Here is a 115343-nt window from a genome sequence, read left to right as displayed (position 1 = left end):
CGCTGTGAACCCGGTGCTGCGTGAGGGTAACTCCGACCGTCGCGCGCCGAAGGCCGTGAAGAACTTTGCCCGCAAGCACCCGCACTCCATGGGCAAGTGGTCGCCAGAGTCGAAGACGAACGTCGCGACGATGGAGGCGGATGACTTCCGCCACAACGAGAAGTCCGTCATCATCGATGGTGATGACACTCTGCGCATCCAGCTGGTCAAGCCGAACGGTGAGACGCAGGTGCTCAAGGAATCCTTGCTGGTTCTGGACAAGGAAATTATTGACGCCACCGTGATGCGTGCCGATGCTCTCAGCACTTTCTTCAGGGCTCAGGTGGCGCGCGCGAAGGCGGAGGGCGTGCTGTTCTCCGTGCACCTGAAGGCCACGATGATGAAGGTCTCCGACCCGATCATGTTCGGCCACGCCGTGCGTGCTTACTTCAGCGATGTCTTCGAGCGGTACGGCGACCAGCTGCTGCCGGCTGGCCTGAATGGCGAGAACGGCCTGGGCGCAATCCTGGATTCGCTGGACGCTGGCGAGGTCGAAGGTGCCGCAGAGATCCGCGAAGCCTTTGATAAGGCTCTGGCTGATGGCCCGGATCTGGCGATGGTGAACTCCGACAAGGGCATCACTAACCTGCACGTTCCTTCCGACGTGATCGTGGATGCTTCCATGCCAGCTATGATCCGAACCTCTGGCCAGATGTGGAACAAGAACAATGAGACGCAGGATACGCTGGCGGTTCTGCCTGATTCCTCCTACGCAGGCATCTACCAGGTAGTTATCGATGACTGCCGCAAGAACGGCGCCTTCGACCCGACGACGATGGGCACCGTCCCGAATGTCGGCCTGATGGCGCAGAAGGCCGAGGAGTACGGTTCGCACGACAAGACTTTCCGCATTCCGGCCGAGGGGCGCGTGCAGGTTCTGAACGAGGCCGGCGACGTACTGATGGAGCACGAGGTCTCCGAGGGCGATATTTGGCGCGCATGCCAGACCAAGGACATTCCGCTGCAGGATTGGGTGAAGCTGGCTGTGACGCGCGCTAGCGCTACCGGCGCCCCGGCAGTGTTCTGGCTGGATCCAAAGCGTGAGCACGACATGAACGTGAGGAAGCAGGTAGAGACCTACCTGAAGGATCACGACACCGCGGATCTGGACATCCGCATCCTGTCTCCGGAGGAGGCAATGCAGCTGTCCATCGACCGCATCCGTGCTGGTGAGGATACTATTTCGGTCACGGGTAACGTGCTGCGCGATTATCTGACTGACCTGTTCCCGATCATGGAGCTGGGCACGTCCGCAAAGATGCTGTCCGTGGTTCCGCTGATCGCCGGTGGTGGCCTGTTTGAGACGGGTGCCGGCGGTTCCGCTCCGAAGCACGTGGCTCAGCTGACCGAGGAGAACCACCTGCGCTGGGATTCTCTGGGCGAGTTCCTGGCTCTGGCGGAGTCCTTGCGCAAACTGCAGGAGACGGATAACAATCCACGCACCCCTATTCTGGGCGATGCTCTGGATGCCGCTACCGAGGCGCTGTTGAACGAGTCGAAGTCCCCGTCCCGCAAGGTCAGCGAGATCGACAACCGCGGCTCTCACTTCTACCTGGCGAAGTTCTGGGCACGTGAGCTAGCTGACCAGACTCGCGACGCGGAGCTGGCAGAGATCTTCAAGCCTGTTGCTGACGCCCTCGAGGCCAACGAGGAGAAGATTTCCCAGGAGCTGCTGGATGTTCAGGGGCACGAGGTGGATCTGGGCGGCTACTACTGGCCAGATGACGAGAAGACGTTCGCAGTGATGCGTCCGTCCGCGACCTTCAACGAGATCATCGACGGCCTAAACTCCAACAAGTAGTATTGCTGCGAGTTTTACCCCGGAGCTGGCATTAGGATGCCGGCGCCGGGGTTTCTTCATGCACAGTTTCCTCCCTCTCCTCCCCGTTCACGCTGCGAATGTCGCTAGATCGGGAATCTGTAACGCGTCTACACAAAACACAATTTGTTGCAGCTTCCTGACCAGGCCTTTTAGAGTTTTGACAACGGCTTCTAATAACAGATTCCCGTTTTAGCGACATTCCCCCGCAACCCCCGGAGCTATCCCCTGCAACCAAACCATACAAATATAGACTAAGCGGTACGGATAACTTCTAGGCGCTAAACACGCCACTACCTGGCATTTTATGGCGTCAATAAGAAAAAAGTAGACAGAGCGGTTTACTTTTATGGCATGCCGGTCTATCGTCGTAAAGCAACAAGCCCAAATAACAAGCAAAACGACAGACCCCAAAGGACCGCACCCAATGCCCAAGTACAACAACGAAAACGCAGAGAAGTGGGGCTTCGCCACCCGCCAGATCCACGCTGGCCAACCTGTCGGCGATACCGGCGCCCGTAACCTGCCGATCCACTTCACCTCCAGCTACGTCTTCAACGATGCCGAGCACGCCAAGCAGCGCTTCCACTTAGAAGACCTCGGACCGATTTACTCGCGCCTGACCAACCCCACGGTAGAAGCGCTGGAGAACCGCTTGAACTCCTTAGAAGGCGGCGTGCACGCAGTGGCATTCGCCTCGGGCATGGCTGCCGAGACCGCCGCGATCCTCAACCTCGCTGGCACCGGCGACCACATCGTCGCCTCCCCGCGTCTGTACGGCGGCACCGAGACGCTGCTGCAGCACACCTTGCCAAAGCTGGGAATCGAAACGACTTTTGTGGACAACCCGGACGACCCGGAATCCTGGCAGGCCGCCGTCCGCCCGAACACCAAGGCCTTCTTCGCCGAGACCTTCGCAAACCCGCAGGCCGATGTGTTGAACATCCCGGCTGTGGCGGAGGTTGCGCACAACAACAGCGTTCCGCTAATCGTGGATAACACCCTGGCTACCGCTGCGCTGGTCCGTCCGTTGGAGCTCGGCGCCGATATTGTGGTGGCCTCTCTGACGAAGTTCTACACGGGTAACGGCTCGGGACTCGGCGGCATCATCGTCGACGGCGGCTCCTTCGACTGGTCCGTCCAGCGCGACGGCCAGCCAGTCTTCCCCGGCTTCGTCAACCCGGACCCGGCCTACCACGGCCTCAAGTACGTGGATCTCGCACCGGCAGCATTTGGCATGAAGCTCCGCGCGGGCATCATCCGCGATACGGGCGCCACCCTCTCCGCCTTTAACGCCTGGGTCGTGGCTCAAGGCCTGGACACGCTAACCTTGCGCATCGCCAAGCACAATGAAAACGCAAAGGCCGTGGCCGAGTTCCTGGCCGAGCAGCCGCAGGTTGCCACAGTGAACTACGCGAGTCTGCCTACCTCCCCCTGGTTCAAGGTCAAAGAAGAGTTGGGGCTGGAGTACACGGGCTCCGTCCTCAGTTTCGACCTCAAGGTAGATGACCCGAATTCGGAGGAGGCTAAGGAAAAGGCCTGGGCTTTTATTGACGCCCTACAGCTGCACTCTGACCTAGCGAATGTCGGCGATGTACGTTCCCTGGTGGTGCACCCGGCCACGACCACCCACTCGCAGTCCGATGCGCATGGCCTGGCCCGCGCGGGTGTTTCCCACGCTACGGTTCGCTTGTCCGTGGGTATTGAGGACATCACCGACATCATCGACGACCTGAAGCGCGGCTTCGCAGCCATCTAAGGCTGATTCTCATGAACCCCGAGTTCCTCCCCGCTTCTGGTACGTCGCGCACGGTGCCTATCGGCGACGTTGTCACGGAGGCGGGTGTGACTATTGTTGACGCCGAACTCCGTTTCTTCGCGTTCTACGACTCTTCGGAGGGCGACGCGGACTATGCCGAGTTCTCCGCAGGTCCCGAGCCGGGACTATCCCCGGAGGAACGACCTGTTGTACTGATCGAACATGCCCTGACTGGCGACGGCAATGCCGCTGACTGGTGGGCGGACATGGTCGGCCCGAATAAGCCGATCGATACCACCCGCTATTTGGTGCTGTGCGCCAATGTGCTGGGCGGATGCCAGGGGTCCACTGGGCCTAGCTCACCACATCCCGATGGCAAGGCATGGGGTTCGCGATTCCCCGGTCTATCGATCCGCGACATGGTTGTGGCAGAACGGCAGTTGCTGGAGCGTATCGGCGTCACAAGGATCCATGCCCTTATCGGCGCTTCGATGGGCGGGGCGCGGGTGCTTGAGTGGTCGCTCATGTACCCGCACATGATCAACGCAGCATTACCCATCGCGGTAAGCGCACGCGCGTCGGCCTGGCAGATCGGCTTGCAGTCCAGCCAGATTCGCTTTATTGAAGCGGACCCGGCCTGGCATGGCGGCGATTACTACTCCACGGGCGAGGTGCCATCACACGGCCTGGGGCAGGCACGTCGGATTGCGCACCTGACTTATCGCGGAGAGCTGGAAGTAGACGAACGCTTCGGGGTGGATCCGCAGCGGAATGAGAACCCCTACGGCCCCTACCGCGACCCACAGCAGCGCTTCGCGGTAGAGAGCTATCTAGACCGCCAAGCAGAGAAATTGGTCGCACGCTTCGATGCAGGCAGCTATGTGGTACTGACGGATGCCCTGAACAGGCATGATGTAGGTCGGGGTCGGGGTGGCATGAATGCAGCTCTCGGGTCGTGCGAAGTACCGACGATGGTGGTGGGCGTGGATACCGATATTCTGTACCCGCTGCACCAGCAGGAACACCTTTCGCGCAACCTGGGCGACTTCATCGGCATGTCGAAAATCACCTCCCCCACTGGTCACGACGGGTTTCTAATCGAGTCGCGGCAGATGGGTCAGGTGTTAACGAAGTTCCTGGCTAAGGCGGAGATCATTGCCGAGGGAAGTTCTGTCCCCGCAGCACCGCTGAATTAACTCACCAGCGGGTCGACGCTCACGGCAATCCACAGAATGCCGAATCCGATTGCCGCGGTGAAGGCCGTATCGAAGCGGCGTGAACGCACCGCCAGGATTCCCAGCACGCGGGAATCCAGAAGTAGGCGCAGGACGGCCAGGTAGAGCATAGCGCTGCCCAGCATCACGCTGGCGCGACGCCACCTGTCCACCAGCAAAAGGGCGATGACAGCCAGCAGCATCAACACGAACAGCCCCAGAAGCGCCATCTGCACAGTACGGGAGAGCCTGGATGGCGGGTTATTCCGGTCGTGGGGGTTATCGAGTAAACGCAGGCGCGCATCCCCAATGCGGGCGGGGCGGGAGCGATTAGTCACGCAGCAGATTCTCCGCACGCTCGACGACATTGCGCACGAGGAAGGCACGGGTCAGTGGCCCCACTCCCCCAGGGTTGGGCGAAACGGCGCCGGCGATTTCCCACACGTCCGGGTGCACATCGCCCTTCAGCTTGCCGTCCTCGCCGCGGGACACTCCCACGTCCAGGATGGCAGCACCGGGCTTGACCATATCTGCGGTCAGCATGTGCGGCACACCAGCGGCGGCCACGATAACGTCCGCAGCCTTCGTCTCCGCCGCCAGGTCTTTCGTGCCGGTGTGGCACAGGGTGACAGTGGAGTTCTCGCTGCGGCGGGTGAGCATCAGGCCGATCGGGCGGCCGACCGTCACTCCGCGGCCGATGACTACAACTTTCGCGCCGTTCAACTCCACACCGAAGCGGCGGAGCAGGTGGATCGCACCGTTGGGGGTGCAGGGCAGCGGGGCGGGCTCGTTGAGCACCAGCTTGCCCAGGTTTACCGGGTGCAGGCCATCGGCGTCCTTGTCCGGGTCGATGCGCTCCAGCACAGCATTTTCATCCAGGTGCTTCGGCAGCGGCAGCTGCACGATGTAGCCGGTGCAAGCATCGTCGGCGTTCAGCTCGTCGATGACTGCGTTGAGATCTTCCTGGGAAACGTCCGCCGGGAGGTCCTTGCGGATGGAGTTCACGCCGATCTGCTCGCAGTCCTTGTGCTTCATGCGCACATAGGAGTGGCTGGCCGGGTCGTCGCCCACCAGCACGGTGGCCAGGCCGGGAGTCACACCCTTTTCCTTCAGCGCGGCGACGCGCTGTTCCAGGTCGGCGAAGATCTCGTCGCGGTAGAGCTTTCCATCCAATTTAGTAGCTGCCATGAGCCCCATTATTCCACGCGGGCTCGCTGGGATCGAGGTGGCGTCATGGCTAAGAGAGCAACTAGTGCACGAAACTAGTAGGGCCTACCCGGCCAGTGCGGCGCCTGGGCGACAGTTGGACGAGCAGGTTTCATGGCGGCCACGACCACGCCAATGACGACGATGGCGATTCCAGCCAGCGCGACCAAGGTGGGGATTGTGAGAGTATGCTGCAAAGTCGTTTCGGTATCCAGCCAGGTATCGAGGATTTCGATGTAGCGCTGCCCATCTTCCGCAGTCATTACATCCCGGCCATTAGGTCCCCCGGTGGGCCAAGCTTTCTCTCCGTACTCCCGGATTTCCTCGCGAAAATCCCACCCTGGCACCACCGCGAAAGCCGCCCCGCCACCCCACCAGACGAGCATGCCGCTCCAAAAAATGGCGAGGGAATCATTGCACCACTTCGGGATCGCGAGCGCCAAGAAATTGAGGAGGCACTGAATGCCGAAGAAGAGCGGGCCGACCGCGCCGGCGATTAGAAGTATCCCCACCCAGTCCTTGCCATAAAACACGAAGCGCAGGATGCAATACACAATCGGCATGAGGAAAGCAGCGAGCCAACCGATGAGCAGGGGCATGAAGCGAGAGTCCTGGCCGATCTGAGGCGGCGGGGCATACCCGTAGGCGGGCATAGGGGCAGGCGAGCCGTAGTGAGGGTACGTCATGCCACCGATCCTGTCAGACGGCGGGCGCTTTGGCTGCGCATTCTGGGCATTAAGGTGAACACGGCCAAGAGCATGAAAAACCGCGGCACGTTGAGAATATGCCGCGGGGTAGGATGAGGTTTTTCTTCCATACTTATAGAAGTTTCTGCACTGTGGGAATGTTCCCACAGCTACTTTAATTCGCCTGCGATTCAGCCAGATCACGTCGGCGGCGAAGCAAGGTAAATGCACCCAAAACAACGAGCATGGCTCCGATGAGCGCCACCCACCACAGATGCGCTCCGGTTTGTGCCAGTCGATCGATGATGCTTGAAGACTCGCCGCCTTCATGGCCACCGCCTGGGCTATTTGGCGGTGCTGGAGTATCCGGGTGCTCCGGCGGCGGGGTACCTGGAGTGCTTGGTTTATCGGGCGGCGTCCCGGGCTTATCCGGAGGCGTTCCGGGATCGTCCGGCGGCGTTCCTGGCTTATCTGGAGGCGTTCCGGGATCGTCCTCCGGCTTCGGCTTCGTATTCACCGTCACGTTGTAGTTCCAGCTGCCGGTTTCTCCGATAGGGATCGTGATGAGGAAAGGACTGGACTGGCGGTATTCCTTAGTGGGATCCGCGCCCTCGTATTCTGTGACCAAGTACAAGCCGACCGGGAGACCGGTGAACACTGCCTTACCGGAACTATCTGTGTACGCCTCAAAGGTTCTATCGAATCCCCGCCGACGAGCATCAGCTACCGAGAGCCGCTTCGCCTGTTTCATCCCCTTCTCGGTAGTGAGGTCAATCCCCTGGACACGCTGCGCTGTGAAGCGAATGTTGTCGATAGGCCCAAAGGGTTTCTTGTCCCCTCGGTCGTCCCACCAATTTGGTTCGCTTTTCACCACAGTGAGAGTACCGAGACGGGTGGCATCAATAAATTTCACATCCAGGCCTTCGACCTGGCCTGTGATGGTGTGCTGCTTCGCGATAGCCTGCGGCACGACAGGAGCGGGGGCAACGAGCGGAGTGCCGACCAGAGCCACGACTGCGCCCAAACCGAACACGGAGCGGCGCAGCCCGGCACGGTGCACCGGCGCCCGCTGCACTTGTGACGCGGTATTCATGAGGTTCACGGCTTATTCCTCTTCCATTTCTTCTTCGCCTACTACCTGTTCGGATCGTCTGGCTTTCTGCTTCTTCCGCTCGCGAAGGAACCACCAAGTAATCAGTGCGATGATCAACACTGCGGCGGCGAGCAGTAGCCACATCCACCACTGCATCAGCTTGCCGCGATCATCGAACACGTTGCCTTCGTCCTCATCCATTGGAACGCGGTGGGCGTGCACCAGGAGCCGGTGGGTATTCACACCGTAGGGGGTGCAAGTGATGAGGGTCAGTAGGTCCTCGTCTGGTCGGGTTTTGAGGCTGTCGACCTCGTCCGGCAAGACAACCTCTGTGTCGTACACCTCGTACTTCATCTTCTCGCCGAAGGTCGACACGTAGACCGCATCGCCCTTCCGCACGTCCACGAGGTCATCCCACAGTGTGGCGTTGGACAGGCCTGTATGGCCTGTAATAACCGCGTGAGTTCCCTTCCCACCTACAGGTAAGGAGGATCCATAGAGGTGCCCAAGACCTTTTTGCAGAACCTCGTCGGAGGTCCCGTGGTAAACGGGTAGGCGCGATTCGATGGACGGGATAACCACCTGGCTCATGGCGCTCTGCCCAGAGAGCTGGGAAAGATACTCTTCGTATGCGGGGTTATCCTCGCTGACGCGAGCCAGCCACGGATCCAGGATCGGTCCGTCCTTGTGCGTCGTGTTATACCTGCGGGCTTCCTCTACCGCTCGACTAAGGACTTGAGGATCCGTTTCCTTCAAGTCTTGTTCGTATTTTTCCGCGATCTTTTGTTGCTGGTGGTTGTTCCACTGCGTGGCGTAAACGGGATAAAGCATGACAAGCAGCCCCACCACCACTAAAAGGATGGGGAGGAAGGTGCGACGAAAGAGCGATCGCGGTGCGCTCTTTCGATGCTTACCAATTGTGCTTGTCATGTCCGTTGCTTTCCCGTTCGAACTGCCTAGCCCCTACTGCTGGGTGCTTCGGCGAGCTGCGTAGAAACCGCCACCGATAATCGCCAAACCAGCCAGAACAATGGCCCAGAAGCCTGCGCCACCGGTGTTCGGCAGGTGGTTTTCGTCGGTGTAGTTCTTGATGTTGGCGGTGTACTTGATGTCGGCGGTCGGCGTACCGTTATCATCCACATCGCCCTTCTTCAGCTCGAAGTGCTCAAGCGCATCGTTGGCCACGTAGCCTTCAGGTGCCTTGGTCTCGTGCAAGCAGTAGTTGGTCTCTTCGTCGGCCTGGTTGTTGGCGAAGTCGGTAACGTGTACGCCCTCGATGGTGACAGTGCCCTGGTCGTTGGTGGTCCACTTGTCCTGGCCCTGGACGTTCAGCGGATCGGTGCCTTCCTTCTTCTTCCAGGCCCCGTTGCCGTCATCGACACACTGCACCAACTCAAACTCTGCACCCTGCAGCTTCTTGTTCTCATCGTTGCCGTCGGTCTTGTTGATGGTGACCTTGCCCCAGTAGGTGTGAACCTTATCCGACTTCTTCTCAGTGTCGTGTTCGGAAGAGCCGTTATTGGTGATCAGCGTTGCGTCGTTGGGAACGTGCTCGATGAAGCCGTTGGTCTTGGTCTTGATGGTGGTGAACACGAGGTCGGTGGACTTCAGCTTATCGCGGCCAGCTTCGGTGAATTCGACCTTGATCTCCTGGCCGTCCTTTACCAACTGGTAGTCGGTGCCTGCCACCAATGCTTGAGCCTTGTCAGCGGACTCTCCGTACTTCACCTCGACAGTGGCGTTTACAGCGTCCAGTTTCGGATCAAGTACATCCTTGACGATGTACTTCTTCAGCGTGGAATTCTTAGCAACAGCCGGAACGCCCGTGGTGATCGTGTACTTGTAGTCCTGGCCTGCCTGTGCGTTCTGGTCCTCAACTTCCTTGGTGATTGTCACCTTGGAGTTCTTCGGGTACGCGTGAACGTCATAGATCCAGCTCTTGTTGTCCGAGTTGGTCATCGGCACATATACCAGGAACGGAGCACCGGGCACCAGACCCGAATCAGCCGGGACTTGGGTTTCGGTGACCTTGTAGAGACCCTTTGGCAAGTTTTCGAACTTCAGGGTGCCATTTGCACCGGTGGTGCCTTCGTTGGAGTATGCACCGTCGCCGTTCCAAGCCGTTGCCTTGGAAGGGTCGGTAATCTTGCGTGCCTTTTCCCAGTCGCCGCTGTTGTTCAGTGGCTGAACCAGCTCAATCTTGTACTTGACGCCCTCGGCTGGCTCACCAGAGGGATTGTCAATCTCGGTTCCGTTGCCCTGCTCGCCCTCAGCGCCGATGAGCTTGTGCAGGGTAAGGGAAAGTGGCTGGTTGTTGTCGATGGTGCTGACGGCCTGCGCCTGTGCGGTCGGGGCCTCGTAGACTACTTCGGCGCCGACGGTGCCGGCAGCCAGTGCGATAGCGAATGCAGCGGACAGCGCACCTACGCGCTTGCCGACAGTTGCGTTAGACATGAACGTCCTTCTTTCTTACAAGTGAATGAGTAGTGGAAGTTGATCCGAGTGGTCGAGGGCACATGGTTGGCAATACTCGTGGCGAGCTACTTGCGGTGAACACTGCGCGCCTTCGTAACGGATCCTTGTGTGAGCAATGTGGTTTCTTGGCTTCAGGTCATCGTGCCCACCCGGGTCCATCTCGGCACCGGCCTGGGGTACTGTGTTGAAACATTGTTCTCCTCTTTAGAAGTTGTGCACGTCAGGGTTAGTTCAGTCGTCGGCGTATGCCCATGGCTCCTGTGGCTGCGATGAGAAGCCCCGCGAGAATGGGGAGTATCACACCGTCGCCACCGGTCTTTGGCATCACGCCCTGGTGCACATTGGCCACCTGCAGCCATGCACCGTCTGGATAGTCCTGTGGCAGGTCACTCGGCTTAGACGCAGCAAACAGCGCGCTCCGCTGGGCCGACTCCACGATCGTCTTGCCACTGGCATCTCGTTTGATGCTGATTTTCACCGGGGTAGGCAAGAGCTGATAGCCGTCCGGCGACTTCGTCTCCAACAAGAAGTAGGTTCCGTAGTCCAGTTCAGTCCAGAGGTACTTTCCATCCTCTGTGACCTTGAGGTCCGCAATTTTGTTCGCCGCCGGTCCCGTGGGGTCTTGGTCGTAGATCGCGAACTGCGCCCCGTATTTGTCGCCGTCGCGCGCGGGGATAGTCGTGATGTTTCCTGCGGAGTCCGAATCGACCTTCCATAGATAGAAACGGGTCTTATCGGGTCCGGGATAGCAACCCTCGTCTTCGAGGTCGCCCATCTTCACGCTATTGGCGAAGCCGCCGCGCTCTGCACTGCATTCTGGTACGTCGTCACCGTCACCGGGTGTGACGCCACCTTCCCCGCCTCCGGCCGATTCAGTTCGAGCTTTATCGTATTCTTCCTTATCAAGGGTGAACTTCAGTTTGACTCGGTACCGATGAGTGCCGTCGCCATGCTTGGGATCCTGCCGTCCAACTGCATCGATGGTGCGCTTTTCCCGCATTTCTGGGGAGTCCTCGGAACCTTCTCGGTCACAGTTGTCTAGCCGGAAGCTTCCCGTTTGCAGCACGTCAGATTCTACCACGCACGAAGGTGTGTCTCCCGGTTGTTTGTCCTTGGACGTGTATTCGTCAGTGAAGTACACCTCCGCACCGGTGAGCTTCGCCCCCTTGGGCAGCTTCGGGGTATCGGTGGGCGCCGGGTAAACGTATTCGTTAAGGTCATCAAAGCTCTTAACCGTCACGTCATAGGCGGCAGTGTACGTAACATTGCCTTGGCCATCCGTATCGGAAGTGATGTCGTCGAAGCCGACCTTTCCGTCACCGTTGGTGTCGATGGCAGTCTTGCTCAATGCACCTGGACAGGAATCGTAAGCAGTATCGTTCGTCGGGTCTTCGTCTTTGTCATGGTTAATCACAGACGCCGTGTTAGGGCGACATTCCGCACCGGACTTCAATGTCGCGCCAATGATGACGGTCGCCTTACCGCCGGCAGGCATGGGTCCGAAGAAGTAGGTTTTTGTTATCTCACCGGTTTGGGCGTTCTCGGTGGCAGGTTGAGTGTGGACATTCCCACCGTCGTACCCCTCGTAAACAACCTGGTTGTACTCCACGAGGCCTTCGTAGGTTGCCGGCAGAATGTCGTACAAGGTGAAACCTGACGAAGCACCTTTTCCGATGTTCTCAACCTCCAGCGCCCAATACTTCTTGTTCCTGGGCAAGCCGGCAGCATAGACCTGTTCCAGTCGGGGGTCTCCTGGCTCCAAAGTAGTTTTCTTTGCCTTAAGATCCGAGGGGATCTGCACCCCGGGGTTACTCGTTGCATCGGTGTTGTAGGAAACAGGAAGGTCCGACAGCCGAGAGACCAGCTGAAAGCTCGGATGCTCTCCGGTTGGGTCGAAAACCCTAATCTGCATGCCCACCTGATCGGCAGTACTTCCGCCGGTACCAAAGCCGAGGTTGCCGTTGCCGTACAACCAGGCCTTACCCCAGACCTTCTCCGGGATCGCTGTATTACCAGACGGGTCTTGAAGCTGATCCGCGAGGATAGTCCACGTCTTCCGTTCTCCTGTATCCATGTTGATGCGCTCAAACATGACGTGTGTCCTTGGGTTCGCCCCGTCTTGCTGCATGCGGGCGGGACTCACCAGACCCCAGAGGTACTGTGGGGCACTGGGGAGGACAACATGATCCTCAGCTCCAGCTTGGAAAGGCGCGTTGTTTTGATTACGGGCAATCTCGCCACGTGGATCCTTCGCACCTACCGCTGGCAGGGGAATCTTATACAGCTGTCGGGTACCGGATGTTGCGGTGTTGCCCACCCACATCACTTCGTTCGATCCACGTAGGTCAAAGGTGCCGGTGTTGATTAGATCCAGGTCGTTTGGCCTTCCGCTGGTCGCCTTGTGGAAAAGGGTCGCCCCCTGAGCATTCTTGACCAGCCCGAGGTCGTACACCTCACCCGTGACCGGATCGATCTGCAGAAGATGGCCCGCGGGGTGGCATTCCTGGAGGCTCGAATTGTGGTTCGCCTGGCTTATGGCGTAGATCCAGTGATCCTTCGTGTTGTAGGACAGCGCGTTGTACACCCAGTTGGAGGGCTTGCCGATGGGGGTAAAAGTACTGCTACCCTCGATCTGCAGGTTGAGCTGTGTGCTCGTGTTTCCCGCCTGTCCACCATTCGGCGTGGCCGACACGTAAACAGCCGTGCCCTTATTGAGTTCGTCTTGGGTGAGCTCTCGGGGACCTTTACGGGTTGTCGCCTCCTCACACTTACACGGCACCGAGACCATGCCATAAACCTTGACCGAGTAATCGTTACCTTGTGTCGACGGCGCATTCGTCAACACCTGTAGGGTATTTCCTGGCCAAGTATTGAATCCCGTCCCTGTACCTTCAAGGTCAAAAGAGACGGAATTTACCTTCCCTGCGCTATTACGACTTTGCACCGTAATACCGGTGGTTTGCACAGCCTTACCGTTCGTGCCGATCCGACCGCCTCCGGGCGGTGGCGTGGTAGACGAGTTGTATTCAACCCCGTTGCTGGTCTCTTTCTTAGTGACAAAAAACCCGCCTAGATCCACATTAAAGGACCTTGTAGTGCTAATTTCTACCCGGGTCAGCGGCAGATCCACCCCCCGCGTACCACTCTTGATGTTAATGCGGAACCTCTTGGCGTTGCTCTTTGTAGAACTTGCAACTTGCTTTAAATCTTCGTCATTCCTCGCATCCGAAAGAGGTGTGTAGAGCTGCGTATCCAGCAGTTTCTCTTCTTTACAGTTTCCCGTTGGAGTCTGCGCCTGCGCCGAAGGAACATTAATTCCTCCAATGGCTCCCACGATGGTCACGAGTGCACCCAGAAGGGCAGCAACGGTTAGAAGACAAATACATGCCCGACTAAGCGCCGCCCCTTGGCGATCTTCGGCCAACTTAAGGTTTTCACCGGTTAATACGCGAGCCATTATCCTTTTCCAGCCTTAGATCCGTTCTTCGACCCACCTGTTAAGGTTTACCTAAAAAAACGGATACCCACTCCTTCTTGGCGAGATGAAGGTTAAGCCTTCAAGCTTGCACCCTACACGAACAAGAATACAAGCTTCACAGGTTCCGCTCAATATTCCGAAAGGTGATTTAGGCTACTCTTAATAGAATCTACACCTTGAGTTCACCGGACAGCAGTGGCACCCTTTCCGGCACCCCGCTACACACCGCCGGCGAAGCCCAACTGGCGCCACGCCTCGTAGGCCGCCACCGCCGCGGCGTTCGATAGGTTCATGGAGCGCCGCCCCGGCAGCATCGGGATGCGTACCTTCGCCGCCACCCGCGGGTCGGCCAACACATCGTCGGCCAGGCCAGTCGGCTCCGGGCCGAAGAGCAGCGCGTCACCCGGCCGGTAGTCCACCTCCGTGAACCACGTGCCCGTCTGCGCGGTGAAGGCGAATACCCGCCCCGAGCCACGTACCGGGTCAGTCACGTGAGCCAGCGCCTCATCGATGCCCTCGTGGACGTGCACGTCTGCCAGTTCGTGGTAATCCAGCCCCGCCCGGCGCACGTGCTTGTCGTCGAACTTGAAGGCGAGCGGCCCAGCCAGGTGGAGCGAAGCCCCCGTGCCCGCGCACATGCGGATGGCGTTGCCCGTGTTCGGGGGGATCTCCGGGCGGTCGAACACTACGTGCAGTGGTGGGTTCACACCCGCAAACTGGTTTTCAGACGTCATTCACCCAATCTAACCGGTACAAATGTAGCCATGAGCAACTCCCCCTCCCGCAGCTTCGACATCACCCTGATGGGTGCCACCGGTTTCGTCGGCGCGCTGACCGCCGGCTACCTGGCCGCCAACGCCCCCGCCGACGTGCGCATCGCCCTGGCTGGCCGGAACCAGACCAAGCTGGAGGCCCTGCGCGAGCAGCTGGCTGCAAAGCACCCGCGAGCCAAGGATTTCCCGCTGGTTATCGCCGATTCCAGCGATAATCGCTCCCTAGAGAAGCTGGTCCGCGATACACGCGTGGTCATCTCCACCGTCGGCCCCTACTACCGCCACGGCTTCCCGCTGGTTCGCGAATGCGCCACCCACGGTACGCACTATGTCGACCTTGCCGGAGAGGCGCTCTTCATGCGCGAATCCGCTGATTCCTACCACGACCGTGCCACCGCCAGCGGGGCGCGTATCGTCCATGCCTGCGGCTTCGATTCCGTTCCGAGTGACCTGGGAATGCTGCTGCTGGGACAGAGGGCGTCCGAAAATAAAGACAGCCTCAAGTCCGCCACCATGATCGTGAAGATGAAGGGCGGGCTCTCCGGCGGCACGGTCGACTCGATGCGCGAGCAATTCGCCGCCGCCAAAGGCAGCCCGGAGAAAAAGCGGATGCTGGCCGATCCGTACACCCTCTCCCCTGACCGCGCCAACGAGCCGGAGCTGGGCAAACAGCCGGACTTCGGTGTGGTGCGGGAAAGCGACATCGGGGGTGCAAGCGCCAGCAATAGCAGCGAGGACGTCTGGGCCGGTCCGTTCATCATGGCGAGCTCCAACACGCGCGTGGTGCGCCGCTCGAACGCACTGCTCGGCTACGAGTACGGCGACAAGCTGCGCTACAGCGAATACCAGTACACCGGCAAGGGGTTGAAGGGCCGCATGCGTGCCTTCACCATGGGCGCGGTGCTCGGCACGGCAGTGACGGCGCTGAACCAGGACAAGCTGCGCACGTTCCTCTCCCGTTGGGTGCCGGAGCCCGGCGAGGGCCCGTCTGAGGCCGAACGCGATGCCGGTTTCTTCCGCACTAAGCATTTCGGCGTGGGCGCCGGCGGCAGCACGTACACAAACACCATCAGCCTGGACGCCGACCCGGGGTATAAGGGCACGTCCCTGATGCTTAGCGAAGCTGCGCTCACCCTTGTTCTTTGTGACGCCGAGTTGCCTACAGGTTCCCCCTACCAAGGCAAAACCGGCGGCGGAGTACTGACTCCGGCCACCGGCCTGGGGATGCCCTACGTGCGCCGCCTCAGCGATGCGGGCATGAAGTTCAGCGACTAGCTGAACAGACTCTGCTCGTCGGCTGCCACTCCGTTGACCCGATTGATGTCCAGGGAGTTCAGCTGGGTCACGTGCTCCGGGGTCAGCTCGTCGAGGGAGGAAACCTGCAGCAGACGCATGGTACGACGCACCTCACTGGCCAGGATTTCGATGGCGCGATCCACGCCCGCCTCGCCACCGGCCATCAGGCCATAGAGGTAGGCGCGACCGATCAGGGTGAACTTCGCACCCTTGGCGATGGCGGCAACGATATCCGCACCATTCATGATGCCGGTATCCATTGCGACGTCCACGTCCTTGCCGACCTCGCGGACGACCTCCGGCAGCAGCTGGAAAGGAACCGGAGCGCGATCCAGCTGGCGGCCACCGTGGTTCGACAGGATGATGCCGTCAACACCCAGGTCGGCCAGCTTCTTAGAATCCGGCAGGTTCTGCACGCCCTTGACGACCAGCTTGCCCGGCCACATCTCGCGGATGGTCTTCAGGTCCTCGAACTTGATGGAGGGATCCATCGCGGAATCCAGCAGCTCACCGACGGTGCCGCCGGTGCTGGTCAGGGAGGCGAACTCCAGCGGTGGCGTGGTTAGGAAGTCCCACCACCACCAGGGGCGCGGGATCGCGTTCAAGACCGTTCCCAGAGAAATCTCCGGTGGTATGGAAAAGCCGTTGCGGGCATCGCGTAGGCGGTTGCCTGCCACTGGTGTATCCACGGTGAACAGCAGAGTATCGAAGCCCGCCTGAGCAGCGCGCTCGACCAGCCCGTAGGAGATCTCACGTTCCTTCATGACGTATAGCTGGAACCAGTTGCGGCCATTCGGGTTGGCCTTCTGCACGTCCTCGATGCTGGTGGTGCCCAGGGTGGACAGGCAGAACGGAATGCCCGCACGGCCGGCGGCACCGGCACCGGCCAACTCGCCCTCGGTCTGCATAAGGCGGGTAAAGCCCGTCGGTGCAATACCAAAAGGCAGAGAGGACGTACCGCCGAAGACCTCCGCAGTCGTGTCCACGTGGGAAACGTCGTTCAGAATTGACGGGTGGAACTCCACGTCACGGAAAGCCTTACGTGCGCGGTTCATGGAAATCTCATTGTCGGCAGCGCCATCGGTGTAGTCGAAGGCTGCAGCCGGGGTGCGACGCTTCGCAATGTCGCGCAGATCCCAAATCGTCTGCGCATTGCTGAGGCGGCGGGCTTTAAAATCCAGGGTCGGCTTCTTGAACTTCAGAAGGTCAAAAATCTCAACGGGGTTTGGAATCTGACGCTTTTGGTGTGCCATCGAGGCTCGCTCTCCTAACAAAGTGTTTTTGGGCTGTGTCCCCGTTCTAGAGGAACTAGGGATCCAACGCTTTCCACGATAGGACGCTTTACTGACTTTTGCCGTGGGGCTCCTGCACACCCTCGCGCGCCATAGCTAAAGAATCTAGCTCGGTAGACGCTAACTCAGTTCTCCAAAGAACTGCAAAATCCGCTCGCCGATCAGCTGCCGCGACTTCGGCTTTACAAATTGGTGGCCCTCCCCCGGTACCTCCAAGAACTGCGGCGTGCGGCCGTGCGACACCAGCGCGTCATATAGCTGCTGGGATTCCTGCAGTGGGACATTCGAGTCGTTCGCCCCGTGGATCAGCAGTACTGGGGTGGTGATCTGCTCGGCCTTGTGCAGTGGGGAGATCTCCCACAGCAGTTCCGCGTCATGCATGGGATACCCGTACTTGGGGGACGCCGCGCTTGCCAGCCACGGCTCCGTCGATTCGTAATACGTTTCGAAACTCGTCATACCGCAGGCATCCACCACGCCCAGGAACATGTCGGGGTAGCGAGCCGCCGCCAACACAGCCAAGAACCCGCCATAACTGCGACCGCCGAGGAATACCCGCCCAGGAGTGCACAAGTTGGCGTCACAAAGGAAAGAAACCGTATCCGCCACATCGTCGATGGCGGCGAAGCGACCATAGCGATCATCGGCGTGGATGAATGCCCGTCCATTGCCCTTGCTACCTCGAATATTGGGAGTAAATACCGTGTAACCAGCGGCAACGATGTCTGCGAGCACATCGTGGTTCGTGGGGCGCGACTGCCCTTCCGGCCCGCCATGCAGGTGCACATACACGGGGCGCTCCGGCGCAGGTTCCTCGGGCAGATACAGCCATCCGGAAAGCTCCAGCCCGTCGCGAGCAGTGTAATAAACCAGCTCGGGCACATCTCCCTGGCGAGCACGCTCATCTAGGCGGTCACTTCGGTTCGGGTCCAATGGTTCCACGCGCCCGGACTCCAGTCGCAGGATCTCCACCGTCGGCGGCAGATTCGGCCCCTCGACTGTGAGAGCCAGCAATCGGCCATCGTCGGTGATGGAAAGCCCGGCGGCCACCATGCCCGGCAGCTCTACAGTGCGACGTACCTGGACGCGCTGTTCGTCGCCCAGGCTTAAAAGCTCCAGATTGGAAATCCCCGCTTGGTTCCACAGAACCGCGGCGGTCGATAGATCCTCACTGATGACGAATTCGTCTACGTCGGCCTCGGGATTGCTAATCAACTCTTCCGATTCGACGCACACCGGACGCTCGCCCTCAATATCAACGACCAGCCGCAGCAGACGCCGCCGCTCCGCCCCGTGGTCGGTGACAACCAGAATCACCAGGCGATTATCCGCAATCGGCAGTATCCGCCCGTCCTCCGTCGTCGCGCCTGGTTCCGGTGGCAGCAGCGGCATCCACCTGCCCTGCGGGGTGACCAGCAGAAGTTCTCGGTTGCCGCGCGGGCCAACGCGCATCAGGCAATATCCGGCTTCGGCGGCGACCAGCAGCGCATCAATGCGCCGGTCCATCACCAGGTAGCGGGATGTGTTGGGGTTCACCAGACGCGCCTCAGTCATACCGTCGGCGGCCACCGCGTCCATAGCCAGGTTGTCGCGGTCCCACTCCACCAGGCGCGTGCGGGCGTCAAAGGTGTTCCTGAGTGGTGACGCCCCCTGCACCCCAGGGTCTGTAGAAACCGTAAAGGTCTCAAGCTTTTCCGAACCTTTAGGGGATACTTCGCAGGCGATCCACTGTGCGTCCGGGGAATGCAGTACGCGCGTCACGGGGCCCTCTGTAGGCAGTTGGACTGGTCGTTCCTTCCCCACTCCATCCTCGGTGAGGGCTGCCTGGACCGCGTAAGGATAACCACCATCGCGGACAATATAGGCAATGGCGGTGCCGTTGGGCGCAAGCGAGGGGGAAGTCGTATGGCGCATGACTCTAGTATTTTAGCGCAGGCTTCCCCGCCACTGTGACGTGGGTCCCAGCTGGTGGGCTGGTGAAAGTTCACGGCACATCTGTCGCAGAGACTCTATGCTGTGGAGACATGAGCATCTACGTGAACGCCTATTCCACCGTCCGAGCGGACGTGCCTTTCAACGGGCCGGGCGAGCCCGCTATCGCCTCCCGCGCTCTGTGCTTCGAGGAAACCGAGCGACCATTTTTGAAGACCACCGCCAACGGCGCTAGTGAGGATGATGACCAGCAGACCCGTGAGCTGCTGGAACATCTAGAGGGCTTCGAGGGATACGCGGCCGAGCAAGGTCAGCAGCGCTTTGGCAGCTTTAATTCCTATATTCACGCTGTGATGCAGCACATCCATAATGTGCGCCGCCACTACGTCTTCGAGCGTAAAGACGACTTTGATTTTTCCCATCTGGGAGACTTCGCCGACTGGGCTCGTGAGGCGAATGCAGTCTTCTTCCTTTCTGATGGCACTGTGCGCAACGCCGGCGGGGCAGATTTGCTGGATCCAGCCCTGGTCGGCAGCTCTTCTTCTACTGGGGCGCAGGAAAACTCTGTGCCCCGTCACCCGGACTCTGCGGAGCGTATGCGGCGCGTACGCAGTGGCCTTTGGCAGCAGGGTTTCCAGGTGGCGCCGACGTTGCCGCCAGTGCGATCCGAAGGCGAGCTGCTGATCCGCCCGGCCGAGGAGGTTTTCAACCGAGCCGTCACCCTGGCCGTAGTGGCGACGGTCGCAGCAAACGTGCTCAATGGAGAGCCCGTGGACTTCGCCTCCCTCCGCGCTGGCTCCCGCCGTTCCTTCGAACATCTCACCCCCGTGGAGCAAGCCTTCCTTGACCGCGCAGAGACTGCGCAGGCTGGTGCGGACGGAAACCTTGCATACAGTCAGGATCTGCAGGAAGATGCCTACCAGCTGGCCTGGGCGTACACCGCCGCAGAGTTCCTTGCCTGGTCAGTAGGCCTCCTTGACATTGATGTTTTCGGCTTCAACCCCGTTGATCTTCCCGCCCTCCGGGGCGCCCTCCGTGCCGTCGATCGTGAGGGACGCGACGCGAGCGAGCTCAACCTGCGCAGCCTCTCCGAGCTCTGCGATGCCTCAGAGTATGTTTATTCCCTGCGCTGGGTATCCGTGGAGCAACAGACCCAGGCGCCTACCGGCTCTATGTCAACCGGCCCTAGCGTTCTGCAGCCCCAGGATCACTCCACGCTGGTAGAACGCCACCGCGCGATCGCCTGGCTCACCGACCCCGCAATCGCATACGACGACGTGGATCTTTCTACCTAAAACGCGCGCGGCCTTATCGGCTGTGCGCCTTAAAGAACGCGGCGACTTCCCCAGTCGCCGTCACGGCATTCGACTTTCTCTCACTCTCAGGGTCACTGGCCGCCGCGCCTGCCTCGCCCGTGCGCTCACCCATCCACGTGTGGCCAGCATCGCCGATGGCTAGGTGAGTGACTTCCATGTTTGGTCCGCAATGCGGCCACTGCACGCGTTGCACAGCATCTGTCACGCGGGTGGAGATCGGCGCACCCACGCAGCGAGAGCGACTTGCATACTGCTGTGCAAACTCAAATGCGCCCAAGTACTCGTCGCCATAGCGCGGGCCACCGCTGTAGTGGATCGTCTGATCCTTGCGTCCATGGATATCCAGAAAAGGGCTTGTCGCTCCCCGCTTGAAACGCACTGTTTCTGGGTGCTTCGGATCTGAGCCCTTCTCTGCGCAGGCTTTCCACGTTCCCGAGTAGTACGCGGCAGACACTGCCGCGAATGCTGCGAATTCATCTGGCATTTCGCAGGCCAATTTGCCCACGAAACCGCCGCCGTTGGACATGCCAGTGGCATAGATACGGTTGGCGTCGATCTCGTAGGTAGACGAGATTTCGTCCAGGATGTCACGAACAAAGCGCACATCCTCTCCCTTTTTCACGCGCGCGTACGGGGCGCCCTCCCATGCACTACCCACTCCCTGTGGGTATGCCACGATCGCATCTTTGCCCGCCAGGCCCGTGTAGCGCGCCATCTGGTCTGCCTGCTCACGGTAGCCATGAAACGCAAAGATCAAAGGGATGGGCTTGCCGGGTTTGGCGGACTTTTCCTTCTTGGAGTACGGCTTTGCACCCTTAGGTACGTTGATGATGTACCGGCGGTCACGGTTGCTGGAATTGACCAGCAGAGTCTTATTCTGCCCTGGCTTCATGACATCGTGGATAGGGCGGAACTTCTTCGGGATACGCGCAACCGCAGGCGTGACCTGCACATTCTGGCTGGTAGGCGGGATCGCCACAGCCTCTGTAGGGGCATAGTCCGCGGGTTCTTTCACAGTGTTATGGGCCTGTGGATCCTCATGGGTAGCGTGAGTCAGTTTCTGCACTGTCACGCCCACGCCAGCGGCACAAACCAGGAGGAATGCTGCAAACGTTGTCGCCGCGATTCGGCGGCGGCGGAATTGCTGTTCTGTTGGCCGCCTATGCGCTGCGGCGTCTTCCCTGCGGTGCCTTCCAGCAGGTACTTCCTCATTGTTCTGGTTATGACGCCGTCTGTTCCCCCGCCAAGAATTTTCCGCAGCGTGTGCGCCGTAGCTTCTCGCCTGCGAAAACTCGGCCAGATGGTGATGCTTCTTTCGAGCAGAGTTTCCGCGCTCGCGACGGTGCGCGTCGCGGTTACTGGAGTCGAAAGGTTGGCGGTTCACGTGGACGATTGTTCTTTGCCCTTGCGCTTGTGTCAATCACCGCACCCCGTGTTCAAGATCACTAAGCCGTTCAGTGCGCTAAGGCTGCTACCGCTTAGCGGAAGTCTCGCGCCCCCGCATGCGCACCTGCGATCTCGCCTGCCGGGCGTAACTGAGTTTCCACCTGTTCCAATAGATCTGCCGTCACCGCAGCAGCTCCTTCTGCGTTGTGTACGATCCCTCGCACGACCAGGATCTTCGCATTCAATGCCACTGCCCGCTGCCGCGTCCACAGTCCTGGCGAGACCACAATATTCGCCAGCCCTGTCTCGTCTTCTAGCCCAAAGAACACCACTCCACCTGCGGTCATGGGACGCTGCCGATGTGTCACCACGCCAGCGACGCGCACGCGGGTGCCATTGGGAACGTGCAACAGACTGTCGGCGGTCACCACTGCTGCACCACATGCATTGCTTGCACCACTTGCACCGTTTGGGCGTCGATGCCACTGGTTCAGATACGAGCGGAGTAACTGCACCGGATGCTCATCAGTTGTTACGCCCGTTGCTTCTAGTTCTGACGCCGCCATCTCAAAAGCACTCATCCCCGGCAAAGCTGGCGCATGTACCCCGGACGTGCCCGGAAGCATTCCGGGGCGTTCGGTCGCAGCCACCCCGGCAGCCCATACCGCCTGGCGGCGGGTCAGTCCGAGACTCCCCAGCGCTCCAGCGCGAGCCAACTTCTCCACTTGAGCCGTGGTCAGGCCAGCCTCTCGCGATAGGTCCTCCACACTGGTGAAACGTCCGAGCCTTTCACGTGCTTCCACAATGCGCCCCGCTACTTCGGCGGAGATACCCTTTACTCCTCCGGCACCACTAAGTCCCAGGCGTATCTGCCCCACCGGCTCAGCGGTGCCGCGCCCTAGCCCATGAACTCCCGTTGGTCGGTTGGAACGTGGGGACGTCGCTAAGGGAACGACGGCATCGGCCTGCACGGCAGAAGCGTTCACGTCCACGGGAAGAACTTGCACTCCATGGCGGCGAGCATCCGCCAACAGGGATTGTGGCGAATAGAAACCCATCGGCTGTGCCCGCAGCAGCGCCACACAGAACTCCGCCGGGTAGTGATATTTGAACCATGCGGAGTAGTAAACAAGGGAGGCGAAGGACTGCGAGTGCGACTCGGGAAAGCCATAGCTGGCAAAGGCCACGATCTTGTCCCAGAGCCGATCCGCTACAGCGCCCATAATGCCGTTTTTATTCTTTAAACCCTGGTAGAAGCGCTTTTTCAATCGCTCCATCTTCTGCGGAGAACGTTTCGATCCCATCGCCCGACGCAAGGAATCAGCCTCGGCGCCGGTGAACCCCGCCGCATCCACGGCCATCTGCATCAGCTGCTCTTGAAATAGCGGAATGCCCAGAGTTTTTGTCAGCGCGGGCTCCAGGCATGGATGGTCAAAAGTGACGGGCTCCAGGCCATTGCGGCGGCGAATATACGGGTGCACGGAGCCGCCTTGAATGGGGCCGGGGCGGATCAGCGCTACTTCCACTACGAGGTCATAGAACGTACGTGGCTTCAGACGCGGCAGAGTGGACATCTGTGCGCGGGATTCCACCTGAAACACTCCCACTGCATCGGCACGGGCAAGCATTGCATAGACCTCCGATTCGGTAGGGTCCAGTCGCCAAAGCTCGACGTTCCGTCCGCGGTGCGCACGCACCTGATCCACCGCATGGTGAAGCGCTTCCAGCATGCCCAGCCCCAGCAGGTCGAACTTCACCAACCCCACGGCGGCGCAGTCGTCCTTATCCCACTGCACCACGGAGCGCCCCTCCATCCGCGCCCATTCTGTAGGTACGACCTGTGCGATAGGACGATCACAGATCACCATTCCCCCGGAGTGGATTCCTAGGTGTCGGGGATGATCCCGCATCTGTTCGGCGAGGTCATAAACAATCTCAGGGGTTTGTTCTGGGTGACGATTCCATGCGTCGATCTGACCCGGCGCGTAGCCGAGAGCCCGGCCAGCATCGCGGATCGCGCCACGGCGGCGATAGGTAATCACGTTTGCCACTTGCGCGGCATTCTCACGTCCATAGCGGGAGTACACGTATTGGATCACCTCCTCGCGTCTTCCCGACTCGATGTCGAGGTCAATGTCGGGCGGCCCGTCGCGTTCCGGGGAGAGGAAGCGTTCAAATAGCAGCCCCGACGCCACCGCGTCCACCGTCGTGATCCCCAGAGCAAAGCACACTGCAGAGTTCGCCGCAGACCCGCGTCCCTGGCAAAAGATGTTGTTCTCGTGACAGAAGGAGACAATGTCGTGGACGATGAGGAAGTAACCGGGAAAGCCTAAGCGTTCGATCGTTTCCAGCTCGCGGTCAATGGTGGCCCACGCCTGGTTGGCTGCTGCAGAAGAACCACGCCGTCCATAGCGCTCAGCTCCGCCACGGGCGGTAATAGCGCGCAACCAGGACATTTCCGTGTACCCCTCCGGTACGGGGAAATGCGGCAGGTTCGGTGCAACGAGATCCAGGGTGAAGGCGCATTCGCGGGCGACCTGCACGGAAGTCTCGACAGCACGGGCTAGCCACTCACAATCGCCGGCGAGCTGCAGCATCTCCTCCCCCGAGCGCAGCCACGAGCCGCCCACCGGGTGGACGGTCGGCTCTGCGGCAGCGACGTCTGTGCGTTCGCGCAGCGCCGCCTTCGCCCCGGCCAGCCGGGAGTGCTTCGGTGTGGCGCATGTAGGGGCACTGCTAACGATCTCACGCAGTCCGTAGTGCATCGCCAGGGCGTGGAGGCGTTCGTTGCGATCGGCATCCGCCGGGTTCATTGTGTGCTGCAACTCGACCACAACATTGGCCGTGCCAAAAAGCTTTATTAACCGCGCTGCCGTGTATGCGCTTGTCGTGCTTTCTGCCCACCGCCAGTCGAGAAGCACGAGCCAGTGGCCGCCCGCTCCCTCTGCTAGCTGGGAGAGGTCGGGGTACCGTACGGAATCTTTGTCGGGGTCGGCCATACGGGCGTCAGTAATAAGGCGACTTAGCCGCACATACCCTTCGCGTCCTTTGCACAGCACCGTGAGCGGCACGTCGAGGCTCAGCTCAGCACCGAACACCGTCGCGAGGTTCGTTTCGCCAGCATCGGAGCTCCCTGTGCTCTCAGCCACCGCCGTTGCGAAGCGCGCTGCCCCATAAAAGCCATCGCGATCTACACATGCAAGAGCACTTAGCCCCAGTTCGCGCGCCGCTGCAACCATTTCCTCGGGTTGGCTCGCGCCGCGCAGGAAGTTGTAGGTGTTGCAGGCATGAAGCTCGGCAAAGGCGATTCCGGTTTTTCTTGTTGACGCCCCTTCGCCCCCAGTTACTCCCGTCTCCTCCCCTATTCCTATTGCCCGCAGGTTCCGCAGTCCAGGCCCTTGTCCGGACAGCACGCTTTCGAGCTGTCTCCAACTCAGTGGTGACCCTAGGGAGAAACTCCTGGACTGTGGCTTGCGCGACTCATTAGACACAGGCCAACTATAGAACACATATTCTATTAATGGGTAATATGTGGCCGCTTCCGAAAAAGCTCAAACTAAAACTAGACTAAGTTGTTCATTTTGGTTTAGACTGCTACCTTAATCGCACAGTTCAGCCCGGACGTTCCAAAAAGATCCGGGCCTATGACAATCCAGGAGGATTCCCATGTCCCTTCGCCAAAAGGTTGCAGCCGGAGTAGCTGCGGTAGCTATGGCTTTCAGCCTTTCCGCCTGCGGCGGTGACGATGACACGATCAAGATCGGCACCACCGACCAGGGCCAAAAGCAGTGGCAGGTCTTCGAACAGAAGGCTAAGGAAGAAGGCCTGAATGTCGAGCTAGTTCCGTTCGGCGACTACAGCCTGCCGAACCGTGCTCTGCAGGACGGCGAAATCGTCGTCAACAACTTCCAGCACCTGATGTTCCTGGCTGACTTCAATGTCAACAACGACTCCAACCTGGTGCCGATCGGCGCAACCGAGATCATCCCGCTGGGCGTGTACTACCAGGATCACAGCGAAGTTAAGGACATCGAGGAAGCCGGCGAGGTCGCCATCCCGAACGACCCGACCAACCAGGGTCGTGCCCTCCACGTGCTGGCATCCGCCGGTCTAGTGAAGCTGAAGGACGATAAGGTTCTCTCCCCGACTCCGGCCGATGTTGATGAAAGCAAGTCCAAGGTCAAGGTCACCCCGGTTGATGCCGCCCAGACCGTAACCGCCTACAAGGACGGCACCCCAGCCGTCATCAACAACTCCTTCCTGGAGCGCGGCAACATCGACCCGAAGTCCTCCATTGTCCAGGATGACCCGAAGGCAGAGGCTGCAAAGCCATTCATCAACGCCTTCGTCACCACCGAGGAGCACAAGGACGATGAGGATCTGAAGAAGCTCATCGACGTCTGGCACTCCAAGGACGTTCAGGATGCCCTGAACGAGCAGTCCAAGGGCACCTCCGTCGAGGTCAAGATGGGCCCAGACGAGCTGTCTAAGATCCTGAAGGACACCGAAAAGCAGATCAAGAAGTAGCTCCCTTCCCTAACCCCCACTCTCAAAAGAGGTTCCCTATGGCTTCAGACGCGAAACCTAGCGTCGACCAGCCCAGTGCCGGCACCACCGGCACGAGCAACACTGGCACGAGTAGCACCGGCACAGACATCGTCTTCCGCGATGTGACGAAGGTTTTCAAGCAGGGCAAGAAAGAAATTCGAGCCCTGCAGGACATCAACACTCATATCCCGGCGGGATCCATCGTCGGCATTATCGGCTACTCCGGTGCAGGCAAGTCCACCCTCGTCCGTCAGATCAACGGCCTGGATCGCCCCACCAGCGGGCAGATCCTGCTGGATGGCCAGGACATCGTTCCCCTACCGGAATCGCAAATGCGCAAGCTGCGCAGCGATATCGGCATGATCTTCCAGCAGTTCAACCTTTTCTCCTCCCGCAACGTGGCAGGCAACGTGGCCTACCCACTACGCCTGCAGGGCATGCCTAAGCAGCAGCGCGAGGAACGAGTGAAGGAGCTGCTGGAGTTCGTCGGCCTTTCCGATAAGGGCAAGGCCTACCCGGAGCAACTCTCTGGCGGTCAGAAGCAGCGCGTCGGCATCGCCCGCGCGCTGGCTACCAACCCCAGTTTGCTGCTGGCCGATGAAGCCACCAGTGCATTGGACCCCTCCACCACGCGCGACGTGTTGGAGCTCCTCCGCAAGGTCAACCGTGAGCTCGGCATCACCATCGTCGTGATCACTCACGAGATGGAAGTTGTGCGCGCCATCGCGGACTCCGTCATCGTGATGGAGAACGGCCGCATCGTGGAACAGGGCAGCGTTTACGAAGTCTTCTCCAACCCGCAGACGCAGACTGCGGCCAACTTTGTGGCCACTTCCCTGCGCAACACTCCGGATATGGTTGAGGCCGAGGCGCTACAGTCCGAGCACGGTCGCCTCTTCACTGTGACTATGGCCGAGGGAATTGGTTTCTTCGACGCCGTATCCAAGCTGTCTGCTGCAGGAGTGACGGTCAACATCGTCCACGGTGGCGTCACTACCCTTCAAAACCACAGCTTCGGTCGCCTTACCTTGCGCTTGACGGCGCACGATGCCGCCGGCGAGCAGGCAATTGAGGAGTTCCACAGCCATATGCAGTCCTCCACCGAGATTGAGGAGATCCGATGAACACGATGACCCTCGCGCAAATGGATTGGGATCGCTACGGCAACACGTTCCAAAAGGCCATTTTCGACACGCTCTACATGGTCTCGATCACGCTTGTGATCTCCTCGGTTCTAGGCCTGATGATCGGCCTGCTACTGTTTACCACCCGCAAGGGCGGCATTCTGCAGAACCGTGCGGTCTACTGGGTAACGAACTTCCTGGTGAACTTCATCCGCCCGATCCCGTTCATCATCTTGCTGACAGCGATCGGTCCGCTAACTGACCTAGTGGTGCAGAGCCGTATCGGCACCGAGGCCGCGATCGTCGGTATGGTCGTCGCCGCGACTTTCGGCGCCGCCCGCATCTTCGAGCAGAACCTCGTGGCCATCGACCCGGGCGTGATCGAGGCGGCCAAGGCGATGGGTGCCTCGCCGCTGAAGATCATCTTCTCGGTAATCATCCCTGAGGCGCTGGGGCCGCTGATCCTAGGCCTGACCTTTATGTTTATCGCCATTGTCGATATGTCCGCCATGGCGGGATACATCGGCGCCGGTGGCTTGGGTGACTTCGCGATTGTCTACGGTTATCGCTCGTTTAATGACGCCGTAACGTGGACGACCGTTGCAGTAATCATCGTCATCGTGCAGATCGCGCAGCTGGGCGGAAACTGGCTGTCGAAGAAGATCATGCGCCGCTAGTTAGCAACGAAACCCCGGGTGCTAGTTCAAATCTGAACTGCCCCGGGGTTTTTCTATGGGTTTAGAACTCCGCGTCCCACGTCACGGTCTGTTTGGGCTTCTTGTCGCAAGAGGGAACGGATGTACCACCCGAGCGCGAAGTCAGGCGCACCGTGATTTCTTTATGTGCACCAGCTTCGTCGGTAACGCGCACAATGCGCACCTCGGTGCCAGCGTCCGTGGCTTCAGCCTCGGCTGCTTCCGGCTTACGAACGTGCATCGTTGCCAGTTTGACGGGGCGGCCTTCTTTAGACATCTTCTCCGCGACGGCAAGCTCCGCGACCTGCCCAACCGGATCCCACAGCCCGCGGCCGCGGCAGCCTTCCAGCCACAGTTCGCCCTGCTTGGCGCGTTCCAGCATGCTGCGAGCTCCGGCAGTGCCGAGTCGGCCATAGGAGTAGTTGGTCGGCAGCAGAATCATGGAGGGAGCAAAGCGATGCCCCTTGGTGTGGGAGGATTCCCAGACTATTTCTCCGTATTCGGCGGTGAGCTCGTCGGCGACAGGACGGCCGAATACTGCGCAGCATTTGTCGCGTTTACCGTGAGTACACACCAGTAACAGCGGACCGTCGATGCGCTGACCGCCGGCTGCGCCGGGAGCGCTGAGGTCAAGATCGAGCAGTGCCTCCGGACCGGATATCTGCAGACTTTCGAGAATGGGCGTGGGATCATCGCCATAGCCCTCGGCCCAGCTGATGTAGAGCTGGCGGGTGGGGTTGGCGGCACGTTGCTGGCCTTCCCGGCCGGGACGCCGGATGAACTGCAGCTGAGCATTGTTTTCTGCGAGGAATTTCTCAATTTTTGTGCTGAGCTCCTTCCCCAAGGCATCGCCGTCGAGGATATCGTGCCCCCAGGCGGTGAGATGCTCCAGGGCAAGGACCAAGCGACCCGGCTTAGCGGTGCCAGGAAGAGTCTCATCGGTCCGTTGGGAGCACATGTCCGCGTAGACTCCGCCTAAGGTGTCAGCGCTGGTTTTGGGCTGTCCGGCCTGGGCGTTTCTAGTTGTTGGCATGTTATCTAGAGTAGCAAGTTACGGGGGGCATAGCTTTGCTAATAGGTGGCTTCGATCCGCCATTGTTTCCCTTTGCACACCAGTAGAAATGCCTGTTCGCCCGGCGCGTCATGACGGGTATTGCGCGTTTCCTCCTCACGGGGTGACATCCGGGCAGAGATCTGCAGTCGGGCATAGCGCTTCCCCTCTGCCCACCAGTGTTCATCAACGGGCCAGGGGCCAGCCCAGCCGGTGATGTGCAATCGTCGGCCACCCCAACGCAGAGTTTCCGGTGGTGCGCTCATCAAACCCCGGCCTGTAACGTGCACTGGATTCTCGTGGCGGTCCAGTAGCGTCAGTCGTGCTGCGGGGTGTGCGGCGCTGGGGTTGCGGGCGTCACGTGATCCGGGTGCCCCGATCAAGCCGGGCAGGGGGTGCAGGAGCTGACCTTCCCACTGGCGAGTAGTCAGGGCGGTAATGGCCTCTGGGTCGTCTTCTCCATAGGGAACGGTAACGATGCGCTGCGCCACTGCACGACCGCCGCGGTGGATGGGACGCAACACACGGTTCATACCAATCAACGCTTGCGCCCGTCCGGCGGCAGCCCGCGCGGCCCGGATACCTTCGTCTGGCCCACCCCATAGTGGCGCGGCGAGGCTCCCTGCTGGGACGGTTTCCACGGGCACAAGCTCAATGCATGTGACACCAGCAGTGCTATCCGCCCAGTCGAACCCAGCATCAGCCCCAACATCAGCATCCGCGTTAGCTCCCGCACCTGCTCGCAGGCGGGTGAGCCAACCGTCTAGTTGCCAGCGCACTCGCTGGGCTGTGTCTTGTTCCGAGAGGGGCTCACGGCACCGCCAGAGCCGCTCAATAACGGTCGGCCCAGCATAGCCAGCTGGGGGTTCCAAGTAGGCCCGCACAGCCAGGCGCAGGCAGGCCTCCCCCGCTGCGAAGAGTTTATTATGCAGCGCAGTGGCCACATGCCGGGCAATGAAAGCGGCGGTTTCAGTGCGGGCGATAGGCTCCTCTGCTTCGTAGCGCAGTTCTAATTCTTCGCGGCGTCGTCGGGGCGCGACATCCCTATCCACATGGCCACTGGCAATGCGGTGCCAGGTCACGGCCTCCTGCCCGAAACGCGCTGCTACGTCTGCCCGTGGAAGGTCGGCAAAGTCTCGCATCGTACGCAGCCCCAACTGCTGCAACGTAGCGCTTAGCTGTACGGGGGCGCGCAGCTCCGGCTCAATTCCCAACACGTCGATCGGTAGTTCGGCGATAAACTCTGTGCTCTCTCCCGGAGGGATAGTCCTGCCCAGCCGTGCTGCCCATACCGCCGACACCAGGTCGTCGGCCACCCCTGCCATACAGTCAGCGTGAATCCGTGCGGCAGCGTCCAGCAACTTTTCCACCGCAGTGTCCTCGTCACCGTAATACCTGGATAGTGCATCCACAGGGAAGGCCAGTAATCCTGGTCGCAGGGTCTCCACCATCGCACTAACGTCCTGCAGTGCGTTCAGTACATCCTCGTGTACCGCCGCTTGCCGGTTCGGATCATCCGCAGCCACGTTCAACTGTGGATAGGCCGCCAACGCGTGACGCTGCTTCATACCGATCTTGACGCCGTGGCTCCGCGCAGCCGCGTTGCAAGCCAGAACTCGGTAGTCCGTAATCACCGCAGCAGGCGCCAACACATCCCACCCATGTGATTGAGCCTGAACATACACCGGCCAATCCGGAAACCACAGCACAGCCACTCGTACATTGCGGGGCGCCTGTGTTGCGCTCCCTGCTGTGCTACCCGAGGCTCTCCCCACTGCTCTACCCAGAGTGGGCATAAGTCACGCCTTCTATACCTGCTGCATCTGCTGCGCCTGTATCCACAACATTCTCAGCACCAATCGTCGCCTGCACTGTACGTGGCGGTTGGGCCTTCCCCCACACGCGTCCCTCGATCGCCACGGCGCGGATCCGCCCACCACCGCGGCGCAACCCTTGCACACCACATACGTGCAGATCCACATGCATCCTCGCTTGTGGCCACGCCTGCCCACACACCAGCAGGGCGCATTCGCTTTTCCGCAGCCGTGCCTCCACCGGTCGCATAAAAGTCGCACTCACAGCACCGCTCTGCCCGCCGGCTGCGAACAGCACCGCATCCATCCCCTCTACCAGCGTCCCTAACACCGCTGCGGTATGTGGTGTGGAGTCTGGTACGAGCACTAGCCTTTCCACATCCCCACCAGCAGCAGCCACTGCCGCAATCGCCAGTCGCGGATAGTCCACCACCGCCACGCACATCCCCTGCGCTGTGAGATGTGCGAGCATATCCACCAATACTGCGGGACAGTCCGACACCTGCGTTGCCTGCCCGCGCGCCACCCCACCGCCCGGTAGGTGCTCGGCCAGCCACTGCGGCACCGGCGCAACACGCACATTGTCTTTTCTTTGTGACGCCTCGTTCCCCGTCGGCACTACCTCCAGTACCGAAGCGCTGGAAATACCGGATGTCAGAGCGCCTCCAGATTCGATCTGCCGCATCTTGTGCCGCAAACTGGCGATCGTCGTTGCCTCCACCTGCCGTGTAGTCTGCTTTCTCGCCTGTGTTTCGGCCTGAGCCATACCCGTCACCTCCCTTCCCTGTTCCACCGCAACATGTTCTAGGCATCTTCTATCAGTGCCCGTGGACATGGCTGCACAACCAACAACACATATTAGAACACGTGTTCTATCTTGATGGTTGCGAATATATCCCTCCCCTAAAGAGACGTCAAACACGCGACTAAAGACGCAGGCCGGAAGGGGCGGAGAAGGTGGCGTCACCTAGAATGGGCAGTCATGAGCTCCAAAAACCGCAACGAGCCCGTCATTACCCCACCTACCGTCGTGCGCGCCATTGGGTCGGCACTTTTCGGCCTAGCGGTAGGCATCATGGCAGCTCCGCTAGCGCCTGGCTTTCAGGTCATTGTCTTGGTAGCCACCGTCGGTGCAGCGCTGTTGCTAACGTTTAGCCACCCATATCGCAGGCAGGTGCGCGAAGAAGTAGAAAAACGCGGCGAGCGCTATCGCACCAGCGCATCGCAGGTTGCGCCACTATTCCCACTGTGGATCGCCCTCATGGCGATACCGCTACTCAATACTCGCTCGTGGGCGTTGATGGCTATCGCGTGGGTTATCGCAGGAGCATACACCTGGTTCGTTTACCCACAGATCGACGGCACGGCGCACATCAAGCCAATCGGTACGGCCAAGAAGAAGCGCTAGTACACAAGAAACAGCCCGCCCCCACCATGCGGCGGAGACGGGCCGAAAAGTTCTCGGCTTTAAGTTAAGAGCCGGAGATCGAGGAGCCGGAAGCACCCGAGCCAGACGGAGCAGTGCCCTTCTTCACGACAATCGGAGTGCCATTGTCGAAGACCTTGTAGTTATTAACCACAGCACCAACCTTTAGTCCAGCACCGTTCTTGTAGGTGCCTTCCTTCTCTGGAACCTTCCACGTGAAGTCCAGCAGCAGCGGAGTGGCCGTATCAACAGTGGGCTTGTGCTTGATCAGCAGCCCTTCCTCCCAGGAAACATGAACCTCGGTCTTGTCCTTGTTCTGAGTCACTGCATACTCGCTCTGCCCCAGCTCGTGGACAGAGTCACCGCCGATCAGACTTCCCTTAATACGCTCAACCTTGAGCAGCTGGAACCCCTTAGGCATCCACTCAATAATCTCGTTAACGGTGGTCTTACCCTTGACGCCCTGAACCTCAACGCGAGTCTTTACAGTAGCCCCCGGAGCAACGGTAGTCGCACCGTGAACCTGCTTGTACAGATCAACATTAAAGGCCGGACCGCCAAGGTTACCCAGCTTAACCTTGGCACCCTGCGGAACATCCAGATCCTTCTTGCCACCAAGGGAGCCAACCAGTCCACCTAGGGAACCAGCCGGAGCTGCAGAAGCAACACTTACCCCACCGAAAGCCAATGCAGATGCTGCAGCGATGGCAGTTGCGCTACGAACAAACTTGGAAGTCATAGATATGTACCTTTTCTATGGGAAATGCGAAATAGAAATGAAAACCCAACTTTTGCATAGCCATGCAAAATGACTATGCGGTACAGCTTAACCTAGTTTGAGGCGCAAAATAAGAATTCCGGAAGTTTTTCTTACTCCCACTCAATGGTTCCCGGCGGCTTGCTGGTTACATCCAGCACAACGCGGTTTACTTCCTCCACCTCATTAGTGATACGCGTCGAGATTTTCTCCAGCACATCGAAAGGAATGCGCGTCCAGTCCGCAGTCATTGCATCTTCACTGGACACCGGACGCAGCACGATCGGGTGACCATAGGTGCGCCCGTCGCCCTGCACGCCCACGGAACGCACATCTGCCAACAGCACCACCGGGCACTGCCAGATCACGTCATCCAAGCCAGCGGCAGTCAGCTCCGCGCGGGCAATCGCGTCGGCAGCGCGCAAAGTCTCCAAACGCTCCTCGGTTACCTCACCGATGATGCGGATGCCCAAGCCTGGTCCCGGGAATGGCTGGCGCGCTACGATTTCCTCCGGCAGACCCAACTCGCGACCCACTGCACGTACTTCGTCCTTGAACAGCAGGCGCAGTGGCTCTACCAGCTCAAACTCCACATCGTCCGGCAGGCCGCCGACGTTGTGGTGGCTCTTGATGTTTGCGGTACCAGTGCCTCCACCGGATTCCACAACATCCGGGTACAGAGTGCCCTGTACCAGGAAGTCCACACTGGCCCCCTCCGGGGCATCGGCCAGCACACCGGCAACGGCGCGCTCGAAGGAGCGGATAAACTCCGCGCCAATAGCCTTACGCTTTGCCTCTGGTTCGCTCACACCGGCCAATTTGTTCAGGAATGCCTCGCGCTCATCCACCGTCACCAGCTTCGCGCCGGTGGCAGCCACAAAGTCCTTCTCCACCTGCTCGCGCTCACCGGCGCGCAGCAGGCCATGGTCTACGAATACGCATGTCAGGCGATCACCGATTGCGCGCTGCACAAGCGCAGCGGCCACCGCGGAATCCACGCCTCCTGACAGGGCACAAATCGCGCGTCCTTCGTCGCCGATCTGCTCGCGTACCTGCTCGATAAGCTGCTCGGCAATGTTGCCCGCGGTCCACGTCGGCTCCAGGCCTGCGGTCTCCAGCAGGAAGCGGCGCAGCACCTCCTGCCCCTTCGGAGAGTGCAGCACCTCTGGGTGGTACTGCACACCCGCCATGCGCTTTTCCGGGCATTCGAAGGCAGCCACCGGCGCACCCTCGGTGCGGGCGGTCACGGTAAAGCCCTCCGGGGCCACAGATACGGAGTCGCCGTGGCTCATCCACACCTGCTGGTTACTGCCCATGTCTGCGTGGAGTACGCCAGCTTCCGATTGAATCTGCAGCTCGGTACGTCCGTATTCACGCTGGCCGGTCTTTGCAACGGTGCCACCCATGGCCTGAGTCATCGCCTGGAATCCATAACAGATACCGAATACCGGCACGCCCAGTTCCAACAGTCCGGGTTGAAGCGAGGGGGCGTCATCCGCGTAAACAGAAGAAGGACCACCGGAAAGAATCAGAGCCGCAGGGTTCTTCGCGGCAACCTCTTCGGCAGACATGGTGTGCGGGATGACCTCGGAATACAGGTTAACCTCGCGCACACGGCGGGCAATGAGCTGTGCGTATTGCGCACCGAAATCCACGACAAGCACGGGCCGTGGAGCGGCGGCAGCTGGGTCTTGTTGAGTCACAGTTCCTAACCTTAACGCACGTCCACCCCGCGCAGCACACCGGTGGCGCTACCCCCGGTTATCCGCGAAACGCTGCTTGTACCAATCCATCGACGGCGGAGAGAAAATCAGCGCCAACGATACCGCTGCCACCACCCCGAAGATTGCCGCCAGCCAGAACACTCCCGACTGGATCACCGTAATCGTAATCAGCACCAAAGTGACGTGCGTGAGCACCAGCCCCGACACACCCCATGTGCGCCCCTGAATAATCATCGCCCCGAACAACACGAAGGCGAAGAAATACAGCCCCACCATCACGCCAGTCGCGCCGACGTTCATCTTCACTGTCTCGTCGCCATGCTGCGGCTGGTAGCCCAGGTAGAGCACGATCGTGGCGATGATGCCGATCACGCCGATTATTATTGACGCCCACGACAGCACCGCTAGTTGCATCGGCAACCGGTCAGTTGTGCGCTGCCACCACTGGGAAATCTTCATGCGGATCAGTTATGTTCTTTCTTTTTCTTAGCGAACGACCAGGTCGACCTTTTGGAAGCTCTTGATATCCGTGTAGCCACACTTTGCCATCGAGCGACGCAGAGCACCGATAATATTTTCATCGCCAACTGGGTTGGAGGTCGGACCAAAAAGCAAGGTCTTCAATGGCTGTGGCTCACCCAGGCCAACTTCTTCCACCACACCGCGCGGCAACTGCGGGTGACCTGCAGTGGATGGCCAGTACCAGTTCGGGGCGCCTGCAGAAGCTGCGGTAGCCAAGGGCAGGCCCAGAGACACCGCATCAGCGCCGCAGGCGATGGCCTTTGCCACGTCGCCGGAACGGGTCAGCGAAGAGTCGGCGATGATGTGCACATAACGGCCACCCGTCTCATCCAGGTAGTCACGACGCGCAGCAGCCGCATCGGCGATGGCAGTAGCCATCGGCACATCGATACCCAGGGACTCGTTATTGGTGGTGTGGCCGGAGCCAATGATCACACCAGCGGCGCCCGTGCGCATCAAGTGCATTGCGGTAGTGTAATCCACCACGCCGCCGGCGATGACTGGAATGTCCAGGCTGCCGATGAACTCCTTCAGATTCAGTGGCTCACCATCGCGGTGCACGTGCTCGGCGGAGACCAAGGTTCCCTGCACCACCAGCAAATCCATACCGGCCTTAATCAGCACCGGAGCTAGTTCGCGGGCGTTCTGTGGGGAAACTCGGACGGCAAAACGCACGCCCGATTCCCGCACCTGGTTCAGGCGCTCCTGCAGCAGATCCACATTGAGCTCCAGGGAATGCAGGCGCTGTAGCTCCGCGTTGGCGCCGAAGATACCGGAGTCCGAGGTGGCGTCCACACCTTCCTCGTCGAACAGGGCAGCATCGGCTTTTTGGGCAGCTTCAACGACCCCGCGCAGGGCAGCGTCCAGATCTTCCACGCGACCCCACAGGCCTTCGGCGTTGATTACTGGCAGACCGCCCAGCTGGCCGAACTCGATAGCGAATTCAGGAGTAACGATCGAGTCGGTCGGGTGGGACATCAGTGGAATATCGAACGAATATGCATCGATCTTCCACGACGTGTCTACATCGTGCGAGCTGCGGGTACGCCGCGAGGGAACGATGTCGATCTGGTTCAGGCCATACACCCGGCGCGCGGTGCGCGAGCGTCCGATGTCCACATATTCCTGCATGAGGGTGTCACTCCTAAAAAGTGTGCTCTGACTAGCTAAGGCTGGGTTTTAGCGATTCGGGTTGTAGTTCGGAGCTTCCATGATGCCCTGCACGTCGTGCGGGTGGGACTCACGCAGGCCTGCACCGGTGATGCGTACAAATCGTGCGTTCTGCAGCTCCGAGATCGTCGCCGCGCCCGTGTAGCCCATCGCTGCGCGCAGGCCACCGACCTGCTGGTGCAGGATGGAGCTGATGGAACCGCGGAAGGGGACGCGCCCCTCGATACCTTCCGGCACCAGCTTCTCCTCGGACTTCACATCTGCCTGGAAGTAACGATCCTTGGAGTAGGAGCGCTTCTCGCCGGTAAGGCCGCGCCCTTGCATCGCACCCATGGAGCCCATGCCGCGGTAGCGCTTGTACTGCTTGCCGTTGATGGTCACGATCTCACCGGGGGTCTCAGCGGAGCCGGCGAGCATGGAGCCCAGCATGACGGTGGATGCGCCGGCGGCCAGTGCCTTGGCGATGTCCCCGGAGAACTGCATGCCACCGTCGGCGATGATCGGCACGCCTGCCTTCTTGGCCGGCACGGAGGCCTCCATGATGGCCGTGATCTGCGGAGCACCAACACCGGCAACAACGCGGGTGGTGCAGATGGAGCCGGGGCCAATACCGACCTTGATAGCGTCAGCGCCTGCCTCGATCATGGCCTGTGCGGCCTCGCGAGTAGCCAAGTTGCCGCCGACGACGTCGACGCGGTCGCCGAACTCCTTCTTCACGCGGGAAACCATGTCCAGCACGCCACGGTTGTGTGCGTGGGCGGTGTCGACAATCAGCACGTCCACGCCAGCATCTACGAGGCTGCCAGCACGGGTCCATGCATCTTCGCCAGTACCAATGCCTGCAGCGGCCAGCAGGCGACCAGAGGAATCCTTGGCAGCCAGCGGGTACTGCTCGCGCTTTGCGAAGTCCTTCACCGTGATCAGGCCAGTCAGCTTGCCTGCACCATCGACGATGGGCAGCTTTTCCACCTTATGCTCAGACAGCAGGCTGAGGGCAGCTTCGGCAGATACGCCTTCCTGGGCGACAACCAGCGGCATGGGGGTCATGGCTTCGGAGACCTTGCGGCTGAAGTCAGTCTCGAAGCGCATATCACGGTTCGTGAGGATTCCCACCAGCACGCCTTCATCGTCCACCACAGGCAGGCCGGAGATGCGGTAGCGAGCACATAGCTCGTCCACCTGTTGGATGGTCATGTCCGGGGAAGCGGTGATTGGGTCGGTAACCATGCCGGCCTCGGAGCGCTTCACGATTTCTACCTGCTGTGCCTGGTCCTCGATGGAGAGGTTACGGTGCAGCACGCCGATGCCACCGTGGCGAGCCATGGCTACTGCCATGCGAGCTTCCGTCACCGTATCCATTGCCGCGGAAGCCACGGGAATGTTCAAGTTGATGTTGCGGGTGAACTGGGTGGCGGTATCCACTCCGGAGGGGATCACTTCAGACGCTGCGGGCAGCAACAAGACATCGTCGAAGGTCAGTCCGACCAGAGCAACCTTGTTGGGGTCGTCGCCACCGGTGGAAACTGGGTAGGTGTTCGCGTTCATCTCAGGGTTTGTCACGGGTTGCCCGACCTTCCTTTAGAATTTTCTGCTACTCAAACTCACCGGGATTGCTCACCAGGGAGTTCTCGCCGTCTTCTCGCCGATGTACTACAGAATAACCCCTTGAGGCGCATTTTTGTTTCCCGGGGTTGGGTACTGACCCTGGCTCGAATCCAATCGTGTTTTTGCTTTCCACCACCGACCACAGGGTACGGTGTTGATGTGAGCTTTAACCACGATCAAATGCCGCCGGATCCTTTCGCTGATGATCCCAATGACCCAGCGTCTTTCCTGGATCCTGACGAGTTCGACGGAGCTGTGCCGCCGCTGTCTCCCGACGAGGTTCAGGCTCTGCGGGAAGATCTGAAAAATGTCCGTGATTTCCGCAAGCTGCTGGAGCCCCGTGGGATTCGTGGCGTGGCGATGTTGTGTGAGGACTGCGAGGATACGCACTTCTACGATTGGGACATCATCGAGTCGAATATCACGACGATGCTCAACAATGAGCTTGTCCCTGTGCACGAACCATCGGCACAGCCAAATCCAAATAATTACGTGACCTGGGATTATTGCCTGGGCTACGCGGACGCTATCGATTTCGCGTTCCACGGCCTGCGCCCGCCGTTTCTGTAGGGGTAAGTAAGTTAGCTGCCCTCAATCGGAGCTGGGGCATCTACGGGCGCGCTATAGCCATCCAATGTAGGTCGTGGCTCTGGGTGCGACACCGTGGGTTTGGCGGTCGGCGTCGGCTTCTCCGGGTGAGGCGTAGCCACTGGCTCACTGGGCTTCGTAGGCGCGATCGGGCCGACTGGCAGACCTGGCTCCGGCTGCATGGAGGATTCAGTTCCGCCCAGAATAATAGTGGTGGTCGGGATTTCCTCCACGGTGGTGAGCGGAGCTCGGGACTCGGTGACAGTAGACTTGTCCGCCTCGTCCTTTTCCTTTTTGTCTTTCTTATCCTTTTCGCGGTCTTTATCGTCGCGGTCGGTCTTATCTGCGATGTTCTCTTCCTTTAGGACGCCCTCTTGTCCGCCGGAGACATCTTCACCGACACCGCTGGAGTCCAGCGCCTCGGCCGACCCCCTCTCGGCCGATTCCTCGTGCTTTACATGTGCTCCTTGAGAATTGGAATATGCCGCATACCCTAGGCCGCCAACTGCCAAAGCGGCAGCCACACCACCAGCCACCAACATGCTGGTCAAGGACACACCTCCAGCTGCTGCGGCTTTCGCACCTGTGCGCAGCAAACGAGAATTCTGGCCGGTCGTACCGTCAGCCAACTCGGGTTCTTCGTCCGGGAAGAGGAAGCTTACGTCCGGTGCGGGTGGAATATCCCGATGGAGCGCTTCGCGGGTCGCAACCAGCTCGGCAAACAATGGATCGTTGGAGTCGAAGCTTTCAGTTTTCGGGATCAACTCCCCCCGACCGATCGCATCGAGAATGCGATCCAAGTCCAGGATCGAGGAGAAACTCTCCTCGTCTCCCCAGAAGTCGTCATTCTGTGCCATGGCGTTAAACCCTTTTCTTTATTGAAATCACTTGAAGGTAACTACCTACTTTGGATGATCCCGTGTTTCTTCAGCTTCGCCACTGCCCTATGCTGCGCTACCCGGACGGCGGTGGGCTTCGATCCTACAATCTCCGCGGTCTCTTCCGCTGTGTAGCCGTGCACCACGCGGAGGAGAAGAATTTCTTTTGATTTCTCACTCAGAATATCGAGCTTTTTAACCAAGTCGTTACACGAATCTTGACTCAAATACACCTCTTCGGGGGAATCCTGGAAAGATTCTTCCTCCGGAAGCTCTTCCGCCGGATCGGACATGTCCCGCTGGCGCGAGCGATAGGCGTCCGTAATCTTGTTCCGCGCCACTTGGTAGACAAAAGCCATAAACGGCGCGCCGGTGTCTTGATAACGTGGCAGCGCCTTAGCTACCGCGATGCACACGTCCTGAGCGACATCCTCAGGCGTCGGATAGCCATGAGAGCTCAACTTACTACGGCAGAATACGACCACCCTGGGGTAAATGAGCTTAATAAGGTCATTAGCCGCCCGGCGGTCCCGTGCAATGGCCGCCGGCAGGAGATCTTGAATCTCCTTATCAGCATTCCAAGCTGCCGCCATCGCCTCTTCTCCGTCAAGCTTTCGAATGTCAATACCAATGTGGGTTGAAACTATCACACCGCGCCGACAGTCCCGGATCGGTTAGGGAGGGACTGTTCGAATACTCCTCACACGCGTGCAATCAATTAAACCCGACCCATGTTCCCAATTTCCTGAGTTTTCCCAATCTTTACCTCCCACTGTCTCCCCATCTCCTCCCCTCCTTTTCCTTCCCTCTCTCTTCTAGCTCAGCCGCACCGGGGCTGCGCACCCGTAGTGGGAAACGGCAGTACAGGATTTTTCTTAGCCCCCTTTGGGGGAATCTGGGCGTGGCGACGAAACAAGTTAATCAATTGTTCAACTAATCGTATTTCCGCAGGTTAATAGCTACAGACTTTCGGAGAATGTATAGCAAAACAGCTTTCCGACACCCGCAGGGCACCAACCCTTTACCTAAAATTTACTTAAGGATTGGAACCTCTCTGACGTCACTACAAGTGAGCATCTGACTTTTTCACGAGGAGTTTCCACCTAATGCCACAGCCCAGCCAGCTTCCGGGACCAGCATCGTCGACTTGGGAATGGCAGCTTCACGGCGCATGCCGTGGAGCCGATTCTTCCGTCTTCTTCCACCCGGACGGCGAGCGTGGCCGTGCTCGCGCCATGCGTGAACACCGTGCCAAGGCCATCTGCCGCGAGTGCCCTGTCATTGAGCAGTGCCGTAACCACGCCCTCAGCGTGGGCGAGCCCTATGGCATTTGGGGTGGCCTCAGTGAATCTGAGCGCGACGCAATCTTGCGCCCCACTTCCCGCAACCGTGGCCGCCGCGTAGCCTCCTAAGGCCACTACGCCACATCTTTTAAGCTTCACAATCATCCACGCTGTGCACAACGCAAAAAGAGGATGCTTCCCAACATCCTGGGAAGCATCCTCTTTTTGTTTATCTGCCTTGCTAGCTTTAGGCAGGTTCGCAGTGGTTAGTGCACGTGGCCTGCGTGTGCGCCTGCATTAGCAGCAGGCTCTGCAGGCTTATCCACCACAGCAGTTTCGGTGGTCAGCACCATGCGGGCAACGGACGTTGCGTTCACCACCGCAGAGTGGGTGACCTTAACCGGATCAATAATTCCCTGTTCCAGCAGGTTGCCGTACTCCAGGGTAGCGGCGTTAAAGCCAGAGCCATTCGGCTGCTCGGCGGTACGGGCAACTACTACAGCACCGTCGAGACCGGCATTGTCCGCGATCCAGAACGCTGGACGGCGCAGGGCGCGAGCCAAGGAGCGCAGGCCGATACTTTCGTCGCCTTCAGCCTGGCGAGACATCTCTTCGATCTCGGTAGCGATCTGCACCAGCACGGAGCCACCGCCAGCAATTACGCCTTCCTGGCTCGCAGCACGGGCTGCGTTGATCGCATCCTCGATGCGCAGCTTGCGCTCGTTAACCTCGGTTTCAGTTGCGCCACCAGCACGGATGACAGCAACGCCACCCGAGAGCTTTGCCAGGCGCTCCTCGAACTTCTCCTTATCCCAGGAGGAGTCAGTGCGCTCAATGTCACCACGGATCTGGTTGCGACGCTCTTCGACAGCCTCTGCAGAACCAGCACCATCGACCAGTACGGTCTCTTCCTTGGTGATGTTCACGCGACGCGCGGTGCCCAGCTGCTCCAAGGTGGTCTCGGAGAGCTTGTGTCCCAGCTCGCTATCGATAACGGTAGCGCCGGTGACGATTGCCAGATCGTCCATGAATGCCGCACGACGATCGCCGAAGTACGGAGACTTCACGGCGGCGACCTTCAGCGACTTGCGGATGGCATTCAGCACGAGCATCTGCAGCGGCTCGCCTTCGATATCCTCCGCCACGATCAACAGCGGCTTACCGGAATTAGCAACCTTCTCCAGCACCGGCAGGAAGTCCGGAAGGGAGGAGATCTTCTCGCGCACCAGCAGGATCAGTGGGTTCTCCAGCTCTGCGTGGCCGGTCTCCTGATCCGTGACGAAGTACGGGGAAAGGTAGCCCTTGTCGAAGGAGACACCCTCGGTAACGATGGACTCGTCTTCGATGGACTGCGACTCCTCAACCGTCACAACGCCATCCTTGCCCACCTTGTCAAAGGCATCGGCAACCATGGCACCGATCTTCTCGTCGCGAGAAGAAACGGTGGCGACGTTGGCAATTGCGGCATTGTCTGCAACCGGCTGCGCCAGCTCGCGTAGGAGCTCCAATACACGCTCGGTCCCCTTCACGATGCCGCGGTTCACAGCGATCGGGTTAGCACCTGCCGCCACGGTACGCAGCCCCTCGTTAATGAGGGCCTGAGCCAACAAGGTGGCGGTGGTAGTGCCGTCTCCGGCGATGTCATTGGTCTTGATGGCGACGGACTTCACCAGTTGGGCACCCAGGTTCTCGAAGGGGTCCTCCAAGTCAATGTCGCGCGCAATGGTCACGCCATCGTTGGTTACGGTCGGGCCACCGAAGGCCTTATCCAGCACGACATTTCGACCGCGCGGGCCTAAGGTCACCTTCACCGCGTCCGCCAGGGCGTCGACGCCCTTCTGTAGGCCTTCACGGGCCTCTTGATCAAATGCGATGAGTTTAGACATGCAGCTACCCGCTTACTTTTCGATGACTGCGAGGATGTCGCGCTGGCTAAGCAGCAGGTACTCTTCGCCGTTGTACTTCAGCTCGGTGCCGCCGTACTTGGAGAAGACGACCGTGTCGCCTTCCTTTACATCCATCGGGATGCGATCGTCGTCATCTGCCCAGCGGCCGGGGCCAACTGCGATGACGGTTGCCTCCTGCGGCTTCTCCTTTGCGGAGTCAGGGATGACCAGGCCGGATGCGGTGGTCGTCTCAGCTTCAACGATCTGAACGAGGACGCGGTCCTCAAGGGGCTTGATGTTGACGTTAGCCACGATTGAATACCTCCGTGTATTCGAGCTGTAGGTTTCACTCTTGTGAACTGTTATGCCGGTTGGTTTTCCAGATACAGCCGTCGTCGCGGGTGAACAACTGTGAGTCAAACAACCTATCTGGCACTCTACCCTCGCAAGTGCTAACGCTCAACAAACCCCGGTGCTAAACACCCTTGGTCAGGTTAATGACCGCGTTGTGCCACAGCTCGTAATCCTTGGCATTATCCGTCTTGTAGTTCTCAACCGCGCGGATGCCGTTGTGGATAGACTCGATATCTTCGTCCGTCAGGTCTTCGCCTTCGTCACCGACGAAGAGTACCGGGCCGATGATCGCGCGAGCTGGATCAGAAATGAAGCTGGAATCACCAGTCTCCTGCTCCTTACGCCCCATGGAGGCCAGTGGGTTCGGCTCCGGGTTCTCAACCTTGCGCGCATCAGAGGAGTAAATAGCAGCGACCGTCAGACCGCTCTCCACGAACACCACGTGCAGGCGATCGTGCTCGCTACCGCCCAAGACATCGGCGGCTTCTGAAAGATCAATGTCGAGTTCCCGCGCCTGAAGATCGGGCGTGACCAGCATGCTGCGTGCCATTGTGAGCTCCTAACTCGTGAGTTTATTGATGCCGCTGAACCTGTCTACACGGCACCGGATGAAGTCTCCCAAGAAACCAAAGGAAGAAGAATCTGTGAATATTTACACAGTCAAGACACATTTTGCCAGCAAACTAGGGATTCCGCAGGATAGGCTCTTCCACGTCAAGTGCGGGATCTGTAGGCGTCGACAAACCACTCGGCTCCTCCCCTGCAGCAACCAGACGCGCGGCCAGTGCGGCGATCATCACACCATTATCGGTGCAGAGCTTTGTCTGCGGGATCTTTAGGGTGACGCCCACTTCTCCGCAGCGTGTGGCAGCAGCTTCCCTTAGACGCTTGTTTGCGGAAACACCTCCGCCGAGCAACATCACACGAGCGTCCTTATCCTCGCAGGCACGAAGAGCTTTGGTGACGAGGACGTCCACCACAGCCTCCTGGAAGGAAGCGCACACATCTTCGATCGGAACGCTTGCACCCTCCCTATCAGCCTTTTCGACATAACGGGCAACGGCGGTCTTGAGGCCCGAGAAAGAAAAATCATAACGCGAGTCCTGCTGGCGCATCATACCTCGCGGGAAGGCTATAGCTTGCGGGTTCCCCTCAGCCGCTAGACGGTCGATAACAGGGCCTCCGGGATAGCCCAACCCCAACAAACGAGCGACCTTGTCATAGGCCTCACCTGCCGCGTCATCGAGCGTGCTGCCAAGCTCCTCCATCGGGGCACCCACGCCGGTGACGTGGAGAATCTGCGTGTGCCCACCGCTGACCAGCAAAGCGATCGCATTGTTGAGATCCTCACCTGGGGCAGTAGTATCCGTAGTATCCACCGTGCCTCCTTCACTGAGCGTCCCCACAGCCACGTGTCCACCCAAGTGGTTGACCCCATAGAAAGGAACCTCCCACGCCAGCGCGTAGGCCTTCGCCGCGGCGGCGCCGACCAGCAAGGCACCAGCAAGGCCAGGGCCTACGGTCGCAGCCACCACGTCCGGAGCGTGGAAGCCTGGGACGTTCGCGCGCGTCTCCGCCAGTGCGGCGCGCATCGTCGGTTGCATAGCCTCCAGGTGAGCACGGGAGGCAATCTCCGGAACCACCCCACCGAAACGGGCGTGCTGTTCCATCGAGGAAGCCACTTTGTCCGCGATGATCTCCAGCTGTTCGGCGCCGTCGGCAGCTGAGGTGCTGGCGATAATCCCCACGCCAGTTTCGTCGCAGGAGCTTTCGACACCCAGGATATAGCGAGGTCGATCTGAATTTTCGGCCTCTGGAGCCGGGGTGGCGTCAGAAATAAAACCAGGGCGCACCATGGTGAAGGCGTCGGCCCCAGAAGGCTGATAATAGTCTTTGCGCGTGCCTTCGATGGCGAAGCCGTAGCGTTCGTAGAGGCCAACGGCGGGCTGATTGTCGGTGCGAACCTCCAGGAAAATCGGGGCTCCCAAGCGGTCGGCAATAGTGACGAGCGGATCCATGAGTAGCTTGGACAATCCCTTGCCCTGCCACTCGGGAAGGATACCGATGGTGTGGATCTCCCCTTCCGGATCGTGCGCCGGGCCACCAACTGCGAGGATGGCGTATCCGACAAGTTCACCGGCGACCTCCAGGCCAAGACAGTGCGTATGCGGCGCAGCAATCTCACTAACGAACGCATCGGCTGACCAAGGGGAATCTTCAGTAAAAAGTCGCTGCTCAATGGTTGCACATGCCGGCGCGTCAGTGACCTTGAGCTGGCGTACCCGGGCGCCATGAGGGGAAGCATCCACAGCGGGCTCTGCATTAGTCACCGTGGCAACCCCCGCAATGCTTTCAGGCTCGCTTACCTCCGAATACGGATCCCCAACTCGGGAGAAATCCAGTGCCTTCGAAATCGCCTTCGCCGTGGGCTCCTTCGCATCCGGACGGCGCAGGTACAGTGCCCGCAACGCTGGAGCATCTGTGAGCAGCCCAGGGACTGAACCACGAGATTCCAACGCAGCAAGCACGAGGCCACGCGGCGTGGGGTGAGCGTCCAGGCTCTCCACCTGGCAACCTTCCTGGCAGCCGCATAGCTCCTGAACCTGATCAGCCACCGCCGAGGCACTCAGGACTCGTAGAGGCCAGCGATCCAGGCGTCGCTGTATGTCCAGCACCACATCGGGGGCGTGGACAGAAGCCGGAACCTGCACCTCTGAGCACAACTGCCCTGCTACGCCCTGAACAAAACTGATCCGGGAGTGGTAAAACTCCCGGCGACGTGCATCGGAAACAACGAGGTAATCGCCGAAGGCCTTCGCACCCACCTGGGAGACTACGTGTTCCCACACGGTGCCAGCTGCGCTGGGAACTCCGTGCACGGGAATTGAGAGGGCGTCGCCAAAAGCAGCAGCTGTGGCCATGCCAACCCGTAGCCCCGTAAACGGACCTGGACCGGTACCGACTACAACGGTGTGCAGATCACGCGGGGAAAGCGAGGCTTCGTCCAGGCAAGCCTGAATATTGGGGGCGAGTAGTTCCATGTGACCGCGAACGTTATCCGCCAGACGCTCCGCCAGCACACGGACTTGGCCGTTGGCGGAAATGCGGACAACACCGCAAGTGACGTAATTGGTGGAGGTATCGACGGCCAGCACGTTGATCATGGTGACCAAGTTTAGGCTTCTTGTGTAGTCAGCTCGAATTAATGCCCTAATACGACTTGGTGCAACAAAATGGCGACACGTAGCAGGAAGCTAACAGATCGGAAGTTTCAACCGCAGATCCTCAGCGTTGTCCCCAGAAACAATAAACCCGTAGGCGGCCAGATCACCTTGTGGAAACACCCCGTAGGCAGAATCATCCGAACCCATCGGCATAGTTAACGCACTGCATCGACTTGATCTCATTGTTTGAGCACCTTCGACTGGTATCACGGCATTCCTCGCCTCCACCGATTCGAAGTGAGCAACAACCACGCTAAATTGACCCGAGTTACAGGCAATACGGGCAAGCTCTCCACTACTTGGTTCTCGATGTTCGCACGACGTAGATTGCCATCCTTCTCCTCCGGAATTCTGGCTCACGATGTGTGGGAAAGTGTCAGCTAAAACTGCATCTTCCCCTTCCCATTGGGACGCGGTCAGATAAGAAATGATTGCTGCAGCTATCGCGACCACCACCATTCCCGCCGTGGCAAGCACTAGTAGTTTCTTCGGAACTCTTTTGTGCTTCGCTCCTTGCTTCACATGCGCTGACTGCTGCTCCATTCCTGCGGAGCGCAAAGCAGAAATAAAGGCCGAGGCGGTTGCAAAACGCTTCTTCGGGTTACCATCCAAAACTCTCGCGAAGACCTCATTGAGCTTCTTAACGTGTGAAGCATCCGCGGGGTTTATCAAATGCCCTTTAAGCTCTGGTACTGGTCGATTCACAGCCCACTGTGCATACGTCACGGAGCCACGAACGTAAATGCCTGTTAACAGCTCAAAAGCAACCAGGCCCAGGGAATACTGTTCACTCAACGCATCCGGTTGCGGAGGTTCCGACACGTCTTTCGTAACCAACAATTCGGGTGCAATGTATCCATCTGTACCGATACGCATCCCTACCCGAGTCATACGAGTGGATTCTCGATCAATTGCAATACCGAAATCCGTTAGCAAAGCCGGAATACCGTTCATCCCTGAAGAGGGCAACAAAATATTAGCCGGTTTGATATCTCGATGAACCACAGGATTCGGTAGCACCGCGAGATAGTCAAGCGCGCTGGCAATTGGAGCCAGAATCTGCACAACTTCCTGAACGGTAAGAAGCTGGCGCGATGCTCGACGTCGGTGTAAGAAGTCATGAAGATTCTCACCATCGATGTACTTCATTGTGAAGTACGGAAAACCATGTGTGGTCACTCCCCCGTCGTACACAGGAACGATCGCAGGGTGATCAAGCGCTGCCATGGTGCGCATCTCCGCGTGGAACCTCTGGACATATTCAGAGTTAGAAACACGATCCTGGGAAACAACCTTGATTGCCACTGTCCGATCTAGATTTCGCTTGTAAGCACGAAATACGGTGCCCATACCACCTTGTCCAAGCTGTTGGACGTTCGAGTACCCCAAGGCACTTAAGTCATTTAAAAAGTCTTCAGGGACAGAGGCTTTTGAAAAATTCATGGTGAACATGGTGAATACGAGCAAGTAGAATTAAGAGTACAAATGCGGATTTTCCGCCGCGAACTTCGCAAGTACGATGCGCCACGGGATGTTCACTCCATCTTGAAACTGTGGAACACCCAACCTTTTCAACGTCTCCGCCATGTACTGAATCTTCTGTGAAGTTTTCTTTTCTCCCCAGCCTAGCTGGCATGCAAGGTCTTTCACAGAAGGAACCACAATGCGCGGATCTGCACTAGGGTCACGGTGAAGCGGCGCTGCTAGCGCAGCTAACACCTGCTGCTGCTCGATATTTGGATCAAATGTCCCCATTGTGAATGGGGCCAAGGGAGTATTCATTTGCGGAACGGAATCGACTGGTCGGGCAACCGTTACTTCAATCTCATACCGCAGGTTTCTAGTCGCGAACAGAATGAAATTAGTACCTGTAGGGAGGGGCCACTGCGTTCCCGGAGTGAGACGAACCGGTGAATACGTGTTGGTTTCATAGGACGGCTGAATAGTGGCCGAGATGAAACTGCCTACATTGCGCACCATCCACATTCCATGGTCACACCAGAAATGCAGAAAAGCGCGATGCATAGCAGGGTCGTCTGCTCCAATGGGGAATTCAGATGCCCGGCCAAGAGTCACACTAACTGCTTGAGATAAAACCTTGCGGGTTCCGATCAAATCATCGACGATGAGGTGTGAACCATCAGTGGCAGCTAACATTTCGACTTAGGCAACAACTAAAGGCTGACTGATGTTAAATGGCTTGTAGCCCGGGATTGCAACCTCGATTTCCAGGGTGAATTTCCCCTCCTTTTCAAGGTTATAAGCAACATTCGCCTCAGCGTAATCCGATAGCTTAATATCCTTATTCTCAAACTTGATCTCATCGTAATTTACGTTTTGATAGCCCGGCAACCATTCGGGACGAACATTCTGTCCCTTTAAGACGTCAGCACCGCTTTCGTCCAGCAGCTTGAAGTCCAGAGCCGCCCATTCTCTTTCTTCAAAAGGGACCTTTGAGAGATCAGCCGCAGCAATCTTAAGCTCTAGTTTTGAACCCTTCTTATACTGCATGATCCCGTTCCTCTCAGCTCGTGGCACGGTTACCTGCAGCTCCGAAAAACCATGATCGGGCATTTCAGGATATGAGGTGACGATGTCCTCCGGAGAACCGGGGCCGGCTTCGTCCTTGGTTAAGCGAAATTTTCCATTGCTCAGCTCAAGCGAATTTGCAGGATCAACCAAAGTTGGCTCGGCTTCCTTCTCATTTTTGGCGGAAGCGGAAGGAGTCTCTGACTCAGACCCCGTGGACTCCGGGGAAGAAGATTCTGCAGTCGAAGATTGCACCTCAAACGATTGCTCCGCCTGCGGAGCTTCATCCTCTGAACATGCCGCGATTGAAAGCGTGGTAATTGCCGCAACTCCCAGAGCCAGCAACTTCTTTGAAGTAGTCATGTGCATTCTCCTCGAAACGTGTTTATCGCAGACATTCTCCCTTGGGAATCATACCGCGGAGCAGACTGCTGGAACCCAACCGGATTCAAGCAGCGAACCTGAGCCAAAGCCTTCTCTGTATGCAGCTTCCCCAGGATTTTGGGTTTGCAGCGCCCACGAATCCAGCTGTTGTTTGGTTGGTTTGTTGAGAACCATGTGGTAACTCACGGCCTCATGATTACTCATTTTTAAGTGCATTTGTTGATCTGTCGGGAGCGCTCCCCAGACATTGATAATAAATAGCTCACGTTCAAGGCGGCACCGCTAAAAACAAGAAGTCCCCGAGAGGCTCTCGCAGTAAACCTCTCAGGGACGGTGTACGCCTGGCGGGTTGATCAGGCCCATCAGTGCCAGCGTCTTGTGAAACACCCCTCACGGTGATTCGTCAACCATTCTTACACACCAACCCCCACCGGAGCAAACTTACCCGAGAGATTCCCCAGTTTTTCCTAAGGAATTGCCAGGTTTCCGCCACCCGCAGGCTACTTCCAGCGCCATGTCACGGTACGGGTGTCGGCAGCGTCGCCTTCATCGCCAGCCGCACTACCTCGTTCGATCTGCACATCCAGCACAGTTTCGCTCAGCGGTTCAACCACTCCGCGCCCCCACTCCGCAACCACAACCACATCATCGATGTCTGCGTCGATGTCCAAACTCTCAAGTGCATCGAGCACCTCGTTGCGGTCAATATGGCGTCCAGGCTCGATTCCCTGGTCCACGTCTGCCCCCAGCAGGCGATAAGCATCCATGTGCAGCAGTCCCACACCGCGTTGTCCAGCGCGGTGGGTTCGTACGATGGTGAAAGTCGGCGATTGCACGCGCCCTTTCACCCCGAGCCCGGAAGCCAGTCCCTGAGTCAGCGTCGTCTTCCCTGCTCCCAGCGGACCGGACAGCACGACGACTGTTCCTGCCTGCAGCACCTCGCCAAGTTGTTTTCCCAATTGGCGCATGTCCTCCGCAGTGGCCACGTCGCACGATCCGTCCGCGGAAAAGTCTGGCTCCCCACCGTTAAAGACACGCGCAATCCGAGGCCCGCGTGGCATCGTCAGCACTTCATAGCTAATCGTTCCCGCCAACTCCGCAAAGTCGTCAACACTTGTGCCACCCGGGCCGAAAATCACCGCCCAATCTCCCGGCTGCACGTCGGTGGGTTCTTCTGCCGAGCCGAGTTCCACCACGATCTGATCCATACATACCCGCCCGATCTGCGGATATGCACGCCCGTTGATTGTCACCTGCATCGTCCCCGACACGCTGCGAGGCAGCCCATCGGCGTAGCCCAGCGCCACCACTGCGGTGCGGGTATCTCGCTGAGCCTGCCATGTGTGGTTATAGCTCACGCCCTCGCCTTTCGGCACCACACGGGTCGTGATAACTCGGGCGCGCAGCGTCATCGCTTCTTTGAGCTCTACGCCCGCCCCTGCCGGGTCGATGCCATATAGCCCGACGCCCGGTCGGACCAGTTGGTGGCGCACCTCCGGACGGTTGAGCGTAGCCGGTGTGTTGGCAATGTGATTGCGGGGCACCTGCAAGCCATGGGCGCGGCAGAACTTGATAGCTTCCGCAAAGCGGGTAGCCTGCAGGTCATTAGCCGGTGACTGTGGCTCATCCGCGCTAGCCATATGGCTCATCACACCGGTGACGTTCACATGTTCAGTATGCGCGGCCAGCAGCTGCACCGTCGCTTCCCATTCGGCGGGACTCACCCCGGAACGAGACAGACCTGTATCCACCATGAGGGATGCGCGCACCGGCACGTCCGCGCGGACGGCCTGCTCCACCAGGGTGCGTGCATGTGCCAACGAGGGAATACCTATGGTGATCTCCTCGGCGAAAACGTCCCTTAGGTCATCGGTGGGCATCCACATCCACGCGGTGATGGGGACGTGACGATAGCGCTCCCCTTTTGCCCGCAACAACTCCCGCAGTTGCAAGGCCTCCCCGAGTGTTGCCACTCCCAACTGTTCGACTCCGGCATCCAGCATTGCCGGCGCTACTTTGTCCACCCCGTGGTTATACGCATCGGCTTTCACCACCGCCATCACACCAGCGGGAGACGCTGCTTCCCGGAACACCCGCACATTGTGCGCAATGGCATCCAGGTCAACGACTAATTCCGCAAGGTGACGATCCGACATGTCCATAACTTTAGCCACCCCTCCTGGGATCCCGGGAAAGGGGGCACGGCAGGGGGGCGTCACAAAGAATGAGCTTCGAGTTACTCGACGGTGACGGACTTGGCTAGGTTTCGCGGCTTATCGATGTCCTGGTTGCCACACTCGCGAGCGATATCTGCGGCCAGGAACTGCAGCGGAACCGTAGACAACAGTGGCTGCATCAGTGACGTAGTACCCGGAATCTCCAGCAGCCAGTTGGCGTACGGGCGCACAGCCTCGTCGCCTTCCTCCGCAATCACAATGGTCTTGGCGCCGCGCGCGCGGATTTCCTGGATATTGGACACGATCTTGGAGTGCAGCACTGGACGGCCATTCGGGCTGGGCACGACCACGACGACGGGTAGATCATCCTCGATCAATGCGATGGGACCGTGCTTGAGCTCACCAGCGGCAAATCCCTCGGCGTGGATGTAGGCCAGTTCCTTAAGCTTCAACGCGCCCTCAAGCGCAACCGGGAAGCCCACGTGGCGCCCCAGGAACAGCATGGTTTTCACCGGGCCGAGTTCCTTGGAGAGTTCCAGGATCTGCTCGCGCAGATGCAGAGTCTTCTCGATCTTTTCCGGGATTGCCTCCAGCGCATAGTAGATCTCCGCGATCTCATCGGCATACTTCGTGCCACGGGCCTGAGCCAGGGCCAAGCCAACTAGGTAGTTGGCGGCAACCTGCGCCAGGAAAGCCTTTGTGGAGGCCACGCCAATTTCGGGACCGGCGTGGGTGTACAGTACGGCATCCGACTCGCGCGGGATCTGGGAGCCGTTGGTGTTACAAACTGCGAGGACACGGGCGCCCTGCATCTTTGCGTGGCGCACAGCTTCGAGAGTGTCTGCGGTCTCACCAGACTGGGAAACAGCGACGACGAGAGTGCGTTGATCCAGCACTGGGTCCCGGTAGCGGAACTCGCTGGCCACCTCAATTTCCACGGGCAAACGCACCCAGTGCTCGATGGCGTACTTGGCTAGCAGACCTGAGTGGTAGGCCGAGCCACAGGCGACGACGAACACCTTTTCCACACCGCGCAGATCTTCGTCGGAAAGGCGCTGCTCGTCTAGGACAATTCGACGACCATCGAAGTGACCGGCCAGGGTGTCACGGACGGCTGCGGGCTGCTCGTGAATTTCCTTCATCATGAAGGAATCGAAGCCATCCTTCTGGGCGGCATCCAGATCCCAGTCAATGGTGAAAGGCTTGCCCTCCACGGGGTTACCGGCAAAGTCATAAATGCCGTAGGAATCTGCGGTGATAACCACCGCATTGTCCTGTCCTAGCTCCACAGCGTTCTTGGTGCGGTCGATGAAAGCCGCCACGTCGGAGCCGAGGAACATTTCCCCTTCGCCCACTCCGACGATCAGCGGAGTGGAACGGCGGCCGGCGACGATGGTTCCGGGGTGATCATCGTGAACGAACAGCACGGTAAATGCACCATCGAGGCGGGAAAGAACCTTCAGTGCGGACGCCTGGAAGTCTCCTGCCGTCTCCCCCTCGTTGTATGCCAATGCCAACAGGTGTGCTGCGACCTCTGAGTCTGTCTCGGACTGCAGCTCGATTCCTGCAGCTTCAATCTCGGCGCGCAGGGTGGAGAAGTTCTCAATGATGCCGTTGTGCACGATGGCGACCTTGCCATCGTAGGAGCGGTGCGGGTGTGCGTTGACGTCATTCGGGCGACCGTGGGTGGCCCAGCGGGTGTGGCCAATGCAGGAAGAACCGTGGAAGGAATCACGGCCGACCTCATCGATGCGGTCGATGAGGTTTTGCAGTTTTCCTTCCTTCTTTTCCAGATGCAGGGACCCCTGCTCGACAACTGCGATACCAGCGGAGTCGTATCCGCGGTATTCCATTCGCTCCAGCGCATCCAACCCGATTTGGAGCGCTTCGGAGTTACCTACGTAGCCAACGATTGCACACATGCCTCTGACGATACACAATGGGCGATCGATTTCGGTAAGCTGTGGGGCTGTGGCAGATAAGATGAAGAACCTGATTACTCGCTTGGGCAAGCGCGGCCCGCACCGCGTGATGGTCGGCGACCTGAACTTCGCTGGAATCCCCGGGCGTGTGTACACCCCGGCAGAAGGTAACGGCATCCCCGGCATCGCATTCGGTCACGATTGGCGTGTTGGTGTGGATTCCTACCATGCAACGCTTCGACACTTGGCCAGCTGGGGTTTCGCGGTGGCGGCACCGGACACGGAAAAGGGCTTTACTCCTAATCACCGGGGTTTCGCTGCGGATCTGGAGACCGCCCTGCAGATCTTGGCCGGAGTGCGTCTGGGCAACGGCAACGTGACGGTACAGCCGAATGACTTGTACCTCGCCGGCCACGGCATGGGTGCCTCCGCCGCAGTGCTGGCCGCAACGGGTCGTCGCCACCGCAGCGAGCTCGAAGGCTACGACACCCAACCCACCATCGCCGGCGTGATGGCCGTTTACCCGGCTGATAGCTCCCCGGATGCTTCCGAGGCTGCAAAGTATGTGAAGGCTCCCGGCCTGGTGCTGGAGGCCGGCCGTTTGGGCGAGACTCCTAAGGGCAATGCAAAGCGCATGGCCGCACATTGGGGTGGCGACGTTGTCTATCGCGAACTGCTGGGTGCTTCCGCTAGCAGCTTCCACGAGAAGTACGGTCGCAATTTTGCACTTGGCGCAGGCCTTCCGCAGTTTAGCCAGCAGGAATTGGCACGTGGCCTGATGACCGGTTTCGTACTGGCCGAGCACGAGGGCAAGTACAAGTCTTTCCGCGATGGCCACACCGAGCTGAAAAAGACTCGCACATCCACCCAGCATGAGCTGTACAAGAACCTGCCGGAAAACGTAAACCTGGACGAGCGTCTGGCGGAAATCTTCTAGTCGAAGATTCTCCCCTTTATCCCGCGGGATCCGTGGATTCGGGCGCTTCCGCTTGATTCTTTCCTGGGTTCCCTAAGCGCAGCAGTCTTGTTTTCTTTGCCTTCGCGCTGTGCTTTCTTCGCTTCTTCAAGCTGCCGCGTGCATTCTTTGAGCGTTTCCTCAAACTCCCGTACGGATTCCTCGACCTCGGCCATGTAGTCGTCAACGATGCGCTGGTAGCGCGCTGCTAGTTGTTCTCTGTGGGTCACCACTCACCGCTCCTTTCGAGGTTGACGCCCGCCGCCACAGTTCCGGCGCCCGCAAGCTCCACGGAGGCCTCTGTGACCTCAATGGACGCAGTACCTGCTGCTGATACCCAGACGTCGGGGGTCCACTGACTAGAAGGTGTGATCGGCTTATCCTTGGTTTCACTATGGTCACCCCGGTCGGATGGTGGAGATGGCACCTTGTGTTCGGTTCCCTTGTGCTCTGAGACGGGCGGTTCGCAACGGTGCGGTTCCGGCTTGGGTGCAGGTTCCGGCGCTGGCTTGGGTTCTGGTTCCGGCGCTGGCTCTGGCTTGGGGTCCGGTTCCGGTTCCGGTGCTGGCTTGGGGTCCGGTTCCGGTTCCGGTGCTGGTTCTGGCTTGGGCGCGGACTCCGGCTTCTGCTCAGTTTCCGTCTCCGTTGAGGCCGTACATGTGTGCTTTTCCACTGCGCATTCTTCGTGCTGGGATGAATGCTCCGCTGGCGGCATCGGCTCTGGTTCTGATTCCAGTTCCGGTTCCGGAACAGAGATAGTCGGCGGACAGCTTTCCGCAGGGGGCGCAAATGCTTCCGTCGCACATTGCACAATCTCCGCCCAGAGCTTCGCTACTCCCTGCACATTGATCTGCAAACTACCTGCAAGTGGAGGCGCCAACGGCAACGATGGGGCTGCTGGAGCTAACGGTGCCGGCGCCGGTGGCGGAGGCGGTGGCAGCAGTGTTTGGTTAGTCTCCGGCAGGGCTATCTGAGCCGGAGCTACCCCTGGTGCAGGCACCGGATCTGTCACCACCGGCGTTGCTGCCTGAGGAGGTGGAGTCAACGGAGTACACTGCGCAGGCTGCACAGGAGGCTCACACTTTGGTGGCTCCTTTACCTCCTCGGGACACTTCAATTTTGGAGGTGTCGGATCATGACACACCGGGCTCTGCGAATTACCCGGTTCTGCTGCGGGTTTCGCATCTGCGATCAGCATGTCAATCGTCCGGTCGAGGGAGTTGTTTCGACTGTGCAGAATGTTCTCCGCCACCTCCGCTGCCACCTTTGCCAACAGATCCAGCAAGGGTTTTCCAACGAATCCCACGACACCCGACGCAATTGCAAAGAACTCGAGTTTCTCCGCAATTCCTTCAATCGTGCTTACTGAGGACTCCGATGTAGTCCCCATTACTTCAGCAGTGTCCCGCACAGCAACGCAGCGGTTCTGCACACAGCGCTCGTGGTTGAGTTGCTCTTTGCCGGCCTTACGCGTGGCCTCTCCCGGCTTTCCTTCAGCCACACCATCGAAGCTCTCTTTATCGTCAGTCTGCCCTGCGAGTGAAGGCGCTTTGTCTTTGCCATTACTCGCTGGTCCAAGCGAGGCACTAATCGCTTCGGGGTTCATGCCGTTGGTAAATGACGCCGCAGTTTTCGCGCCTTCCACCTGGCCCCCAAAGCTGGCCAAAATACCGAGGGCAGCATGCAAACGCACATCCAAAGAGCCTGTCATGTCCACCCCTCCCCTGCGTTTAGGCTGGCGGAACTCTCCATATCTGCATCCCCCACTCGACCGACAAGTCCCACCAAGTCATCCCCTGCAGTTGCCAGACGCTTCGCGTGATTAAGTCGGACTGTGTGCCCCTGATCCACCAGTGATAGGAACTGCTTGGCCTTATCCTGCAGGCCAGCTCCAAAGATTGAGGCTGGCACGGAAGGACGAACCCCTCCCAAATGATCGGCCCAGCACCGTTGTACTTCCCGCAGCTTCCCCGCCTGATCAACGGCCGATAGTGGATCTATGTGTAGCTCTCCCACTGTTCTTACTCCCCCTTTTGAAACTCCCCGGCACCGCCAATCCCCTAAACACGCAACCTGCAGGCGAAGGGTTCTTCGTTCCGCTCGAAGACTCGCCCCGATTCACGCAACATTGGCGCTGCACAACAAAAACATCCACACAGTTAGACTGCGCGGATGTAAAAAAGGTTCGCGGGAAACCGCAGAAAGCCGTGGGAAAGAGCTACGGCGCTAAACCTCCGCAACCACGGCGGCCAGCTTCCCAGCAATGCGACGTGCCGTCCCTGGGTCTGCAGCTTCCACCATCACTCGGAATAATTCCTCAGTACCGGAGGGGCGCAGAAGTACGCGTCCGGCATCTCCCAGGTCCTCCTCTGCCTTGGCGATGGCTTCTACAACGCGCTCATCGTCGGCGATCACGGTCTTGTCTGCAACCGGCACGTTAATCAGCGTCTGCGGCAGAACGGTCATCACCTTCGCCAGCTCGGAGAGCGGCTTGCCAGTCTGCGCCATGCGCGCCATCAACGTAAGCCCCGTCAGGGTGCCGTCACCGGTAGTTGCATGTTCGGAGATAATCACGTGCCCAGACTGTTCGCCACCCAGCGACAGATCAGAGGCCAACAATTCGGCCAGCACGTAACGGTCACCTACCTGCGTCTCCAGCACCTTGATGCCGTTGGCGCGCATGGCAAGCTTCATCCCCAGATTGGACATGACGGTGGCCACCAGGGTGTTCTGCTTCAGCTCACCGTTTTCCTTCATGGCCACGGCCAGGATCGCCATAATCTGGTCGCCATCCACCACGTTTCCTTCGGAGTCCACAGCCAAACAGCGATCTGCGTCGCCATCATGGGCCAGCCCTAGATCCGCCTGGTGTTCCAGAACAGCCTTCTGCAGAACCTCAATGTGAGTGGATCCCACTCCATCGTTGATGTTGAAGCTATTGGGTCGGCTGTGGATAGCCACGACATCCGCACCTGCCTGGCGGTACGCCTCCGGCGCGGCAGTCGAGGCTGCTCCGTTGGCGCAGTCCACCACCACGCGAATTCCATCCAGCGGATGATTAATGGCCGTGCCCACATGAGCCAGGTAACGCTCTAGTGCATCTGCGGATTCATCAAGAATTCGTCCAATTGCTGCCCCCTTAGGGCCGGTCTCCGGCAGATCCAGCATCGTGGCCTCGATCTCATCCTCCACGTCGTCTTGCAGCTTGCGGCCACCCGCAGCGAAGAATTTAATGCCGTTGTCCGGCATCGGATTGTGGGAAGCGGAGATCATGACGCCCATGTCGGCGCCGAAGTCATCTGTAAGGAAAGCGACAGCCGGGGTGGGGATCACGCCGACGTCCAGCACGTCCACACCCTGCGATGCCATACCTGCTGACAACGCCGCTGTCAGCATCTCCCCCGATACACGCGGGTCGCGCCCCACCACAGCGGTAGGGCGACGGCCGCCCACTTCTTCCTTGGATACCAGTACGCGCGCGGCGGCAGCACCCAGCTTCATTGCCAGCGTTGCAGTCAGCTTCCTGTTCGCTAGACCACGGACGCCGTCAGTTCCGAACAATTTACCCATGGGGCGCAATTCTACCCGGCGACCCCGCCGGTCTGGCGGGTGCCACTCCCGATATCAGCAAATTGTCATAAATGCTTCTATAAAGGGAAACCCCCACGTCCCGGCCGAAAAACTGCTCGGCTGGAGCGTGGGGGCGTCGCCACCAAAAAGGGCGAAGCGATTTAACGCTTGGAGTACTGCGGTGCGCGACGTGCCTTGTGCAGACCAGCCTTCTTGCGCTCCACGGCACGAGCGTCGCGAGTCAGGAAGCCAGCACGCTTCAGCTCGGTGCGCTCTGCTGGGTTGTACTTGTTCAGAGCACGGGCGATCGCCAGGCGGAAAGCACCGGCCTGACCGGAGGGGCCACCACCGTTCAGGTTTGCCTGAATGTCGAACTGGTTCTCGCGGTCCAGCAGAACCAGCGGAGCCTTGATCAGCTGCTGGTGCAGCTTGTTCGGGAAGTAGTCCTCCAGGGTGCGGCCGTTGCAGCTGAACTCGCCGGAGCCCGGAACCATGCGGACGCGGACAACAGCTTCCTTGCGGCGACCAACGGTCTGGATGGTGCCCTCGAAGACAACCGGCTCAGCCTCGATCTGCTCGGACTCGTCCTCGGAAGCGATGGAGTCACCGATGGTGGCAACGAACTCTTCGTTCACTGCGTCGGTAGCGGTGTACTCGCCCTCGAAGTTCTCCTCGACGGCAGCGTTCTGCTCGTCGGTTACATTCTCGTTGTACTCAGTCATTACTGTGCCACCTGCTTGATCTCGTAGGTCTCAGGCTTCTGGGCCTCGAAAGTGTGCTCCGGGCCGGCGAAGACGCGAAGCTTCTTGATGGACGCGCGGGACAGCTTGTTGTGCGGCATCATGCCCTTAACAGCTTCCTCAACAACGCGCTCTGGGTGCAGCTCCAAGGAACGACCCAGGGTCATGGTCTTCAGACCACCCGGGTAGCCGGAGTGACGGTAGCGCATCTCACGCTCACGCTTGTTGGAGGAAATGTGGACCTTATCCGCATTAATGATGATGACGTTGTCGCCGCAGTCAACGTTCGGTGCGAAGTAGGGCTTCTTCTTGCCGCGCAGCAGGTCAGCTGCGGTAACAGCAAGACGACCCAGCACCACGTCGGTGGCGTCGATGACGTACCACTTACGAGTGATGTCACCGCTCTTTGGGTGGAAAGTAGTCACGCTGGACTCCTTAAAGTCTTGATCTTGGAACTGCCAGCCAGATGAACACGTGCAACGATCTAGTGCAGTGCTTCTGCGGCGGCCGGTTGTGACCCGCAGAAATGCAATGACTCGAGAGCTAAGTTCGCGTATTGCACACAACCCTTGGGAATTTACTACATAGTGTCCCGAACACCAAAAATCCTCTGGACAGCAAAAATCCCCAGCACCTCTTCCCTCTTTACAGGGAAGCTAGGCACCGGGGATTGAGTGCTAGTCGGCGACTAACCGACCTTCGCGGAACGCGCGATCGTGTTGGCGGCTATTGCCCTTGGTTTTACTTGCGAACGTCACCGTCAACGTCGGTGTCGATCTGCTCCTTGCGGAGCTCTTCGGTGTGACGCTCGGTCTCGGTGATCTGCTCCTTGTTCAGGGAGACCTTCTCTACCGGCACGGTTTCCTTGTTTACATTGACGCGCTCTTCGCTCAGGGTCACAGACGCTTCCTGTCCGGACTCGTCAATGTTGCCCTTGAAGTTAGCAGCCTCTTCTGCGGAGATCGGGGTGCGCTCAACGCGAACTTCTTCGCGAGTTACCGGTACCTCAACGGTCTCGGTGTCGGTGACGACGTACTTACGCAGGCGAGCCTCGCCAGTCTGCACCTTCTCCTTCTGAACGTTCAGCTGTTCCTCGGAGCGAATAATCTCACCCTCGTTGCCAGCAGCTGCGGTGTTAGCGGAGACCTCGCGCTCAGCAGCGTTGTCGCGAGTATTGTCACGCTCAGTGTTCGCGCCTGCAACACCGGCACCTGCAACGCCAGCGCCAGCCACACCAGCGCCCGCGGCACCGCGACCATCAGCAGCCTCGTGGCGATCCAGGGTGGAGCGATCATCAGAAGCGGAGCGATCGCCTGCAGTGTCACCGTAACGGGTGGTGTCCTCAACATTGTCCAGGCCGTAGTGACGGTAGATCTCGTTCTGCTGCTCCGGGGTCAAAGCCTGATCAGCGTCGAAGTCTGGCGCATCCTTCACACGATCCTTGGAAAAGGCCAGGTTCAGGTTCTCGCCGTCGAACTTGTGGCCGCGCATCGGTACCAGGCTGGAGTTCATACCGAACAGACCATGGTTAACCTCAACGAAAGTAGGCTGACCGGACTTGTCGTCAACGAAGATTTCCTTGACGCTGCCCAGCTTGTCGCCGGCGTTGTCGTAAGCGGTTGCCTTGAAAAGATCCTTGATATCGTTGCTCATTTGTTGATAAATCCTTTCGCCTTGTCGGTACGCAATACGGGGTAAGTCTTGCTTGGTGAGTACCAACAGTGGGGAATTACTTAGTGGTGTAGAACCAGCAGTGGTGTCGCTGATTATTTTCGTTTCCCGTACGTCATTGACGCTACGCATGAAATGATTAACGTTTCAACCAAGATGGTCTTCGCCAAGCCACTAAACAATTATCTACATACATAAGTCCAGCTCGCAGCACACATCACGATTGGGTCACATTTTCTCCCATCGTTCCAAAAGTCCACAATTCCTCAAACTGGACGTCGAAAAACAAAAACTCTCAGCCTCACCCTTAGGTCAAGATTAAGACCAAAAGGGAAGCTGAGAGATTATTTAAAAAGTTTTAAATCATCCTCTATGCCCAGCTATTTGCAGCGTTCGTATTGATCTCGCTCATCCGATCATTCGCCTGACGCACCGTGCGAGAGATTTGCCCCAGCACATCGTTAATCTCCCGTGCGGATTCATCCCACTTCTTCTGCGCAGCCGCATAGCTGTCCGCTGCCGAGCCTTCCCACTCGTTCACCATCGGCTGCAGGTCACGTTTCAGATCCCCCAGCAACCCATTAATGGTGTTGTTTCCGCGATTGATGTCATCCGCAGCATTGGCAATTTGAGCAAAGTTGTACTGAATCATCACTGTCCCCCTCTAGGCGTTAAAGGCCGCCGCGTTATCGACATCCGTATTGTCAAAGTCACCCGCGTTGGAGCGGATGTTGTCCGCAATGCTCTGCAGTGCCTCGTTGAGGTCGCGGGCATTCTCGTCCCAACGCTCCATCAACGAATGGAAGGAAGCCTGCGCCTGTCCCTTCCAGCTACCGGATACATCTTCCACCACACCACGCAGACGCGAAAGTTCACCCTGAACCTCGCCTTTCACACGGTCGACATTGCTTGCCGCTTGGTTCATCGTAGTGACATCTGTTTTGAAGCTCATGCCCTAACTTCCCCCATTTCAAATACTGTTTTCACTCTTCATGGCGCCGGGTCTTCCCCGTTATAGAGGCACCATCACAAGAGTTATACTCACGGCTTCCCAAAATGGTTCACCGCCTTGGTCGTGCTGTATCCACAAACTCTTGGCAAACCTTTTCCCGCTGTTCATTCCACTGTCGGTACTGGCACCCCACTGAAATCTGGTGTCCATCCACCAGCCGTACATGCCACCTAGTTGTGGAGTTCTCGTAATTTTCCTCGTAGCTCACCGGCTGAGTTGATACAACCGTCACTCCGCCTGCAACCCCCTCCACGTCCTTCAGCGCACCTAGCATTGCCGCATCCAGCTCATCCTGTGTTCTAAGGGGTGTTCGCTTCGCCGCTACTAATACACGCATTCCCGCGTCATCACCGACATATTCCTCACGTGCTCGCGTTGCACTGCCAAGCCGCCACCCATCAACATTCACACTGATTGGAATGTCCGCCCGGCGCGCGCTTGAGTCTGCGACCTTTGAACCTTTCCGGCGTGGTTCTGGAAATGGCTCATTCGCCTCAGTGGTGGCATACGAGCCAGACTCCTGTACGTCTGCGGCTTGCGAATCGGTTGATTGAGCGTCCACTAACTGCGAATCAGCCGCCTGCGAATCAGCCGCCTGCGAATCAGCCGCCTGCGAATCAAACACAGTGAAGGTCGCCACCAGCCCACCGATGATGAAGAGCGTCAGCGCTGCCAACGCAGCCGGAAGTCGCCGGTCGCTCTTTTCCTCCGCTTTTTCTATATCTATTGACGCCCCCTCGTCAGGACTTTCCCGTATGTCCGCTTCCTCGAGCTCTTCCGCCGATTCAATTCCCTCGCGTTGAATCCGCACAGGTTTGTCCGGGTCAAGATACTCAAGCTCCAGGTGCTCCAACTCTTGCTGGGCCAATGCCAATTCACTAGCCACCCGCAGCACCGTATCGTTATCCACCAATCGGGCTCGCACTCCCCTAATCCGAAGATAATGCACCACCTTCACGGCAAAAGTTCCGGTGACCAGCACGTCTACTTCCCGCAAACCAATGCCCCAAGGGAAACGTTCACGTGACTCTGGCGGGTTCACTGCCGCTGCGTCGGGATGTTCCGCACGCTGTTCGAGCACTTCGCAGAGCATCTCATAAAGCTCCGAAAGCCTGCCTAGGCTCAGCCCGGAACGTTGGAATTCAACGTCTTTATCCTCTCCGTCCTTTACCCATTCCGATTCAGTTTCTTCCAGCGGTCTCCCGCGAGATTGCTCCGTAGGATCGGACCAAGCCCGATACTGCAAATACCCCGGCTGCTGCATCTGCGCATCACCGGTCACGGCAAAGCCAGTAGCAAGATCCGTCACCGTCATACCGCTAATCAGGATCCCCGATTCCTGCAAAGCCACAGCTTCAGCCAGCAGGCTCCTGGAATCTCCGATCCTCTGATCTACTCTCATTGTGTCCCCCGATCCGTCGTTTCCTTGGTCAACAATTGCGCGCCTTTTTAGTTCTCATCGGCAATCTCCGCCACCTGTACCTCCCAGGTTTCACTGTGGACATAAGCCGCGCGCCCCTGGGGGCGTCGCAGTAGACGAACCCCGGCAATCGGCCCATCCTCACGGGGCGCAGAAAACAGCAACCAAGCGCTTTGGTCGCGAATCGACTGCATCAAGGGCTGATAGGCTGCCCTGGCGAACTGCCCCGAACGACGGCCAAGCACCAAGTGAAGGCCGATATCGGCGGCATAGGGAAGCAAGGGAATAAGCTGGTCAAGGCCGGGATCGGCGTCCGCGTCGTCGACGATGATGAACAACTCCGGGCCAGACCACCAGGTGCGTTCTCGGAGCTGTTGGGGTGTCACGTCGCTACCTGGAATTCGCGCCCGCAGCGTAGTGGTCCACTCGGCCAGGTCTTTGCGGAAGTCCTCCGGCACGCGATAACCCGCTACGCCCAGTAAACCGCGGCGTGTGTCCGTGACCAGGAACTCCGGCGGCTCTCCGGTATGGCTTTGGCTCTGTGCCACGGACTGCATTAGTGCGCGCAATGCGGTCGTCACCCCACTTCCCGCCTGGCCGATTGCGACCAAGTGAGGGAAAGTACCGTGATCCCACTGCACTGGATCCAGCTTTGGGCCACCTATGGCGAAGGCCTGAGAGTCGCCCAAATCCTCCCAGTCGATTCGCTCGGGCAACACGCGCATAGCTAGATCCGGCTCACCACGCTGCACGCTTTCCATCCGGACATGCTCAATGTCTTGCGCGTTGGAGTTGGCGAACTGCACGTGCTTTCCACGGGGCGACACTCCTCGTCCAGGCACGTCGGGCAAGGATTTCTGTGCATCCCGGAAGTGGGCATCCAACGGTGTCATCCGCAGTTCGATTTGCCCGGTCAGCACGTCCCGCAGCGACGGACGGATATTCCAGCGTAGAGCCGTAACCACCACATGCAAGCCGCGTTCCAGCCCCGTGGTCGCCAGGCGGATCAAGCGTTGTTCTTCCTCGCCATTTCCACTTCCCGCGGCCCCCACCTGATCTAGTCCGTCAATAATCAGCAGGCGCTGCCCCTCCGTTTGCTCCATTTCGTCGAAAAGCCGTGGCAGTCCAGCTGGCCCCACAACCGCAGCTACCTGAGGCAATCGAGCAAGGTCTCTTAGCCCACCACCCGGATCAAAGATGTATACCGGCCAGCCAGGTGAACTCAACGCCCAGGCCAGCACCAAGCTGCGCACCACCGTTGTCTTGCCAGTCCGGGGCTGGCCGACTATTGCCCAATGCTTGCGGCGCAGGTCGATATCCAACGGCACCTGCTGCCCCTCGAAAGGAAGATCCTCCAGGCCGATGCGAGCAACGCCTGGCGCACCGGGCTCAATGATCTCGCTGGCAGGCAGGTCTTCCGGCAGCGGTGGTAACCACACCGGATTCCTATTGGGGCCTGCCAGCCGGTCGATCACCATCTGCATGGTCGTTGTCTCTGCATGCACTGTTGTCCCGAGTAGTCTCACGAGTCGCTGATCCCGGGGCAGCTCGGGGCCTGAAACGTAGGCCGAATGAAAACGCACCTTGTCGCCTGCCGAAAGGATCGCCGCACCCGGAGTCGCAGGCAGTTCATAAGCTTCCGTCGTTCCGATCAGCGCGCGGGATTCGGAAGCCGAGAACGTGCGCAAAGCAATGCGATAGCTCAAATGCGATTCCAGGCCTCGCAGTCGCCCCTCCTCCAAACGCTGCGTGGCCAACAGCAAATGCATCCGCAGGCTTCGCCCCAATCGCCCGATCGCGGCGAAGACCTCCGCGAACTCTGGCCGGGCGTGCAACAACTCGGAGAACTCATCCACCACGATAAACAGTGCAGGCATCTGCCCCGGATAGACGCGGTTGTACTCGGCCGCTGTGGTCAAACCCGCGGCGCGGAGCTTTTCTTGACGCCGATGCATCTCCCCCAGCAAGCTATCCTGCATTCGGTCAACTAATCCCGCCTCTTCAGCCAGATTGGTGATCAGCGCAGAGGTGTGTGGCAGCCGATCCATTCCCAGAAAGCTGGCGCCACCTTTGAAGTCCACCAGCACAAAGTTCAGCTCCTCCGGGCTGTGCTGGTGGGCGAAGCTGATCACTACGCTTTTTAGTAGTTCTGACTTGCCGCTACCCGTCGCGCCTACGCAGAGACCGTGCGGACCGATACCTCCCAAGGCGGATTCCTTGATATCCAGGTATACCGGCGCGCCGGAAAACCCAATAGGCGCTCGCAAGTCTCCGCCCGGAAGTTCTAACAATGACGTGCTGGATTTCACCGTTGCTCGTGCTCGGCAAATGTGAGCAAGTTCCACCTCGCTGAGTTGGTCTGCCACTCCAAAGGGCACCCAACCGTCGAGCGTCCAGGCGCTGAGCAGGCAACCATCACCAGTGCCATCCACCTGTAGCAGCAAGCCATTCCCTTTGGCGTTTTCCACCCATTCTTCGCTGGGGTCCGTGACGATAGCGCCGGCGGTCACCGGGCTATCCCCCGTGCAAAAATGCACCTTGCGAGGCCCATCATGCGGAAGCCACTGCTCAAAGGGGCCGGTTATTCCAATGACATCCGGATCCTGCATGGCCAATTGCGCTTGCATGGCTCGCGCCAATCCGGGTGCACCGTCGCCGAGCAACACAATGCAGTGGAAACTAGCCAATTCCACCGCCACTGGCGCTTCGATGGTGGCGTACCGCAGCACAACCTCGCGCAAGCTCATTGCACTGACCGGCTCTAAGTCTTCCGGCGGGGAGCTGACCGGTACTTCCAGAGGATCATCTGGAGTTTGCACTGCTGTGCCGATGCGCACCACGCCCGGTTCTGCGGTGACATCGGTTCCGGTATGCACGTGCGTCCACAGTGACTGCGGGTGTGGATGCGCTGCCAACATGGTCTGCAGTTGCTCTTCGCGGCTCCGCTCCACGCTATCTTTCAGGGCGTCGATGTGCCGATGAAAGGAACGCCGAGTCTCATCCACGTTCGCCCCCGGCTGGAACATCATCGCCATGCTGCCCAGCATCATCAGCGGAAAGATAAAGCTGATGGGATTTCGCCCCGATCCAGAGAGCACCATCGCGGCGACCATACCGACCACCGCCACCAACATGACGGCAGGCATTAGCAGCCTGAGGAAAGGTTGTTTGTCTTTAGGCAGCGTCGGTGGCGCCTGTGTTTGCATGTTAAGAAATCCCCCCGATTTCTATGTTTGTCCCCGTTAATCCCCATCCAACCCCCATGGATGTGGTTTTAGATTCTAAACCTTCCTCGCTCGCTCCGCAGAGCAAGCGCAATCCTTTCCCCTCGGCTACTATTTGTGCCGTGTAAGCCACATCGGCGCAAGATCCAGGGGGGATCTTGTGCCCACCACATGCGCACCTGCATGCGTTCATACTTTTTCAACAGGGGGAATAACGTGCTGGCTCTCAGCATTTCCGTGCCTGCCAAAGGCACCACCATCAACGCCGCCATTGCCGATCATGTACCGGTAGCGGAGCTCATCCCACACCTCGTCGACGCGAAACCAGGGGAACATTGGACCCTCCACCGCGCCGTCGGCCAGGTTCAACCACAGCACACTCTAGCGGAGGCCGGTGTGCGTCCCGGCGAGTCATTGACCTTGCAAACCGCCACCATCCCCGCTCCACCGGCTGAGGCAGTCGAAGAGCTCTCCGGCCCCATTCCCACGAGCCCCGCAGCCTGGATCGCGGCAGCCATCATTGCGCTTTTTGGCTTACAGACGGCACCTGCGTGGCACCCGTTGGATAATCAGCTTATTGGTCCTGGGGGCGTCACTAATCTGGGTACGACCGCAGACATCGCAACGCTCGTGGCTACAGCAGTGGCCGCCCTCGCTGCAGCGGCGGCTTCTTTGCACCTTCGCAATTTCAGTTATCTCGCCGCGATCCTCGGCTTTGGGTTGGGGCTGCACGTCAATGTCCTATGTGCCTGTTTTGTTGCGGCGCTTCTGGTGTGGCGTAGCAGCCCGGCACGGATCGTGTCGATCACCTGGGTGGTGTTTGCAGCGGTGAACTTCTGGCCAGGGCTCACGCTGCTATTGGCAATGTTTGCACTGGCTTATTCAGGACAGATCGCCATCGGACTAGCTGGCATCAAGCTGCCGAAGGTTCCTGCGACCGGTGTGTTCACCAAGCCCACGCCCACGCACGCGGGCCAGGTGGTGGAAGTTCACTCCGCCCTGGTCGTCGGCATCGTGGTGGTGTTGGGCGCCTGTGTTTACCAGCTGACTCCATGGGGGCAGCCACTGAATATTTGGCAAATGGCGCTATTGCTTATGGTGGCGGTGCTCGGCGTGAGCGCGCGGAGCACTCGGCCTGTACACTCGGTCGCGCTAGCGGTGCTCTCTGCTGCAACGCTTCTGTGGTTAGCCCTCCACACGCATTGGGGTGCGGTATGCCTGGTGCTGGTCGCCCTACCTGCTGTGCGCATAAATTCACCGATGCTGGGGCGGATCATCGACATGGTGGAAGCCTTCGCATTTTGTGTGGCCATCCCACTGGCGCTGCAAACTACAGGGCTGTTCGCGGCGATTCGGGGGATCGGCTGATGATCATTCAAGATTCTTCGCCGCGCGGCACCTGCCAAGAAGGCACCGTCGCCGCACCGGGTACTGTGCCTTTACCGGATATCGACGCCCCCTCGTACCCCGCTTTGCATGCTTTGGCGCGGGGACGCGACGTGAGCGTGGCCGTTATCGATACGGGGTCAGCCGCACCAGGGGTGAAGGGCGACCGGGATTTTTGCGTGCTGCACGGGACCATGGTCACTAGCGTGCTGCGGGCAGTGGCGCCAGAGGTAACAGTATTTTCCTTTCGGCATAATGCCTCGCCCGACCGGGCTGAGGGCACGGTAGAGGATCTTGTTCGGGCAATCGACCGAGCGCTGAAGACCCGGGTAAAGATCATTAATATTTCGATGGTGGCCTGCGAAGATACGGCGGAACTACGCGCGGCCATCGGGCGTGCCGACAAAGCCGGAGTACTACTGGTGGCTTCTACCGGGAACGTAGGTCAGTGCCCGGCAGGAGTTCCGACCTTCCCCTCTAGCTTGGATCCAGTGCTGGCAGTGGGAGCAGTATCCCCGCGGACAGGAACGGCAGAAGGGGTCCGTACTGCTGCGGGAAGAAGTGGTGACAAGGATACTTCAGCAGATCAGGGGCGAGTGCCCGCACCATATAGTGCGCCGACTCAGTGGGTGGATCTTTTCGCGCCGGGTGGGCCCGTAGAAGGACAGGTGGAAGTCGGCAAGCAGGTGCACACCATCGTCGGTAATCCCGAACCGTTTGAAGGCACCAGCTTTGCTGCTCCAATTGTGACGGGTACCGCGGCCTTAGTGTGGCAGGTCGCTCCGCAGCTCAGCGCACGGCAGGTGCGAGAGCTGATTCTAACCACAGCGTTGCCCGGCGCGAGTGGTCCAGGGATGGGCGAACAAATGCGAGTCGTCAATCCCGCCGCAGCATTGGATAGGGCTCTTGATCTGCAGGATGGCTCCGCAGCAGTGGACGCTTCTTATGGTCTGTATACCGTCAGCACCCCACGGCACGAGCCAACGGCCACAGACTATTCCGTCCCCATCGTGCTCTCACTTGTACTGGCGCTAGGCATCATCGCCACGGTCGTCTGCCGAGCCTTGTCCGCAGAGAGCAAGCCACCGTCGGGCAACGAGGCTACGCGCGAGAACTGAACACTGCGCTGTGTATTGAACCCAAGGGCATGTAACTCAGCTTCGCTGCCCACGGAGTAGCGCACCCCGTTGTCACTAATCAGCACGTAACCGCGCTCCGTCTGTAGCGCAGAGGTTCCGCGCGGCCCGTAGAATGCGCTCGGCTTTTCCGATGAGAGGACTTCCCAAATCTGAGCGGAACTACTGACCGCGTCTGTCGTGCCTTTCGTCCGTCCTGGTTCAACGGGTTCTGCCAGTCCCTCCGGCCCGGCACACACCATCTTCGGTTGTGCCCAGGTAACTGGTTGGTCCCCATCGAGTTCTGGGATTCCCGCTAATACATCAATGCTCGGCTGGCGCATCACCTCCGCCAGTGGAGTTTCCACGGTCGGCATAGCACTGCTGGCCAGAGCAAATTCGCGGCGCGCGCCCTTTACTTCACCAACCCCATTGCGGTCCACCAGAAATGTCCGGTCGCCAGCCGTGATGATCCTCCCCGCGACGTCGAAGGGTGCAGGCATCTTGGTTTTCCCCACGGGCATGGCGATATCGCGACTCCGCCGGAACTGTTGGACTAAACCATCGCTGGCGGGCACTGCCTCGGTGCCAAATGCTCTTGCCGCGTCTGGAGTTATGCGGGCGCGAGTGGTGGCGTCAATAAGCCAATAGCCCGAAGGGGCGGCCAGCAGAGCAAAGCGATGGGGATCGATGTGCTCCGCAGCCACGACCGTGCCCGTACCACCAGCGGCAGCACCACCTGTGCCACCTGTTAGCCCGCCGCGGATCCGATCGCAGTAAAGCCACTCGCGTTCTGGCGCAGCGACCAACCCCGGAACCTGCCCAATGCCAATTGGCTCCCCCAACGGCACCTGTGCAAGCTGCTCGGAGGTAGTCTTCTGCGCCTCGACTGGTTGCTGCAGAATCAGCCGTGCTGAGGCGACATTCGTGATCGGATGATAGGTATCGGCCAAGCGGATATGCAGTGCGCCCGTCTCATCGGCCACGAGATCGGCGCCATCCAGGCTGGGTTGCGGGCGCAGCAGCCCCAGCATCACCGCACCTCCAGCGATCAGCAAGCTCAGCAGTACACCGACAACAAGTGCCCGCCGCTGACTCCGCAATGGGTCGTGAGCCATGCGTGGATCCCCGATGACCAGCGCAAGCTCCAGTCTGCGCAATAGAAAATTAAATCCAGAAACCTGTATCCCCGTTGTGCGCATGATTACTGCGCTCCCCCTTGTTTAAATGCGCTTGATATCTTGCGTTGTTTGAGTTGTTTTGTGTTCTTCTAGCCCCCGCTAGCGCGCTTAAGTATTCCATGGTTGAATTGCTGGCGCGAGGGGAACTTCGCATTCGGGGTAATTTCATACTTTGGGGGATGGGAATAATGGGCTTCGTGGCATTTCTAGCTGCCGATATGCCAGCCGATGCGTCCAATGCCGAACACGCTGCCTGGTGGGCGTGGGTTCTTTGCGGCGCCGTGGCCATCACATGCATGGTGGCGGGGTGGTTTGTATTCACCCGCGGTCGCGCCACCGCGGATCAGAACACGCGATGGTTTCGCCTTCTCTGCGTGCACGACAAATTGTGGGGTGAGCCGTCGCCACGGCGGATCGCCGGCGACCAGTTAGCGGGTGGTGTGGGTCTTTCTCTTGTGGACGCCCACATTTCCACCGCCATCATCCCCACCCAACCTTTCGGCCGCAGCTGGCTGGGCGATTCCCATGCCACTCTGGTGGGCGTGCCCGAGTCTGCGGCGGCTAGGATGCCTTTTGCTGCCAGCGGGTGCGGAGTGTGGGCTCTACCTGTGGAGACTCCACCGGTGGGGGCTCAGGTGACTCGGTTACCAGAGCAGCTGACTGTACCGGCGGTACCCGGTTGGTTTGTAGGTCTTTCCGATGCAGGCGAACCCATGCTGATCCACCCCATTCCCGGCGCAACGTTCGCACTGTTCGGCACCCCTGCACAGCTGCGTGCGCTTGAGGGGTCAATGAACTGGCCGGAGGAGATTTTCGATTTGCAGCGTTTCGGGAGCGCTGGATCCGTGGACGATTCAGCGGATGCCACGCGAGCTGCAGGCGTTAAGACACATGTTGTGCTCGTGGAGGTCTCCCCCGCTGTCGCCGGTAATACTGGTAGACACAGAATGGTCGATGCGCAGAAGAGGGCTCATCAGGGGGCTCACACGGGAGTTCACGGTGGTATCGGGTTCGATTCCGCGGAGGACATCTTGAACCAGGGACGTGCCCGGCTGCAGGCTGTCGGTGCTGCGGCAGTGGATGTATGCATTGCAGTGCCAGCAGTTGGCACGGGAGCAATCCTGGCCCACGGGGATCATCGGGAATACTTCAACTTCTTCGCCGTCACCGCACCTGCTCGCACCCCTGCCCCGGTGGCACAGCCAGCACAAACTGCAACAAGCGCGGCGCATTCACCAGCGCGATCAGCGCGCGCTTCAGCGCTACCTCCAACGGCGCGCTCCCCCAAACCGCGTTTGTATCACGGCTCGGCGGGAGATTCGTTGCCCATGCCCACCGGCGAACGCTTAGCACGGGTTGTCAGCGCCCGCTCCGCGAGATCTTCATCAGCTGGGTAGTCCACGCGCACTAGGTTCAGCCCCTCCGCGGGCGCGACTGGCACTGCGGAACTACGCTTTGTCTCTTTCAACAGCCCGGGAGTAAAGTCCTCGGATCGTTTGCCCGACCCCACTGTCAAGGCCGCTCCTACCAACGAGCGCACCATCGACCAACAGAAAGCATCGGCGGTCACGTGTGCCTCGTACGTCTGGGGCTCAGCCTCCGTCGAGACGTCAACCCAGCGGAATTCCTGCAGCTCACGGATAGTGGTAGCGCCTTCACGAGCTTTGCAGAACGCTGCGAAGTTGTTCAACCCAAGCAGCGCGTCGGAAGCTGCCTGAGTTTTCTCCAGATCAATCGGGTGGCGCCACGCGGCCGTATCCCGGGCACGCACCGGCACGGGGCCGGCCGGGTGAGTCGTTACGCGATAGATGTAGTGCCGGCGCAGCGCGGAGAATCGGGCGTCGAAACCCTTCGGTGCCATACGAGCGCCGTGCACGCGCACGTCGGAGGGCAACATGCGGGAAAGGCGCCGCACTAGATCCTCCGGGCGGGTGAGCGAGCGCTGCGCAAACGCATCAACAGGAATGTCGGCGTGGCACACTTGGCCGCTGGCATGCACGCCTGCGTCGGTACGCCCTGCGACAACAAGTTCAATAGGGTGGCGCGTGACCAGCGAGAGTTTCTCCTGCAAGACCCCCGCCACCGTGCGCAGCCCACCGGATTGGGTTGCCCAGCCATGGAAATCCGTGCCGTCGTAGGCAACATCCAGACGCACCCGAATCAGCTCTGGAATATCCTGCGGATTCTCGGGCATGGTCGGTGGCCTTTCTCTGGTAGGGTCGGTTGGTGCTTCCATCGCGCGCGACTTAGTCTAGTCTGCATGCACGACAGCGAATTCTCAGCATCCTCCCTCGATGCTCGTGCCCGTCGGTTGGTGGCGTGGGTTGCGGCTCTCAATGGCCTGGGTTTTCTTGTTGAGGTTGTGATTGCGCTGGTCATCGGCTCGGCCGCTTTGTTTGCCGACGCCGCAGATTTCCTCGAAGACACTCTCATTAACGTGTTGGTACTCACCGCCCTGGGGTGGTCGGTGGCCAGCCGACGAAAGGCCAGCTACGCACTGGCAGGACTGATTCTCATTCCAGCCTTCGCGGCATTCGGCACGGCAGCCTGGAAAGTGGTGACGGGGACGCCACCGGAACCTGCGACTCTGAGTGCGACTGCCATCGGCGCGCTCATTATCAACTTGGTGTGCGCTGTGTTGTTGCTGCGGCTGCGCGGAGCAAATAGTGCCCTGGTGCAGGGTGCATGGCTGGCTGCGCGCAACGATGCCGCGGCAAACCTGCTTATCCTCGCAGCGGGAGTGATTATGCTCTTCTGGGCCAGCGCATGGCCAGACATTGTGGTGGGTGTGATTATCGGTCTGATTAACCTGTCAGCGGCAAAGGAAGTGTTCGAACAGGCACGGGCGGAGGAGCCGGAGTTGGAGATGGACTAGCCATCCGCGGCTGGCGGATGTCGCTGAATCGGGAATGTGGCAGCAGCGCCCAGGGAAATGTCGTTGAATCGGGAATCTGCAATGCAAAATCTGGGAACAGCTGAATTCAAAACTCTCTGACCTGCGCTTTTAGAAACTTGCAATCGATTCCCAATAACACATTCCCGTTCTAGCGACATTCCCACCCAGAACCCTCCCCTGTTCAGTCGGTACACAGGCAAATGCCAAGCCATACGCGATATCGGGCGCAGATGGGGCCGGTTGGCGTCAACAATAAAAAGTAGAGAAGACAAAGGCGGGCCACGATCTACCCAAAAGGGTAACCGTGGCCCGCCTCAAAGCTAGGCGAAAGCGCCGGACTTACTTGTCCTCAGCGTCCTCATCAGCCTCAGCCTCTTCAGCCTCAGCCTCAGCGGCCTTGTCGGTCGCGGTGTCAGCCTCGACCTCCGGAGCCTCCTCAGCCGGAGTCTCCTCAGCCTTAGCCTCTTCAGCCTCAGCTTCAGCCTTCTTAGCCTTGGAAGCAGCAACGCGGTTAGCGCGCTCTGCCTCGGTGGAGGCCAGCTGCTCCGTCACCAGGGAAATCTGGGAGATCGGAGCGTTGTCGCCCTTGCGGTTCTCCAGCTTGATGATGCGGGTGTAGCCACCCGGACGGCCTTCGAACTTCGGAGCCAGCTCGTTGAACAGGTAAGCAACAACTTCCTTGTTCGGGATGAGCTTCAGCACGTTGCGGCGATCCGACAGGGTGCCGCGCTTTGCCTTGGTGATGATCTTCTCGACGTAGGGGCGCAGCAGCTTAGCCTTTGCGTCCGTGGTCTTGATGGCGCCGTGCTCAAACAGCTGAGCAGCGAGGTTGGACAGGATCTTCTTCTGGTGGGAAGCAGAACCGCCCAGGCGGGCGCCCTTCTTCGGGGTTGGCATTAGTTCTCCTCGTGTGGATTTTTAAATCAGTGAGCGCGTGCGGTTAACCACCGGGTTATTCCGCGATGTCCTCGCCCTCGGTGTCGATGAACTCGCCGGTCTCTGCGTCGTAGCCCTCGATATCGGTGATATCGAAGCCCTCCGGAGCGTCCTTCAGGCCCAGGCCCAAGCCAGCCAGCTTGACCTTGACCTCATTGATGGACTTCTGACCGAAGTTACGGATGTCCAGCAGATCGGACTCCGTGCGTGCAGCCAGCTCGCCGACGGTGTGAATCTCTTCACGCTTCAGGCAGTTGTAGGAACGAACGGAGAAGTTCAGGTCCTCAATCGGCATGCTGTAGGCAGCGATGTGCTCGCTTTCCTGCGGCGATGGGCCGATTTCGATGCCCTCTGCTTCGTGGTTCAGCTCCTGAGCCAGACCGAACAGCTCCACCAGAGTCTTGCCTGCGGATGCCATGGCATCGCGGGCGGTGATGGAGTTCTTCGTCTCCACGTCCAGGATCAGCTTGTCGAAGTCCGTGCGCTGTTCCACACGAGTTGCCTCAACCTTGTAGCTGACCTTCAGAACCGGGGAGTAAATCTGGTCGACCGGGATACGTCCGATCTCAGAAGAAGCTGTAGCAGCCGGAACGTAGCCACGGCCACGCTCGACAGTCATCTCGATCTCCAGCTTGCCCTGCTCGTTCAAGGTGGCGATGTGCAGATCCTTGTTGTGGACCTCTACACCAGCCGGCACCTCAACGTCAGCGCCGGTAACCTCGCCAGGTCCTTCCTTGCGGATGAACATGGAGACAGGCTCATCGGAATCGCTGGACAGAACCAGGGTCTTAATGTTCAGGATGATGTCGGAAACATCTTCCTTCACGCCTGGAATCGTGGTGAACTCGTGGAGAACACCCTCGATGCGCAGGGAGGTTACTGCTGCGCCCGGGATGGACGACAGCAGGGTCCGGCGCAGGGAGTTACCCAGCGTGTAGCCGAAGCCCGGCTCCAGCGGCTCGATAACGAACCGAGAGCGAGACTCGTCGATGAACTCTTCAGTGAGCGCAGGGCGCTGTGAAATCAGCATTGTTTAAGCTTCTCCTTTTTCGGCGACCGCTATATGACGCCGTTACGGGGACAACCGCCACCAGGTTTGATGGACGGTGCGAACGGTAGAAACCGCTGTTGGTGTTCTATCCGAAGTAAGTCTAACGAATAGGTTCGTCAGTTTTACTTCGAGTAGAGCTCGACGATCAGCTGTTCCTGCAGCGGAATGTCGATCTGAGCGCGCTCGGGCAGCTGGTGCACGAGGATGCGCAGAGTGGACGGTACGACCTGCAGCCAAGCAGGAACGATCGTATCGACCAGGGCTTCCTGAGCCTCTTCGAACCACAGCATCGAGCGGGACTTCTCACGCACGTCGATGATGTCGTACTGGGAGACCTTGAAGGAAGGAACGTTGACCTTCTTGCCGTTCACGGTGAAGTGACCGTGGGAAACCAGCTGGCGAGCCTGGCGGCGGGTGCGTGCCAGACCTGCGCGGTATACAACGTTGTCCAGGCGAGATTCCAGCAGGATGACCAGGTTGTCACCGGTCTTACCCGGGCGACGGTTGGCCTCTGCGTAGTAACGGCGGAACTGCTTCTCCAGGACGCCGTAGGTGTACTTCGCCTTCTGCTTCTCCTGCAGCTGCAGGAGGTACTCGGACTCCTTGATGCGAGCACGGCCAGCCTGCCCCGGAGGGTAGGGGCGACGCTCGAAGGAGTTGTCGCCGCCGACGAGGTCGACGCGGAGGCGACGGGACTTACGGGTTACGGGGCCGGTATAACGAGCCATTTTTTATCCCTAATCCTTTCTTCTCTTTAAACGCGACGACGCTTCGGCGGGCGGCAACCGTTGTGCGGCTGCGGGGTGACATCGGAAATGCTTCCGACCTCGAGGCCCGCGGTGGACAGGGAACGGATAGCGGTCTCGCGGCCGGAGCCCGGACCCTTCACGAAAACGTCAACCTTCTTCATGCCGTGATCCATTGCCTTGCGAGCAGCGGACTCAGCAGCCATCTGTGCAGCGAAGGGGGTGGACTTACGGGAGCCCTTGAAGCCGACGTGGCCCGAGGAAGCCCAGGAAATCACAGCGCCCTTCGGGTCCGTGATGGACACGATGGTGTTGTTGAAGGTGGACTTGATGTATGCGTGGCCGTTTGCCACATTCTTCTTGACGACGCGACGGCCAGTACGGCGCGCGCCGGAACGAGTCTTCGGAGGCATAGGTTACTTCTTCTTTCCTGCGATCGTCTTCTTGGGGCCCTTACGGGTACGAGCGTTGGTCTTGGTGCGCTGACCACGAACCGGCAGACCACGGCGGTGGCGCAGGCCCTGGTAGGAACCAATCTCGATCTTGCGGCGAATATCGGCCTGGATCTCGCGGCGGAGGTCACCCTCCACCTTCCAGGTGTTCTCGATAACGTCACGCAGAGCGGACAGCTGCTCGTCGGTCAGATCCTTGGAGCGAAGATCAGGGGAGATGCCGGTCTTTTCCAGCAGCTCCTTGGAACGGGCTGGGCCGATTCCGAAGATGTAGGTCAGTGCGACCTCCATGCGCTTTTCGCGTGGCAGGTCAACACCAGCAAGGCGTGCCATAGGGCATTTTCCTTCCGGTTTAGCGACGGTTTTCTCCACACTCGTCCCTATTAATCCTTCGAGTATTTCGCCCACAGTCACGGAAGGGACTGTTCATGCACCAGGTGCCTTGAATGTGCGAAACCAACATTCCAACTATTGGAGTGTTGGAAGGAGGGCTCCGGCCGCCGCGGCCAGAGGTAGTGACCAGGAAGCGCTGCGCTAACAGCGATTCCCAGGTTGGATGTGTGGAGGCTTAACGATTTACTTGTAGCGATAAACGATGCGCCCACGGGTCAGGTCGTAGGGAGACAGCTCCACGACGACGCGATCCTCGGGCAGGATACGGATGTAGTGCTGGCGCATCTTGCCGGAAATGTGAGCCAATACCTTGTGGCCATTGTCCAGTTCGACACGGAACATCGCGTTCGGCAGGGGCTCGACAATGCGACCCTCAACCTCGATGGCGCCTTCCTTCTTTGCCATATCCTCCAACGTTTCCCCAGCTCAGATAGCTGGATGGGTGATGTTTTGCTACATGTGGCACACATATGGACTTTTCCACTGCTGGCCTTTTCGACGTTCTACCGATCACCAGCAGAGACGAAAGCCTCATGCACCACCTGCTAACAATACACGCGACCTGCGCATATGCAAAAACGCTCACTCTGAACCATTCAAATTCAGCGTGAGCGTCGATATCTCGGTGGTAGCAGGCTTAGGCGTGCTGCTCCTCGCGGCGCAGCTGCCCCTTCGCCAAACGGTTCACCGTCAGCGCAATTGCACCGTCACCAGTGACGTTACATGCAGTACCGAAGGAATCGATGGCGATGTATGCCGCAATCATCAGCGCCACCTGGCCATCGTCGAAGCCCAGCTGAGACTGCAGCAGCCCCACTGCGGCCATGATGGCGCCACCCGGCACGCCCGGCGCGGCAATCATCATGACGCCCAGCAAGAAAATGAAGCCCAACGCCATACCGGCGCTCATATCAATGCCCGTCATGTAGACGATGGAGAAAGCAAACAGGGCGATCTTCTGCATGGAGCCGGACAGGTGCACTGTCGCACACAGAGGCACCACGAAATCAGCCACGGACTGCGTAACGCCATTCTTACGGGTGCACTCCAGGGTCACAGGAATGGTCGCTGCGGAGGAGGAGGTACCCAGTGCGGTGAAATATGCCGGCATCATATTCTTCAGCGCCTTGAACGGGTTGCGCCCGGCAAAGACTCCCGCCAACACGTACTGAAGCAGCAAGATTAGCCAGGTCATCACGACCGCGAGGATGAGCACCTTCGAGAACTGGGTTAGCGTCAGCTTCAGATTGCCGTTCATGCCCATCGTCAGGAACACACCGAAGATGTAGATCGGCAACAGCGGGATGATGAAGTTCTCAATCACCTTCATCGTTACCTCGCGCAGCTCCTCAGCACCCTTGTACAGCACCTCGGTACGCATGGAGGCCATGGCGATGCCCACAGTAAAGGCCAGCAGCAAGGCGGACATCACGCCCATGGGCGGATCCATCTCTACAGAGAAGAACGGCTGCAAAGCGCCCGCGTCGATGTCTTCAGCCTCGATAATCGAGTCGCTGCCGAGCAGAGACGGGTACGTTCCTTCGGCCACGCCGTAGGCAATCAAGCCCGAAACGATGGTCGAAACATAGGCAATGCCAGCAGTTACACCCAGCCACTTGCCTGCCCCGCGCCCCAGGCTGGCGATTGCCGGCGCGATCAGCGCGAAAATCAAGACCGGGACGAAGAATCCCAGGAAGTTACTAAACAGTCCGTTAAACGTTGCGAACAGGCGCCCCGCCCATTCCGGGAAAAACAGGCTGCATACGATGCCCAAAATAATCGCAACGATAATCTTGAACAGCAGTGATTTAAAAAGACGGGATAGATTCATGCTGGCGCTTCCCTTTGCACATGCTTGTAGGTCCTCAAGAAACGATTAATGATTAGCGTACCCTGACTACTTCATGCCCCAATAATCGCCCTTGCCCCATTAACCCCTTCTCCCCGCCTTAAGCCCCTCGAATTCACACCAGCGCGGTCGCACAGGCAGGGGGCGTCACAAAGAGTGCGGAGGAAAACCCCTACTTGCGCGGTGTCAGGATGCGCGGTCCATCAGCGGTCGCAGCGACGGTGTGCTCCCAGTGGGACGCGAAGCTGCCATCATCGGTGAGCACTGACCATTCGTCGTCGAGAACATGGGAATCCGCAGTGCCCAGCGCCAGCATCGGCTCGATCGCCAGGACGGAGCCCTCCTGAATCTCTGGCCCGCGCCCACCGCGGCCTTCGTTGGCCAAGTACGGATCTTCGTGCATGGTGCGCCCGATACCGTGGCCGCCGTAGCCGTCGACGATCCACAGCTCTACGTCAAACTTCTTCTCTGCGGCTTCGGTGGCCTGCTCCAGCGCCCAGGACACATCGGTCAGGCGGTTGCCCGGCACCATAGCCTTCAGCCCCTCGTACAGCACCCATTCGGTAGCGCGGTTGAGGCGATCGTGTTCATCGGCAATATCTCCGATGCCAAAAGTCCACGCTGAGTCCCCCACCCAGCCATTGAGCGTAGCCCCGCAGTCGACGGAGATGAGGTCACCTTCCTTCAGCACAACATCCTCCGAAGGAATTCCGTGGACGATCATGTCATTCGGGCTCGCACAGATCGATCCAGGGAAGCCACCATATCCCTTGAACGTGGGCACGGCACCATGGTCGCGGATAACCTGCTCAGCTACACGGTCAAGGTCGAGAGTGGTTTTGCCCGGCGCAGCGGCCTTCTTCACTTCCTGCAGTGCCAGCCCGACGATCTCCCCGGCCGCCTGCATAGCGTCTAGCTGCTCGGGAGTCTTCGCTGCGATCTTCTTGTTCTTTCGCCGAAAACCCATTGTTTCGCCTGTCCTTGTTTCTTTGTTGTGTGCTTCTTTGTTGTGTTTTTGTCTGTTTCTTTGGTGACGCCACCCTCACGGGGTGAATAACCACAAATCCCGCCAGGTCGGACCGTGTGGGACCGGCTGGCGGGATGCGCGATTGCGTGGAGTTTACTTGTCCAGCGCGTTCAGCGTGGTGGTGGAGATATCCTCCACGGTGCCCTCTGCGTCGATGTTCAACAGGATGTCCTTGTAGTGATCGATCAGCGGGGCGGTCTCGTTGCGGTAGACCTCCAGGCGGGTGCGGATCGTTTCCTCGTTATCGTCGTTGCGGCCGCGGGCCAGCATGCGGTCGACGACAACGTCCTCGGAGACAACGTAGTTGATTACGGCATCCAGGGAGTGGCCGTCGTCCTGCAGCATCTTCTCCAGCAGCTCTGCCTGTTCGATGGTGCGGGGGAAGCCATCCAGCAGGAAGCCCTTGGCGGCATCTTCCTGGTTCAGGCGGTCGCGAACCATGTCAGCGGTGACAGAGGTGGGAACCAGTTTGCCAGCATCCATGTACTCCTGTGCCTGCTTGCCCAGTTCGGTGCCCTGGGAGATGTTGGCGCGGAACAGATCGCCGGTGGAGATGTGCGGGATCTTCAGGGAGTCGGACAGCAGGGATGCTTGGGTGCCCTTACCAGCGCCGGGAGGGCCGAGCAGAACTAGTCTCATTTCAGGAATCCTTCGTAGTTAGACTGCATGACTTGCGATTCGAGTTGCTTGATCGTGGTCAGAGCAACAGACACCAGAATCAGGATAGCGGTACCACCAAATGGCATCTGTCCCTGCCCGCCGGCCTGTGCCGTCTGCACACCCATGTTGATCAAGATGTTCGGCAGGGCGGCGATAGCGGCCAGGTAGATGGAACCGACGATCAGCAGACGGTTCATCACATATCCAAGGTACTCCGCAGTCGGACGGCCCGGGCGGATGCCCGGAATGAAGCCACCGTACTTCTTCATGTTGTCTGCCTGATCGTACGGGTCATACTGCACAGAGACGTAGAAGAAGGAGAAGAAGATGATTAGGCCGACGTAAACCAGGATGTACTGCCAGGCGGCCGGGTTCGACAGCACCGCCATGACGTTACGGTTCCACCAGTTGTCCTGCCCGGCGGCCTGTGGGTTGCCGGACTGGATGATCTGGGTAATGAGGATCGGAACGGTCAGCAGTGAGGAAGCGAAAATCACGGGGATAACGCCAGCCTGGTTAACCTTCAGCGGCAGGTAGGTGGAAGTCTCACCGTACTGGCGGCGGCCAATCATGCGCTTTGCGTACTGAACGGGGATGCGGCGCTGACCCTGCTCGATAAAGACCACGCCGACAACCAGGATCAGAACGCCAACGATGACACCGGCGAAGACGAAGCCGCCGGAGCCCGAGAAGATTGATGCGCCCTGTGCCGGAAGCGACGTTGCGATACCCGCGAAGATCAGCAGGGACATGCCGTTGCCGATACCACGGTCGGTGATGAGCTCGCCGATCCACATCAGCAGCACCGCACCGGAGGTCATAATCATCACCATGGTGACGAGGCCGAAGATGCCGGTATCTTCCTTAAGCACCTGCACACCTTGCCCCAGTAGCTGGCGGCGATCCGCCAGCGCCACGATGCCGGCAGACTGCAGCAGTGCGAGAGCCACAGTGAGATAACGGGTGTACTCCGTCATCTTCGCCTGGCCGGACTGGCCTTCCTTCTTCAGCTGTTCAAACTTCGGGATCACCACTGTGAGCAGCTGAACGATAATGGACGCGGTGATGTACGGCATAATGCCGACGGCGAAGACAGAAAGCTTCAGCAGCGCACCGCCCGAAAACAGGTTGATCAGGGAGTACATGGCCGAGTTATCGGTCAGACCCTTGATCTGCGCTTGAATCGAGCCGTAATCCACGCCTGGGGTGGGGATCTGGGCGCCAATGCGATAGAGGATGATCATCGCAAGGGAGAACAAGATCTTCTTACGAAGATCTGCGTTCTTGAACGCCGAGGAGATGGCGGACAAACTTTGCCTCCTGTGTAGTTTCTTTCCGTAGTGCGGGATCTACTGGCTAGCGCACCTGCACTTCAAGATACGCCCGCGGTGAGGCGACACTAATTGCAACCTGTACAGGTTAGCAGACAGGACAAATGCTTAGGACACTCTACCACCTACCACAAGCGCTATTTCAAATGGCACTTCCCCACCACTGCGCTTCGCCCCCAAAAAATCGCCCTGCCAGCACATTACGTGCCGACAGGGCGATTGTTAGTAACTAAGTCTGATTAGAACTTGTCTAGTCTTACTTAGCCTCGGTGACGGTGCCACCGGCAGCCTCGATCTTCTGCTTTGCAGAGCCCGAGAACTTGTTAGCGGTGACGTTCAGCTTCACGCTGATTTCGCCGTTGCCCAGGATCTTCACCGGCTGGTTCTTACGAGCCAGGCCAGCAGCGACGATGTCTGCAACGGTGACGTCGCCACCCTTGGAGAAAGCCTTCTCCAGGTCAGCCACGTTAACCACCTGGTAGGTGATCTTGGCGGGGTTGCGGAAGCCCTTCAGCTTAGGCAGACGCATGTGCAGTGGCATCTGGCCACCCTCGAATGCTGCCGATACCTGCTTACGAGCCTTGGTGCCCTTGGTACCACGACCTGCGGTCTTACCCTTGGATGCCTCACCACGACCAACGCGGGTCTTGGACTTCTTGGCGCCCGGAGCGGGGCGGAGGTCGTGGAGCTTAATTGGATCGCTCATGTTTACTCTCCTGCCACTTCTTCGACCTCGACCATGTGGCGCACAACGTTGATCTGGCCACGAACGATCGGGCTATCCTCACGGACAACCGACTGGCCAATGCGCTTCAGGCCGAGAGAGCGCATGGAATTGCGCTGCTTCGGCTTGGTTCCGACCAAGCCCTTGGTCTGGGTAATCTTCAAAGCCATTTCTTATGCCCCCTGTCCTGCTGCACGTGCGCGCAGCATAGCGGCCGGAGCAACCTCGTCCAGGGACTTGCCACGACGTGCGGCAACCTCTTCCGGACGCACCAGCTGCTTCAGCCCAGCGACGGTTGCGTGGACAATGTTGATGGCGTTGTCGGAGCCCAGGGACTTCGACAGGATGTCCTGCACGCCGGCGCACTCTAGCACCGGGCGGACAGCGCCACCGGCGATCACACCGGTACCAGGGGCAGCAGGCTTCATCATGACGATGCCTGCAGCATCCTCACCCTGAACCGGGTGAGTGATGGTGCCGTTGATCATCGGAACGCGGAAGAAGTTCTTACGAGCCTCTTCAGCGCCCTTCTGGATAGCGGCAGGAACTTCCTTAGCCTTGCCGTAGCCGACGCCGACCATGCCCTGGCCGTCGCCGACGATAACCAGCGCGGTGAAGCTGAAGCGGCGACCGCCCTTTACAACCTTCGAGACGCGGTTAATGGTAACCACGCGCTCGATGAACTGGCTGCGCTCATCCTGCTGGTTGCGACGATCGTTACGTCCGCCACGGTCGTTGTTGCGATCGTTGCGGTTGTTACGCTCATTGCGCTCGTTCTTGTCGTTGTTCTCGGCGGAGCGTCCGCCGTTACGTTCACGTCCCGACATCACGCGTTCCTTCCGTTGGTGTTGTTCGTGGAGTTGGTCATTAGAACTTCAGACCACCTTCGCGGGCAGCGTCAGCCAAAGCGGCAACGCGGCCGTGGTACTTGTAGCCTGCGCGGTCGAAGACAACAGCCTCGATGCCAGCGGCCTTGGCGCGCTCGGCGATCAGCTGGCCAACCTTCGCACCGCGCGCCTTCTTGTCGCCCTCCATGGCACGTACATCTGCTTCCATCGTAGAAGCTGCGACCAGGGTGTGGCCTGCAACATCGTCGATGACCTGTGCGTGCATGTGGCGAGAGGTGCGGTGAATAACCAGACGCGGGGTCTCCGGGGTACCGGAGAGGTTCTTGCGGATACGGAAGTGACGACGTGCGCGTGCAGTGCGGCGGCGGGTGGAGATGTCCTTGCCCACCGGCAGACGCTTTTCGTTTTGTGCAGTGTTGCTCATTACTTACCCGTCTTTCCGACCTTGCGACGGACCTGCTCGCCCTCGTAGCGAATGCCCTTGCCCTTGTAAGGATCGTCCTTACGCAGACGACGGATGTTCGCGGCGATCTGTCCGACCTGCTGCTTGTCGATACCAGTGATGGAGAACTTGGTGTTGCCATCCACGGCGAAGGTGATGCCCTCCGGTGCCTCAATCAGCACAGGGTGGGAGTAGCCCAGTGCGAACTCCAGGTTCTTGCCCTTGAGCTGCACACGGTAACCAACACCGAAGATTTCCATCTTGATGGTGTAGCCCTTCGTCACGCCCTCGATCATGTTGAAGACCAGGGAACGGGACAGGCCGTGCAGGGAACGATTCTTGCGGTGATCATCCGGGCGGGAAACGAGGATCTCCTCGCCTTCCTGCACCACGGTGATCGGAGCCGGAATGTCCTGGCTCAGGGTGCCCTTCGGACCCTTAACCTCGACAGACTGGCCGTTGATGTTGATGGTGACGCCAGAGGGGACAGCCACCGGTGCCTTGCCAACACGAGACATGGTTTAGACCTCCTCTAGTTACCAGACGTAGGCGAGAACTTCTCCGCCCACACCCTTGTTCTGTGCCTCACGGTCGGTCAGCAGACCGTGGGACGTGGAAATGATGGCCACACCCAGGCCGCCGAGGACCTGCGGCAGCTCGTTGGACTTTGCGTACACACGAAGACCCGGCTTGGAAACACGACGCAGCCCGGAGATAGAACGCTCGCGGGACGGGCCGTACTTCAGCTCGATGTCCAGTGTCTTGCCAACCTTGGCGTCGGTGACGGTGAAGTCAGCAATGTAGCCCTCCTCCTTGAGGATCTCAGCGATGTTCGCCTTGATCTTGGAAGAAGGCATGGAGACGGAATCATGGAACGCGTTGGATGCGTTCCGCACGCGGGACAGCATGTCCGCGATGGGATCAGTCATGGTCATAAGTTTTGACCCATAGCCTTTCTCATTGCGGTTCCCAGCCCACCCAGACTGCGTGTACCGCGCGCTTGCTGGCTACTAGCGCGCCCCATGCTAAATAACATGGGGTGCTCGCCGCCGTCTCCGCGCGGCCGCTCTATTGGGCGAGGGGCCTACAACAAAGTGGTTTGATGTTTACACTGCTTACGTTGCCGAGCCAGCCTTTCAGGCATGGGGCAACGCAAGACCAGATAACTCTAGCAACCACCTGCATGTTTACCCAAATCGCTATTGAGGAAAAGACGCCCCTAGATTCAGAACCTAAGGTCTCACAACCCTTGACACCACGGAGCGCAAAATAAGTAGCCAATATGCTACTCCTGAACACCCAATAAGCGATGTGCCATATCTTCTCTTAGCTTTAAACTGCGAAAACAAGGCGTTACGTGAGATGTATCACAAATGCGAGTAACGCCTTGAAAAGTTGATTGGTGATTCACTACACATGTTGTACGTACTCAAAGTACGAGACTATTTGCGCCGCAATCAATCGCAGTTGACTCGGCACAATCGCAGTTCTATACACCCCTCATGGAAGGAAAATTCTTTGAAGTTCAAGAAGTCCCTCATCACCCTGGCCGCAGCATCCTCCGTAGCAATGGCTGGTATCCCGGCTGCCGTCGCTGAAGAAGCACCGGAGGCTGCGGCCACCGCAGCTACCGAGAACTCCAACGAGACCGCCACCAAGCCGGCTGCTGAGGAGAACGCAGACGAGAACGCTGCTGAAGAAGGCGCTGCCGAGGACGAGACCAAGCCAGCCGACGAGAACGACAACGAGACCAAGCCTGCTGAGGGTTCCGCTGACAGCGAGCAGGGTCAGAAGCTGAAGGGCTCCGTTGACAAGCTGCTGGGTTGGGATGACTCCACCTCCACCCTGAAGAAGATCGAGGACGTTCTGGGCTTCATCGGCAAGATCGTCAAGACCTTCACCGGGTTCCCGGGCTCCAAGTAAATAACCTGGAACCACGACATAAACAACGAACCCCGCTTCCCTATCCCGAGAAATCTCGGGGGAAGCGGGGTTTTGGCTTGCTATACTGCTGTACTCAGCAGCTCGCTCTTACTTGAACGGGAAGCCCAGCTCGCGCAGCAGTGCGCGGCCTTCATCGTCGTTGGTTGCAGTGGTAACAACGGTGATGTTCATACCACGCGGACGATCGATCTTGTCGACGTCGATTTCATAGAACATGGACTGCTCGGTCAGGCCGAAGGTGTAGTTGCCGTGGCCGTCGAACTGCTGGTCACTCAGACCGCGGAAGTCGCGAATACGCGGCAGAGCGACGGTCAGCAGACGATCCAGGAACTCCCACATGCGGTCGCCGCGCAGGGTTACGCGAGCGCCAATGGGCATACCTTCACGCAGCTTGAAGTTAGCGATAGCCTTCTTCGCGGTACGGATCTGCGGCTTCTGACCGGTGATCTTGGTCAGATCCTCGATTGCACCGTTGATCAGCTTGGAATCGCGAGCTGCGTCGCCGACGCCCATGTTGACGACAACCTTGGTGACGCCCGGGATCTGCATGACGTTCTCGTAGCTGAACTCGCCGTTCAGCTTCTCGCGGATTTCCTCACGGTAGCGAGTCTTCAAACGTGGGGTGTAGTTTTCGCTCATCGTTAGATGTCCTTCCCGTTGCGCTTGGACACGCGGATCTTCTTACCGTCTTCGTCGAAGCGGTAGCCGATACGGGTCGGGTTGCCGTCGGAGTCAACGACCATCACGTTAGAAACGTGGATCGGAGCTTCCTGGGTAACGATGCCGCCGGACTCAGCGCCGCGCTCTGGAGCGGAGTTTGCAACGTGCTTCTTGATTCGGTTGACGCCCTCGACCAGGACCTTGTCGCGCTGCGGGTAGGCCTCAATAACCTTGCCCTTGGCGCCCTTGTCCGGGCCGGAGATAACCAGTACGGTGTCGCCCTTACGGATCTTCATTTAGAGCACCTCCGGAGCCAGGGAAACGATCTTCATGAACTTCTTGTCGCGAAGCTCACGTGCGACCGGGCCGAAGATACGGGTGCCGCGGGGATCGTTGTCGTTTGCCTTGATGATGACAGCAGCGTTCTCATCGAATGCGATGTAGGAGCCGTCCGGACGACGGGTCTCCTTCTTAGCGCGGACGATGACAGCCTTAACAATGTCGCCAGCCTTCACGGTGCCGCCCGGGGTAGCTTCCTTAACGGTTGCTACGACGACATCACCGATACCAGCGGAGCGTCGAACGGAACCACCGAGCGGACGGATGACCAGGATTTCCCGGGCACCGGTGTTGTCGGCAACTCGCAGACGCGATTCTTGCTGAATCACTTGAGTCTCCTAATTTGACCTAGAATTTTTGCGTATCGTGCGTGGGATTACCGACCCTCGCGCACGCGGTCTGTGCCGGTTAAAGCGCCAGGCTCTTCATGAATGCACATTGCGAGCACACAATGGAGCACACTGCACCTTTCGGCAACTGGAATATTGTTCCACACGCGCCCTCGGCTAACAAAATCGCCGTATCAGAAATTTGCCCCGTGGGCCGCCATTTATTCCGGCGGGGGTAGCTCAACCCACCCCCGACGGTAGTTCCCTATACCTTTTGACGCCACCTCATCCTCAGCGTGATGTGAGTGTGATATGCGCCCCAACAGGGCTCTTGCTCATATTGCACTATCTTGCAACCCCTGCACTTGAGACTGCGGAAAATCACCGCATCCACATGGGGATATTAGTGAAAACTGAACTATCTCCCCATTTTTAAAACGTGCTTAGAGGACGACAGGGATCGCAAGGCTTCAAAATCTCCTTGGGTACCTAAGCGGTCTTCTCCAGCGGAGATTGCAATATTTCCGCAGCAACCACAGCTGCTAGGCAACAGATTGACACTGTGCACACAGGCAACAGTCGTGCTACGTTACGTTGCGTACCCAAGGCCGGTTTAAGGCCGACACACCAACTTTTTTAAGTGAGGTTTATACACATGAAGCTCAAGAAGTCTCTGCTAGCTCTGACCACCGCCGCTACCGTTGCTGTTGCTGGCACCGCTACCGCTGTAGCTGAGGACACCAACCCTGCCGACTCCGGCTCCGCTGTCGCGAACACCGACAAGGGCGATAATGCGACCGAGAACGGCGGCGAGAAGGACGAGGACAAGGATCAGTCCGAGCTAGCTGGCTCCGCTGACAAGTTCTTCGGCTGGGACGAAAACACCTCTGGCCTGAAGAAGCTCACGACCGTCGTTACCCTGATCACCACCATCGGCGCTCTGGTTGCAGGCCTCGTCACCCTGGCTAACAACTTCCAGAAGATTCCGAACCTGTTCAAGTAAGAACATCTTCGTTCTGCTAAAGGACAGGTTCCAGTCACCCATTAGTTTGGTTGGCCGTTAACCTCAAGCACCCCACGGCGATACACGATCGCCGCGGGGTGCTTTTGCTATCCCTAAGATCTCGACAATCGTGCCCCCTCCACTTCCCTTCCCCTTTGCCACCCTATATGAAGTTAGGGTAGGCTCACTTTTACTATGTCACTGCAGCAGCTCGTATTGGATCCCTCAACCGCAAGCGACGCTTATCGCTCAGCGTTCGTCGACCATGAACTTGTAGTGGCACCCAGCGAACCTAAGCACCACATCATCCGCGCCACAGTGTGCAACGTCAGCGCTCCCGCTCAACACCTCCGCCGCATTGTCATCGAATCCCCGGAACTGGTTGGTTTCAAGCTCTCCGGCCCAGATGAATTCTTCGGTCTCTTTATGCCGCAAGTGGCCAGCGGCAAGCTACATTTACCGGTTCATGCCGGCGGCGCAAATATTCGCGCCAGCGTAGCTGCCATGCCAGATGAGCTACGTCCTCACCTGCGGTGGTACACCGTCCGCTCGCTGAATCCTGTGGCTGGACAACTGACTTTTGACGTGGTGACGCATGGCGTCACTACCCCCAGCTATAAAAACATTGGCCCTGGTCTCCGTTGGGTTTTGAGTGCCCAAACTGGCGATCAGGTGGCAATCTGGACCTGCCAGGGGCTATGGCATCGCGGGCGACGCTCCCAAACCTTGATCGCCGATCCGTCCGCAGCACCCTCAGTGCGCGCAATCCTGGAGTACACCCACGCATTCGCACCAGATCAATTGAAAGACATGCATGTCCGCATGATTGCCGAGAGCCCCAATGACCTAGAACCATTGCTCAACCCCAACTGGGAAGATGAATTGAGCAGCCTCGACATCCTGTTCGCCCCTTCTGAGAAATTTAGCGAAACCACCATTGCGCATTTGAGAGGGCTTGACCATTCTCAGCACCCTGCAACGCAGTCAAAGTACGTCTGGGTCGCGGGCGAGGGCCAGCTTTGCAAGGAAGTTCGACATCATGCAATTCATACGTGGGGCCTCGATAGCGAATCCGTGCAGTGGTGCCCTTATTGGTTCCTCGGGAGGGCTAGGCCTTAATTAGCCACAATTCCTCGCGGCACAATGATCGGAGCCATACCGCGGGGATCTTCCCACACCTCGGCATTCAGGCCATATGCCTCGCGCAACACATCCACCGTCAGAGCCTCGTTCGGAGAACCCTCGGCGATCTTTTCCCCCTCCTTCATGACGATCATCTCGTCACTAAAAGCTCCCGCCAGGCCAAGATCATGAAGTACGGTAATCACCGTCTTGCCCTCTTGAGCGAGCTCCCGCACGATACTTAGAATCTCTATCGCATGTGCCGGATCTAGGTACGTAGTCGGTTCATCCAACAGCACAATTGGCGTATCCTGCGCCAGCACCATCGCCATCCAGACCCGCTGCCGCTGGCCGCCAGAAAGCTCCGCCACGTCGCGGGCAACAAGATGGTCAACCTTCGTCTTCTTCAGCGCCTCGCGCACTTTTTCTTTATCTTCTGACGCCGTCGCTCCCCCACCCCAGAGCGATCGACGATAAGGGTGCCGTCCGCGCTCCACGAGTTCTCCAACAGTCAACCCCGCCGGACACAGAGGGTGTTGTGGCAAAAGTGCAATTAGTTGGGCGGCTTCGCGTGCCCCCAAACTATGCACGTCCTTATCCTCTGCAAGAACACGTCCTTCGGTGGGAGCAAGCAGCCGAGAAAGCGTCTTGAGCAGCGTTGACTTACCACAACCATTGGGACCTAAGAGCGTGGTGACCTTCCCGGGCTCTGCAGTGAAAGACACGTCCTTAACAATGCTTGGGCCGTCGTTGTAGCCCACGGTGACGTGATCAACTTGAACGTTCATTGAACCATTCCTTTCAGAGTTCCGCGACGGGCCGCCAACCACACAAGCAACACCAGCGCGGGCCCACCAATGATGGCGGTAACCAAACCCACAGGGGACGTAAATGGCAGTGCGCCCGCCACGACGGCGCACGCAGCTAATAGAGCAGCGCCTGCAAAAGTAGAGCACAGCGGATGGGGCGTGGGCGTTCCGGCCACCAGCTTGGCCAGCTGAGGAGCCAACAGTGCCACGAATCCAATTGGGCCGACAAAGGAAACCACCACCGCGACAATGCCCGTTGCGGCGATGAGCAAAATAGCGCGCACCCTCGTGACATCTACACCAAGTGTGGACGCGGTGGCGTCATCATGAGAAAGAAGAGGGACATCGCGCGTAACGCAGAGGCCTAAAACCACGAAGGGCAATAGGCCCAACACCATAGGCAACAAAGCTTCCGTACGCACAAAGCCGGTGGACCCAGCGAGCCAAGTTTGGGCATCCGTGGCACGAGTTAAGTCAGCCCTGAGCAGAAGATACTGCACTAAAGACTGCGTGAGGAACGACAGTGCCAGGCCGATGACCACTACGCGCTGCGACGTCCCGAAACCACCGAGTAGAACGAGCAAACCAACGATCACTAGTGCGCCAACCAAAGCGAGTGCAGCACGCCACCAGAACGTCGGCACCCCCTCACTCCATGCAGGGCGGGTGACTACGGTACCCGCCACAACCAAAACCGCCGCGCCGCCGGAGACACCGAGAATGTCCGGGCTGGCCAGCGGATTGCGAGCCATGGTTTGGGTCCACGCGCCGGCCAGCCCCAGCGCGGCGCCGACCAGAACGGTAGCGATTGCTACAGGCAGGCGGAGATCCCACACCACGTTGATTGCTTGCTGTGTTCCCCCACCGGTGAGAACCTCGATGACTTCCACCGGACTGAGCTTCACCGCACCTTGCCCCAGGATTAAGCAATAACAAAGGGCCGCTATGAGGGCGAACCCCGATGTGGCTGCCAGGACGCGTCTGCTTCGTGAACGCTTGATACTACGGATAGACGTCATATCGCTCATATCGCCAGCTCCGAGTCATTCGAGGTCGGTGAACTCTTCTTACGTCGCACCGCCAGAATCATCACTGGGGCGCCGACAATAGCTAGGACAATAGACATTTCCAGCTCGTTGGGCTGCAGGACGAAGCGGCCCACAATATCGGCTAGCAGTACAGCCGCACCGCCGACGATGGCAGTTGGTAGCAAGAGGCGGGTAAGTGCCGGGCCGGTAAACGGGCGTAGTAGGTGTGGCACGGCGAAGCCCACGAATGTCACAAGCCCCACGGTGGCAGTCGCCGAGCCGGCGAGGATGATCACCGCCGCGGCAGCCAACAAGCGGGTTCTCGTGGGCGAGCTGCCAAGGGAACGGGCGGAGTCCTCTCCCATCGCAAGTAGATCCAGCGGGCGTGCTACAAGCGCACCACATAAAGCACCTAGTGCTAGACCTAAAGCAGCTAAGGCCACGTCTTCCATACCCCGCCCAGCCGTAGAGCCGACAGTCCAGCGACGGAGCCCTTCCAAGGTGTCGGAAGAATAGAGGCTCAGCATATTCGTGGCCGCTTGTAGGGCAAAGGTAACTCCCACGCCCACCAGTACCAGAGTTAGCGGGTTACGGGATACGCGGGAAATCAACAGCACGATTAGAGCGGCGACGGCAGCTCCCACGAGCCCCACAAGTGTCCGCTCTCCGACCGTCGTTGCCCAGCCCAAGGTCAGTGCCGCGGCGACTGCAAAACTTGCTCCGGCGTTCACGCCGATAATGCCGGGATCTGCCAAGGGGTTGCGGGTCCAGCTCTGAGCAATGGCACCCGCCATAGCCAGGGCTGCGCCTGTGATCACAGCCAAGAGGGTACGCGGAACGCGCAAGTCCCAAATGATGCCGGACTGTTCAGCATTAATGCCGGACTGCGCGGACGGGTGCGGACCATGCATGAGGATGCTGGTCACCTCGCCAATGGAAAGATCTTTGGAACCCAAGTACAGGGAGACAACCAGCAGCAAAGCCAAACCAACGAGTGCGGCCGAAGTAAGCAAACGCCGGGAAAATACCAAAGAATGTCGAGTTCTTGACGCAGACACTTTCAACTAAATTGCGTCAGAGAACTTGTCGACTGCCCAGGGGATGGTCAATGGGTTCGGCATGCTCATTGCATTGCCCACGTTTTCGTCCATCCAGCGGACCTTGCCTTCGCGAACAACGTCCAGCTTGCTGAATGTTGGATCCTTCTTCAAGGTATCGGCGGCACCCTGATAATCAAGGACGAAGAGGTAATCGACATTGTTGAGGTCACTGTAGTTCTCAGGTGCGATGTCGCGGTAGAACTCGCCACCGTTACCTTCAAGCTCCTTCGGGATCTCGAAGCCCAGACTCTTGATAAACTGCCCACGACCGTCACCGGAGGTGTACAGGCCGATCTTTCCCTGATAAGGCATGACGATAGCCGCACGCTTGCCTTTGAGCTCAGGGTGCTGCTGTTGGAAATCATCGAAGGCCTTCTGTGTCTCTTCGACAAGCTTGTCGCCTTCTTCTTGCTTGTCTACAGCGCCGGCGATCTGGTTGACCTGATCCCGCCATGGGATCTGCCAGTCCGTGGCACCGTCTGGCTTAACGGTGGTTGGGGCGATGTCATTAAGCGCCTTCTTCGCCTGCGCGTCTACGGCAGAGTTCACCGCAATGATCTTGTCCGGATCAGCGGCGGAGATCTTCTCCAGGATTTCAGCAGTGAATCCATTGGCAGTACCGTAAACCACTTCAAGCTTGTTGTCGCCGAGCTTTTCGGTAGCCCATGGGCCGACGCCAGACGCATCAACATCTCCCTCAGCACCCCAGGGCGCTACGAGGACTGGTTGGATGCCAAGGGCAAGCAAGGTATCGCTGTCTCCCAGGCCAACTGCGGCGATGCGCTCGTCCCCGGTGTCCTCATTTTTTGACGCCGCCGCGTCATCGCCTCGGGAGCAACCAGACAGAACAAGAGTGGATGCTGCCAAGACAGCGGCGGTCTTCAGTGCCGCTCGACGGGTCAGCGAATTGTTTCGAAACATGTGGAAGCCTAACGTGTAAGGAACTCTTTGAAGCGCTGTAAAGTACCCGTAGCCCCAAAGGGCTGATGGCCTCTTTCAGCTACGGTGGATTCAGCACTCGCGTCCATCTTACACAGGTTAGGCTAACCACACAAAAGGCTGCCCTAAGTTAATTATTTTGGGGGATGTGTGGCCGCCGATATGGAGGCAGCTCAGCCGCTAGGGGCCAGCCGACAGGGGGCACTTTAGAAACGGTTTAGCAAACCACCAAACGTCCGCCGCTCCTCCACACGCTTCGCCCGAGACAAATGTCCTGAGGTTCGCCCGACCACCGGCAGTTACCTACCTCCCCTCCCCACCTCGAACAGCTGGGCACTCCACCCCACAGCCTGCTGCGAACGCGCTACCGCACCCACGGCAGCCAGGTGCTTCGCAATCACACGGGCCGTGGGCAGCTGCGATCCATACAGAACGAGGCGTGATAAATCTTCCTCGTAGTCATGATCCTCGGCCCCGCTTTCCTGCAACACTGGGGTCACCAGGAACAGCTGCGCCCCAAAACGTAGTACGGCAGCTACCAGCTGTTGCAGCTCTATAGCTGGCCAACGCCGCCACGGATCAACCAGCACCACAGCATCTACCTGCTCACACAAAGTAGCCACTGTGCCAGCCCAATCCGCCCGGCGCACATCCTCACCGCTACGCCCAACCGTTGGAGCGTGCAGTGCACTATAGCGAGCACGATCCCGGCGGCGTGGAGCAATATCGCGCAGCATAACCTCCTCTGCGCTAGCCCCAGGCTCCGTCATCGCTGCAGTTGTTGCGCCTACTGAAATCCTTGCGTCATCTTCTGCCTCCGAAAACGACCCCAACACCACGGCGTTGGCCTGCGGTATCTTACGTAGAATCTCATCCGCATACACCGCCGCGGCCGGACCTCCCACCGCGCACCGAAGCGAGCCAGCATCCTGTCGCGCTAGTAGCTTGCTGCTCAGAATCTCCGCTGCGGCCGGGGCCGACCACTGAGCGCTGGAGGCCGCCTGTTCGTGTTCCTCCACGGCCAGTTGTGGCTGGGTTTGCACAATGTAGTCCCAGCGGTGCTCGCCCGTATCAGCCGGATTCTGCAGTGCCTGCCCTAGCTGGCCAAGTGCTGCGGTCTTGGCGGCTGCCGGCCCGGCAATCCAATCCCTTACTGGAGAATCCGGGTTTGCTAACTCGCTGCCCAGCGCAGTGAGGCCGATTCGAACCGCCCGTTGGTCCGCCACATCCTCCGCTGAGCTATCCAGTGCTGCATCCGCCGACAAAGTCACTAACCCCACTGCCTCCAGGTAACGCGCAATCCGGAGAGCCAGCTCCTGCTGCAGGCCAGTTGCTGCGGCCAGTTGATCCACTCGATCCGCGCCCTCATCAATCAGGCCAAAAATCCCCAACCCTACGGCTTGGCGCACCAGAATCGCCGACCCCATTTCGGTGAGTTCATGCAGCTCAATCACCGCATTACGGTGGCTCGTCACAGCCCCTGTCTCCGCCCCCTCACTGTCGCCCTGCGTAGCCGTCGCCCCTGCTTCCGATTGTGCCGGTGCCATTGCGCGCCAGTACCCCGTAATCTCCACGTTTTCCCGCGGAATCCCCAGAGCTCGAACCCAGCGTCGGATCGCCTTCAATCGCCCGGCCTCTCCCGCAGCCCATACATAGGGCATCGCGGCGGGCTCGGCCGCCCACTCTGGGTGTTCTCCGTACAACTCGGTAGCTTTCGCCACGAAGTCCCCGCCCTCGTCTCGCACCTGCCAGTGAATGTCCACCTGTGCTTCGAACTCCAGTCGCTGGACATGTGCCCGCGTGGCAACCTCAATAATCGCCACTGCCCTATACCCGGCGGGCAAAGACTCTATACAGCGAGCAATCGCCGGCAGCGCCGTCTCGTCGCCCACCATCAGTAGCCACGGAGTGTGGGTGGGCAGCGCTGCGCAAGACTTCGGCCCTGCGATATACAGGGGATCTCCCGGTCGAGCTCGTACGGACCAGTCCTCGGCCAGGCCTTGGCCATGCCGCGCGAAGTCTACGACGAGGCGGCCCTGGGAGGCGTCGAATGAACGGACGGTATATGTCCGAAACAGATCTTTGACCTCCTCTTGCCATAGCACCGTCGCGTCCTCCCGTGTGATGGGGTGAGGGCGCTCCCCGGTGGCCGGGTCTGGGAAGATGATGCGGATATCGTCGTCGAAACCATCGCTGACTAGCGGTGGTGCGTCTACGCCGAACGCACTATGGGCGCGTAGTTGTTCGCCCGTCAGAGTAATGCGACGCATCCCTGGTGTGATGTCCTCGATGTCATCGACCTGCAGTTCGCGGATCGTAATGGGGTAGATTTCCCTGTCTCGGCTATTCCTCGCCATGGTCATTCCTTTCTCGTTTCTGGGTTGGCGGTGTGCGGTGAGTCGGTGTGTAGCGGGTCAGTGCGCAGGGTCGGCATGCGCAGGGTCGATACCTGTCGCCTCGGGTGCTGGCCGGTCAGCCGAACTCTTGTCCAGCAGCCGCGGTGCCCATTGCTGGAAAACGTTCTTCCAGCCATCGGCTTTCACCAGCTGCGCGTGCGTAAGTTCAAGCTCGCTCACCTGCACCGGATACGCCCCCGGACGGCGCCTCCACGCAGCAGCCGGATCCCACTGCCCGTGTGCCACATCACTGTTGTTTTGCGTTGCCACCACTAGCTCGACCCGGCCTTCGTAGCTGGTGGGTGCTGCTGTGTGTAGCAACTGCATGCAGAAACGGATGTTGCTTTCTATATCGACGCCCACAGTACCCAATTCGTGTGACATCCCATCGGCACGCGCAATTGCCCGAACGTCGTAGTCACCAAAGGCTGTCCTGCCATCGGGCGTGCCCGGCGGCAAGGAATGCGTACCGGAGCTGGGGCTGCTGCCGCTGGGGTAGGCGTCAAGAATTCCTAAGAACCGCACCTCATAGCCCCGGCGCTGCAACGCGGCAGCGATGTTTTCAGCCACCACGCCACCGAAGGAGTAGCCCACCAACGTGAAGGGTCCTTCTTGTTGCTCGGCCAGGATCTGTTCGGTGTAGAGCTCCGCTAGCTCGGCCAGTGTTTCCACCTGGGGTAGCGGGGACGGTAGTTCGATCAGGCGGGTGTCGAACTCAGTGTCCGCCAGAAGGCTGGCCAGCGGGGCGAAGGCCAAGCCATGTCCGCCGATCGGATGGAGGCACCACACCGGGCGGCGTTGCGAATGCTCTGCAGTCTGTAAGCGCTGGGATTGCTGCGGCTTCGGCGGCTGCTTAGCCTTCATAGCTCCACCAGTGCCCTGCCCCAGCCGTTCCGCGATGGCTGCCGGAGTACCAGCATCCACAATGTCCTGGATCTTCAACTGCATGCCCTGCTTGCGCAGCACACCCATCAAACGCATGGCCAGCAGGGAGTCACCACCGGAGGTGAAGAAGTTCTCTTCGGGGCCGATCGGGTTGCCTAGCAAGCTCTCCATGGCGGCCTGCACCTGGGCGCATACGGGGTTGTCCTCAGAAAGCTCCCGGTTACCAGTATTGCACCTATCCGCTTCCTCTACTTCGCTGTGCCCATCTACTTCTATTTGCCCGTCCGCTGGCTCCTCAAACTCGCCGCGCTCCGGAAGCAACTCCACCAACCGGAGATCCCTACCGGTGGCGGCGTCGCACAGTGCATTGAGGAATGTGCCGAACCACCTCGCGGCGGCGTCAGGAAGAATGCGTTCCACCACATCCGGACGGTGCACCAGCGTAATCTCCAAAACGTCCCCGGGCGGGCACACGACAGTCAGCGGGTAATGCGTGCGACCGCTGGTGCGCAGCCCCTGGATGCGCAGGCACGACTCGGAGGTCTCCACTGTGTGTGGACCGCTCGGTGCACCGAAGTGTGCGTGATGGTCGTACACCACCGCGGTGTCGAACAACGGTGCACTTCCCACCAGGGTCTCGATCTCCTGTAGCGGCGTGGTCTGGTTCTCGCTGATCAGCGCCATGGTATCTGCCACCTGTCGCACGGTATGGCGCAGCGTGTGCCCCGGTTCGAGTTGTACGTGCAACGGGAGTGTGGTGATGAACATGCCCACCGCACTAGCCATTCGCGGCTGCTCCGCGGACCGGCCGGAAAGAGTCACCCCCGTAGTCACTCGGCGCCCACCATGCAGCGCAGCCAGCGTGAGCAACCATGCGGTTTGTACCAGTACACTGGGTGTGGTTCCTAGGCTCGCCGCGGCGGTTGCCACCCGCCCATCTGTGTCGCGGTGCAGTACGTGCGGCACCTCTGGGGCTTCTGTTGTGCTCTTTTTACTTGACGCCACCGGCCGCAAGCCAGCAATCACACCTCCGTGCTCGCCTGTGCGGCTGGCCTCATGGGGCTGATCGGTGCCGGTGAAAATCTGTTGCCAGGCGCGGTGTTCCCGCTCCAGTTGTTCGGCGCTGCGTTGGCACAGGCTTCGGGCAAATTCCGCGAAGGAGGGCGCGGGGTCCAGATCCTCGCCGCTTAGCAGTCGCTGCAAATCCTGCAGCATCACGGCGGTGGACCAGCCATCGGTGAGGACGTGATGGCTGCCCAGCACAAGTGTGGCAGGGCGGTTGGTTTCTAGTCGGTTACTCTCTGGCAACAGCACCAGGTCTGCGGTGACTAGCGGGCCGGATTCCAGGTCCACGGCGCGGTGGCCACGCAACTCCCGTAGCTGTTCCACGAACGCATGCGCTGCAGCCGGTGAGAAGTCTCTGCAATCGTGGATTGTCCAGGGCAGATCGAGCCGCTCCGGAATCAGCATCAGCGGGAGGTCGCTGCAATCGAACACGGCGCGCAGTGCTGCGTGGCGGCGCAGAATTGCCCGCATCGACTGGTGGATAAGCTCTGGGGAGGCCACACCAGTAAGGTCCACGGCGGCGGCAATAACGTAGCGGTCGGTTCCGGCCAATCCGTGGAACAGCAGCCCCTGCTGGGAAGCAGTAGCCGGGACAATGTCTTCCAGGGGACCGTGGGCGGCTTCCAGGGAGCGCAGATGAGCAACGCTGAGGGTCGGTGTGGGCTGGTTGGTTGAGCTGTGGCCTAGCCGAGGGTTCGTCGGCTGTGTATCGAATGCCCGGTAGTCGCTAGGTAGTGCTTGGCGCAGTACCAACCGATCCGCGACCAGCAGGTCCCGCGCCGCACGCTGTAGCTGTTCGTGCAGTTTCTCCAGCACGGTCGGGGATGCATCCCTGAGTGCTGCCAGGTCCGCCACGTATTCCACGTCTGCGCCGTCCGAGGTGAGGAAGACATTTATCGTCAGAGCCTCCGTCATCCGCCGGTCGTCGGATTCCAACACGCCGAAGCTCTCCTCCGGCTGGGCATCCAGAACATTAATCACCACACGACGGTTTGGAGGGCACGAAGCTGGATCCCACGGCTGAGCCTGCGACTCGGCCTCGCGCCCAGCGCGAACCCACGCTGCCATAAACCTCGGAGAATTGGCGGATGAATGAACGGAGGCACCGTCAGCCCTCGCAGAGAAAGCCCAACGCTCCTCCGTAGTGAACCAACCGATCAGCTCCATGCAATCCACCGCGCTACCGGTGCTGCCATAGTCACCAGAACGAGTGGCACCGGTGCCGCCATCGCGGCCGTGCCCTTCCACCACCAGCTGAAGCTCGGTCAAACCTACGGCCTGCAGCGCTTGCGCTAACAATGACACCACCACGACCTGTCGGTCTGTTCGAAAACGCTGCGCCAGCTCGGCACTCATCGCCGCAGCATCCGGCATCGCAATTTTTCGCCACATCATCGTGGCCTGCCCCCGTGGGCATAGCAGTTTCTCCGGCAACTCCGGCAAGACCGACAGCTCCGCCGATCCCGGTGGCACGTTCTGCACGGCCTGGTGCTCCACGGCACGCTGCATCCCGTGGGCGCGCAGGAGGCCGGTGAGCGCGGGAAGCTTCACGTTGGCGTCAATTAATACAGCATTCCACTCGCGCTGCAGGTTCGGCCAGGACAGCGCATCGATCGCCAGGTGGTGCACCATCACCAGCGCGCCTTCCCTGCACAGTCCGACCTGCCACATCACTCCACCATCGGGGGCTATGCCGGCGGCCAGCTGCTCCACCGGATCTGGGCCGTCCGGCGCAAGCTCCACCACAATCTCCTCGGCGTTAGCCAGTGGCACACGCGGGATCAGCTGCACTACGTTGTCCCAGTCCAGCAACATCCGCAGGCTCGCATGCCGGCGCTGAAGCACCTCCACCGCGCGTAGCACATCGGCTTGGCCGCACCCGGGTGGCATATCTAGCCACCGGTACATCACGTGGCGACGCATCGCATGCACGGTGGGCGCAGCTGCAATCTGCGTGCGTGCCACCGGACTCCACGGCAATACACCCCAATCCAGCCATTGATTGTCCCCATTATTGGATCTCGAATTACCCCCCTTGCCCAGGTCTTCACCAGAACTAAGGAAGGTCGGGCGCGCAGCCTGCGAAACCTGGGGAGCCTGCGGATTCTGCGGAGGACGGAAGTCTAATGGGATCTGCGCTAACGCAATGCCGCCCATTAGGTCCTTCGGCTGCAACAGCAGCCCCTGCTGACGTGCGCGAGAGGCCACATGAAGAGCAGCAATACTCTCCCCTCCCAAACTGATGAAGTCCTGATCAGGATCAGTCTGCTGCGGCGGTAGATGGAGAACATCACACACCGTGCGATGCAGCAGGAGGTGGGCAGGGTCGAGCGGCGCAAGCGGGTCGTTTTTACCGCTTGTAGTTGCGTTACCTGCGCTAGAGACCTCCACGGGTTCGGTCGCCTCGGGAGCTGCGGTATCCTCCTTCGCACCAGCGGTCGGCGGCTGCAGTCCGTATCCGGCGATGGCCTCCCGGTCGATCTTGCCGGAGGTGGTGGTGGGCAGCGCTCGCACTGGATGGATGCGCCGGGGGATCGCCGCGGCGGGTAAAGCAGCTTGCAACTGGTGCCGGATAGCGGTCAGATCTGAAGCGTCCATGGGCCAATCCCCTACCACCGCAGCAACCAACACAGTGGCCTGCCCACTGCGATTCAGTGGTGCCACGGCGCAGTGCCGCACGCCGTTCACGCTGGCTAGTACAGCTTCCACTTCGGCCAGCTCCACGCGCTGCCCATTGATCTCGACTTGCTCATCGGCACGCCCCAGAAACTGGTAGCCCCGCCCAGGAATCCATCGTGCCCGATCCCCGGTGCGGTAAATGCGCTCCGGAGCCCGACGCGGGTCGATGCGAACGTCCTCCTTGAACGCCGCATCGGTGGCCTCCGGAAGGCCACGGTAGCCGAGTGCCAGCTGTGGACCGGCTAGAACCAGTTCGCCTACTTCTTGGTCTCCTACCAGCTGCAGGGCGTTATCCACCAGGTAGGCACGCATACCGGCAACGGGCCGCCCCAGGTGTGCCACGCCCGGCTCCACTCGGGCCAAAAGGGCATCTACAGTGCTTTCGGTGGGGCCATAGGCATTGACGACCTCCAGGCCGGTGGCCGCCAGGTGATCCCACAGCTCAGCGGGCAGCTCTTCGCCACCCAAAACCACTAACTGCAGGCTCGGTACTTTCTCCAATAACTGCGCGGCCAACAACGCCTTCATCATGGAGGGAGTCGTATCCACCACATTGATCTGCTGTGTAGCGAAGTGTTCCACCAGCTTATCTGCATCCCCAGTGGCCTGTTCTGGGTAGAGGTGCACGTCGTGGCCCGCCAGCAGCCACAGCAACTGGTCGAATGCTGCATCGAAACTGAAAGACGCCGTATGCGCCACCACCGCGTGCGGCCTGTCGTACAATCCGCTGCGGTGTTGGGCAAACAGAGAGCTAATGGCACGGCGGGGAACCTCCACGCCCTTGGGCTTGCCGGTGGATCCAGAAGTATAGATCAGGTAGGCCAATTGCTCCGGGTCTGGACAGGCTGCCGATTCCGCGGACCGTTCTACGACGTTCTCCTCCGAGGTGGTACTGCCCAAGGCTAGGGCGTAGCGGATGGCCGCCGCATCCACACTAGCTACCGGTTCAGCGTTCGCATGGATTTGCTCACGGCGCTGGGCAGGACTGGTGGGATCGATATAGACGAAGGGCACACCCGCGGCGAAAGCGGCTAGCACAGCAAGGGCCAATTCGCGCCCCCGCTCCATCTCGAGAGCGAGCACTGGTCGCGCCCTATCTTGCTCGGTGACTTGTTCCGCCTGGCGCCACCTGTCGCTTCCCAGAACCTCACGGCGAAAGTAACTAGCCAGGCGATGTACTGCAGCGTGGAGATCCTTGCTGTTCAGCACTGCAGCGCCCAGTATCTCGCGATCCAACATCTCAGTTCCGGGCTCGGTATCCCAGCCATCGGCAGTGTGAAACACCAGATGTGCCTGTGTGTGGTTTCGCAGCGTGGACAAAGCGGTGCTCAGAGCGTCCTGCGATCGGCTATTTTCGGCCACTTCGACACCTTGGGCGCGCCGCTGCTCTAACATTTCCACGCGCCGTCTCTGGCTATGCAGTGGCAGCTCCCCGATCTTTCGGGATGTGTCTTCAAGCGCCTGACACGTGAACTCCCGCAGTGCCTCCAACCGAGCCCGCGCATGCTCGGCACTCACGCGGGCCGGATCCGTCTCAAAAGCCATGTCCAGTCCGCCATCCTCGGCCGGGGTGAGCACCAATCCCAAATCCTCCGGCGGCCCACCCGCCACATTGCGCAACCGCCCCGGAACCCCCGCGAAATCCGCCCGGGTGGTGAAGGCCTTAGCATTCACTCCCACTCCGTGTAGCACGTCAGCCACCCGGGAGTCCCCCGTGATCTGCGGTAGGCTCTCTCCACGCAGTCGCTGGTGGGCCAGTAGACCATGCAGCGACTCCACCGCATGGTGTAGATACTCCTGCACCGTTTGTTGATTGTCGACGTTGACTCGCAGTGGCAGCACATTGACGGCCATTGCAGGCGTGCGGAGCTCTCGCGTATGCGAGCGTGCCATCACGGGCACAGCCAGGAATTGTTCGCTGGTCGAGCGTGGAGCCAACAGACGGTGAACAAACGCCCCGTACAGTGCGATCATGAGCTCTACCCACGTAATCTGCTCATCAGTAGCGGCTTTCGTGGCCTTCTCCATGATCTCCGGCCCCAGGCGCATGGTGGTGGTGATTGTGGTTTGCCCTGTGCCTTCTGCCTTTGTGGCCGTATTCATCGTGGCGCGCTCAGCAACTTCCGGAAGCTGTGCGAGTACGGACGTCCAATACTGTTTATCCCGGGTATGCTCCGCGGATTCGCGGTACTCCTGATCCAGCGCCACCAGTTCGGACAGCGAAGCTGCCCGGAATGGACGAGCCTGCTTTCCTGCCACGCGAGCGGTATAAATCTGACTAAGGCGACGCGTGAGCAGGGAAGCCGAGAAGCCATCGACAATAAGGTGATGATAAAGCTGGACAACCCAGGTCTCGGTGACGTCGAGAAGAATAATGACATAACGACACAACGGTTGATCCACCATGGTGCGCATCGTCTCGGCACATTCGGCGCGTAGCGCATCTACCCAGGCTTCCGCGCTGCGCTGGGGATCCGCGGCGTGCCGCACGTCGATCACGCGGTCGACCCCGGGGCCTTCCTGTACCACGGATTGTTGCGGGGTAAGGCCATCCGTCGTGACGCGCACGCGCAATGTCTCAGCTTCCTGTTGCAGCTGTGCGATGGAGTGCTGCAGAGTTTCCAGCTCGATGTGCCCTGGCCCCAGGTGCAGTACCTCACCAACCACGTAGTAGGGCGATTCGGGGTTGAGTTTTTGGGCGTTCCAGACACCGTATTGAGCGCTCGTTAACGGCAGCGTAGAAGACAAGTCAAGTTCCTTGTGAGTCGGCGGGCGGCAGCGGGGAGGCGAGTGAGAGAACAAGAAAGGGCATAAGAAAACACCCCACGCTGCCACACCGGGCGACACATTCGCGAGGGGTGCTGGAGAAAAAGAGACTAAGAGATCTCTTTCAAGGTAGGCTTGACCTGCTCCAATACCCATGCACGGGACAGGGCGGTCGGCGTGTTCAGGCCAGCAACCACAGCCTCGTTACCCGCCAGGGTGGCGCCGGACTTGACCTGCGGCAGGTCTGAGTAGCCCGGGATCTTCTCCACCTCCGCGATGTCACCGGTGCGGTTATAGATCACCATGAAGTCCGCAGCCAGGGCGGAGACGTTTTCTGGCGACAGAGTCACGCGCCCCTGCTGTACCTCGATTGAGCCGTCGGTCAGAGATTCCGGGAACTTCATACCCAGGTCGTAGATAAAGGAGGCTCCTGGATCCTTCGGGTCGGCCACAGCTCCAAAGGATCCCTGAGCGAACTGGGAGACCACACCGGTCTTACCCTCGATATTCGGCAGCTCGGACTTCGCATCGGAGAAGACTTTCTCATCCTGGTCGATGACTTCTTGAGCTTTATCTTCCTTGTTGAAGATCTTGCCGAGCTCCTTCAACTGCGACTTCCAGCTGATCCCCTCACCCTCGGTGCCAATACCACCCAGAGTGGGCGCGATCTCGGAGAGCTGTGTGTAGTTATCCTCGGAGATCGTCCAGTAGTCCCCGACGATGAAATCCGGAGCAGCGGCGGCGATCTCTTCCTTCGGCAGAGTCTTGAAATCGGTCTGCTTGATAATCTCCACGCCATCCAACTTGCCGTCGCGCCACGGGGCATTCATGTCCTTAGCAGACACCACCACGGCGGAGGGCTTGATGCCCATAGCCAGCAGGTTGTCGATGGCTGGACCAATGGCAACGACGCGCTCGGGGTTTACGGGGTATGTGTCTTCCCCCCAGGCGTGCTTGATGTTGACTTCGGAGGCATTATCGCCGGAATTCGCTGCGGAGTTTGCGCCTGAGGAAGTATTTTCCGCCTTGTCATCTGCATCGGAGCTGCAGGCTCCCAACACCAGGGTAGTGGAGAGCACGGCGATGCTGAGCGCACGGACAACGTTTGAGTTCTTCATTCTGAATGGGTTTCCATTTCACTAAACAAACAAGATTAGGTAAGGCTACCATCACCAAGGGTAGGCTAACAAGGGTAATCTGAGACTTTTTAACTTAATTTGGATCGGGGAGGGCACGACGATCCAGCTTCCCATTACTACTCAGCGGCAATGCCTGCAGAGCCACTACACGGCTGGGAACCATGTACTCCGGTACTGATTCGCGCAGCACAGCAGCCACCTCCGTAGGCGGTAGTACCACTGCTTCCTGATCCCACACCACATAGCCCACCAGCACTGGTGAATCCTCGCCAACGACACGACTGGCCGCCTGCCGCACACCAGGAACCCGTCGCAGCGCCGCATCTACCTCTCCCAACTCCACTCGGTTGCCCCGGATCTTCACCTGGTCACCCACCCGACCTACGAATTCCAGCAACCCCACCTGGTTCCATCGTGCTAGATCTCCGGTGCAGTACATTCGGCCGCCATCAACCTGTGGGTACCAACTGGGCACAAAAGATTGTGCCGTTAGCTCCGGGCGGCGCCAATAGCCAGTAGCCACCTGCACCCCGGCAATGCAGAGCTCACCCACCTGGCCAGGATCGGTAACCTCTTTCCCATCCTCAGCGCGCAGATAACAGCTCACATTGTCTTGAGGCAGACCCAACAGCGACGGTTGCCGACCATCCCCCGCGCTGGATCCCGCCAGCTCAGCCAGCAATTCCTCGGTATATTCAACCCACAGCACATCCATCGCAGCCTCCGTGGGCCCATAAAGTCCATGCACCCGGCAACCGATCTGTCGCAGGCACCGTTCTGCCAGCGCACTGGGCACAGCCTCGCCACCTAGCAGCAGATGCTTGAGCCCAGCCAACCTTTCCAGAGGCTCACCCATGTCGTCCATGACATCCAACAGCGTGCCGAGCATACTCGGCACCATCGACAGCACACTGACCTGGTAATCCACCAGCAAATCCAAAAAGCCATCGATATCCCCCATCCACCACTGTGAATCGGGCATCACCACCGTTCCACCATTAGCCAGGGGGTTCAGGATCTCCGCGATACCCACATCAAACACCGCCGGCGCCTTCTGCAGCACACGAAGTTCCTCGCCAGGCCCCACGATCCGGGCGCTCCATTCCAAATGGCAGGCTACGCCACGGTGAGTATTCACCACCGCCTTCGGCCGCCCGGTCGAACCTGAGGTGAACGTGATGTAACAGGGATCCTCCGGGCAAATGTCCGTGTTCACCTCCAACAGCGCACCGCTCACCTGCAGCGAGCCACCCGATCCATCTATATTTTCGCGGTCACACTCTGCGCCACCAATCCACACTTCAGCGGCGCAAGCTTCGGCGACGACTCGGCGCAGCTCCTGTTCCGCAGACTGCTCCACACCGAGCAACATCACCAGCTCCGGCTGAAGATCTTCCAGCTGCCAACGCAAACGCTCTGTTGGAGAATCCACCTCCAATGGACAATAGACTGCGCCCGAGTGAAGAATCCCTGCCACCATTACCGGTAGCCGAGTATCCCGGCGCGCCAGTACCGCGATCCGGTCCCCTCTACCCAGCCCGCGGCTGCTAATACTGCCGGCCACTCGCCTGGCACCTCTAGCCAGTTCTGGCCAAGTAATGGCCCCAGCAGGCCCCGTAACCGCTAGCCGTGGGCTATCTACCCCACACTCCTGGACTGCCGCACAAATCATCGCATCCACCGTGGCATAGCGCTGCTTCACTCGGCGGCCATGAGGCCGCGGTGCTGGAAATGCACTCATGAACGCACCTCCGCCCGAACCCCAGCCTGCACCCCAGCCCGCATGCCAGCCTGCACATCGGCGGCATTATCGCCCAGGCCGTCCCCTACACCGAGCCCAGCTACTACCCGATCGGAAAGCTCGCCCAGGCAGCTCAGGTTCGCAAACCCCGGCCCCTGGCGCATACCTGCCAGTGCCGGAACAAACAGGTGCGGAACCAATCCCTCCACTGCCAGATCTGCCCCAATACTGGCCTCCCAGGCCGGAACGGAGCTCAGTGCTGCATCGGACTGGTTGCCTAGTGCGCGCTCCAGGAGGAGGCGCACCTGTGGCGTCATCACATCACAGAACCACAAGGGCCTACCACCGCGAGCGTCAATGACGAGATCGCACAGCTCGGTGTAGGAGCCACACACTTCATCATCAATATGCACCCGCAGTCGAAAATCAGCGTCCGGCGAGCTCGCCAGCTCCACACGGCGGACAACGCCACGGCGATGTGCCACGCGATCATCGGAATCTAACACCTGCTGCACCCGCACAGAAAGCACCCCACGGTCGGTTCTGCGGATGAAGTCTCTACGCGCTGCTTCGCTGAGTGTCACCCATTTGCGCGGATCTGTATACAACTCGTTTTCGAATTGACTCTCCCCACGACTGAACATCGTGGCCAGGGGCGATACGGCCAGAGCTTCCTCAATATTGAGGTGAATTAGCTGGTCCAACACGGAAGCTGCAGATTCCCCAGTACCGATCACCACAACACGAGGGACCTCGGGGAGGCTTCCACGCGCCTTGAGATCCCAAAATTCTGCCACAGAGAGCACACCCGGAACATCCGAAATTTTGCCGTCGCTACGGCCAGGGCCGGTAACGAGCACACTATCGGCCTCCAGAGTGAACTCGGCGCCACGTGTGTCCTCGGCAGTGAGGCGCCACCGGCAGGGCTGGGAGGCAGTGCCGGTGGCCGTGCCCGTAGGGCTAGTGGCACTACTTTCAGTGGTCACGTCGAGTAGCCGCACCGTTGCTGGAACCACCCGCATTCCCATCTTTTGCGCCGCCCACTCCAGGTAGCTAGCCCACAGGTAGTGCGGTGGGTTGGGGTGGCCACGGTCGATCCAAGAGGCATAACGATCCGACTCCGTAAGGAAGCGCACCCAGCTAAGCCCCAGCATGCTCCGGTCCACGGCCTCGTTGAGCTCGCCCGCGATGCGCGTGCGGTAGGGAAATCCCAGATCTTTATCGGGCGAGGTTCCCAGCAACTGCCGCCCGTCCGTCCACCCACCGCAAGGCTTCCAATTACCGCCAATGCCGTGCGGATCCAGCACGGTTACTTCCGGGGTTGGAACGCCCAGGCTGCGCAGAGCGTGGAGTTTCGCCTGAACGGCTAGCGCTTTTGGCCCCGCTCCGATGATCGCCAATGATTTCAACTTACCATTCCCTTACCAAGTGAAGGCTTACCTTACACATAGACGGTAGTATGCTTACCCATGATTGACAATGACCCCCAGCAACAGCCTGAGTCACTGCTCACAGGAAGCCCCCAACCCCGCCCGGAGGAAATACTGCCCCGGTTGCGCCACGACATCCCGACAGCGGATTTCCTCCCTTCCCCGCCACCGTTACCGCAGATGAACCCTCCCTTTTCCCTACGCCCTGCGGACCCAGATCCCGAATCTTCCGATGCCGATCTGGTGGCCGAGTGGATGTCCCGCCCTCACTTGCGCGAGACGTGGGAACAACCCTGGCCAGCCGAACGCTGGCGCCAGGACTGGGTCGCAAAAACTCACACCACCTACGCTCGCGCCGCAATACTGTCCTATTCGATACCCCGCTCCCCCCACATCCGGGCTGCAAAGGAAGCCACGAGGGGCGATGCCTCCGCAGCTCCTACACCGTCTGACGAGAATGACGCCACAACCCCGGTGGGGTACGTGGAAATCTATCGCCCGCACCGGGACGAGATTGGCAGCAGCTATCTCTCTCAACCCCACGACCTGGGAGCCCATATCGCAATCGGCAAGCCAGAACTGACTGGCCATGGGATCTTCTCTTCTTTTCTGAGCAAGCTGGCCGCAGCACTGCTAGAGCAAGACCCGCAGTGCCAGCTGGTGCTTGGCGAGCCGGACTATCGCAACACCCGCACGCACCGGGCGCTGGCCAAGGCCAGTTTCCAAGATTTCGGCGAGCGACAGCAGCGGGCAGACCGGCGCGTACGGTTGTTCGGCTTAACACGGCCTAGCGCAGGGCGTGAGCCGCAACAGCGATTGGAGGCCACGCCATGAGTGTGCGCACCAGCCGCCTACTGGGTCTGGGGGTACTACTCCTACTGGTCGTCAGTGGCACGATCTGCAGTTTCCTGTACGGCGCCCGTTCCATCCCCGCAGAGGACGTGTGGGCTGCACTTCGGGATCTCCCGGCTACCAGTAGCTCCCCGGAGGAGGTTCCAGTCAACCAACGCGTGGTCGCCGAGCTGCGCCTGCCACGCACCATATTGGCCATTATCGTGGGCGCGGCACTAGGCGTAGCCGGCGCCCTAATCCAGGGACATACCCGCAATCCCCTGGCGGATCCGGGGATACTGGGAATCAGTTCCGGCGCGGCACTGAGCGTGGTGGCCAGCTACGCCCTGTTGGGCATCAGCGCGCCTTGGGCGACTGCGGTGGTTGCCTTCCTTGGTGCAATCGCAGCGACGGCGCTGGTCTTCGGCCTAGCTTCCGCGGGCAGAGCCACGGTAAATCCCCTGACCCTCGTGCTGGGCGGAGCCGCGCTGTCGGCAGTGCTAAGTGCCATCACGAGCGCCTTCGTTCTCACAAGTGAAAACAACCTGGATAGGATGCGCTTCTGGGCCGTCGGTTCCCTAGCGGGCCGGGATATGAACATCGCGCTCAGCGTCTTGCCGTTTGTGGTTCTGGGGTTGATCCTGGCCTTTGCCACGGGCCCGCAGCTGAACATCCTAAATCTGGGCGACGACGTGGCTGCTGGCTTAGGTATCAACACTGCGGCCGCGCGACTAGGTGGCATGGGCATCATCGCACTGCTGGCAGGTGCAGCCACTGCCGCTGCAGGACCGCTGGGCTTCATCGGCCTGGTGGTACCCCATATCGTCCGAGCTCTCACCGGCCCGGATTACAAGTGGATTCTGCCGTACTCCGCGCTAGCCGGTGCAGCACTACTTCTTTACGCGGACGTGGTGGGGCGCCTCATCGCCCGGCCCGGCGAGCTCCAGGTGGGCATTGTGCTGGCGTTCGTGGGTGCACCGTTCTTCATCGTCTTGATTTACCGAAAGAAGGTGGCGACGCTCTGATGGGGCTCAACAAGACTTCGCGCAATAGGCTCACCGCTACCGAGCGGGTTCCAGGCCGTCCGGCATTCAGGGTCGGGCCAATCTCCTTCGTTTGGCGCCCACGAGTGCTGCTTGTATGCCTCATTGCCGCGGCCCTTATCGTTTTCTTGGGAGCATTTTCCATTGGACTAGGTGATTTCCCCATCTCCGTTTCCCGAGTGCTGGAGGTTGTCTTCCGCGGGGATGGAAACCGCGTGGAAAGGCTAGTGGTCCTGGACTGGCGCATGCCCCGTGTGGCAACCGCCATCGCGGTCGGCAGTGCTTTGGGGCTTTCTGGCGCGCTAACTCAGACAGTCACCCGCAACGCACTGGCCAGCCCGGATATCCTTGGTATCACCACGGGCGCCTCAGCCATGGCCGTGACGGTCATCGTCCTCGGCGGTGGCAGCGGATTTCTCAGCTGGCTGTCCGGAATCGGAATCCCTCTGGCCGCACTACTAGGGGCGATACTCAGCGCTACAGCGATCTGGGCACTGGCGTGGCGGCGCCAGGCGGATTCCTACCGACTAGTGCTCTTTGGCATCATCATCACCGCGCTGCTCAGTTCCTACATCAATTTCCTTATGATCCGCTCGGAGCTACGGAATGCTACCCAAGCGCAGTTCTGGCTCACAGGCTCCTTGGCCACAGCGGGCTGGAATACCACCATCCCGATGGTGATTCTGGTGATCGCGTGCTGTCCCCTACTGGCCTGGATCGGCTACCAGGCGCTGGCCACCACTTTGGGACCCGATCTGGCTCGGGCACTCGGCCAGCGGGTCAACGGCGTACAGGTCGCGATGCTGGCGCTGGCCGTGGCCCTAGCTGCGGTAGCAGTCTCCGCCGCCGGCCCCATCGGCTTCGTCGCCTTCGTAGCACCCCAGGTGGCCCTTCGAATGTGCGGCGTACCCACCCCACCGCTTGCGGCTTCGGCGCTCACCGGTGCAGTACTGCTGCTGGGGGCGGACATCGTCACCCAAGCGATTCTGCCGGTGGAACTTCCGGTGGGCATTGTGACCTCCGCCCTAGGTGGCATCTTCCTCATCTATCTGCTCGTTCAACGCACTAGGAGCACAGACGCATGACCTCTTCCACACCCCAGCCAAATACAGCACAGCACAACACGGCACTACCAAATACAGCACAGCCAAGCGACACCAGCGGCGTAGTTGCGTCCTCGATCACGGTGGGCTACGGCGAGCGCACCATCATCCGCGACCTTAGCGCCACGTTCCCGGCGGGCAAGATTACTACCATCGTGGGGCCCAACGGCTGCGGTAAGTCCACATTGCTGCGTGCCATGTCCGGCCTACTTGACCTCAATACGGGAACCGTTCGTGTGAATAACCAGGACATCACGGCCATGAAACGCAAGGAGGTCGCCCGACTATTGGGCGTACTTCCCCAATCGCCCGTGGCCCCAGAGGGCCTGCTGGTCTCCGATCTGGTGGCTCGCGGGCGGCACCCACACCAGGCGTGGTTCCGGCAATGGTCTTCCACGGACGAAGGGGCGGTACTCGAGGCCCTGGAGCAAACAGATTCCAAGGATCTTGCTAACCGCACGCTGGATGAACTCTCTGGCGGCCAGCGCCAGCGCGTGTGGATTTCCATGGTGTTGACGCAGAACACCGACATCCTTTTCCTCGACGAGCCGACCACCTACTTAGACCTGGCGACTTCCGTGGACATCTTGGAACTGGTTGAGGACCTGTGCCAACGGCTTGGCCGCACCGTGGTTATGGTGCTGCACGATCTAAATCTTGCGGTGCGTTATTCCGATTATCTAGTGGTCATGAATGAAGGCCAGGTGATGGCCTCCGGTTCGCCTTCGGAGATCATTACTGCAGAGCTACTGCAGCGGGCTTTCGACCTGCGAGCACGGGTGATCGAAGATCCGGAGACTGGCGACCCGCTCATCATCCCTCTCAAGAAATCCAAAAATAACACCCTTGATTAGCCTAACCTAAGTCGATTACAGTGTCCGCTATGGATTTCAACATTCCTCCGCACCTAGCCACACGGCAGCCAACCGAGTCGCCGCCGGAGCAAGCGCAACTACAACAAACGGTGATCGTGACAGGTGCTGCTGGAGGCATCGGCCGCGAGTGTGTGCGCCTGCTACGACAGAACGATCACACCGTGATCGGCTGGGATCTACCGGAAGTAGACATCACCTCTTCAAACCCGACTGACCCACGCAGCGTGGAAAGCCACCTGTCGAAAGCACTGGCAGCTCACGGGCACATTGATGCACTCATCCACTGCGCGGGAACCTTAATCCCAGATAGCGCACTGACGGGCCCCACGGCAGTTGACACAGTTGACACAGTCTCGGGTATCGGTACGGACCCCGACGAGACCGGAGCCTGGGAAAACAACTTCGCTGTCAACGTCACCGGCTTAGCCCGCACATGCTCCGCAATCGCCCAGCACATGGTGGATCGCGGCACTGGAGCAATTGTGGCAGTGACTTCCAATGCAGCAGCACAGCCCCGGGCACGCATGGCCTCCTATGGAGCTTCCAAAGCGGCAGCGACTGCCTGGTTGAAAACTCTGGCGCTAGAGTGCGCCCCACACGGGGTGCGCTGCAACAGCGTATCCCCTGGTTCCACAGACACCGCGATGCTACGCACCAGCTGGCACGGCGAGGATCGAGCCGCGCAGACCCTTGCCGGTGTACCGGAGGACTACCGGTTAGGCATCCCCTTACAACGCATCGCGCAGCCAGAAGATATCGCGGCAGCATGCCTCTTTCTTATCTCCCCTGCAGCCTGCCACATCACCATGCACGACCTCCGTGTTGATGGTGGCGCCACCCTAGATGCCTAGCCTCTGTACCCCACCAGCCCAACGAAAGGTTATCTCTATGGCGATTCCACCCATTTCGCCCTATCCCATCCCCACTCCATCCACCACACTGCCCGCCGATTGTCCGGCGAGATCCTGGGCCCTGGAGCCCGCACGCGCAGCACTGCTGGTGCACGACATGCAGAAGTACTTCCTAGCTGCCTATGACTGGAACAAAGAACCGCTACACTCGGCGCTCGCCAACATCGCGCGCCTCATCACCACGGCGGATCAGCTGGGTATTCCTGTGTTCTATTCCGCCCAGCCGCCGCAACAGCACCCCACCCGACGAGGGCTCTTAAGCGATATGTGGGGACAAGGTTTACAAACAGCCGAGGAAGCGTCGATCATCAAAGAGTTGGCGCCAGGCAAGCATCACCAGATACTCACGAAGTGGCGCTATTCCGCATTCGAGCGCACGGACCTTTACCAGTCGCTGGCTTTCGCTCGGCGGGATCAGCTAATTATCACCGGGGTATATGGCCACATGGGCTGCAAGGTCACCGCGGTGGATGCGTTTATGAAGGACATTCAGCCGTTTGTGATCACGGACGGAATTGCGGATTTCACGGCACAGGACCACCAGGAAACGATTGATTGGGTAGCCAAGCGCTGTGGAAGAAGCCTGGATACGGCCAGCGCGCTGAAACAGCTGGAGGTGCACGATGGTCCGCCCAGTGGGGAGGCTAGTGGCCCACCCAGCTTTGCCATGAGCGACAGCGACCAGACTCTGACAACCTGCGGCGTCAAAACTCGTTATGGCACGGTAGAGCAAGCCGCCGCAGCACTTCGTAGGGCGGCGGAGGCAGGACGGGAAGACGTCGTGGTGGGAGCGCTGCCCTTCGATCCAGACACAGCACCGGTATTGCTGGCCCCCGAGAGCTTTCAGCGGCACGCGGGAGCTCCGCGTTGGAAGACGGCTCCATTGGTTCCCGACGTGGTGGACATCTCACAACGCCCCAGCCTGCAAGAGCATGGCCGGCGGGTTAGCCGTGCCGTGGAGGCGATTGGGCGTGGCGAGTTTCAAAAGGTGGTGCTTTCCCGCGAGGAGGAGTACACGCTGGCTAGCCCTGTGGAGCCGGAAGCCCTGCTACGAGGGTTCATGGAAACCTCCGCCACGGGGCACGGGCACCTGGTAGCTACGACTAACGGCCCCGAAGAAGCTTTCTTCGTGGGATCTAGCCCGGAGCTACTGATCCGCAAGGAAGGCGCGCGGATTGTTTCCCACCCGCTGGCCGGAACTATCGCTCGATCGGAGGACCCGGTGACGGACTGGGCGCGGGCAATTGAGCTCACGCTCTCCCACAAAGACATCGCCGAGCACCGCTTCGTGACCACGGCCATCCGGAAGGTTCTTGAACCCCTGTGTACTCAGCTACACGTTCCGGAATTACCCACGCTGACCGCCACGTCGCACACCTGGCACCTAGGAACCCATATCGAAGGCACGTTGCGGAACCCTGATACCTCCGTTCTGGAGTTGGCTGCGTTGCTACACCCCACTCCGGCAGTCAATGGAGCACCGTCCGCTGCTGCGTTGGACTTTTTGCGCCAGCAGGAGCCGGAGCGGGGTCTGTACGGCGGCGCCATCGGATACGCAGATTCCCACGGCGATGGCGAGTGGCGGGTAGCTATCCGAAGTGCCACGGTTCAAGGCTCCCAAGTGTCTGCCCGAGCCGGCGGCGGAATCGTTGCCGAATCCCAGCCAGACCAGGAGATCGAGGAAACCAACTTCAAACTCGGTCCGGTGCGTGCGCTGTTGGGACTGGCCGCAAAGGGAGATACAGAAGGCACCGCGCAGCTCCCGTCAGCACACATAGCGCCCAATCCCGAGCCCCACCTCAGCCCGCTTAACGGAAGCCACGGCCCAGAGGTACTGGCCAACCACATGCCCCGTACCCTCGCGCAGGAATACCACCGCCAGGGAATATGGACCCACCACACCCACTGGGATGTCTTCCAACAAACGGTTGCCACCTTTCCCAATCGACCCGCCACGACGGACCGCCACCGCAGCCTGTCCTGGCACGAACTAGACAACAGCGTCGAGACCGCCGCCCACTACCTTCACCAAGCCGGAGTACGCCGGGGCGATGGCTGCATCCTGCAGCTTCCCAATAGTGTGGTGTTCCTCGAAACTCTCTTGGCATTATGGAAGCTCGGCGCCATTCCCATCTTCGCCTTGCCTGACCTCGGCTCCACGGAGGTGCGCCACTTCGCCAGCCACGCGCCAGCACGCTTCTACATCAGCACGTCGCGCCCCGATCGGCACCTTGCGGGCGTCCACGCCACGCTACAAGAGCCGCTGGACGATGGCCGCACTGTTCGAGCGATCCTCATCGACGAGACCGCCGAATCTCCCTGGGCTACCGAATCAACGGGGCACTCGGAGGCTGCAAACGAAGAGTCACCCGCCCCTCCAACCGCCGATGTTGAAGCAGACGAGCTTGCGTTCCTGCAGCTCTCCGGTGGCACGACCGGCCTACCGAAGCTAATCCCGCGAACCCATGCGGATTATCTCTATTCGATCCGTTGTGCGCTGCAAGCCTGTGACTTGGAGACGGAATCTTGCCTGCTCGTCGCTTTGCCCGCGGCGCATAACTTCACTCTCAGCTCGCCGGGAATTCTGGGTGCGCTGCTGCGCGGAGCGCACATCGTTTTCGCCAATTCACCGATGCCCAGCGATCTGCTGCCTGCCATTGACCACCACGGTGCGACTCACCTCGCCCTGGTACCTCCGGCGGTACTGGGCATTCTCAACGCACCGGCCCGCGATCGCCACGACCTACGCACTCTGCGCACGCTATGGGTGGGTGGGGCGAAGCTATCTGCCGAGGTGGCCCGCCGCATCCGGCCGGAACTCGACTGCCAACTGCAACAGGTTTTCGGCATGGCTGAGGGACTCGTAAACTTCACACCGTTAAACGCCTCGACCGAGGAAATAATCAATACACAGGGTCGCCCCATGAGCAGCCACGATGAGATTTGCATTGTTGATGACGCCACGCTCCCCCTCCCAGAAGGCCACCCCGGACACCTACTCACCCGCGGGCCGTACACGATCCGGGGCTATCACCGTGCTGAAGAGATCAACTCTAGGGCATTCACCGAAGATGGCTTTTACATTACTGGCGACATCGTCACCGTCGACGATAGTGCTCTGACGGTTGTCGGCCGGGCAAAGGATCAGATCAACCGCGGTGGGGAAAAGGTGGCTCCGGAAGCAGTCGAAAACGCGTTGCTCAGCCATCCGGATATCCACGATGTTTCGGTGGTTGGCACTCCGGACGACAATCTGGGCGAAGCCATCACGGCCTATGTGATCCTGAGGGATGGGGTGGATGATCTAACGCCACTTGCTGTCCGGAAGCATGCTCGGGCTGCCGGTATCGCGCGGTTCGCAGTACCGGACCACGTGCACATCGTGGAGGAGTTCCCCACCACCGGGGTGGGCAAAGTGAATAAACGAATCCAACAGAACAACGCAGATAGCACGGCCGAACGGAAGATTGAGGTAGCGAACTAATGGAACCAATCACTGAAGACCAGTTGCGCGGATGTGTAGCCGAGACGATGAAGATGGAGCCAGCGGAGATCGAGGTTTCCGAGGAACTCTATGACCAGGGTATGAACTCTCTGCAGCTAGTTACGGTTCTCACTTGGCTGCAGGAGAAAGGCTACGATGTGAGCTTCGCCGACTTAGCGGAGGATACTCGGCTGACGGCCTGGATCGAACTGCTGGATAGTTAAGCTAGATGTGGGTCTAGGCGGGCAACAGGCTGACACCCGAACAGATGCAGGTGGGTGTGGCATGACTCGGTCACGTGTACACGCGGACGCACCGTGAGGGTCTCCACTCGCCATGGTCCACCCTCCAAACCTCACCCGTGCCTCCACTCTCCACGCTCAACGCTGCACTTTCCACGGGTCATCCGGGACAAATGTCCTAAACGCCCCGAAGTTAGACCCCCACGCCGGCAGTTACCTACCTCCGCTACACCCCAACAGCATTTGTCCCCTGCGAGGGCGTTAGCAAGAAACGAAAAAGACCCCTACCACAGCAAAGTTGAACTAGCCCCCGAAAGTTGGACTAGTTTAATTCTAGGCGGTGAGGGGTTCAAGGGTCTGATTCCGATATTGCATCGGGGTCAGGCCCTTTAGTCGTTGTTGGATGCGTTCGGTGTTGTACCACCT

The 115343-nt window shown here is 59.4% G+C and carries 98 protein-coding genes and 1 pseudogene (1 of these 99 running past the window's edge); 26 read left to right on the top strand and 73 right to left on the bottom strand.

Annotated features, from left to right (window positions below; genetic code table 11):
* From ACUY2T_RS06730 to metX, 3 genes are all read left to right on the top strand, one after another.
* Nucleotides 1–1840, top strand: the 3' portion of a protein-coding gene (locus tag ACUY2T_RS06730) for an NADP-dependent isocitrate dehydrogenase (protein WP_448308027.1). Its footprint begins 389 nt before the window's first position; the window shows 1840 of its 2229 coding nt (coding positions 390–2229); its start codon lies beyond the left edge, outside the window; it ends in the stop codon at nt 1838–1840.
* A 445-nt stretch (nt 1841–2285) separates the two neighbouring features.
* Nucleotides 2286–3617, top strand: coding sequence for an O-acetylhomoserine/O-acetylserine sulfhydrylase (locus ACUY2T_RS06725; protein WP_448308026.1), 1332 nt, complete (start codon nt 2286–2288; stop codon nt 3615–3617).
* Nucleotides 3618–3628: 11 nt separating this feature from the next.
* The gene (metX, locus tag ACUY2T_RS06720) at nt 3629–4813 is read left to right on the top strand and encodes a homoserine O-acetyltransferase MetX (RefSeq protein WP_448308025.1); all 1185 of its coding nucleotides are present in this window, start codon (nt 3629–3631) and stop codon (nt 4811–4813) included.
* On the opposite strand, the gene ACUY2T_RS06715 is transcribed toward metX, so the two are convergent.
* The 8 genes from ACUY2T_RS06715 to ACUY2T_RS06680 form a co-directional block, all read right to left on the bottom strand.
* Entirely contained in the window at nt 4810–5169 is a 360-nt protein-coding gene (locus tag ACUY2T_RS06715) for a DUF3017 domain-containing protein (protein WP_293790728.1), read from the bottom strand. The genes metX and ACUY2T_RS06715 overlap by 4 nt on opposite strands.
* Nucleotides 5162–6019, bottom strand: coding sequence for a bifunctional methylenetetrahydrofolate dehydrogenase/methenyltetrahydrofolate cyclohydrolase (locus tag ACUY2T_RS06710; protein ID WP_448308024.1), 858 nt, complete (start codon nt 6017–6019; stop codon nt 5162–5164). Before ACUY2T_RS06710 ends, ACUY2T_RS06715 begins: the two co-directional genes overlap by 8 nt.
* A 74-nt stretch (nt 6020–6093) precedes the next feature.
* Nucleotides 6094–6723 carry a hypothetical protein gene (locus ACUY2T_RS06705; protein ID WP_448308023.1) on the bottom strand — a complete coding sequence of 210 codons (630 nt, stop codon included), beginning with the start codon at nt 6721–6723 and terminating at the stop codon, nt 6094–6096.
* Between the two features lie 175 nt (nt 6724–6898).
* Complete coding sequence (locus ACUY2T_RS06700) at nt 6899–7816, bottom strand: pilin N-terminal domain-containing protein (protein WP_448308053.1); 918 nt, start codon at nt 7814–7816, stop codon at nt 6899–6901.
* Nucleotides 7817–7828: 12 nt separating this feature from the next.
* Entirely contained in the window at nt 7829–8746 is a 918-nt protein-coding gene (locus ACUY2T_RS06695) for a class C sortase (protein WP_269944006.1), read from the bottom strand.
* A gap of 33 nt (nt 8747–8779) precedes the next feature.
* A complete protein-coding gene (locus ACUY2T_RS06690) occupies nt 8780–10270 on the bottom strand; it encodes a SpaH/EbpB family LPXTG-anchored major pilin (protein WP_448308022.1) in 1491 nt (496 codons plus the stop codon).
* A gap of 247 nt (nt 10271–10517) precedes the next feature.
* The gene (locus ACUY2T_RS06685) at nt 10518–13136 is read right to left on the bottom strand and encodes a DUF6923 family protein (RefSeq protein WP_448308021.1); all 2619 of its coding nucleotides are present in this window, start codon (nt 13134–13136) and stop codon (nt 10518–10520) included.
* Between the two features lie 851 nt (nt 13137–13987).
* Complete coding sequence (locus ACUY2T_RS06680; protein ID WP_448308020.1) at nt 13988–14503, bottom strand: tRNA (cytidine(34)-2'-O)-methyltransferase; 516 nt, start codon at nt 14501–14503, stop codon at nt 13988–13990.
* A gap of 30 nt (nt 14504–14533) precedes the next feature.
* On the opposite strand from ACUY2T_RS06680, the gene ACUY2T_RS06675 reads away from it, so the two are divergent.
* Entirely contained in the window at nt 14534–15817 is a 1284-nt protein-coding gene (locus tag ACUY2T_RS06675; protein WP_448308019.1) for a saccharopine dehydrogenase family protein, read from the top strand.
* Here ACUY2T_RS06675 and ACUY2T_RS06670 read toward each other — a convergent pair.
* The gene (locus ACUY2T_RS06670; protein ID WP_448308018.1) at nt 15814–17091 is read right to left on the bottom strand and encodes an alpha-hydroxy acid oxidase; all 1278 of its coding nucleotides are present in this window, start codon (nt 17089–17091) and stop codon (nt 15814–15816) included. The genes ACUY2T_RS06675 and ACUY2T_RS06670 overlap by 4 nt on opposite strands.
* Before the next feature lie 159 nt (nt 17092–17250).
* Nucleotides 17251–19044: an alpha/beta hydrolase family protein gene (locus ACUY2T_RS06665; RefSeq protein WP_448308017.1), complete on the bottom strand. Its 1794-nt coding sequence runs from the start codon at nt 19042–19044 to the stop codon at nt 17251–17253.
* A gap of 110 nt (nt 19045–19154) precedes the next feature.
* Here ACUY2T_RS06665 and ACUY2T_RS06660 point away from each other — a divergent pair, with 110 nt between their 5' ends.
* Nucleotides 19155–20357: a DUF4272 domain-containing protein gene (locus tag ACUY2T_RS06660; protein WP_293790719.1), complete on the top strand. Its 1203-nt coding sequence runs from the start codon at nt 19155–19157 to the stop codon at nt 20355–20357.
* A gap of 13 nt (nt 20358–20370) precedes the next feature.
* On the opposite strand, the gene ACUY2T_RS06655 is transcribed toward ACUY2T_RS06660, so the two are convergent.
* Entirely contained in the window at nt 20371–21762 is a 1392-nt protein-coding gene (locus ACUY2T_RS06655; RefSeq protein WP_448308016.1) for an alpha/beta hydrolase family esterase, read from the bottom strand.
* A gap of 94 nt (nt 21763–21856) precedes the next feature.
* Entirely contained in the window at nt 21857–25255 is a 3399-nt protein-coding gene (locus ACUY2T_RS06650; protein ID WP_448308015.1) for an error-prone DNA polymerase, read from the bottom strand.
* Nucleotides 25256–25430: 175 nt separating this feature from the next.
* On the opposite strand from ACUY2T_RS06650, the gene ACUY2T_RS06645 reads away from it, so the two are divergent.
* From ACUY2T_RS06645 to ACUY2T_RS06635, 3 genes are read left to right on the top strand one after another with little or no spacing between them, the layout of a single operon-like run.
* Complete coding sequence (locus ACUY2T_RS06645) at nt 25431–26291, top strand: MetQ/NlpA family ABC transporter substrate-binding protein (RefSeq protein WP_448308014.1); 861 nt, start codon at nt 25431–25433, stop codon at nt 26289–26291.
* A 38-nt stretch (nt 26292–26329) separates the two neighbouring features.
* Nucleotides 26330–27436: a methionine ABC transporter ATP-binding protein gene (locus tag ACUY2T_RS06640; RefSeq protein ID WP_448308013.1), complete on the top strand. Its 1107-nt coding sequence runs from the start codon at nt 26330–26332 to the stop codon at nt 27434–27436.
* Nucleotides 27433–28113 carry a methionine ABC transporter permease gene (locus ACUY2T_RS06635; RefSeq protein ID WP_293790714.1) on the top strand — a complete coding sequence of 227 codons (681 nt, stop codon included), beginning with the start codon at nt 27433–27435 and terminating at the stop codon, nt 28111–28113. Before ACUY2T_RS06640 ends, ACUY2T_RS06635 begins: the two co-directional genes overlap by 4 nt.
* A gap of 61 nt (nt 28114–28174) precedes the next feature.
* Here the strand turns inward: ACUY2T_RS06635 and ACUY2T_RS06630 are convergent, their stop codons facing one another.
* The 3 genes from ACUY2T_RS06630 to ACUY2T_RS06620 are packed head-to-tail and all read right to left on the bottom strand — an operon-like array spanning nt 28175 to nt 31762.
* Nucleotides 28175–29164: a sucrase ferredoxin gene (locus tag ACUY2T_RS06630; protein ID WP_448308012.1), complete on the bottom strand. Its 990-nt coding sequence runs from the start codon at nt 29162–29164 to the stop codon at nt 28175–28177.
* A gap of 38 nt (nt 29165–29202) precedes the next feature.
* Entirely contained in the window at nt 29203–30978 is a 1776-nt protein-coding gene (locus ACUY2T_RS06625) for a Y-family DNA polymerase (protein WP_448308011.1), read from the bottom strand.
* On the bottom strand, nt 30962–31762 hold the full coding sequence (locus tag ACUY2T_RS06620; RefSeq protein ID WP_448308010.1) for a hypothetical protein: 801 nt from the start codon (nt 31760–31762) through the stop codon (nt 30962–30964). The genes ACUY2T_RS06625 and ACUY2T_RS06620 overlap by 17 nt, the downstream gene beginning before the upstream one ends.
* 216 nt (nt 31763–31978) lie before the next feature.
* Here ACUY2T_RS06620 and ACUY2T_RS06615 point away from each other — a divergent pair, with 216 nt between their 5' ends.
* The gene (locus tag ACUY2T_RS06615; protein ID WP_448308009.1) at nt 31979–32404 is read left to right on the top strand and encodes a hypothetical protein; all 426 of its coding nucleotides are present in this window, start codon (nt 31979–31981) and stop codon (nt 32402–32404) included.
* 64 nt (nt 32405–32468) lie between these two features.
* Here ACUY2T_RS06615 and ACUY2T_RS06610 read toward each other — a convergent pair whose 3' ends face one another.
* The 5 genes from ACUY2T_RS06610 to guaB form a co-directional block, all read right to left on the bottom strand.
* Nucleotides 32469–33161: a hypothetical protein gene (locus ACUY2T_RS06610; protein WP_448308008.1), complete on the bottom strand. Its 693-nt coding sequence runs from the start codon at nt 33159–33161 to the stop codon at nt 32469–32471.
* Between the two features lie 131 nt (nt 33162–33292).
* Nucleotides 33293–34882 (bottom strand): glutamine-hydrolyzing GMP synthase, encoded by a 1590-nt coding sequence (guaA, locus tag ACUY2T_RS06605; protein WP_293790708.1) that lies wholly within the window; start codon nt 34880–34882, stop codon nt 33293–33295.
* Nucleotides 34883–34930: 48 nt separating this feature from the next.
* On the bottom strand, nt 34931–35362 hold the full coding sequence (locus ACUY2T_RS06600) for a hypothetical protein (RefSeq protein WP_448308007.1): 432 nt from the start codon (nt 35360–35362) through the stop codon (nt 34931–34933).
* A gap of 27 nt (nt 35363–35389) precedes the next feature.
* Entirely contained in the window at nt 35390–36556 is a 1167-nt protein-coding gene (locus ACUY2T_RS06595; protein WP_448308006.1) for a GuaB3 family IMP dehydrogenase-related protein, read from the bottom strand.
* 48 nt (nt 36557–36604) lie between these two features.
* Complete coding sequence (guaB, locus tag ACUY2T_RS06590) at nt 36605–38140, bottom strand: IMP dehydrogenase (protein ID WP_293790813.1); 1536 nt, start codon at nt 38138–38140, stop codon at nt 36605–36607.
* 240 nt (nt 38141–38380) lie between these two features.
* Here guaB and ACUY2T_RS06585 point away from each other — a divergent pair, with 240 nt between their 5' ends.
* Complete coding sequence (locus ACUY2T_RS06585; protein ID WP_293790812.1) at nt 38381–38770, top strand: DUF5319 domain-containing protein; 390 nt, start codon at nt 38381–38383, stop codon at nt 38768–38770.
* A gap of 11 nt (nt 38771–38781) precedes the next feature.
* On the opposite strand, the gene ACUY2T_RS06580 is transcribed toward ACUY2T_RS06585, so the two are convergent.
* Both ACUY2T_RS06580 and ACUY2T_RS06575 read right to left on the bottom strand, forming a co-directional pair.
* Nucleotides 38782–39645 carry a hypothetical protein gene (locus ACUY2T_RS06580; RefSeq protein ID WP_448308005.1) on the bottom strand — a complete coding sequence of 288 codons (864 nt, stop codon included), beginning with the start codon at nt 39643–39645 and terminating at the stop codon, nt 38782–38784.
* 41 nt (nt 39646–39686) lie between these two features.
* Nucleotides 39687–40316, bottom strand: a complete 630-nt coding sequence (locus tag ACUY2T_RS06575; protein WP_448308004.1) for a sigma-70 family RNA polymerase sigma factor — start codon at nt 40314–40316, stop codon at nt 39687–39689.
* Between the two features lie 456 nt (nt 40317–40772).
* Between ACUY2T_RS06575 and ACUY2T_RS06570 the strand changes: the two genes are divergently transcribed.
* Nucleotides 40773–41078 carry a WhiB family transcriptional regulator gene (locus ACUY2T_RS06570; RefSeq protein ID WP_293790703.1) on the top strand — a complete coding sequence of 102 codons (306 nt, stop codon included), beginning with the start codon at nt 40773–40775 and terminating at the stop codon, nt 41076–41078.
* Between the two features lie 137 nt (nt 41079–41215).
* Here the strand turns inward: ACUY2T_RS06570 and groL are convergent, their stop codons facing one another.
* The 9 genes from groL to glmS form a co-directional block, all read right to left on the bottom strand.
* A complete protein-coding gene (gene groL / locus ACUY2T_RS06565) occupies nt 41216–42835 on the bottom strand; it encodes a chaperonin GroEL (protein ID WP_293790702.1) in 1620 nt (539 codons plus the stop codon).
* A 12-nt stretch (nt 42836–42847) separates the two neighbouring features.
* Nucleotides 42848–43147 (bottom strand): co-chaperone GroES, encoded by a 300-nt coding sequence (gene groES / locus ACUY2T_RS06560; protein ID WP_013889160.1) that lies wholly within the window; start codon nt 43145–43147, stop codon nt 42848–42850.
* A gap of 163 nt (nt 43148–43310) precedes the next feature.
* Entirely contained in the window at nt 43311–43739 is a 429-nt protein-coding gene (locus tag ACUY2T_RS06555) for a hypothetical protein (RefSeq protein ID WP_293790701.1), read from the bottom strand.
* 133 nt (nt 43740–43872) lie between these two features.
* On the bottom strand, nt 43873–46353 hold the full coding sequence (gene tsaD / locus ACUY2T_RS06550; RefSeq protein ID WP_448308003.1) for a tRNA (adenosine(37)-N6)-threonylcarbamoyltransferase complex transferase subunit TsaD: 2481 nt from the start codon (nt 46351–46353) through the stop codon (nt 43873–43875).
* 90 nt (nt 46354–46443) lie between these two features.
* On the bottom strand, nt 46444–47880 hold the full coding sequence (locus ACUY2T_RS06545) for a serine/threonine-protein kinase (protein ID WP_448308002.1): 1437 nt from the start codon (nt 47878–47880) through the stop codon (nt 46444–46446).
* Nucleotides 47881–47886: 6 nt separating this feature from the next.
* Nucleotides 47887–48570, bottom strand: coding sequence for a hypothetical protein (locus ACUY2T_RS06540; RefSeq protein WP_293790698.1), 684 nt, complete (start codon nt 48568–48570; stop codon nt 47887–47889).
* A gap of 6 nt (nt 48571–48576) precedes the next feature.
* On the bottom strand, nt 48577–49305 hold the full coding sequence (locus tag ACUY2T_RS06535; protein WP_293790697.1) for a hypothetical protein: 729 nt from the start codon (nt 49303–49305) through the stop codon (nt 48577–48579).
* Nucleotides 49306–49826: 521 nt separating this feature from the next.
* A complete protein-coding gene (alr, locus tag ACUY2T_RS06530; RefSeq protein ID WP_293790696.1) occupies nt 49827–51482 on the bottom strand; it encodes an alanine racemase in 1656 nt (551 codons plus the stop codon).
* A gap of 80 nt (nt 51483–51562) precedes the next feature.
* The gene (glmS, locus tag ACUY2T_RS06525) at nt 51563–53425 is read right to left on the bottom strand and encodes a glutamine--fructose-6-phosphate transaminase (isomerizing) (protein WP_448308001.1); all 1863 of its coding nucleotides are present in this window, start codon (nt 53423–53425) and stop codon (nt 51563–51565) included.
* 61 nt (nt 53426–53486) lie between these two features.
* Between glmS and ACUY2T_RS06520 the strand changes: the two genes are divergently transcribed.
* A complete protein-coding gene (locus tag ACUY2T_RS06520) occupies nt 53487–54362 on the top strand; it encodes a dienelactone hydrolase family protein (RefSeq protein WP_448308052.1) in 876 nt (291 codons plus the stop codon).
* Here ACUY2T_RS06520 and ACUY2T_RS06515 read toward each other — a convergent pair.
* From ACUY2T_RS06515 to ACUY2T_RS06465, 11 genes are all read right to left on the bottom strand, one after another.
* Nucleotides 54359–54613 (bottom strand): hypothetical protein, encoded by a 255-nt coding sequence (locus ACUY2T_RS06515; RefSeq protein ID WP_448308000.1) that lies wholly within the window; start codon nt 54611–54613, stop codon nt 54359–54361. The genes ACUY2T_RS06520 and ACUY2T_RS06515 overlap by 4 nt on opposite strands.
* Entirely contained in the window at nt 54607–56091 is a 1485-nt protein-coding gene (locus tag ACUY2T_RS06510; RefSeq protein ID WP_448307999.1) for a hypothetical protein, read from the bottom strand. The genes ACUY2T_RS06515 and ACUY2T_RS06510 overlap by 7 nt, the downstream gene beginning before the upstream one ends.
* A complete protein-coding gene (locus tag ACUY2T_RS06505; protein WP_293790692.1) occupies nt 56088–56291 on the bottom strand; it encodes a hypothetical protein in 204 nt (67 codons plus the stop codon). The genes ACUY2T_RS06510 and ACUY2T_RS06505 overlap by 4 nt, the downstream gene beginning before the upstream one ends.
* Nucleotides 56292–56606: 315 nt before the next feature.
* The gene (gene glmM, locus ACUY2T_RS06500) at nt 56607–57950 is read right to left on the bottom strand and encodes a phosphoglucosamine mutase (protein ID WP_293790691.1); all 1344 of its coding nucleotides are present in this window, start codon (nt 57948–57950) and stop codon (nt 56607–56609) included.
* A 161-nt stretch (nt 57951–58111) separates the two neighbouring features.
* Nucleotides 58112–58672, bottom strand: coding sequence for a 30S ribosomal protein S9 (rpsI, locus tag ACUY2T_RS06495; RefSeq protein ID WP_293790690.1), 561 nt, complete (start codon nt 58670–58672; stop codon nt 58112–58114).
* On the bottom strand, nt 58672–59115 hold the full coding sequence (gene rplM / locus ACUY2T_RS06490; RefSeq protein ID WP_293790689.1) for a 50S ribosomal protein L13: 444 nt from the start codon (nt 59113–59115) through the stop codon (nt 58672–58674). Before rplM ends, rpsI begins: the two co-directional genes overlap by 1 nt.
* 316 nt (nt 59116–59431) lie before the next feature.
* Entirely contained in the window at nt 59432–60343 is a 912-nt protein-coding gene (locus ACUY2T_RS06485) for a PRC and DUF2382 domain-containing protein (RefSeq protein ID WP_448307998.1), read from the bottom strand.
* A 388-nt stretch (nt 60344–60731) separates the two neighbouring features.
* Nucleotides 60732–61013, bottom strand: a complete 282-nt coding sequence (locus ACUY2T_RS06480) for a WXG100 family type VII secretion target (protein ID WP_293790687.1) — start codon at nt 61011–61013, stop codon at nt 60732–60734.
* A gap of 12 nt (nt 61014–61025) precedes the next feature.
* Nucleotides 61026–61313, bottom strand: a complete 288-nt coding sequence (locus ACUY2T_RS06475) for a WXG100 family type VII secretion target (protein ID WP_293790686.1) — start codon at nt 61311–61313, stop codon at nt 61026–61028.
* A gap of 109 nt (nt 61314–61422) precedes the next feature.
* Nucleotides 61423–62775, bottom strand: coding sequence for a type VII secretion-associated protein (locus tag ACUY2T_RS06470; RefSeq protein WP_448307997.1), 1353 nt, complete (start codon nt 62773–62775; stop codon nt 61423–61425).
* Nucleotides 62776–62822: 47 nt separating this feature from the next.
* Entirely contained in the window at nt 62823–65999 is a 3177-nt protein-coding gene (locus ACUY2T_RS06465) for an FtsK/SpoIIIE domain-containing protein (RefSeq protein ID WP_448307996.1), read from the bottom strand.
* 234 nt (nt 66000–66233) lie between these two features.
* On the opposite strand from ACUY2T_RS06465, the gene ACUY2T_RS06460 reads away from it, so the two are divergent.
* Together ACUY2T_RS06460 and ACUY2T_RS06455 are read left to right on the top strand one after the other, a co-directional pair.
* Nucleotides 66234–67385, top strand: a complete 1152-nt coding sequence (locus tag ACUY2T_RS06460) for an EsaB/YukD family protein (RefSeq protein ID WP_448307995.1) — start codon at nt 66234–66236, stop codon at nt 67383–67385.
* A pseudogene (locus tag ACUY2T_RS06455) lies at nt 67385–68254 on the top strand (S8 family peptidase); the annotation flags it as partial. The gene ACUY2T_RS06460 and the pseudogene ACUY2T_RS06455, both read left to right, overlap by 1 nt.
* Before the next feature lie 143 nt (nt 68255–68397).
* Here ACUY2T_RS06455 and eccB read toward each other — a convergent pair.
* Entirely contained in the window at nt 68398–69720 is a 1323-nt protein-coding gene (eccB, locus tag ACUY2T_RS06450) for a type VII secretion protein EccB (RefSeq protein ID WP_448307994.1), read from the bottom strand.
* Between the two features lie 176 nt (nt 69721–69896).
* On the opposite strand from eccB, the gene ACUY2T_RS06445 reads away from it, so the two are divergent.
* Nucleotides 69897–71096 (top strand): hypothetical protein, encoded by a 1200-nt coding sequence (locus tag ACUY2T_RS06445; protein ID WP_448307993.1) that lies wholly within the window; start codon nt 69897–69899, stop codon nt 71094–71096.
* Here the strand turns inward: ACUY2T_RS06445 and truA are convergent.
* Entirely contained in the window at nt 71000–71893 is an 894-nt protein-coding gene (gene truA, locus ACUY2T_RS06440) for a tRNA pseudouridine(38-40) synthase TruA (protein WP_448307992.1), read from the bottom strand. The genes ACUY2T_RS06445 and truA overlap by 97 nt on opposite strands.
* 66 nt (nt 71894–71959) lie before the next feature.
* Between truA and ACUY2T_RS06435 the strand changes: the two genes are divergently transcribed.
* Nucleotides 71960–72574 (top strand): cation transporter, encoded by a 615-nt coding sequence (locus ACUY2T_RS06435; RefSeq protein WP_448307991.1) that lies wholly within the window; start codon nt 71960–71962, stop codon nt 72572–72574.
* Nucleotides 72575–72934: 360 nt separating this feature from the next.
* Here ACUY2T_RS06435 and rplQ read toward each other — a convergent pair whose 3' ends face one another.
* The 16 genes from rplQ to rpsH all read right to left on the bottom strand — a co-directional run bounded on the left by rplQ (nt 72935) and on the right by rpsH (nt 83989).
* Complete coding sequence (gene rplQ, locus ACUY2T_RS06430) at nt 72935–73492, bottom strand: 50S ribosomal protein L17 (protein ID WP_293791575.1); 558 nt, start codon at nt 73490–73492, stop codon at nt 72935–72937.
* A gap of 55 nt (nt 73493–73547) precedes the next feature.
* Nucleotides 73548–74561 carry a DNA-directed RNA polymerase subunit alpha gene (locus tag ACUY2T_RS06425; RefSeq protein ID WP_448307990.1) on the bottom strand — a complete coding sequence of 338 codons (1014 nt, stop codon included), beginning with the start codon at nt 74559–74561 and terminating at the stop codon, nt 73548–73550.
* A gap of 143 nt (nt 74562–74704) precedes the next feature.
* Nucleotides 74705–75310, bottom strand: coding sequence for a 30S ribosomal protein S4 (rpsD, locus tag ACUY2T_RS06420; protein WP_005291869.1), 606 nt, complete (start codon nt 75308–75310; stop codon nt 74705–74707).
* Nucleotides 75311–75336: 26 nt separating this feature from the next.
* The gene (gene rpsK, locus ACUY2T_RS06415) at nt 75337–75741 is read right to left on the bottom strand and encodes a 30S ribosomal protein S11 (protein WP_293791578.1); all 405 of its coding nucleotides are present in this window, start codon (nt 75739–75741) and stop codon (nt 75337–75339) included.
* A gap of 3 nt (nt 75742–75744) precedes the next feature.
* Complete coding sequence (gene rpsM / locus ACUY2T_RS06410; protein ID WP_005291872.1) at nt 75745–76113, bottom strand: 30S ribosomal protein S13; 369 nt, start codon at nt 76111–76113, stop codon at nt 75745–75747.
* A gap of 243 nt (nt 76114–76356) precedes the next feature.
* Entirely contained in the window at nt 76357–76578 is a 222-nt protein-coding gene (gene infA, locus ACUY2T_RS06405) for a translation initiation factor IF-1 (protein ID WP_005519800.1), read from the bottom strand.
* Nucleotides 76579–76810: 232 nt separating this feature from the next.
* Nucleotides 76811–78004 (bottom strand): dicarboxylate/amino acid:cation symporter, encoded by a 1194-nt coding sequence (locus tag ACUY2T_RS06400; protein ID WP_293791587.1) that lies wholly within the window; start codon nt 78002–78004, stop codon nt 76811–76813.
* A gap of 190 nt (nt 78005–78194) precedes the next feature.
* On the bottom strand, nt 78195–78989 hold the full coding sequence (gene map, locus ACUY2T_RS06395; protein ID WP_448307989.1) for a type I methionyl aminopeptidase: 795 nt from the start codon (nt 78987–78989) through the stop codon (nt 78195–78197).
* 153 nt (nt 78990–79142) lie between these two features.
* Entirely contained in the window at nt 79143–79688 is a 546-nt protein-coding gene (locus ACUY2T_RS06390; protein ID WP_293791591.1) for an adenylate kinase, read from the bottom strand.
* Nucleotides 79685–81019 carry a preprotein translocase subunit SecY gene (gene secY, locus ACUY2T_RS06385; protein ID WP_293791592.1) on the bottom strand — a complete coding sequence of 445 codons (1335 nt, stop codon included), beginning with the start codon at nt 81017–81019 and terminating at the stop codon, nt 79685–79687. The genes ACUY2T_RS06390 and secY overlap by 4 nt, the downstream gene beginning before the upstream one ends.
* Before the next feature lie 277 nt (nt 81020–81296).
* Nucleotides 81297–81746 (bottom strand): 50S ribosomal protein L15, encoded by a 450-nt coding sequence (rplO, locus tag ACUY2T_RS06380; protein ID WP_005291915.1) that lies wholly within the window; start codon nt 81744–81746, stop codon nt 81297–81299.
* 2 nt (nt 81747–81748) lie between these two features.
* Nucleotides 81749–81934: a 50S ribosomal protein L30 gene (rpmD, locus tag ACUY2T_RS06375; RefSeq protein WP_293791593.1), complete on the bottom strand. Its 186-nt coding sequence runs from the start codon at nt 81932–81934 to the stop codon at nt 81749–81751.
* Between the two features lie 3 nt (nt 81935–81937).
* Nucleotides 81938–82591 carry a 30S ribosomal protein S5 gene (rpsE, locus tag ACUY2T_RS06370; RefSeq protein WP_293791594.1) on the bottom strand — a complete coding sequence of 218 codons (654 nt, stop codon included), beginning with the start codon at nt 82589–82591 and terminating at the stop codon, nt 81938–81940.
* Between the two features lie 40 nt (nt 82592–82631).
* On the bottom strand, nt 82632–83036 hold the full coding sequence (gene rplR, locus ACUY2T_RS06365) for a 50S ribosomal protein L18 (RefSeq protein WP_293791595.1): 405 nt from the start codon (nt 83034–83036) through the stop codon (nt 82632–82634).
* Nucleotides 83036–83572 carry a 50S ribosomal protein L6 gene (rplF, locus tag ACUY2T_RS06360; RefSeq protein ID WP_293791596.1) on the bottom strand — a complete coding sequence of 179 codons (537 nt, stop codon included), beginning with the start codon at nt 83570–83572 and terminating at the stop codon, nt 83036–83038. Before rplF ends, rplR begins: the two co-directional genes overlap by 1 nt.
* A gap of 18 nt (nt 83573–83590) precedes the next feature.
* A complete protein-coding gene (gene rpsH / locus ACUY2T_RS06355; RefSeq protein WP_293791597.1) occupies nt 83591–83989 on the bottom strand; it encodes a 30S ribosomal protein S8 in 399 nt (132 codons plus the stop codon).
* 583 nt (nt 83990–84572) lie between these two features.
* On the opposite strand from rpsH, the gene ACUY2T_RS06350 reads away from it, so the two are divergent.
* Entirely contained in the window at nt 84573–84977 is a 405-nt protein-coding gene (locus ACUY2T_RS06350) for a hypothetical protein (protein WP_448307988.1), read from the top strand.
* A gap of 108 nt (nt 84978–85085) precedes the next feature.
* On the opposite strand, the gene rplE is transcribed toward ACUY2T_RS06350, so the two are convergent.
* From rplE to rplN, 3 genes are read right to left on the bottom strand one after another with little or no spacing between them, the layout of a single operon-like run.
* Nucleotides 85086–85637 (bottom strand): 50S ribosomal protein L5, encoded by a 552-nt coding sequence (gene rplE / locus ACUY2T_RS06345; RefSeq protein WP_448307987.1) that lies wholly within the window; start codon nt 85635–85637, stop codon nt 85086–85088.
* A 2-nt stretch (nt 85638–85639) separates the two neighbouring features.
* Nucleotides 85640–85954 (bottom strand): 50S ribosomal protein L24, encoded by a 315-nt coding sequence (gene rplX / locus ACUY2T_RS06340; RefSeq protein WP_005291939.1) that lies wholly within the window; start codon nt 85952–85954, stop codon nt 85640–85642.
* Nucleotides 85955–86326 carry a 50S ribosomal protein L14 gene (rplN, locus tag ACUY2T_RS06335; RefSeq protein ID WP_293791601.1) on the bottom strand — a complete coding sequence of 124 codons (372 nt, stop codon included), beginning with the start codon at nt 86324–86326 and terminating at the stop codon, nt 85955–85957. It lies immediately after the preceding gene.
* Nucleotides 86327–86981: 655 nt separating this feature from the next.
* Between rplN and ACUY2T_RS06330 the strand changes: the two genes are divergently transcribed.
* Both ACUY2T_RS06330 and ACUY2T_RS06325 read left to right on the top strand, forming a co-directional pair.
* Nucleotides 86982–87329, top strand: a complete 348-nt coding sequence (locus ACUY2T_RS06330; protein ID WP_448307986.1) for a hypothetical protein — start codon at nt 86982–86984, stop codon at nt 87327–87329.
* A 195-nt stretch (nt 87330–87524) separates the two neighbouring features.
* Entirely contained in the window at nt 87525–88448 is a 924-nt protein-coding gene (locus tag ACUY2T_RS06325) for a siderophore-interacting protein (protein WP_448307985.1), read from the top strand.
* Here the strand turns inward: ACUY2T_RS06325 and ACUY2T_RS06320 are convergent.
* The 9 genes from ACUY2T_RS06320 to ACUY2T_RS06280 form a co-directional block, all read right to left on the bottom strand.
* A complete protein-coding gene (locus ACUY2T_RS06320; protein WP_293791604.1) occupies nt 88445–89239 on the bottom strand; it encodes an ABC transporter ATP-binding protein in 795 nt (264 codons plus the stop codon). The genes ACUY2T_RS06325 and ACUY2T_RS06320 overlap by 4 nt on opposite strands.
* Nucleotides 89236–90288: a FecCD family ABC transporter permease gene (locus ACUY2T_RS06315; RefSeq protein WP_448307984.1), complete on the bottom strand. Its 1053-nt coding sequence runs from the start codon at nt 90286–90288 to the stop codon at nt 89236–89238. Before ACUY2T_RS06315 ends, ACUY2T_RS06320 begins: the two co-directional genes overlap by 4 nt.
* A complete protein-coding gene (locus tag ACUY2T_RS06310) occupies nt 90285–91301 on the bottom strand; it encodes a FecCD family ABC transporter permease (protein WP_448307983.1) in 1017 nt (338 codons plus the stop codon). Before ACUY2T_RS06310 ends, ACUY2T_RS06315 begins: the two co-directional genes overlap by 4 nt.
* Nucleotides 91302–91352: 51 nt before the next feature.
* Nucleotides 91353–92309, bottom strand: a complete 957-nt coding sequence (locus ACUY2T_RS06305) for an iron-siderophore ABC transporter substrate-binding protein (protein WP_448307982.1) — start codon at nt 92307–92309, stop codon at nt 91353–91355.
* A 317-nt stretch (nt 92310–92626) separates the two neighbouring features.
* Nucleotides 92627–94684, bottom strand: a complete 2058-nt coding sequence (locus ACUY2T_RS06300) for an SIP domain-containing protein (protein ID WP_434828071.1) — start codon at nt 94682–94684, stop codon at nt 92627–92629.
* Between the two features lie 57 nt (nt 94685–94741).
* The gene (locus ACUY2T_RS06295; protein WP_448307981.1) at nt 94742–102100 is read right to left on the bottom strand and encodes a condensation domain-containing protein; all 7359 of its coding nucleotides are present in this window, start codon (nt 102098–102100) and stop codon (nt 94742–94744) included.
* 128 nt (nt 102101–102228) lie between these two features.
* Nucleotides 102229–103236, bottom strand: coding sequence for an ABC transporter substrate-binding protein (locus tag ACUY2T_RS06290; RefSeq protein ID WP_034984980.1), 1008 nt, complete (start codon nt 103234–103236; stop codon nt 102229–102231).
* Between the two features lie 94 nt (nt 103237–103330).
* Nucleotides 103331–104998 (bottom strand): amino acid adenylation domain-containing protein, encoded by a 1668-nt coding sequence (locus tag ACUY2T_RS06285; protein ID WP_011274151.1) that lies wholly within the window; start codon nt 104996–104998, stop codon nt 103331–103333.
* Nucleotides 104995–106398, bottom strand: coding sequence for a SidA/IucD/PvdA family monooxygenase (locus ACUY2T_RS06280; RefSeq protein ID WP_293791609.1), 1404 nt, complete (start codon nt 106396–106398; stop codon nt 104995–104997). Before ACUY2T_RS06280 ends, ACUY2T_RS06285 begins: the two co-directional genes overlap by 4 nt.
* Nucleotides 106399–106467: 69 nt before the next feature.
* Between ACUY2T_RS06280 and ACUY2T_RS06275 the strand changes: the two genes are divergently transcribed.
* From ACUY2T_RS06275 to ACUY2T_RS06245, 7 genes are read left to right on the top strand one after another with little or no spacing between them, the layout of a single operon-like run.
* Complete coding sequence (locus ACUY2T_RS06275) at nt 106468–107262, top strand: GNAT family N-acetyltransferase (RefSeq protein WP_448307980.1); 795 nt, start codon at nt 106468–106470, stop codon at nt 107260–107262.
* Nucleotides 107259–108284, top strand: coding sequence for a FecCD family ABC transporter permease (locus tag ACUY2T_RS06270; RefSeq protein ID WP_448307979.1), 1026 nt, complete (start codon nt 107259–107261; stop codon nt 108282–108284). The genes ACUY2T_RS06275 and ACUY2T_RS06270 overlap by 4 nt, the downstream gene beginning before the upstream one ends.
* Nucleotides 108284–109387, top strand: coding sequence for a FecCD family ABC transporter permease (locus ACUY2T_RS06265; RefSeq protein WP_011274155.1), 1104 nt, complete (start codon nt 108284–108286; stop codon nt 109385–109387). Before ACUY2T_RS06270 ends, ACUY2T_RS06265 begins: the two co-directional genes overlap by 1 nt.
* Complete coding sequence (locus ACUY2T_RS06260; RefSeq protein ID WP_011274156.1) at nt 109384–110259, top strand: ABC transporter ATP-binding protein; 876 nt, start codon at nt 109384–109386, stop codon at nt 110257–110259. The genes ACUY2T_RS06265 and ACUY2T_RS06260 overlap by 4 nt, the downstream gene beginning before the upstream one ends.
* A gap of 29 nt (nt 110260–110288) precedes the next feature.
* Nucleotides 110289–111131 carry a 2,3-dihydro-2,3-dihydroxybenzoate dehydrogenase gene (locus ACUY2T_RS06255; RefSeq protein WP_049780521.1) on the top strand — a complete coding sequence of 281 codons (843 nt, stop codon included), beginning with the start codon at nt 110289–110291 and terminating at the stop codon, nt 111129–111131.
* Nucleotides 111132–111168: 37 nt separating this feature from the next.
* Complete coding sequence (locus ACUY2T_RS06250; protein ID WP_448307978.1) at nt 111169–114675, top strand: isochorismate synthase; 3507 nt, start codon at nt 111169–111171, stop codon at nt 114673–114675.
* Nucleotides 114675–114899 carry a phosphopantetheine-binding protein gene (locus ACUY2T_RS06245; RefSeq protein ID WP_034984987.1) on the top strand — a complete coding sequence of 75 codons (225 nt, stop codon included), beginning with the start codon at nt 114675–114677 and terminating at the stop codon, nt 114897–114899. The genes ACUY2T_RS06250 and ACUY2T_RS06245 overlap by 1 nt, the downstream gene beginning before the upstream one ends.
* A 351-nt stretch (nt 114900–115250) precedes the next feature.
* On the opposite strand, the gene ACUY2T_RS06240 is transcribed toward ACUY2T_RS06245, so the two are convergent.
* On the bottom strand, nt 115251–115343 hold a 93-nt coding region (locus tag ACUY2T_RS06240; RefSeq protein ID WP_448307600.1), incomplete at its 5' end, for an IS3 family transposase.

This window comes from Corynebacterium sp. 22-2729 (genome assembly GCF_053479475.1).
The sequence above is the reverse complement of the archived record's forward strand: the minus strand, read 5'-3'. Positions and strand labels throughout refer to the sequence as shown.

What these genes read in the sequence shown, in the direction of transcription:
- ACUY2T_RS06725 (WP_448308026.1), top strand. Translation starts at nt 2,286, where the DNA reads ATGCCCAAGTACAACAACGAAAACGCAGAGAAGTGGGGCTTCGCCACC.
- metX (WP_448308025.1), top strand. Translation starts at nt 3,629, where the DNA reads ATGAACCCCGAGTTCCTCCCCGCTTCTGGTACGTCGCGCACGGTGCCT.
- ACUY2T_RS06710 (WP_448308024.1), bottom strand. Translation starts at nt 6,019, where the DNA reads ATGGCAGCTACTAAATTGGATGGAAAGCTCTACCGCGACGAGATCTTC.
- ACUY2T_RS06705 (WP_448308023.1), bottom strand. Translation starts at nt 6,723, where the DNA reads ATGACGTACCCTCACTACGGCTCGCCTGCCCCTATGCCCGCCTACGGG.
- ACUY2T_RS06700 (WP_448308053.1), bottom strand. Translation starts at nt 7,816, where the DNA reads ATGAATACCGCGTCACAAGTGCAGCGGGCGCCGGTGCACCGTGCCGGG.
- ACUY2T_RS06695 (WP_269944006.1), bottom strand. Translation starts at nt 8,746, where the DNA reads ATGACAAGCACAATTGGTAAGCATCGAAAGAGCGCACCGCGATCGCTC.
- ACUY2T_RS06690 (WP_448308022.1), bottom strand. Translation starts at nt 10,270, where the DNA reads ATGTCTAACGCAACTGTCGGCAAGCGCGTAGGTGCGCTGTCCGCTGCA.
- ACUY2T_RS06680 (WP_448308020.1), bottom strand. Translation starts at nt 14,503, where the DNA reads ATGACGTCTGAAAACCAGTTTGCGGGTGTGAACCCACCACTGCACGTA.
- ACUY2T_RS06675 (WP_448308019.1), top strand. Translation starts at nt 14,534, where the DNA reads ATGAGCAACTCCCCCTCCCGCAGCTTCGACATCACCCTGATGGGTGCC.
- ACUY2T_RS06670 (WP_448308018.1), bottom strand. Translation starts at nt 17,091, where the DNA reads ATGGCACACCAAAAGCGTCAGATTCCAAACCCCGTTGAGATTTTTGAC.
- ACUY2T_RS06665 (WP_448308017.1), bottom strand. Translation starts at nt 19,044, where the DNA reads ATGCGCCATACGACTTCCCCCTCGCTTGCGCCCAACGGCACCGCCATT.
- ACUY2T_RS06660 (WP_293790719.1), top strand. Translation starts at nt 19,155, where the DNA reads ATGAGCATCTACGTGAACGCCTATTCCACCGTCCGAGCGGACGTGCCT.
- ACUY2T_RS06645 (WP_448308014.1), top strand. Translation starts at nt 25,431, where the DNA reads ATGTCCCTTCGCCAAAAGGTTGCAGCCGGAGTAGCTGCGGTAGCTATG.
- ACUY2T_RS06640 (WP_448308013.1), top strand. Translation starts at nt 26,330, where the DNA reads ATGGCTTCAGACGCGAAACCTAGCGTCGACCAGCCCAGTGCCGGCACC.
- ACUY2T_RS06635 (WP_293790714.1), top strand. Translation starts at nt 27,433, where the DNA reads ATGAACACGATGACCCTCGCGCAAATGGATTGGGATCGCTACGGCAAC.
- ACUY2T_RS06630 (WP_448308012.1), bottom strand. Translation starts at nt 29,164, where the DNA reads ATGCCAACAACTAGAAACGCCCAGGCCGGACAGCCCAAAACCAGCGCT.
- ACUY2T_RS06625 (WP_448308011.1), bottom strand. Translation starts at nt 30,978, where the DNA reads ATGCCCACTCTGGGTAGAGCAGTGGGGAGAGCCTCGGGTAGCACAGCA.
- ACUY2T_RS06620 (WP_448308010.1), bottom strand. Translation starts at nt 31,762, where the DNA reads ATGGCTCAGGCCGAAACACAGGCGAGAAAGCAGACTACACGGCAGGTG.
- ACUY2T_RS06615 (WP_448308009.1), top strand. Translation starts at nt 31,979, where the DNA reads ATGAGCTCCAAAAACCGCAACGAGCCCGTCATTACCCCACCTACCGTC.
- ACUY2T_RS06610 (WP_448308008.1), bottom strand. Translation starts at nt 33,161, where the DNA reads ATGACTTCCAAGTTTGTTCGTAGCGCAACTGCCATCGCTGCAGCATCT.
- ACUY2T_RS06600 (WP_448308007.1), bottom strand. Translation starts at nt 35,362, where the DNA reads ATGAAGATTTCCCAGTGGTGGCAGCGCACAACTGACCGGTTGCCGATG.
- ACUY2T_RS06595 (WP_448308006.1), bottom strand. Translation starts at nt 36,556, where the DNA reads ATGCAGGAATATGTGGACATCGGACGCTCGCGCACCGCGCGCCGGGTG.
- guaB (WP_293790813.1), bottom strand. Translation starts at nt 38,140, where the DNA reads ATGAACGCGAACACCTACCCAGTTTCCACCGGTGGCGACGACCCCAAC.
- ACUY2T_RS06585 (WP_293790812.1), top strand. Translation starts at nt 38,381, where the DNA reads ATGCCGCCGGATCCTTTCGCTGATGATCCCAATGACCCAGCGTCTTTC.
- ACUY2T_RS06580 (WP_448308005.1), bottom strand. Translation starts at nt 39,645, where the DNA reads ATGGCACAGAATGACGACTTCTGGGGAGACGAGGAGAGTTTCTCCTCG.
- ACUY2T_RS06570 (WP_293790703.1), top strand. Translation starts at nt 40,773, where the DNA reads ATGCCACAGCCCAGCCAGCTTCCGGGACCAGCATCGTCGACTTGGGAA.
- groL (WP_293790702.1), bottom strand. Translation starts at nt 42,835, where the DNA reads ATGTCTAAACTCATCGCATTTGATCAAGAGGCCCGTGAAGGCCTACAG.
- ACUY2T_RS06555 (WP_293790701.1), bottom strand. Translation starts at nt 43,739, where the DNA reads ATGGCACGCAGCATGCTGGTCACGCCCGATCTTCAGGCGCGGGAACTC.
- tsaD (WP_448308003.1), bottom strand. Translation starts at nt 46,353, where the DNA reads ATGATCAACGTGCTGGCCGTCGATACCTCCACCAATTACGTCACTTGC.
- ACUY2T_RS06540 (WP_293790698.1), bottom strand. Translation starts at nt 48,570, where the DNA reads ATGTTAGCTGCCACTGATGGTTCACACCTCATCGTCGATGATTTGATC.
- ACUY2T_RS06535 (WP_293790697.1), bottom strand. Translation starts at nt 49,305, where the DNA reads ATGACTACTTCAAAGAAGTTGCTGGCTCTGGGAGTTGCGGCAATTACC.
- alr (WP_293790696.1), bottom strand. Translation starts at nt 51,482, where the DNA reads ATGTCGGATCGTCACCTTGCGGAATTAGTCGTTGACCTGGATGCCATT.
- glmS (WP_448308001.1), bottom strand. Translation starts at nt 53,425, where the DNA reads ATGTGTGCAATCGTTGGCTACGTAGGTAACTCCGAAGCGCTCCAAATC.
- ACUY2T_RS06520 (WP_448308052.1), top strand. Translation starts at nt 53,487, where the DNA reads ATGAAGAACCTGATTACTCGCTTGGGCAAGCGCGGCCCGCACCGCGTG.
- ACUY2T_RS06510 (WP_448307999.1), bottom strand. Translation starts at nt 56,091, where the DNA reads ATGACAGGCTCTTTGGATGTGCGTTTGCATGCTGCCCTCGGTATTTTG.
- glmM (WP_293790691.1), bottom strand. Translation starts at nt 57,950, where the DNA reads ATGGGTAAATTGTTCGGAACTGACGGCGTCCGTGGTCTAGCGAACAGG.
- rpsI (WP_293790690.1), bottom strand. Translation starts at nt 58,672, where the DNA reads ATGACTGAGTACAACGAGAATGTAACCGACGAGCAGAACGCTGCCGTC.
- ACUY2T_RS06485 (WP_448307998.1), bottom strand. Translation starts at nt 60,343, where the DNA reads ATGAGCAACGATATCAAGGATCTTTTCAAGGCAACCGCTTACGACAAC.
- ACUY2T_RS06480 (WP_293790687.1), bottom strand. Translation starts at nt 61,013, where the DNA reads ATGATTCAGTACAACTTTGCTCAAATTGCCAATGCTGCGGATGACATC.
- ACUY2T_RS06475 (WP_293790686.1), bottom strand. Translation starts at nt 61,313, where the DNA reads ATGAGCTTCAAAACAGATGTCACTACGATGAACCAAGCGGCAAGCAAT.
- ACUY2T_RS06470 (WP_448307997.1), bottom strand. Translation starts at nt 62,775, where the DNA reads ATGAGAGTAGATCAGAGGATCGGAGATTCCAGGAGCCTGCTGGCTGAA.
- ACUY2T_RS06465 (WP_448307996.1), bottom strand. Translation starts at nt 65,999, where the DNA reads ATGCAAACACAGGCGCCACCGACGCTGCCTAAAGACAAACAACCTTTC.
- eccB (WP_448307994.1), bottom strand. Translation starts at nt 69,720, where the DNA reads ATGCGCACAACGGGGATACAGGTTTCTGGATTTAATTTTCTATTGCGC.
- truA (WP_448307992.1), bottom strand. Translation starts at nt 71,893, where the DNA reads ATGCCCGAGAATCCGCAGGATATTCCAGAGCTGATTCGGGTGCGTCTG.
- ACUY2T_RS06435 (WP_448307991.1), top strand. Translation starts at nt 71,960, where the DNA reads ATGCACGACAGCGAATTCTCAGCATCCTCCCTCGATGCTCGTGCCCGT.
- rplQ (WP_293791575.1), bottom strand. Translation starts at nt 73,492, where the DNA reads ATGCCAACCCCGAAGAAGGGCGCCCGCCTGGGCGGTTCTGCTTCCCAC.
- ACUY2T_RS06425 (WP_448307990.1), bottom strand. Translation starts at nt 74,561, where the DNA reads ATGCTGATTTCACAGCGCCCTGCGCTCACTGAAGAGTTCATCGACGAG.
- rpsD (WP_005291869.1), bottom strand. Translation starts at nt 75,310, where the DNA reads ATGGCTCGTTATACCGGCCCCGTAACCCGTAAGTCCCGTCGCCTCCGC.
- rpsK (WP_293791578.1), bottom strand. Translation starts at nt 75,741, where the DNA reads ATGCCTCCGAAGACTCGTTCCGGCGCGCGCCGTACTGGCCGTCGCGTC.
- rpsM (WP_005291872.1), bottom strand. Translation starts at nt 76,113, where the DNA reads ATGGCACGCCTTGCTGGTGTTGACCTGCCACGCGAAAAGCGCATGGAG.
- infA (WP_005519800.1), bottom strand. Translation starts at nt 76,578, where the DNA reads ATGGCAAAGAAGGAAGGCGCCATCGAGGTTGAGGGTCGCATTGTCGAG.
- ACUY2T_RS06400 (WP_293791587.1), bottom strand. Translation starts at nt 78,004, where the DNA reads ATGAATCTATCCCGTCTTTTTAAATCACTGCTGTTCAAGATTATCGTT.
- map (WP_448307989.1), bottom strand. Translation starts at nt 78,989, where the DNA reads ATGGGTTTTCGGCGAAAGAACAAGAAGATCGCAGCGAAGACTCCCGAG.
- ACUY2T_RS06390 (WP_293791591.1), bottom strand. Translation starts at nt 79,688, where the DNA reads ATGAGACTAGTTCTGCTCGGCCCTCCCGGCGCTGGTAAGGGCACCCAA.
- rplO (WP_005291915.1), bottom strand. Translation starts at nt 81,746, where the DNA reads ATGAGCGATCCAATTAAGCTCCACGACCTCCGCCCCGCTCCGGGCGCC.
- rpmD (WP_293791593.1), bottom strand. Translation starts at nt 81,934, where the DNA reads ATGGCTTTGAAGATTACCCAGACCAAGGGCTTGGTCGGAACCAAGCCG.
- rpsE (WP_293791594.1), bottom strand. Translation starts at nt 82,591, where the DNA reads ATGTCGGGACGTGAACGTAACGGCGGACGCTCCGCCGAGAACAACGAC.
- rplR (WP_293791595.1), bottom strand. Translation starts at nt 83,036, where the DNA reads ATGAGCAACACTGCACAAAACGAAAAGCGTCTGCCGGTGGGCAAGGAC.
- rplF (WP_293791596.1), bottom strand. Translation starts at nt 83,572, where the DNA reads ATGTCTCGTGTTGGCAAGGCACCGGTGGCTGTCCCCTCTGGCGTCACC.
- rpsH (WP_293791597.1), bottom strand. Translation starts at nt 83,989, where the DNA reads ATGACCATGACTGATCCCATCGCGGACATGCTGTCCCGCGTGCGGAAC.
- rplE (WP_448307987.1), bottom strand. Translation starts at nt 85,637, where the DNA reads ATGAGCGAAAACTACACCCCACGTTTGAAGACTCGCTACCGTGAGGAA.
- rplX (WP_005291939.1), bottom strand. Translation starts at nt 85,954, where the DNA reads ATGAAGATCCGTAAGGGCGACACCGTACTGGTTATCTCCGGCCCGGAC.
- ACUY2T_RS06330 (WP_448307986.1), top strand. Translation starts at nt 86,982, where the DNA reads ATGAAGCTCAAGAAGTCTCTGCTAGCTCTGACCACCGCCGCTACCGTT.
- ACUY2T_RS06325 (WP_448307985.1), top strand. Translation starts at nt 87,525, where the DNA reads ATGTCACTGCAGCAGCTCGTATTGGATCCCTCAACCGCAAGCGACGCT.
- ACUY2T_RS06320 (WP_293791604.1), bottom strand. Translation starts at nt 89,239, where the DNA reads ATGAACGTTCAAGTTGATCACGTCACCGTGGGCTACAACGACGGCCCA.
- ACUY2T_RS06315 (WP_448307984.1), bottom strand. Translation starts at nt 90,288, where the DNA reads ATGAGCGATATGACGTCTATCCGTAGTATCAAGCGTTCACGAAGCAGA.
- ACUY2T_RS06305 (WP_448307982.1), bottom strand. Translation starts at nt 92,309, where the DNA reads ATGTTTCGAAACAATTCGCTGACCCGTCGAGCGGCACTGAAGACCGCC.
- ACUY2T_RS06300 (WP_434828071.1), bottom strand. Translation starts at nt 94,684, where the DNA reads ATGGCGAGGAATAGCCGAGACAGGGAAATCTACCCCATTACGATCCGC.
- ACUY2T_RS06290 (WP_034984980.1), bottom strand. Translation starts at nt 103,236, where the DNA reads ATGAAGAACTCAAACGTTGTCCGTGCGCTCAGCATCGCCGTGCTCTCC.
- ACUY2T_RS06285 (WP_011274151.1), bottom strand. Translation starts at nt 104,998, where the DNA reads ATGAGTGCATTTCCAGCACCGCGGCCTCATGGCCGCCGAGTGAAGCAG.
- ACUY2T_RS06275 (WP_448307980.1), top strand. Translation starts at nt 106,468, where the DNA reads ATGATTGACAATGACCCCCAGCAACAGCCTGAGTCACTGCTCACAGGA.
- ACUY2T_RS06270 (WP_448307979.1), top strand. Translation starts at nt 107,259, where the DNA reads ATGAGTGTGCGCACCAGCCGCCTACTGGGTCTGGGGGTACTACTCCTA.
- ACUY2T_RS06265 (WP_011274155.1), top strand. Translation starts at nt 108,284, where the DNA reads ATGGGGCTCAACAAGACTTCGCGCAATAGGCTCACCGCTACCGAGCGG.
- ACUY2T_RS06260 (WP_011274156.1), top strand. Translation starts at nt 109,384, where the DNA reads ATGACCTCTTCCACACCCCAGCCAAATACAGCACAGCACAACACGGCA.
- ACUY2T_RS06255 (WP_049780521.1), top strand. Translation starts at nt 110,289, where the DNA reads ATGGATTTCAACATTCCTCCGCACCTAGCCACACGGCAGCCAACCGAG.
- ACUY2T_RS06250 (WP_448307978.1), top strand. Translation starts at nt 111,169, where the DNA reads ATGGCGATTCCACCCATTTCGCCCTATCCCATCCCCACTCCATCCACC.
- ACUY2T_RS06245 (WP_034984987.1), top strand. Translation starts at nt 114,675, where the DNA reads ATGGAACCAATCACTGAAGACCAGTTGCGCGGATGTGTAGCCGAGACG.